Annotated in this window: 92 protein-coding genes, 1 tRNA gene and 2 pseudogenes (2 of these 95 running past the window's edge); 65 read left to right on the top strand and 30 right to left on the bottom strand. The window is 60.3% G+C overall.

The features are described from left to right. The 14 genes from V9L13_RS07280 to V9L13_RS07215 form a co-directional block, all read left to right on the top strand. A protein-coding gene (locus tag V9L13_RS07280) for an FAD-dependent oxidoreductase (protein ID WP_103483489.1) crosses the window boundary here: on the top strand, positions 1-475 show its 3' portion. Its footprint begins 932 nt before the window's first position; the window shows 475 of its 1407 coding nt (coding positions 933-1407); its start codon lies off the left edge, out of view; its stop codon occupies positions 473-475. A gap of 31 nt (positions 476-506) precedes the next feature. Continuing rightward, positions 507-851 carry a cupin domain-containing protein gene (locus V9L13_RS07275; RefSeq protein WP_201137623.1) on the top strand — a complete coding sequence of 115 codons (345 nt, stop codon included), beginning with the start codon at positions 507-509 and terminating at the stop codon, positions 849-851. Between the two features lie 55 nt (positions 852-906). Then, positions 907-1992: a polyamine ABC transporter substrate-binding protein gene (locus V9L13_RS07270; protein ID WP_338802029.1), complete on the top strand. Its 1086-nt coding sequence runs from the start codon at positions 907-909 to the stop codon at positions 1990-1992. Positions 1993-2452: 460 nt separating this feature from the next. Then, entirely contained in the window at positions 2453-3916 is a 1464-nt protein-coding gene (locus tag V9L13_RS07265) for a serralysin family metalloprotease (RefSeq protein ID WP_338802028.1), read from the top strand. 93 nt (positions 3917-4009) lie between these two features. Next, positions 4010-4432 (top strand): AprI/Inh family metalloprotease inhibitor, encoded by a 423-nt coding sequence (locus V9L13_RS07260; RefSeq protein WP_338802844.1) that lies wholly within the window; start codon positions 4010-4012, stop codon positions 4430-4432. 171 nt (positions 4433-4603) lie between these two features. Next, positions 4604-6379, top strand: a complete 1776-nt coding sequence (locus tag V9L13_RS07255) for a type I secretion system permease/ATPase (protein ID WP_003225008.1) — start codon at positions 4604-4606, stop codon at positions 6377-6379. After that, on the top strand, positions 6376-7581 hold the full coding sequence (locus V9L13_RS07250; protein ID WP_338802027.1) for an HlyD family type I secretion periplasmic adaptor subunit: 1206 nt from the start codon (positions 6376-6378) through the stop codon (positions 7579-7581). The genes V9L13_RS07255 and V9L13_RS07250 overlap by 4 nt, the downstream gene beginning before the upstream one ends. Continuing rightward, complete coding sequence (locus V9L13_RS07245) at positions 7547-7726, top strand: hypothetical protein (protein ID WP_338802026.1); 180 nt, start codon at positions 7547-7549, stop codon at positions 7724-7726. Before V9L13_RS07250 ends, V9L13_RS07245 begins: the two co-directional genes overlap by 35 nt. A 2-nt stretch (positions 7727-7728) precedes the next feature. Next, positions 7729-9099 carry a TolC family outer membrane protein gene (locus tag V9L13_RS07240; RefSeq protein WP_338802025.1) on the top strand — a complete coding sequence of 457 codons (1371 nt, stop codon included), beginning with the start codon at positions 7729-7731 and terminating at the stop codon, positions 9097-9099. A 190-nt stretch (positions 9100-9289) separates the two neighbouring features. Then, positions 9290-12241, top strand: a complete 2952-nt coding sequence (locus tag V9L13_RS07235; RefSeq protein WP_338802024.1) for an autotransporter domain-containing protein — start codon at positions 9290-9292, stop codon at positions 12239-12241. A gap of 224 nt (positions 12242-12465) precedes the next feature. Further along, a complete protein-coding gene (locus V9L13_RS07230; protein WP_103520616.1) occupies positions 12466-15552 on the top strand; it encodes an autotransporter serine protease in 3087 nt (1028 codons plus the stop codon). A 57-nt stretch (positions 15553-15609) separates the two neighbouring features. Next, positions 15610-17298, top strand: coding sequence for a hypothetical protein (locus V9L13_RS07225; RefSeq protein WP_003224997.1), 1689 nt, complete (start codon positions 15610-15612; stop codon positions 17296-17298). A 203-nt stretch (positions 17299-17501) separates the two neighbouring features. Beyond that, complete coding sequence (locus V9L13_RS07220; RefSeq protein ID WP_338802023.1) at positions 17502-19355, top strand: polyurethanase; 1854 nt, start codon at positions 17502-17504, stop codon at positions 19353-19355. Between the two features lie 238 nt (positions 19356-19593). Further along, positions 19594-19968, top strand: a complete 375-nt coding sequence (locus V9L13_RS07215) for a hypothetical protein (RefSeq protein WP_003224993.1) — start codon at positions 19594-19596, stop codon at positions 19966-19968. Between the two features lie 135 nt (positions 19969-20103). Here the strand turns inward: V9L13_RS07215 and V9L13_RS07210 are convergent, their stop codons facing one another. Next, positions 20104-20328, bottom strand: a complete 225-nt coding sequence (locus V9L13_RS07210) for a YgdI/YgdR family lipoprotein (protein ID WP_003224992.1) — start codon at positions 20326-20328, stop codon at positions 20104-20106. A 205-nt stretch (positions 20329-20533) separates the two neighbouring features. Between V9L13_RS07210 and V9L13_RS07205 the strand changes: the two genes are divergently transcribed. The 4 genes from V9L13_RS07205 to V9L13_RS07190 all read left to right on the top strand — a co-directional run bounded on the left by V9L13_RS07205 (position 20534) and on the right by V9L13_RS07190 (position 27065). Next, on the top strand, positions 20534-22186 hold the full coding sequence (locus V9L13_RS07205; protein WP_338802022.1) for a VRR-NUC domain-containing protein: 1653 nt from the start codon (positions 20534-20536) through the stop codon (positions 22184-22186). Continuing rightward, entirely contained in the window at positions 22183-24468 is a 2286-nt protein-coding gene (locus V9L13_RS07200; RefSeq protein WP_338802021.1) for an ATP-dependent DNA helicase, read from the top strand. Before V9L13_RS07205 ends, V9L13_RS07200 begins: the two co-directional genes overlap by 4 nt. Positions 24469-24539: 71 nt before the next feature. Continuing rightward, a complete protein-coding gene (locus V9L13_RS07195; RefSeq protein WP_338802020.1) occupies positions 24540-26462 on the top strand; it encodes a PAS domain S-box protein in 1923 nt (640 codons plus the stop codon). Positions 26463-26528: 66 nt separating this feature from the next. Further along, complete coding sequence (locus V9L13_RS07190) at positions 26529-27065, top strand: hypothetical protein (protein ID WP_003224989.1); 537 nt, start codon at positions 26529-26531, stop codon at positions 27063-27065. 54 nt (positions 27066-27119) lie between these two features. Here V9L13_RS07190 and V9L13_RS07185 read toward each other — a convergent pair whose 3' ends face one another. The 4 genes from V9L13_RS07185 to V9L13_RS07170 all read right to left on the bottom strand — a co-directional run bounded on the left by V9L13_RS07185 (position 27120) and on the right by V9L13_RS07170 (position 31180). Further along, a complete protein-coding gene (locus tag V9L13_RS07185; protein ID WP_003224988.1) occupies positions 27120-27416 on the bottom strand; it encodes a hypothetical protein in 297 nt (98 codons plus the stop codon). A 187-nt stretch (positions 27417-27603) separates the two neighbouring features. Next, positions 27604-28947, bottom strand: coding sequence for a cation:proton antiporter (locus tag V9L13_RS07180; RefSeq protein ID WP_103483475.1), 1344 nt, complete (start codon positions 28945-28947; stop codon positions 27604-27606). Positions 28948-28952: 5 nt separating this feature from the next. Then, complete coding sequence (locus tag V9L13_RS07175) at positions 28953-29810, bottom strand: glucose 1-dehydrogenase (RefSeq protein ID WP_338802019.1); 858 nt, start codon at positions 29808-29810, stop codon at positions 28953-28955. 215 nt (positions 29811-30025) lie between these two features. Next, a complete protein-coding gene (locus tag V9L13_RS07170; protein ID WP_338802018.1) occupies positions 30026-31180 on the bottom strand; it encodes a PatB family C-S lyase in 1155 nt (384 codons plus the stop codon). Positions 31181-31501: 321 nt separating this feature from the next. Here V9L13_RS07170 and fdnG point away from each other — a divergent pair, with 321 nt between their 5' ends. From fdnG to V9L13_RS07135, 7 genes are all read left to right on the top strand, one after another. Next, positions 31502-34567 carry a formate dehydrogenase-N subunit alpha gene (gene fdnG, locus V9L13_RS07165; RefSeq protein WP_338802017.1) on the top strand — a complete coding sequence of 1022 codons (3066 nt, stop codon included), beginning with the start codon at positions 31502-31504 and terminating at the stop codon, positions 34565-34567. Then, positions 34568-35503: a formate dehydrogenase subunit beta gene (fdxH, locus tag V9L13_RS07160; RefSeq protein ID WP_338802016.1), complete on the top strand. Its 936-nt coding sequence runs from the start codon at positions 34568-34570 to the stop codon at positions 35501-35503. Further along, positions 35500-36165, top strand: coding sequence for a formate dehydrogenase subunit gamma (locus V9L13_RS07155; protein WP_338802015.1), 666 nt, complete (start codon positions 35500-35502; stop codon positions 36163-36165). Before fdxH ends, V9L13_RS07155 begins: the two co-directional genes overlap by 4 nt. A 3-nt stretch (positions 36166-36168) precedes the next feature. Further along, positions 36169-37095 (top strand): formate dehydrogenase accessory protein FdhE, encoded by a 927-nt coding sequence (gene fdhE, locus V9L13_RS07150; RefSeq protein WP_338802014.1) that lies wholly within the window; start codon positions 36169-36171, stop codon positions 37093-37095. A 47-nt stretch (positions 37096-37142) separates the two neighbouring features. Further along, entirely contained in the window at positions 37143-38555 is a 1413-nt protein-coding gene (selA, locus tag V9L13_RS07145) for an L-seryl-tRNA(Sec) selenium transferase (RefSeq protein WP_338802013.1), read from the top strand. Continuing rightward, positions 38552-40468 carry a selenocysteine-specific translation elongation factor gene (gene selB / locus V9L13_RS07140; protein ID WP_338802843.1) on the top strand — a complete coding sequence of 639 codons (1917 nt, stop codon included), beginning with the start codon at positions 38552-38554 and terminating at the stop codon, positions 40466-40468. Before selA ends, selB begins: the two co-directional genes overlap by 4 nt. Positions 40469-40475: 7 nt before the next feature. After that, positions 40476-40571 (top strand) — tRNA-Sec (locus V9L13_RS07135). A gap of 54 nt (positions 40572-40625) precedes the next feature. Here V9L13_RS07135 and V9L13_RS07130 read toward each other — a convergent pair. The 5 genes from V9L13_RS07130 to V9L13_RS07110 all read right to left on the bottom strand — a co-directional run bounded on the left by V9L13_RS07130 (position 40626) and on the right by V9L13_RS07110 (position 44798). Beyond that, positions 40626-41147, bottom strand: a complete 522-nt coding sequence (locus V9L13_RS07130) for a hypothetical protein (RefSeq protein ID WP_103483467.1) — start codon at positions 41145-41147, stop codon at positions 40626-40628. Then, the gene (locus V9L13_RS07125; protein ID WP_338802012.1) at positions 41144-41665 is read right to left on the bottom strand and encodes a hypothetical protein; all 522 of its coding nucleotides are present in this window, start codon (positions 41663-41665) and stop codon (positions 41144-41146) included. Before V9L13_RS07125 ends, V9L13_RS07130 begins: the two co-directional genes overlap by 4 nt. After that, positions 41662-42321 carry a hypothetical protein gene (locus tag V9L13_RS07120; RefSeq protein ID WP_338802011.1) on the bottom strand — a complete coding sequence of 220 codons (660 nt, stop codon included), beginning with the start codon at positions 42319-42321 and terminating at the stop codon, positions 41662-41664. Before V9L13_RS07120 ends, V9L13_RS07125 begins: the two co-directional genes overlap by 4 nt. A gap of 278 nt (positions 42322-42599) precedes the next feature. Beyond that, positions 42600-42956 (bottom strand): DUF6124 family protein, encoded by a 357-nt coding sequence (locus V9L13_RS07115; protein ID WP_338802010.1) that lies wholly within the window; start codon positions 42954-42956, stop codon positions 42600-42602. Positions 42957-43415: 459 nt separating this feature from the next. Continuing rightward, on the bottom strand, positions 43416-44798 hold the full coding sequence (locus V9L13_RS07110) for an aspartate aminotransferase family protein (RefSeq protein WP_338802009.1): 1383 nt from the start codon (positions 44796-44798) through the stop codon (positions 43416-43418). Positions 44799-44956: 158 nt separating this feature from the next. On the opposite strand from V9L13_RS07110, the gene V9L13_RS07105 reads away from it, so the two are divergent. Both V9L13_RS07105 and V9L13_RS07100 read left to right on the top strand, forming a co-directional pair. Next, a complete protein-coding gene (locus V9L13_RS07105; RefSeq protein ID WP_045122457.1) occupies positions 44957-45562 on the top strand; it encodes a TetR/AcrR family transcriptional regulator in 606 nt (201 codons plus the stop codon). A gap of 178 nt (positions 45563-45740) precedes the next feature. Beyond that, positions 45741-45926 carry a YhfL family protein gene (locus V9L13_RS07100; protein ID WP_003224965.1) on the top strand — a complete coding sequence of 62 codons (186 nt, stop codon included), beginning with the start codon at positions 45741-45743 and terminating at the stop codon, positions 45924-45926. A 48-nt stretch (positions 45927-45974) separates the two neighbouring features. On the opposite strand, the gene V9L13_RS07095 is transcribed toward V9L13_RS07100, so the two are convergent. Next, entirely contained in the window at positions 45975-46571 is a 597-nt protein-coding gene (locus V9L13_RS07095) for a hypothetical protein (RefSeq protein WP_338802008.1), read from the bottom strand. A gap of 93 nt (positions 46572-46664) precedes the next feature. Between V9L13_RS07095 and V9L13_RS07090 the strand changes: the two genes are divergently transcribed. Beyond that, the gene (locus tag V9L13_RS07090; protein ID WP_338802007.1) at positions 46665-47294 is read left to right on the top strand and encodes an amino acid transporter; all 630 of its coding nucleotides are present in this window, start codon (positions 46665-46667) and stop codon (positions 47292-47294) included. Between the two features lie 104 nt (positions 47295-47398). Here V9L13_RS07090 and V9L13_RS07085 read toward each other — a convergent pair whose 3' ends face one another. Beyond that, positions 47399-48067 carry a DUF3313 domain-containing protein gene (locus V9L13_RS07085; protein WP_262141821.1) on the bottom strand — a complete coding sequence of 223 codons (669 nt, stop codon included), beginning with the start codon at positions 48065-48067 and terminating at the stop codon, positions 47399-47401. Continuing rightward, entirely contained in the window at positions 48064-48381 is a 318-nt protein-coding gene (locus V9L13_RS07080; RefSeq protein ID WP_338802006.1) for a hypothetical protein, read from the bottom strand. The genes V9L13_RS07085 and V9L13_RS07080 overlap by 4 nt, the downstream gene beginning before the upstream one ends. A 164-nt stretch (positions 48382-48545) precedes the next feature. Here V9L13_RS07080 and V9L13_RS07075 point away from each other — a divergent pair, with 164 nt between their 5' ends. The 3 genes from V9L13_RS07075 (at position 48546) to V9L13_RS07065 (ending at position 51828) form a co-directional block, all read left to right on the top strand. Beyond that, positions 48546-49256: a response regulator gene (locus V9L13_RS07075; protein WP_027614282.1), complete on the top strand. Its 711-nt coding sequence runs from the start codon at positions 48546-48548 to the stop codon at positions 49254-49256. Next, positions 49253-50581 carry an ATP-binding protein gene (locus tag V9L13_RS07070; protein ID WP_338802005.1) on the top strand — a complete coding sequence of 443 codons (1329 nt, stop codon included), beginning with the start codon at positions 49253-49255 and terminating at the stop codon, positions 50579-50581. The genes V9L13_RS07075 and V9L13_RS07070 overlap by 4 nt, the downstream gene beginning before the upstream one ends. A 62-nt stretch (positions 50582-50643) precedes the next feature. Next, positions 50644-51828 carry a DUF2252 family protein gene (locus tag V9L13_RS07065; RefSeq protein WP_338802004.1) on the top strand — a complete coding sequence of 395 codons (1185 nt, stop codon included), beginning with the start codon at positions 50644-50646 and terminating at the stop codon, positions 51826-51828. A gap of 6 nt (positions 51829-51834) precedes the next feature. On the opposite strand, the gene V9L13_RS07060 is transcribed toward V9L13_RS07065, so the two are convergent. Continuing rightward, on the bottom strand, positions 51835-52947 hold the full coding sequence (locus V9L13_RS07060) for a helix-turn-helix domain-containing protein (RefSeq protein WP_338802003.1): 1113 nt from the start codon (positions 52945-52947) through the stop codon (positions 51835-51837). A 32-nt stretch (positions 52948-52979) separates the two neighbouring features. Between V9L13_RS07060 and V9L13_RS07055 the strand changes: the two genes are divergently transcribed. From V9L13_RS07055 to V9L13_RS07045, 3 genes are all read left to right on the top strand, one after another. After that, positions 52980-53960 carry an ABC transporter substrate-binding protein gene (locus tag V9L13_RS07055; protein WP_338802002.1) on the top strand — a complete coding sequence of 327 codons (981 nt, stop codon included), beginning with the start codon at positions 52980-52982 and terminating at the stop codon, positions 53958-53960. A 72-nt stretch (positions 53961-54032) separates the two neighbouring features. Then, positions 54033-55151 (top strand): aryl-sulfate sulfotransferase, encoded by a 1119-nt coding sequence (locus V9L13_RS07050; RefSeq protein WP_338802001.1) that lies wholly within the window; start codon positions 54033-54035, stop codon positions 55149-55151. Between the two features lie 160 nt (positions 55152-55311). After that, the gene (locus tag V9L13_RS07045; protein ID WP_338802842.1) at positions 55312-57552 is read left to right on the top strand and encodes a TonB-dependent receptor; all 2241 of its coding nucleotides are present in this window, start codon (positions 55312-55314) and stop codon (positions 57550-57552) included. A gap of 26 nt (positions 57553-57578) precedes the next feature. Here V9L13_RS07045 and V9L13_RS07040 read toward each other — a convergent pair whose 3' ends face one another. Continuing rightward, positions 57579-58328, bottom strand: coding sequence for an SDR family oxidoreductase (locus tag V9L13_RS07040; protein WP_338802000.1), 750 nt, complete (start codon positions 58326-58328; stop codon positions 57579-57581). Between the two features lie 100 nt (positions 58329-58428). On the opposite strand from V9L13_RS07040, the gene V9L13_RS07035 reads away from it, so the two are divergent. After that, complete coding sequence (locus tag V9L13_RS07035) at positions 58429-58809, top strand: helix-turn-helix domain-containing protein (RefSeq protein WP_338801999.1); 381 nt, start codon at positions 58429-58431, stop codon at positions 58807-58809. A gap of 16 nt (positions 58810-58825) precedes the next feature. On the opposite strand, the gene V9L13_RS07030 is transcribed toward V9L13_RS07035, so the two are convergent. Further along, positions 58826-60175, bottom strand: a complete 1350-nt coding sequence (locus V9L13_RS07030; RefSeq protein ID WP_338801998.1) for a divalent metal cation transporter — start codon at positions 60173-60175, stop codon at positions 58826-58828. A gap of 318 nt (positions 60176-60493) precedes the next feature. On the opposite strand from V9L13_RS07030, the gene V9L13_RS07025 reads away from it, so the two are divergent. The 18 genes from V9L13_RS07025 (at position 60494) to V9L13_RS06940 (ending at position 85517) form a co-directional block, all read left to right on the top strand. Continuing rightward, on the top strand, positions 60494-61027 hold the full coding sequence (locus tag V9L13_RS07025; protein WP_103483453.1) for a fimbrial protein: 534 nt from the start codon (positions 60494-60496) through the stop codon (positions 61025-61027). A gap of 80 nt (positions 61028-61107) precedes the next feature. Beyond that, complete coding sequence (locus V9L13_RS07020; RefSeq protein ID WP_226499325.1) at positions 61108-63555, top strand: fimbria/pilus outer membrane usher protein; 2448 nt, start codon at positions 61108-61110, stop codon at positions 63553-63555. Between the two features lie 31 nt (positions 63556-63586). Further along, on the top strand, positions 63587-64324 hold the full coding sequence (locus tag V9L13_RS07015; RefSeq protein WP_103520413.1) for a molecular chaperone: 738 nt from the start codon (positions 63587-63589) through the stop codon (positions 64322-64324). Then, on the top strand, positions 64321-65358 hold the full coding sequence (locus V9L13_RS07010) for a fimbrial protein (RefSeq protein WP_338801997.1): 1038 nt from the start codon (positions 64321-64323) through the stop codon (positions 65356-65358). Before V9L13_RS07015 ends, V9L13_RS07010 begins: the two co-directional genes overlap by 4 nt. A 139-nt stretch (positions 65359-65497) precedes the next feature. Then, positions 65498-66703, top strand: coding sequence for an EAL domain-containing protein (locus V9L13_RS07005; RefSeq protein ID WP_338801996.1), 1206 nt, complete (start codon positions 65498-65500; stop codon positions 66701-66703). A 139-nt stretch (positions 66704-66842) separates the two neighbouring features. Continuing rightward, positions 66843-67469, top strand: a complete 627-nt coding sequence (locus tag V9L13_RS07000) for a response regulator transcription factor (protein ID WP_103483451.1) — start codon at positions 66843-66845, stop codon at positions 67467-67469. Then, on the top strand, positions 67470-71111 hold the full coding sequence (locus tag V9L13_RS06995) for a transporter substrate-binding domain-containing protein (RefSeq protein ID WP_338801995.1): 3642 nt from the start codon (positions 67470-67472) through the stop codon (positions 71109-71111). It abuts the gene before it with no gap. A 276-nt stretch (positions 71112-71387) separates the two neighbouring features. Further along, entirely contained in the window at positions 71388-71795 is a 408-nt protein-coding gene (locus V9L13_RS06990; RefSeq protein ID WP_103483449.1) for a DUF4398 domain-containing protein, read from the top strand. Between the two features lie 10 nt (positions 71796-71805). Next, complete coding sequence (locus tag V9L13_RS06985) at positions 71806-72579, top strand: OmpA family protein (RefSeq protein ID WP_103520685.1); 774 nt, start codon at positions 71806-71808, stop codon at positions 72577-72579. Between the two features lie 242 nt (positions 72580-72821). Next, positions 72822-73370, top strand: a complete 549-nt coding sequence (locus V9L13_RS06980; RefSeq protein ID WP_103483447.1) for a fimbrial protein — start codon at positions 72822-72824, stop codon at positions 73368-73370. Between the two features lie 87 nt (positions 73371-73457). Continuing rightward, entirely contained in the window at positions 73458-74198 is a 741-nt protein-coding gene (locus V9L13_RS06975; protein WP_103483446.1) for a molecular chaperone, read from the top strand. Positions 74199-74273: 75 nt separating this feature from the next. Beyond that, a complete protein-coding gene (locus V9L13_RS06970) occupies positions 74274-76790 on the top strand; it encodes a fimbria/pilus outer membrane usher protein (protein ID WP_338801993.1) in 2517 nt (838 codons plus the stop codon). Beyond that, positions 76787-77851: a fimbrial protein gene (locus tag V9L13_RS06965; protein ID WP_201137660.1), complete on the top strand. Its 1065-nt coding sequence runs from the start codon at positions 76787-76789 to the stop codon at positions 77849-77851. The genes V9L13_RS06970 and V9L13_RS06965 overlap by 4 nt, the downstream gene beginning before the upstream one ends. Positions 77852-77951: 100 nt before the next feature. Next, positions 77952-79241 carry an FAD-binding oxidoreductase gene (locus V9L13_RS06960; protein ID WP_338801992.1) on the top strand — a complete coding sequence of 430 codons (1290 nt, stop codon included), beginning with the start codon at positions 77952-77954 and terminating at the stop codon, positions 79239-79241. A gap of 25 nt (positions 79242-79266) precedes the next feature. Then, positions 79267-79824, top strand: a complete 558-nt coding sequence (locus V9L13_RS06955; protein ID WP_338801991.1) for a cupin domain-containing protein — start codon at positions 79267-79269, stop codon at positions 79822-79824. A gap of 21 nt (positions 79825-79845) precedes the next feature. Continuing rightward, the gene (locus tag V9L13_RS06950; protein WP_338801990.1) at positions 79846-81192 is read left to right on the top strand and encodes a glutamine synthetase family protein; all 1347 of its coding nucleotides are present in this window, start codon (positions 79846-79848) and stop codon (positions 81190-81192) included. Between the two features lie 675 nt (positions 81193-81867). Then, positions 81868-84681 carry a TrlF family AAA-like ATPase gene (locus tag V9L13_RS06945; RefSeq protein WP_338801989.1) on the top strand — a complete coding sequence of 938 codons (2814 nt, stop codon included), beginning with the start codon at positions 81868-81870 and terminating at the stop codon, positions 84679-84681. 299 nt (positions 84682-84980) lie between these two features. Next, complete coding sequence (locus V9L13_RS06940; protein ID WP_338801988.1) at positions 84981-85517, top strand: AAA family ATPase; 537 nt, start codon at positions 84981-84983, stop codon at positions 85515-85517. 376 nt (positions 85518-85893) lie between these two features. Here V9L13_RS06940 and V9L13_RS06935 read toward each other — a convergent pair whose 3' ends face one another. The 6 genes from V9L13_RS06935 to V9L13_RS06910 all read right to left on the bottom strand — a co-directional run bounded on the left by V9L13_RS06935 (position 85894) and on the right by V9L13_RS06910 (position 93537). Continuing rightward, the gene (locus V9L13_RS06935; protein ID WP_338802841.1) at positions 85894-87204 is read right to left on the bottom strand and encodes a glycosyltransferase family 39 protein; all 1311 of its coding nucleotides are present in this window, start codon (positions 87202-87204) and stop codon (positions 85894-85896) included. Positions 87205-87553: 349 nt separating this feature from the next. Next, a complete protein-coding gene (locus V9L13_RS06930) occupies positions 87554-90175 on the bottom strand; it encodes an EAL domain-containing protein (protein WP_338801987.1) in 2622 nt (873 codons plus the stop codon). A gap of 168 nt (positions 90176-90343) precedes the next feature. Continuing rightward, complete coding sequence (locus V9L13_RS06925; RefSeq protein ID WP_338801986.1) at positions 90344-91282, bottom strand: AraC family transcriptional regulator; 939 nt, start codon at positions 91280-91282, stop codon at positions 90344-90346. 24 nt (positions 91283-91306) lie between these two features. Next, positions 91307-92140, bottom strand: coding sequence for an oxidoreductase (locus V9L13_RS06920; RefSeq protein WP_338801985.1), 834 nt, complete (start codon positions 92138-92140; stop codon positions 91307-91309). 148 nt (positions 92141-92288) lie between these two features. Continuing rightward, positions 92289-93032 carry an anti-sigma factor gene (locus V9L13_RS06915; RefSeq protein ID WP_338801984.1) on the bottom strand — a complete coding sequence of 248 codons (744 nt, stop codon included), beginning with the start codon at positions 93030-93032 and terminating at the stop codon, positions 92289-92291. After that, on the bottom strand, positions 93025-93537 hold the full coding sequence (locus tag V9L13_RS06910) for a sigma-70 family RNA polymerase sigma factor (protein WP_338801983.1): 513 nt from the start codon (positions 93535-93537) through the stop codon (positions 93025-93027). Before V9L13_RS06910 ends, V9L13_RS06915 begins: the two co-directional genes overlap by 8 nt. A gap of 153 nt (positions 93538-93690) precedes the next feature. On the opposite strand from V9L13_RS06910, the gene V9L13_RS06905 reads away from it, so the two are divergent. The 8 genes from V9L13_RS06905 (at position 93691) to V9L13_RS06870 (ending at position 101121) form a co-directional block, all read left to right on the top strand. Next, on the top strand, positions 93691-94659 hold the full coding sequence (locus V9L13_RS06905; protein ID WP_338801982.1) for a metallophosphoesterase: 969 nt from the start codon (positions 93691-93693) through the stop codon (positions 94657-94659). Between the two features lie 14 nt (positions 94660-94673). Beyond that, on the top strand, positions 94674-94982 hold the full coding sequence (locus V9L13_RS06900) for a plastocyanin/azurin family copper-binding protein (protein WP_262141847.1): 309 nt from the start codon (positions 94674-94676) through the stop codon (positions 94980-94982). A 265-nt stretch (positions 94983-95247) separates the two neighbouring features. Next, positions 95248-95916, top strand: coding sequence for a GntR family transcriptional regulator (locus V9L13_RS06895; RefSeq protein ID WP_103483426.1), 669 nt, complete (start codon positions 95248-95250; stop codon positions 95914-95916). 79 nt (positions 95917-95995) lie between these two features. After that, positions 95996-96802 carry an ABC transporter substrate-binding protein gene (locus V9L13_RS06890; RefSeq protein WP_338801981.1) on the top strand — a complete coding sequence of 269 codons (807 nt, stop codon included), beginning with the start codon at positions 95996-95998 and terminating at the stop codon, positions 96800-96802. Positions 96803-96813: 11 nt separating this feature from the next. Then, entirely contained in the window at positions 96814-97590 is a 777-nt protein-coding gene (locus V9L13_RS06885) for an amino acid ABC transporter permease (protein ID WP_338801980.1), read from the top strand. A 2-nt stretch (positions 97591-97592) separates the two neighbouring features. After that, positions 97593-98372, top strand: a complete 780-nt coding sequence (locus V9L13_RS06880) for an amino acid ABC transporter ATP-binding protein (RefSeq protein ID WP_338801979.1) — start codon at positions 97593-97595, stop codon at positions 98370-98372. 21 nt (positions 98373-98393) lie between these two features. Continuing rightward, positions 98394-99485: a polyamine ABC transporter substrate-binding protein gene (locus tag V9L13_RS06875; protein ID WP_338801978.1), complete on the top strand. Its 1092-nt coding sequence runs from the start codon at positions 98394-98396 to the stop codon at positions 99483-99485. A 25-nt stretch (positions 99486-99510) separates the two neighbouring features. After that, complete coding sequence (locus V9L13_RS06870) at positions 99511-101121, top strand: gamma-glutamyltransferase family protein (RefSeq protein WP_338801977.1); 1611 nt, start codon at positions 99511-99513, stop codon at positions 101119-101121. Between the two features lie 85 nt (positions 101122-101206). Here V9L13_RS06870 and V9L13_RS06865 read toward each other — a convergent pair whose 3' ends face one another. Continuing rightward, the gene (locus V9L13_RS06865; protein WP_338801976.1) at positions 101207-104446 is read right to left on the bottom strand and encodes an AAA domain-containing protein; all 3240 of its coding nucleotides are present in this window, start codon (positions 104444-104446) and stop codon (positions 101207-101209) included. 215 nt (positions 104447-104661) lie between these two features. Between V9L13_RS06865 and V9L13_RS06860 the strand changes: the two genes are divergently transcribed. Beyond that, a complete protein-coding gene (locus V9L13_RS06860) occupies positions 104662-106521 on the top strand; it encodes an ABC transporter ATP-binding protein (protein ID WP_338801975.1) in 1860 nt (619 codons plus the stop codon). Between the two features lie 12 nt (positions 106522-106533). Here V9L13_RS06860 and V9L13_RS06855 read toward each other — a convergent pair. Beyond that, positions 106534-106773 (bottom strand): annotated as a pseudogene (locus V9L13_RS06855) (GABA permease); the annotation flags it as partial. Between V9L13_RS06855 and V9L13_RS06850 the strand changes: the two are divergent. Beyond that, a pseudogene (locus V9L13_RS06850) lies at positions 106756-107130 on the top strand (glutathione S-transferase N-terminal domain-containing protein); the annotation flags it as partial. The pseudogenes V9L13_RS06855 and V9L13_RS06850 overlap by 18 nt on opposite strands. Positions 107131-107381: 251 nt before the next feature. Continuing rightward, positions 107382-108053 carry a lipopolysaccharide kinase InaA family protein gene (locus tag V9L13_RS06845; protein ID WP_338801974.1) on the top strand — a complete coding sequence of 224 codons (672 nt, stop codon included), beginning with the start codon at positions 107382-107384 and terminating at the stop codon, positions 108051-108053. 85 nt (positions 108054-108138) lie between these two features. Here the strand turns inward: V9L13_RS06845 and V9L13_RS06840 are convergent, their stop codons facing one another. Further along, entirely contained in the window at positions 108139-108408 is a 270-nt protein-coding gene (locus V9L13_RS06840) for a hypothetical protein (protein WP_338801973.1), read from the bottom strand. 292 nt (positions 108409-108700) lie between these two features. On the opposite strand from V9L13_RS06840, the gene V9L13_RS06835 reads away from it, so the two are divergent. Beyond that, on the top strand, positions 108701-108943 hold the full coding sequence (locus tag V9L13_RS06835; RefSeq protein WP_338801972.1) for a hypothetical protein: 243 nt from the start codon (positions 108701-108703) through the stop codon (positions 108941-108943). 51 nt (positions 108944-108994) lie between these two features. Here the strand turns inward: V9L13_RS06835 and V9L13_RS06830 are convergent, their stop codons facing one another. The 5 genes from V9L13_RS06830 to V9L13_RS06810 form a co-directional block, all read right to left on the bottom strand. Next, positions 108995-109897: a bestrophin family ion channel gene (locus tag V9L13_RS06830; protein ID WP_338801971.1), complete on the bottom strand. Its 903-nt coding sequence runs from the start codon at positions 109895-109897 to the stop codon at positions 108995-108997. A 166-nt stretch (positions 109898-110063) separates the two neighbouring features. After that, complete coding sequence (locus V9L13_RS06825; protein WP_338801970.1) at positions 110064-111350, bottom strand: carbohydrate porin; 1287 nt, start codon at positions 111348-111350, stop codon at positions 110064-110066. A gap of 103 nt (positions 111351-111453) precedes the next feature. Further along, complete coding sequence (locus V9L13_RS06820; RefSeq protein ID WP_338801969.1) at positions 111454-113859, bottom strand: glucose/quinate/shikimate family membrane-bound PQQ-dependent dehydrogenase; 2406 nt, start codon at positions 113857-113859, stop codon at positions 111454-111456. 206 nt (positions 113860-114065) lie between these two features. Continuing rightward, positions 114066-114509: a TspO/MBR family protein gene (locus V9L13_RS06815; RefSeq protein WP_338802840.1), complete on the bottom strand. Its 444-nt coding sequence runs from the start codon at positions 114507-114509 to the stop codon at positions 114066-114068. Between the two features lie 59 nt (positions 114510-114568). Then, positions 114569-115343, bottom strand: partial view of an ATP-binding protein gene (locus tag V9L13_RS06810; protein WP_338801968.1) — the 3' portion only. The gene runs 1415 nt beyond the window's last position; the window shows 775 of its 2190 coding nt (coding positions 1416-2190); its start codon lies beyond the right edge, outside the window — the gene reads right to left on this strand; its stop codon occupies positions 114569-114571.

Genomic DNA, 115343 nt, shown 5'->3' with positions numbered 1-115343 from the left:
CAAGCTACGCCACAACTTCGATCTGACCCGTGATGAAGTAGAGCTGCGCCGCTATCTGTTCGGCGAACTGTTCCCGCAGCTGAAAAACGTACAGATCACCCACGCCTGGGGCGGCAACCTCGGCATGTCGCGGCATTTCAAGCCGCACATGCTCTGCGATCGCGCCAATGGCATCGCGCTGTCCGGCGGTTATGGCGGGGAGGGTGTCGGTGCCAGCAACCTCGGCGGCCGAACGTTGGCCGATCTGATTCTCGAGCGTGACACCGAACTGGTGCATCAGCCGTGGGTGCTGCCGGATGGCGGGATACATGCGCTGCGCGCCTGGGAACCGGAGCCGTGCCGCTGGCTTGGCTATAACGCGATCATCAAAAGTTTTGTCCACGAAGACCAGACCCTGGCCAACCCGGCCACTGCACCGTGGCGGCGCAAGCTTGCCAGCCAGGTCGCGGGCTTCATGGAAGGGTTCATGCACTAACCGCCGTTTTCTTCAAAAGACAGGTCCCCCCATGAGCATTACGCAGTTCAAGAACACCGCCACTCTGCAACTGGACGAGTCCAACCCGGTCGCCGTGCCCCTCGGCGAGCCGGTCGCCATTGCCTCGACCACCAGCGTCGAACGCGACGACGGCGTCGAAACCGGCGTCTGGGAATGCACCCCGGGGCGCTGGCGCCGGCAGATCACCGCGCAGGAATTCTGCCATTTCATTTCTGGCCGCTGCACGTTCACCCCGGACGACGGCGGCGCAACCCTGCACATACAAGGTGGCGACGCACTGATGTTGCCGGCCAACACGCTCGGCGTCTGGGATATCCAGGAGACCGTGCGCAAGACCTACGTGCTGATTTTCTGATTGTTTGATCCTTTGATTGCCTGCCAACAAAAATAGCCACTACAGGAATCACCTCATGATCCAGAAAACCCTCGCTCTGGCGCCGCTGCTGCTGGCCGCCTCCATCAGCCATGCCGCCGAAACGGTGAAAATTTACAACTGGTCGGACTACATCGCGCCGGACACCACGAAAAGCTTCCAGAAAGATACCGGCATCGGCGTCACCTATGACGTCTACGACAGCAACGAGACCCTCGACGGCAAGTTGATGACCGGCAAATCCGGTTATGACGTGGTGTTCCCGTCCAACCACTTCATGGCCCGGCAGATCCAGGGCGGGGCGCTGAAGAAGCTCGACAAGAGCCAGTTGCCGAACTGGAAGAACCTCAACCCGGTGTTGCTCAAGGCTTTGCAGGTCAACGATCCGAACAACGAGCACGGCTTTCCGTACCTGTGGGGCAGCACGGGTATCGGCTACAACATCGCCAAGGTCAAAGCGGTGCTTGGAGACAACGCTCCAGTGGACTCCTGGGACCTGATCTTCAAGCCCGAATACATGGAAAAACTGCAGAAGTGCGGTGTGGCGATCCTCGATAACGGCCCGGAACTGCTGCCGGCGGCGCTCAACTATCTGGGCTTGCCGCCCCACAGCAAGAACCCCGAGGACTACAAGAAAGCTGAAGCGCTGCTGATGAAAGTGCGGCCGTATGTCAGCTACTTCCATTCCTCGAAATACACCAGTGACCTGGCCAACGGTGACATCTGCGTGGCGGTCGGCTTCTCCGGCGACATCCTGCAAGCGGAAAACCGCGCCAAGGAAGCGAAGAACGGCATCGACATCGGTTACGCGATTCCCAAGGAAGGCGCGGCGATCTGGTTCGACATGGTGGCCATGCCGGCCGATGCGCCGGACGAGAAGGCCGGTTACGCGTTCATGAACTACCTGCTGCGACCGGACGTGATGGCCGGCATCAGCAATTACGTGCACTACGCCAACGGCAACGAGCAGGCTGACAGTCTGATCGACCCCGCTATCAAGAGCGACACCAAGGTCTATCCGAGCCCGGAGATGATGGGCAAGCTGTTCGCGCTGGAAGCGATGCCGCTGAACATCGACCGGATTCGTACGCGGGTGTGGAACAAGATTCGAACGGGTAGCTGATTCACTTCATTCCTGTGGGAGCGGGCTTGCTCGCGAATGCGTCCGTTCAGTCAGCAATTATGTTGATTGATAAGCCGCATTCGCGAGCAAGCCCGCTCCCACAATGTGTTTTCAGCGCAGCATTTTATTTGATATCAATACACTGGCATCGCACTAATAGAGTGCAGGAAAGTGAGACGCGTCTAACAAAAAACAACTTACCAATATTTAATATTTAAATAGAAAATCGTCAGACAATTGGGCGTGGTGATGCCCGGTAAAACAATCTTTCGACCCCGCAGGCTTTGTTTTCGGCAGTTTTACGCAACAGTTCAATTTGATCTCAAAAAAACGCTAGACGACAGATTTCAAATTGTGTCAGGTTTCTTACGCCTTCATTGGGCGAGTGATAGGACGATCTCGCCAGGGATTGTCGCTATCTGACAAAAACTGTTCCATTGCTAAACAAGGAAGTGTGTTTATGTCGAAAGTAAAAGCTAACGCTATTGATACCACCGCAGATACATTCGTACCTGTCGGCGCAGCGCAGTCTCTGGCTGCATCCAGCTCCGCCTGGAACCAGATCAATAGCTTCAGCCATCAGTACGATCGTGGCGGCAACCTCACGGTCAATGGCAAACCCTCCTTCTCGGTGGATCAAGCCGCTACTCAACTGTTGCGAGACGGTGCTTCCTGGCACGATCTCGACAACAGCGGCAAGATCGAACTGACTTACACCTTTCTGACCGCCAAAACCGCCAACTTCAGCGGCTTGGGCGTCACCGGTTTCAGTCAGTTCAGTGCCCTGCAAAAAGCTCAGGCCGTGCTCGCCATGCAATCCTGGGCTGACGTTGCCAATGTCACGTTTACCGAGGCTGCCAAAGGTGGCGACGGTCACATGACATTCGGTAACTACAGCGGTGGCCAGGAAGGTGCGGCGGCGTTTGCTTTCCTGCCAGGCACCGAGCCTGGTTATGACGGTCAATCCTGGTACCTGACCGGCAGTGGCTACGACGTCAACAAAACCCCGGGGGTGAACAATTACGGGCGTCAGACCCTGACGCACGAAATCGGTCACACATTGGGGCTGTCTCACCCTGGCGACTATAACGCCGGCGAAGGCAACCCGACCTACAAGGATGCTTCCTACGGTCAGGACACCCGCGGCTACAGCCTCATGAGCTACTGGAGCGAAAGCAACACCGCCCAGAACTTCAGCAAGGGCGGTGTGGAAGCCTATGCCTCCGGCCCGCTGATGGATGACATTGCGGCGATCCAGAAGCTGTACGGCGCCAATATGAGCACCCGTGCCGGTGACACCACCTACGGCTTCAACTCCAACGCCGGTCGTGATTTCCTCAGCGCCTCGTCGTCGAGCGACAAGCTGGTGTTCTCGGTGTGGGACGCGGGCGGCAAGGACACCTTCGACTTCTCGGGTTTCACCCAGAACCAGAAGATCAACCTCAATGAAGCCTCGTTCTCCGACGTTGGTGGCATGGTGGGTAACGTGTCCATCGCCAAGGGCGTGACCATCGAAAACGCCATCGGCGGTTCGGGCAACGACCTGCTGATCGGTAACAGTGCGTCCAACGAGCTGAAGGGTGGTGCCGGCAACGACATCATCTACGGCGCCGGTGGTGCGGACAAACTGTGGGGCGGCGCAGGTTCGGACACTTTCGTGTTCGCGGCCAGTTCCGATTCCAAGCCGGGTGCCATCGATCAGATCCTCGATTTCGTCAGCGGTCTGGACAAAATCGACCTGAGCGCTATCACCGGCGGTTCCGGCCTGCACTTCGTCAACAGCTTCACCGGTGCAGCCGGCGACGCGATCCTGACTTCGTCGGGCGGCAACAGCCTGTTGTCGGTGGACTTCTCCGGGCACGGCGTGGCGGACTTCCAAGTCAGCACCGTTGGCCAGGCAGCGACCAGCGACATCGTGGCGTGATGTGAAACGGGAAAGCGGCGCTCAATGCGCCGCTTTCTTTACTTGCATCGTCCTGGCCGCTGGGCAAGGCTACGTGCCGGAGCGAATATTCTCATGATCTATAAAGCTTTTACCTACAAGGCAATGGCGTGGCTTTCGGCGGCGTTCATCATGATTTCTGGAGAAACAACCATGGCAAGCAGCCTCAGACTCGAAGATCCATCGGTTTTTGCCGGGCAATGGCAGGCGACGTTGAGCGCCAACAATGATGCGCCCGAGGCGCAAAAGCTGCAGGACAAGCCTTCGAACACTTGTGCCCTCGAGTTGCAAGCCAATCAGACCGTTGGCAAGGGCGCTGAATGCCTGGGCGAATGGCTGGAGGATTCGCCCATCGGCTGGTTTCCGGAACCCGACGGAATTTCTGTGACCGGCAAGGAAGGTTCAAGAATCGTGTTTTTCAGCCGACAACGTGACGGGCTCTATTCCAGTACTTTGAAGTCGGGCCTGATTGTTACACTTCAACGCGCGGCGAAATAAACACTCAACTAAGCCAGATTGAATATAAGGCAGTGCTTTAACGTTATAAGTGATCGTGGCAGTTGTTGTTGAATTGTAAACGGGTACTTGCAAAACATCTTCGCAGGTAAGCGGAACATTAATTGAGCGCTCGCCGAAGTCTGGCGGGATCTATCATTTCAGGAAGAATCAATGAAGATGGCGAAGGCCCCAGCCACCGCTCCCTTATTCAAGGCTTTGGGTGACTATAAAGGCATTCTGATCAGCGTCGGGTGCTTTACTGCACTGATTAACGTGCTGATGCTGGTGCCCTCGATTTATATGCTGCAGGTCTACGACCGCGTACTGTCTTCGCAGAACGAAACCACCCTGGCGATGCTGTCCTTGATGGTCGTTGGATTCTTTGCGTTCATCGGCATGCTGGAGGTGGTGCGCAGCTTCATCGTGATCCGCATCGGCAGCCAACTGGAGCGCCGCTTCAACCTGCGGGTCTATCAGGCGGCGTTCGAGCGCAACCTGTTCAAGGGCGAGGGGAATGCCGGGCAATCTCTGGGCGACCTGACCCATATTCGCCAATTCGTCACCGGGCCGGCGCTGTTTGCGTTTTTCGACGCACCTTGGTTCCCGGTCTATCTGTTCGTCATCTACCTGTTCAACGTCTGGCTGGGCGTGCTCGCCACCGCTGGGGCGCTGCTGCTGATCGCGCTGGCGTGCCTCAACGAATACATGACCAAGAAGCCGCTGGGCGAAGCCGCCGGTTACTCGCAGAAGTCCAGCCAACTGGCGACCAGCCACCTGCATAACGCCGAAACCATTCAGGCCATGGGCATGCTTGGCGCGTTGCGCAAGCGCTGGTTTGGTGTGCATTCGCGCTTCCTTGGCCTGCAGAATCAGGCCAGCGACACTGGCGCGGTAATCAGCTCGATCAGTAAAACCCTGCGTCTGTGTCTGCAATCGCTGGTGCTCGGCCTGGGTGCGTTGCTGGTGATCAAGGGCGACATGACCGCCGGGATGATGATCGCCGGTTCGATCCTGATGGGCCGCGTGCTGAGCCCCATCGATCAGTTGATCGCCGTGTGGAAACAGTGGAGCGGGGCGAAGCTGGCCTATCGTCGTCTGGACTCATTGCTGCAGGCGTTTCCGCCGAGCGATGACGCCATGGCGTTGCCGGCGCCGAAAGGCCAGATTGCCTTTGAGCAAGTCAGTGCCGGCCCTCCGGGGCAGCGCGCGGCGACCCTGCAGATGGTCAACTTCAGCATCGGCGCGGGCGAAGTGCTGGGCGTGCTCGGCGCCTCTGGTTCCGGCAAGTCGACCCTGGCCCGGGTGCTGGTCGGCGTGTGGCCGACCCTTGGCGGGACTGTGCGCCTGGACGGTGCGGACATCCATCGCTGGAACCGCGATGAACTCGGTCCATACATCGGCTACCTGCCACAGGACATCGAACTGTTCAGCGGCAGCATCGCCGAAAACATTGCCCGTTTCAGCGAAGCCAACCCGGAAAAAGTCGTGGCCGCCGCGCAACAGGCCGGTGTCCACGAGATGATTCTGCGTATGCCCCAAGGCTACGACACGCAACTGGGCGAGGACGGCAGCGGCCTGTCCGGTGGTCAGAAGCAGCGCGTCGCTCTGGCTCGGGCCATGTATGGCGATCCGAGTCTGGTCGTGCTCGATGAGCCGAACTCCAACCTCGACACCGTTGGCGAAGCCGCGCTGGCCAGCGCCATCGCCCAGCTCAAGGCCAAGGGCACCACCGTGGTGCTGGTCACGCACCGCTCTTCGGTACTGGCCCAGGCCGACAAGTTGCTGGTGCTCAACGATGGTCGTTTGCAGGCGTTCGGCAACAGTCAGGATGTCCTCAAGGCGCTGTCCGGCGCCCAGGAACAACAACGGGAAAAATCTGCGCAGGCACCGGGCGGGCTCAGCATGAGCCGGCAGTACCAGCCCACGACAAGGAATTCGGGTGTATGAGCAGCGCCAGCATGAACACTGAAAACGAAGCCTCCATGGAACACGCGTACGTCACCGAGCGCCCGGAGCGCGATGCGAAATTCTTCGCGCGCATGGGCTGGATTCTGGCCATCGTCGGCGCCGGCAGCTTCTTCACCTGGGCCGCACTGGCGCCGCTGGACCAAGGCATTCCGGTGCAGGGCACCGTGGTGGTGTCGGGCAAGCGCAAGGCTGTGCAGTCGATGAGCAGCGGCGTGGTCAGCCGGATTCTGGTACGTGAAGGCGAAATCGTGAAGCAGGGGCAACCGTTGTTCCGCCTCGATCAGACCCAGGTCGCCGCCGACGTGCAGTCGCTGCAGGCGCAATACCGCATGGCGTGGGCCAGCCTCGCGCGCTGGCAGGCCGAACGCGACAACCTCAAAGAAATCACCTTTCCCGCCGAGCTGAGCAACGACCCGGACCCGCGTCTGGCACTGGTGCTGGAAGGCCAGCGTCAACTGTTCAGCAGCCGCCGCGAAGCGTTCTACCGCGAGCAGGCCGGCCTGCGCGCCAGCATCGAAGGCGCCACCGCGCAACTGGCGGGCATGCGACGCGCGCGCACCGACCTCAATGCCCAGGCCGATTCGCTGCAACAGCAACTGAGCAACCTGCAACCGCTGGCGGACAACGGCTACATCCCGCGCAACCGTTTGATGGAGTACCAGCGGCAGCTGTCGCAAGTGCAGCAGCAACTGGCGGAAAACACCGGTGAAAGCGGCCGGGTCGAGCAGGGCATTCTCGAGTCGCGCCTGAAGTTGCAACAGCATGGCGAGGAATACCAGAAGGAAGTGCGCACGCAACTGGCCGACGCGCAGCTGAAAAGCGTGACCCTGTCCGAGCAACTGACTTCTGCCGGTTTCGACCTGCAACACAGCGAGATCCTTGCCACCGCCGATGGTGTGGCGGTCAACCTCGGCGTGCACACCGAAGGCGCCGTGGTGCGTCAGGGCGAAACCCTGCTGGAGATCGTCCCGCAAGGCACCACCCTGGAAGTCGAAGGGCACTTGCCGATCAACCTGATCGACAAGGTCGGCACGCATCTGCCGGTCGATATCCTCTTCACCGCGTTCAACCAGAGCAAGACCCCGCGTGTGCCGGGTGAGGTCAGTTCTGATTTCCGCCGACCAGATGGTCGACGAGAAAACCGGCGTGCCGTACTACGTGTTGCGCAGCAGTGTCAGTGACCAGGCCATGGAGAAGCTTCACGGTCTGGTGATCAAGCCCGGTATGCCGGCGGAAATGTTCGTGCGCACTGGCGAACGCTCACTGCTCAACTACCTGTTCAAACCGCTGCTCGATCGGGCCGGCTCCGCGTTGACCGAAGAATAAGGATGTTCGGCTGTATGAATAAGCTTTCGATGTTGGGAGCAGCGTTCGCGCTGCTCGCAGGAAACAGCGCGCTGGCGGCCATGGGGCCATTCGAGATCTACGAGCAGGCATTGCGCAACGACCCGGTGTTCCTCGGCGCGATCAAGGAGCGCGACGCGGGCCTGGAAAACCGCATCATCGGCCGCGCCGGGCTATTGCCGAGACTGGGTTACAACTACAACCGTGGTCATAACACCTCCAAGGCCACGCAACTGACCAATCGCGGCAACCTCACCGAAGACCGCAACTACAACAGCTACGGCTCGACTCTGACCTTGCAGCAACCGTTGCTCGACTACGAAGCCTACGCGGCATATCGCAAAGGCGTGGCCCAGTCGCTGTTCGCCGACGAGGCGTTTCGCGGCAAGAGTCAGGAGCTGTTGGTGCGGGTGCTGGATAACTACACCAAAGCCTTGTTCGCCCAGGATCAGATCGACATCGCCCAGGCCAAGAAGAAAGCCTACGAGCAGCAGTTCCAGCAGAACGAACACATGTTCAAGCAGGGCGAGGGCACACGCACCGACATCCTTGAAGCCGAGTCGCGCTATGAGCTGGCGACCGCCGAGGAGATCGAAGCGCGCAACGAACAGGACGCGGCGCTGCGGGAGCTGGGGGCGCTGGTCGGTGTGCCGACGGTGGACATCAGCGAACTGGCGCCACTGGATCAGAACTTCCAGACCTTCGCGCTGATGCCCGCCAACTACGACACCTGGCACGAACTGGCGATCAGCAACAACCCGAACCTGGCGTCGCAGCGTCAGGCGGTTGAAGTGGCCAAGTACGAAGTGGAGCGCAACCGCGCCGGGCACATGCCGAAAGTCAGTGCCTATGCTTCGATCCGCCAGACTGAATCGGACAGCGGCAACACCTATAACCAGCGCTATGACACCAATACCATCGGTTTTGAAGTCAACGTGCCGCTGTATGCCGGTGGCGGGGTATCGGCTTCGACCCGTCAGGCCAGCCGCACCATGGAGCAGGCGGAATATGAACTCGACGGCAAGACTCGCGAAACCTTGATCGAATTGCGCCGCCAGTTCAGCGCCTGCCTGTCGGGTGTCAACAAGCTGCGCGCGTACCAGAAGGCCTTGGCCTCGGCTGAAGCGCTGGTGGTGTCGACCAAGCAAAGCATTCTTGGCGGTGAGCGGACCAACCTCGACGCACTGAACGCCGAACAACAACTATTTACCACCCGCCGCGATCTGGCTCAGGCACGCTACGACTACTTGATGGCCTGGACCAAGCTGCATTACTACGCGGGGACCTTGAACGAACAGGATCTGGCGCGGGTGGATGAGGCGTTCGGACAAGGCCCGAAAAGCAACTCGCGTTAATGCTTGGCACCGAACCTGTGGCGAGGGAGCTTGCTCCCGCTTGAGTGCGTAGCGCTCACAAGATTTTGGGCTGCTGCGCAGCCAGCGGGAGCAAGCTCCCTCGCCACAAATAGACTCGCTCGATATTTCAAGAAGTGCTCGCCCGGCGAAACGGGTCATAACAAAAACATAAGAAAAGTGAGTGGTGAACATGGACGTACGCATCAAGCCGGCAGCGGTCGGCACTCTGTTGCTCGCAGTTTCCATTGCGCAAGCCAACGCGCAGTACTTGGAAACCGGCAAGCCCGGCGATCCCGCCAGTTGGCGCAGCGCCGAATTCCAGCGCGACTGGGGCCTGGCGCGGATGCAGGCGGATCAGGCCTACGCCGCCGGCATCAGCGGTAAAGGCGTGAAGATCGGCGCTCTCGACTCCGGCTTCGATGCCGCCCATCCCGAGTTCGCCAGCGACCGCTATCACCCGGTGTTGGCCTCCGGCAGTTACGTCGATGGTTCGCTGTTCAGTGTCAACGGCACCCTCAACCCCAACAACGATTCCCACGGCACTCACGTGGTCGGCACCATGGGCGCGAGTCGTGATGGCACCGGCATGCACGGCGTGGCGTACAACGCGCAAATCTACGTCGGCAACACCAACAACAACGACAGCTTTCTGTTCGGCCCCAAACCCGATCCGCGCTATTTCAAAGCGGCCTACGACGCCCTGGCCGCTGCCGGCGTGCGCGCGATCAACAACAGTTGGGGCAGTCAGCCGCCGGATGTCAGCTATCGCACCCTGGCCGATCTGCATGCCGCTTATGCTCAACACTGGAATCAGGGCACCTGGCTCGATGCCGCGGCGGACGTCTCGCGCCGTGGCGTGATCAACGTGTTCAGCGCCGGCAACAGCGGCTATCCGAACGCCAGCGTGCGCTCGGCATTGCCGTACTTTCAGCCGGATCTCGAAGGCCACTGGCTGGCGGTCTCCGGGCTGGATCAGAGTAATCAGCAGAAGTACAACCAGTGCGGCATCGCCAAATACTGGTGCATCACCACACCGGGGGCGAAGATCGACAGCACCATTCCGGGTGGCGATTATGCGATCAAGTCCGGCACCTCGATGGCCGCGCCGCACGCCACCGGGGCACTGGCGCTGGTGATGGAACGCTATCCGTACATGAACAATCAGCAGGCGCTCGAAGTGCTGCTGACCACCGCCACGCAACTCGACGGCTCGGTCACCGATGCACCCACCGAGCGGGTCGGCTGGGGCGTGGCCAACCTGAATCGGGCGATGCGCGGGCCGGGGCAGTTGCTTGGCGCGTTCGATGCCAACCTGGCGGCCGGGCAAAGCGATGTCTGGAGCAATGACATCTCCGACAAGGCACTGATTCAGCGTCAGCGCGAAGACCTCGCAGAACACAGCGCCTGGCAGCAAACCCTGCAGGACAAGGGCTGGCAGAACGGCATTGCGGCCGGCGCCAGTCAGCAGGATCAGACCGACTACGCGGTCGGTATGGCGCGTGATGCCGCCGCGGCGACCCGGGTCTATCAGGGCAGTTTGATCAAGTCCGGAGCAGGGCGTTTGCTGTTGACCGGCGACAACACCTTCCGCGGCCCGACCACGGTCAATGGCGGCTTGCTCAGCGTCAACGGTTCGCTGGCGTCGGCGGTGACGGTCAACGACAGCGGCACCTTGGGCGGCTCCGGGCGCATCGGCGCGTTGCTCGCCAACAGCGGCGGCCGTGTGGCGCCGGGCAACTCCATCGGCACCTTGAACGTGGCCGGTGACGTGACCTTCGCCCCGGGCTCGACCTACGCGGTGGAGCTGTCACCGACCAGCAGCGACCGCATCGTCGCCGGCGGCGTCGCGAGCATCAGCGGCGCTACTGTCAGCCTGTCGCTGGAAAACAGCCCGACTCTGCTCAGCACCACTGAAGCGCGCAGCCTGCTCGGTCATTCGTACGACATTCTGCAAGCGGCCGGTGGTATTCAGGGCCGGTTCGGCGCGGTGCTGCCGGACTACCTGTTCATCGGTGGCAACCTCGACTACGCGGCCAACGCGATTCAGCTCGACATCCAGCGTAACGCTACCTCGTTCGCCAGCGTCGGACAAACCCCGAATCAGCGCGCCGTAGCGGCTGCCGTCGAAGGTTTGGGCGCTGGCAATTCGGTGTACGAAAGCCTGCTGCTCTCAGCGTCTGCCGCCTCGGCGCAGCAAGCTTTCCAGCAACTGAGTGGGGAGATCTACCCGGCAATCGGTTCGATGCTGATCAATGACAGCCGCCAGTTGCGCGACGCGGTGGGCGAACGTCTGCACGATGCCAGCGCCTCACAAAGCAATGGCTGGATCAAGGCCCTCGGTGCCTGGGGTTCAACCGACTCCGCTAACGACACGGCGCGCTACAGCACATCGATCGGTGGCTTGCTCGCGGGTGTTGACGGTGCGCTGGACGAGCAGACCCGCATCGGCTTGGTCACCGGTTACAGCGACAGCTCGCTGAACATGGGCTCGGACACGCACTCGTCGGCCAAGGTCGACAGCTATCACCTCGGCGCTTACGCCGGTCATGAAATCGGCGCCTGGCGCCTGAGCACCAGCGCGGCCTACAGCTGGCATCGCGCCGATGTGAAGCGCGATCTGCAATACGGCGACGTCAGCGCCAAACAGAAAGCCAAGGTCGATGCGACCACTGCTCAGGTCTTCGGTGAAGCGGCTTACCGGCTCAACCTGCAACCGCTGGCACTGGAGCCGTTCGCCAACCTCGCTTACGTGCATCTGGACACTGACGGCTTCACCGAAAAAGGTGACGCGGCGGCGCTGAAAAGCTCTGGCGACCAGCGTGATGCGGTGCTCGGTACGCTCGGTGTGCGCGCGGTCAAGCGCTTCAACCTGTCGAACCAGCAGGCGCTGGACCTGAGCGGGCATCTCGGCTGGCAGCACAGCCTCAGCGACATCGACTCTGAACAACATCTGCGTTTTGCCAGCGGCAGCACACCGTACTCGGTCGGGAGTTCGCCACTGGTGCGTGATGCGGCGCTGGTCGGTGTGCAAGCCAGCCTGGCCTTGAGCAAGGACGTGCGGGTCAACCTTGATTACAACGGGCAACTGGCCAATCGCGAGAAGAGCCATGGGGTTGGGTTGAGCCTGAATTGGCAGTTCTGACGGACGGTGTACGCGTCTCCCTGTAGGAGCACATACCTGTGGCGAGGGAGCTTGCTCCCGCTCGGCTGCGCAGCAGTCGCAAATTCGCCAGACCGGGTTCGACTGGAAACATGCAGGGGGCCGCTTCGCGCCCCAGCGGGAGCAAGCTCCCTCGCCACAAAAAGCAGCATTCATGAGATTGAAGTACACGGATTTTTCGCAACAACACTAAGGAAGGTCGCTGGATGAATAACAACAAAACCCCCGCGCAAACGGGCGGTCGCTTCGCCATGAAAACGCTCAATTGCGCCGTGATTTGTGCGCTGACCACTTGGGGCAGCGCACACGCGGCGCCTTATGTGGAAAGCGGCCGCACTGGCGATCCCGCCAGTTGGCGCAGTGCCGAATTCAAGGCTGACTGGGGCCTGGGCGCCATCGGCGCGGATTACGCCTACGCCGCCGGTTACACTGGTAAAGGCGTGAAACTGGGGATCTTTGACCAGCCGGTGTACGCCGCCCACCCGGAGTTTTCCGGCGCTAACAAAGTCATCACCCTGGTCACCAGCGGGATCCGCGAATACACCGACCCGTACATCCCGGTCAAAGCCGGGGACGCGTTCCGCTATGACGGTTCGCCCTCGGTCGGTTCCAACGGCAAGCTCGGCGCCCATGGCACCCACGTCGGCGGTATTGCCGCCGGCAGCCGTGACGGCGGGCCGATGCACGGGGTGGCGTTCGGTGCGCAGATCATCAGCGCCGACAACGGTGACCCGGGACCGGAAGACGGCATCGTCCGTGGCAACGACGGCGCGGTGTACAAGGCCGGTTGGGATGCGCTGATCGCCAGCGGCGCGCGGATCATCAACAACAGCTGGGGCATCGGCATCACCGACCGTTTCGACCTCGGCGGCCGTAACCCGGCGTATCCGCACTTCACCGTCAACGACGCGCAATTGCAGTTCAACGAAATCCGCACACTGCTCGGCACCAAGCCCGGCGGTGCCTACGACGGCGCCATCGCCGCCGCCCGCAGCGGTATCGTGACGATCTTCGCCGCCGGTAACGATTACAACCTGAACAACCCGGACGCCATCGCCGGCCTCGGTTACTTCGTGCCGGACATCGCGCCAAACTGGATCACCGTCGCTGCGTTGCAGAAGAACCCGGACCTGGCCAGCGCCAATCCGTACATCATGAGTACGTTCTCTTCGCGTTGCGGCTACACCGCGAGCTTCTGCGTCTCGGCGCCGGGCACGCAGATCTACAGCTCGATCATCAGCGGCACCAACGCTGACAATCTGACCACTGGCTACGCCAACTACAACGGCACCTCGATGGCCGCGCCACACGTGGCCGGCTCCATGGCGGTGCTGATGGAGCGCTTCCCGTACATGACTGGCGATCAGGTCGCCACGGTGTTGCGCACTACCGCCACCGACCTCGGCGCACCAGGCATCGACGCCTTGTACGGCTGGGGCATGATCAACCTGCGCAAGGGCATCGATGGTCCGGCGATGTTCGTCACCGAGAAAGACATCCCGGAAGAATTCCGCATCCAGGGTGCCTACGGTTCCGGGCAGTTCGTCGCGGACTTGCCGGGCATTGGCGCGATCATCGACAAGGGCAAACCGACCGAGCGCCTGTGCACCGACATCACCTGCGGCCTCGACACCTGGCGCAACGACATTTCCGGTCACGGCGGTCTGACCAAGCAAGGTATCGGCACCCTGGTGATGACCGGCAACAACACCTACAGCGGCCCGACCCTGGTCAATCAGGGGCGTCTGGCGATCAACGGCTCGCTGGCTTCGGCGGTCACGGTCAACGACAGCGGGATCCTCGGCGGTAACGGCCGCATCGGCGCACTGACCGCGAAAAGCGGCGGTACCGTCGCGCCGGGCAACTCGATCGGCACGCTGAACGTCGCCGGTGACGTGACCTTTGAACCGGGTTCGACCTACGCGGTAGAAGTATCGCCGACCAGCAGCGACAAGATCGTTGCCGGCGGCAAAGCGGTGATCGATGGCGCCACGGTCAGTCTGTCGCTGGAAAACAGCCCGACCTTGCTGACCACCACTGAAGTGCAGAGCCTGCTCGGCACGCAGTTCAACATCCTGCAAGCGGCCGGTGGCATTCAAGGGCAGTTCGGGCAAGTGCTGCCGAATTACGCGTTCCTCGGCGGCACCCTGGCGTACTCGGCGAGCGGCGTACAACTGGAAGTGGGGCGCAATGGCGCGTCGTTCGCCAGTGTCGGTCTGACGCCGAACCAGCGTGCGGTCGGCGCGGCTGCCGAGCGTCTGGGCGCGGGCAATGCGCTGTTCGAAACCCTGCTGTTGTCGCCGAACGCGGCGTCGGCGCAACAAGCGTTCCAGCAACTGTCCGGCGAGATCCATCCAGCCATCGGCACGCTGCTGATCAACGACAGCCGCTACCTGCGTGAAGCCGTGGGCGAGCGTTTGCGTGAGCGTGATCTGTTCAATGCCAACGCGCCGACCGACGATCGCAGCAACGCCTGGGTCAAGGTCCTGGGTTCGTGGGGCAAGAGCGATGGCGGGCATGAAAATGCCGACTCCAACAGCTCCATCAGCGGGCTGCTGGCTGGCGTCGACGGCTTGATTGCTGAAGATACGCGTCTGGGTTTCGTTACCGGTTATAGCGACAGCTCGTTGGGTATGGGCGGCGGCACGCATTCGTCGGCCTCGGTCGACAGCTACCACCTGGGTGCGTACCTGGGGCATCAGATCGATGCGCTGCGTCTGACCGCCGGTGCGGCCTACAGCTGGCATCGCGTGGATGTGAAGCGTGACCTGCAATTCGGTGACGTCAGCGGTAAGCAGAAAACCAAGCACGATGCGGCGACTACCCAAGTGTTCACCGAAGCGGCTTATGATCTGCGCCTGCAACCGATGAATCTGGAGCCGTTCGCCAATCTGTCGTACGTGCACTTGAACACCGACAGCTTCACCGAGAAGGGTGATGCGGCGGCGCTCAAGGGTAGTGAAGACAATCGCGATGTGGTGCTGTCGACCCTTGGCGTACGCGCCAAGCGCACCTTCGCGCTGTCGGACAAACATCAGCTGGAACTGGGCGCGACCCTGGGCTGGCAGCACAACCTGAGCAGTGTCGATGCTGACAGCCACCTGGCCTTCGCCAATGGCAACAGCGCGTTCACCGTGCAGAGTGTGTCGATGGATCGTGATGCTGCCGTGGTCGGTGTACGCGCCGGGCTGGCGCTCAATCGCGATGTCCGGGTTAACCTGGACTATAACGGACTGATCGGTAACAACGAGAAGGATCACGGTGTGGGTCTGACGCTCGACTGGCAGTTCTAAAGGCAATGCCGGCAGTTCCTTGGGGGCTGCCGGTTTTGAAGGAAGAGAGAGCACAACATGGGACTGTTCGATTACAAGAATGCCGATGGCAAAGCGTTGTACAGCGACGCTATCGCGCTGACGCTGTATGCCTACACCCCGACCGGGCAAGCATTGCCGGGCACGGCCTGGAAACCGCTCAGTGCGACAGCGCTGGGCTATCAGGGCAAGGTCGGGGCGCAGGGCACGTTCTTCGGCGAGAAGGACGGCTTCACCAGCGCCGAAGCCGAAGTGCTTGGCAAATACGACGCAACAGGCAAGCTGACCGGTATCGGTGTGGCCTTTCGTGGTACCGGCGGGCTTGGTTTCAGCGACACCTTCGGCGACTTGAAAAACAACCTGCTGGCCGCCATCGGGCCATCGGATTACGCGAGCAACTACGCGAAAAATGCCTTCGATAATCTGCTCAAGGCTGTCGCCGCGTTCGCGGTATCACACGGCATTGCCGCCAAAGATGTACTGATCAGCGGTCACAGCCTTGGCGGGCTCGGGGTCAACAGCGTGGCCGAGTTGAGCGCCAGCAACTGGGGCGGGTTCTTCAAGGACGCCAACTACATTGCGTTCGCTTCGCCGACCCAGAGCAGCACCGGCAACAACGTGCTGAACATCGGTTACGAAAACGATCCGGTGTTCCGTGTGCTCGATGGCACCACCTTCAGCAGCAGCTCAATGGGCAAGCACGACAAGCCGCATGAGTCGACCACCGACAACATCGTCAACTTCAATGACCATTACGCGTCCACCGCGCAGAACCTGGTGCCGTTCAGCATTGCCAATCCGCTGAGCTGGTCGGCCCATGGCTCGTTGGGCTATGCCGATGGCTTGAATCGGGTGATCGACTCGAAGTTCTACAACCTGACCCACAAGGACTCGACCATCATCGTCTCCAACCTAGAGGAAGCGTCCCGGGGCAAGACCTGGGTCGAGGATCTGGGGCGCAGCGGCGAGCCGCACACCGGCAGCACGTTCATCATTGGTACGCAGAGCAACGACTGGCTCAAGGGCGGGGCGGGTAACGACTTCCTCGAAGGCTTGGGCGGCGATGACCGGTTCCGCGATGACGGTGGTTTCAACATCCTGCTCGGCGGTCAGGGCCACAACACCTTCGAGCTGCAGAAACCGCTGCAGAACTTCAGCTTTGCCAACGACGGCGACGGCACGCTTTACGTGCGCGACGCCTACGGCGGTATCAGCATGACCCGCGACATCGGCGCGCTGGTGAGCAAGGAATCGGGTTCGTGGTGGGGCAGCAAGGAGATCACCTGGGGCGTCACGGCCAAGGGTTTGACCAATGGCAACGACCTGACCCAGTACACCCATTCGCTCAACGGCGATGCGTACGGTAATGCACTGCACGCCAGTGCCGAGGGGGACTGGCTGTTCGGCCTGGGCGGCGATGACAAGCTGATCAGCGACAAGGGCCACGTGACCTTCGTCGGCGGTGCCGGCAATGACGTGATGACGGCGGTGGGTGGCAACAACACCTTCCTGTTCAGCGGCGCGTTCGGATTCGATGCGATCAATGGCTACCAAGGCAGCGACAAACTGGTGTTCATGGGCGTCGAAGGCGCGGGGCAGGGCTACGACTACAAGCAGCATGCTGCACAGTCGGGGGCTGATACGGTGCTGAAGATTGGCGAATATGCCGTGACCCTGGTCGGGGTTGGGGTGGCTAACCTGTCGGACTCGTCTTTCGTGTTTGCCTAGCTCCAAAGTGGGAGCGGGCTTGCTCGCGAAGGGGCCGTGTCAGTCAACATTGCTGTAGCTGATACGCCGCTTTCGCGAGCAAGCCCGCTCCCACAAGGGAAGATCTGCAACAAGTAGTACTGAAATGCTCCGGGGCGTGCCCGCGAGGGGCGCCCTGGCTGTGAGCTATCTCTGACAATTCCAACAAAAGAGAGGCAATAGCAATGGGTGTGTATGACTACAAGAACTTCGGCACAGCCGATTCCAAGGCGCTGTTCAGCGATGCCATGGCGATCACGCTGTATTCCTATCACAACCTCGATAACGGCTTTGCCGCCGGTTATCAGCACAACGGCTTCGGCCTCGGCCTGCCCGCCACGTTGGTGACCGCGCTGCTCGGCGGCACCGATTCGCAAGGGGTGATCCCCGGTATTCCGTGGAACCCCGACTCGGAAAAACTCGCCCTCGACGCGGTGAAAAAAGCTGGCTGGACTCCGATCACCGCCTCGCAACTGGGCTACGACGGCAAGACCGACGCGCGCGGAACCTTCTTCGGCGAGAAGGCCGGTTACACCACCGCCCAAGTGGAAATCCTCGGCAAGTACGACGCCCAGGGCCATCTCACGGAAATCGGCATCGCCTTTCGCGGCACCAGCGGCCCACGGGAAAACCTGATCCTCGACTCCATCGGCGATGTGATCAACGATCTGCTGGCAGCCTTCGGTCCCAAGGACTACGCAAAGAATTACGTCGGCGAAGCGTTCGGCAATCTGCTCAATGACGTGGTGGCGTTCGCCAAGGCCAACGGCCTCAGTGGCAAGGACGTGCTGGTCAGCGGCCACAGCCTCGGCGGGCTGGCGGTCAACAGCATGGCCGACCTCAGCGGCGGCAAGTGGGGCGGGTTCTTCGCCGATTCCAACTATATTGCCTACGCCTCGCCGACCCAGAGCGGCACCGACAAGGTGCTCAACGTCGGTTACGAAAACGATCCGGTGTTCCGCGCCCTCGACGGCTCGACCTTCACCGGCGCCTCGGTCGGCGTGCACGACGCGCCCAAGGAATCGGCCACCGACAACATCGTCAGCTTCAACGATCACTACGCCTCGACCGCGTGGAATCTGCTGCCGTTCTCCATTCTCAACATCCCGACCTGGATCTCGCATCTGCCGACTGCTTACGGCGACGGCATGAACCGGATCATCGAGTCGAAGTTCTACGATCTGACCAGCAAGGACTCGACAATCATCGTCGCCAACCTGTCGGACCCGGCGCGGGCCAACACCTGGGTGCAGGACCTGAACCGCAACGCTGAAACCCACAAGGGCAGCACGTTCATCATCGGCAGCGACAGTAACGACCTGATCCAGGGCGGCAGCGGCAACGACTACCTCGAAGGTCGCGCCGGCAACGACACCTTCCGTGACAGTGGCGGCTACAACGTCATTCTCGGCGGCGCCGGCAACAACACCCTCGACTTGCAGCAGTCGGTGAGCAAATTCGACTTCGCCAACGACGGCGCCGGCAACCTGTACATCCGCGATGCCAAGGGCGGGATCAGTATCACCCGCGACATCGGCAGCATCGTCACCAAGGAGCCGGGCTTCCTCTGGGGCCTGTTCAAGGACGACGTGACCCACAGCGTGACGGCCAGCGGCCTGAAGGTCGGCAACAACGTCACGCAGTACGCGTCCAGCGTCAAAGGCACCAGCGGCGCCGATACGCTCAAGGCCCACGCCAGTGGTGACTGGTTGTTCGGTCTGGACGGCAACGACCACTTGATCGGCGGTGCCGGCAACGACGTGTTTGTCGGTGGCGCCGGCAATGACCTGATGGAGTCGGGCGGCGGAGCGGATACGTTCCTGTTCAACGGCGCGTTTGGTCAGGATCGGGTGGTGGGTTTTACGTCCAACGACAAACTGGTGTTCCTTGGCGTGCAGGGCGTGTTGCCTAACGACGACTTCCGCGCGCATGCCTCGATGGTGGGGCAGGACACGGTGCTGAAGTTTGGCGCTGACTCGGTGACGCTGGTTGGAGTGGCGCTGAATAGCCTCAGTGCCGATGGAATTGTGATCGCCTGATGCACCCGTAACCTGTGGCGAGGGAGCTTGCTCCCGCTGGGTCGCGAAGCGGCCCTGAAGACTTTGTGCGCGCTACGCGCTCAAGCGGGAGCAAGCTCCCTCGCCACAACCCAGTATCAAAAGTGACTCGATAGCCACACCCTGACTCAAAAGCTGTGCAAACAGCAAAAGCGGCCTAAAGCCAGCACGTGCCCACACGTTCTATAGCTAGCCGCCATCGAGTACAGGAGATTCACACGTGAGAAGGTTCAAGGGGTATGTCGGGATTGTCGGACTGGCGCTGTTATCGGCCAATGCCTGGGCCGATCTGCCGCCAACCTCGATTCTGAGCCGCTACGGGATCAGTACCGATCAACTGCCGAAACCGGAAAAGACCGAAGTGGTCGAGCCGGTGGAAGAGAAAAGCCTGTTTCAGATTCAGCCCGAACAGCCGTTCGTGACGTTCCGGCCGGGTGACGGCAAACAAGCGCAAGCCACTGGCAACCTGAGCATTGATCGCATGACCCAGCTGGATCTGGAACGCTGCCGGCGTCTGCAAGCAGAACTGGCGCGGCGCGGTGAGCAGCATTTCAGTTGCGATCACAGCATTGTGGGCCTGCCTGCTTTCGAATAACCCAGGGGATAACACTTCCCCTGTAGGAGCTGCCGCAGGCTCGGGCCGCGATCGGACGATCTTTTGATTTTGATCTTGAAAAACAAAGTCAAAAGATCGCAGCCTTCGGCAGCTCCTACACGTACAGCAGGGTGGTCAGTCTTCCTTGCGCACCGTCGCGACCTCGTCGCCGCGGACTCTCACCTTGGTCCCGGAAATATCCTCGAATTCATAGAAGCCATCCTTGTTCTTGGTTTTCGGCATGTCCTTGGTCAAATACTGGGTGCCGTTCTGCAAGGTGACCACCGTCGGCGTCGAGCAGCCGCCCAATGCCAGCAGGGCCGCTACCGCCAGGGGAATACCCAGAGTCTTGATCTTCATACCCACCTCAAATACCTCATTCCATATCAATTGACCGACTTCGGTCTCTAACGCGGTTGGTGCCATCCAGCCGGGAAAAGTTCGATGGCACCCTGAAAAAATCCCGATTGCCGCTGCCACTGATCTTTTTCCGTTTGCACGCGACGGGGCAGAGCTGGTATCTGTACGCATAACCAGTATTCGCTCGCCATGGCCCTGAATTCCCGTGACTGCCAACCCGCTCGACGATCCGTTCTATTACCTCAACAACTTCCGGCAAGTGCTTGATTGGCTTGAGCTGCGCTATGCCGATGTGATGAGCGAATCCGAGCACGGCTTTATCCGCGACTTCAAAGCTTTGCCACGCGCCTCACAGGGTCTGCTGGTGCGCATGGTAATGCGCAAGGGCGTGCATTTCCGCCTCGGCAAACTCAACTACCCGGAAATCGGGGACATCAGCGACGCCGCGCAGCCGTTGCTGGGTCACGGCTGGCTCGACGATCAGGCTCTGTTGAGCGTGGCCGAAGTGTTCGACGTGTTGCTCAAGGCCGAACTCCTGCAAGCGTTCGGTGTTTTTATCGAACAACCCAAGGGGCGCAAGGACGACTGGCTGCCAGCGCTCGCCGAGCAATTCAGCGAGTCGCGCAGCCTGTACGACTGGGCGCCGACGCTCGGCGAGCGCTTGCTCAGCCTGACCATCATGGACCTGTGCGACCGCCTGCGTCTGATGTTCTTCGGCAACCTGTACCAGGACTGGTCGGAATTCGTCCTCGCCGACCTCGGCATCTTTACCTACGAAAAAGTCGAGTTCTGCGCCGACTCCCGTGGCCTGCGCAGCCGTGAAGACGTTGACGCCTGCCTGTTCCTGCATCAGTGCCAGCAACGCTTCGAGGCCGGTGAACCGTTGGAAACCATTGTCGAGCAGGTCAGAGCATTGCAGTTCGCCAACCCGTGGCTGCAACGGCGACGCGGCAAGGTGCTGTTCCAGATCGGCCAGTATTGCGAGCGCATCACGGAGTTCGCCCTGGCGCTGAGCATTTACCGCGATTGCGCCTACCCCGGTGCCCGCCAGCGAATGATCCGGGTGCTGGAGCGCTGCGGCGAATACGCACTGGCGCTGGAGCTTGCCACTCTCGCCGAACAGGCGCCGGAAAGCGCCGCCGAACAGCAGAGCCTGCACCGGATGCTGCCCCGGCTGCGACGCAAACTCGGCGGGCCACCGCTCAAGCGCGCAACGCCGCGCCCGGTTGAACGCCTCGATCTGCAATTGCCGCGCACCGATCCGTCGCTGTCGGTGGAGTTTTATGTGCAGGCGCATCTGCACGAAGACAGCGGCCCGGTGCATTACGTCGAGAACAGCCTGATCAACTCGCTGTTCGGCCTGCTGTGCTGGCCGGCGATTTTTGCGCCGCTGCCGGGGGCGTTCTTCCATCCGTTTCAACGCGGGCCGGTGGATCTGCTCAACGAAGACTTCCAGCAACGCCGCGCCGAACTGTTCCAGGCCTGCCTCGACCAACTCGACGATGGCCGTTATGCGGCGACCATTCGTGAGCGCTTCGTCGCCAAATGGGGCGTGCAGTCGCCGTTCGTGTTCTGGGGCGCCTTGAATGAGCAACTGCTGGAGCAGGCGCTGGCGTGCTTGCCGGCCGAACATCTCAAGCACTGGTTCAATCGCCTGCTGCTCGACATCAAGGCCAATCGCGCCGGCATGCCCGATCTGATCCAGTTCTGGCCGCAGCACAAGACCTACCGGATGATCGAAGTCAAAGGCCCCGGTGACCGCCTGCAGGACAACCAACTGCGCTGGCTGGAGTTCTGCCACCAACATCAGATGCCGGTCGCCGTGTGCTACGTGCAATGGGCGGAGCAGAGCGCTTGAGCTATAGCATTGCCGTCCGTGCCCTATGCGAGTTCACCGCCAAGACCGGCGACCTCGACCTGCGTTTTACCCCTTCGCCGACTGCGCTCGAAGGCATGCTCGGGCACCGCACCGTGGCCTCGCGGCGCAGCGACAAGTACCAGAGCGAAGTGGCGCTGGAGGGCGAGTTTCTGCAATTGAGAGTCAGGGGCAGGGCGGACGGCTACGATCCAGCGCAGAACTGTCTGGAAGAAGTCAAAACCTATCGCGGTGACCTGAGCAAGCAGCCGGCCAACCATCGCCAGCTGCATTGGGCGCAGGCGAAAGTCTACGGCTGGCTGATGTGCCGCAAGCTCGAGCTTGAGCAGATCAATCTGGCGCTGGTGTATTTCGACATCGTCAGCGAGAAGGAAACCTGTGTGGTCGAGGCCTTCACTGCGCCAGTCTTGCAAGACTTTTTCGAACAACAATGCCGGTTGTTCCTGAACTGGGCCGAGCAGGAAATGGCCCATCGCGAGGCGCGCAATCGTGCCGCGCAGCAATTGAGCTTTCCCCACGCTGACTTTCGCCCTGGCCAGCGGCATCTGGCCGAGTCGGTGTTCAAAGCCGTCAGCACCGGCCGTTGCCTGATGGCGCAGGCGCCCACCGGGATCGGCAAGACCCTCGGCACACTGTTCCCGATGCTCAAGGCGCTGGCGCCGCAGCAACTGGACAAGGTGTTGTTCCTGACCGCCAAGACCCCGGGGCGCAAACTGGCGCTGGACGCCAGTCAGGTGTTGTTCGATCAGTCTGAACGCTTGCCGTTGCGGGTGCTGGAGATGGTCGCCCGCGACAAGGCTTGCGAACACCCGGACAAAGCCTGTCACGGCGAGTCCTGCCCGTTGGCCCAAGGCTTCTATGATCGCCTGCCCGCCGCCCGTGAAGCGGCCAGCCGGATCAATCTGCTCGATCAAGCGGCGATGCGCGCAGTAGCTCGCCAGCACACGGTTTGCCCGTACTACCTGAGCCAGGAAATGGCCCGTTGGGCCGACGTGGTGGTGGCGGACTACAACTATTACTTCGATTTCAGTGCGTTGCTGTTCGGTCTGGCCCAGCTCAATCAATGGAAAGTCGCGGTGCTGGTGGATGAAGCGCACAACCTGGTCGAGCGCGGACGTTCGATGTACAGCGCCAGTCTCGATCAGGCCGCGCTGGCCAGTGTGCGCAAGACGGCCCCCGAGGTGCTGAAAAAATCCCTGCAACGGGTCAACCGCGAATGGAACGCGCTGCATCAGCCGCAACTGGCGCCGTATCAGGCCTACGACAAGGCTCCGGAGAAACTGCTGCAAGCGGTGTCCCTGTGCAGCGCGGCCATTGGCGATTACCTCAATGATCATCCGCAGGGACTCGACAGCGCGCTGCAAACCTTCTACTTCGACATACTGCAGTTTGGCCGGGTGGCGGAGCTGTTCGACGAGCATTACCTGTTCGATATCAGCAAGCGTGACCTCGAGCGCAAACGGCCGCTGTCGCAGCTGTGCCTGCGCAATGTGGTGCCGGCAGCGTTCATCGGCCCGCGCCTGAAAGCGGCGCGCAGCAGCGTGCTGTTTTCCGCAACGCTGAGCCCGCGGCGCTATTACGCCGATCTGCTCGGTACACCCGCCGAAACGGTATGCATCGACGTCGAATCGCCGTTCAGCGCCGATCAACTGCAGGTGCAGATCGTCAGCCGCATTTCCACACGCTTCAATCATCGGCAGGCGTCGCTGGAACCGATCGTCGAGCTGATCGCCCGCCAGTTCAGCGAGCGTCCGGGCAATTACCTGGCGTTCTTCAGCAGCTTCGATTACCTGCAACAGGTGCTGACCCTGCTCGCCGAACGCCATCCGCAGATCAATCTGTGGCAGCAGTCCCGGGGTATGGCCGAAGGGCAGCGTCAGGCCTTTCTTGATCAGTTCACCGCCGACAGTCAGGGCATCGGCTTCGCCGTGTTGGGCGGTGCGTTCGGCGAGGGCATCGACCTGCCCGGCGCACGGCTGATCGGCGCGTTCATTGCGACCCTGGGACTGGCCCAGCTCAACCCGGTCAACGAGCAGTTGAAACGGCGCATGGCAGCGATTTTCGGTGCCGGTTACGACTACACCTATCTGTATCCGGGTGTGCAGAAAGTGGTGCAGGCCGCCGGGCGAGTAATCCGCACGCGGCAGGATCGCGGCGTGGTGATGCTGATCGATGACCGCTTCGCCGAACCGCGCATTCAGCAACTGTTGCCGCGCTGGTGGGCGCTCGGTACAGACCCGGCCTCAGATCAAAGCGTGAATTGAAGCGCGTTTGCACCTTCCCATGGCGCTGGATTGCCGCATACTTGCGCTAATGAAAACCAGCGGTGAACCTGATGAGTGACAACCCGAGCAAAACTGCCGCGATCGAGGAGATGCGTTTCCGTCTGCTGATCGATGCGGTGGTCGATTATGCGATTTACATGATCGACCCGGACGGCATCATCACCAGCTGGAACTCCGGCGCGAAACGCTTCAAGGGCTACGAAGAGGCGGAAATTCTCGGCGAGCATTTCTCGCGCTTCTATACCGCCGTTGATCGTGCGGCGGGCCTGCCGCAACGCGCGCTCGACACCGCGCTGCACGAAGGACGATTCGAAGGCGAGGGCTGGCGGGTGCGCAAGGATGGCACCAACTTCTGGTGTCACGTGGTCATCGATCCGATCATCGATCCCAACGGCAAACTGCTCGGCTACGCCAAGATCACCCGCGACCTGACTGATCGCAAGATGGCCGAGGAAACCCTCAGGCAAAGCGAGCAGCAGTTCCGCCTGTTGGTGCAGGGTGTCACCGATTATGCGATCTACATGCTCAGCCCCGAAGGTCGCGTGAGCAACTGGAATCAGGGCGCCCAGCGGATCAAGGGGTACAAGCCGGAAGAAATCATCGGCCAGCATTTTTCGATTTTCTACACCCCTGAAGACCGCATCGCCGGCGAACCGCAACGAGCGCTGGAGATTGCCACCCGCGAGGGTCGTTTCGAAAACAAGAGCTGGCGCATGCGCAAGGATGGCACGCGGTTTCTGGCGCACGTGGTGGTCGATGCCATTCGCGGCGAAACCGGCACGCTGCTCGGGTTTGCCAAGATCACCCGCGATGTCACCGAAGCCCATGAGTCGCACCTGGCTCTGGAGAAAACCCGTGAAGCGCTGTTCCAGGCGCAGAAGATGCAGGCCATCGGTCAGCTCAGCGGCGGCATCGCCCATGACTTCAACAATCTGCTGACGGTGATTCTGGGGAATCTGGAGATTCTGCAAAAGCGCATCGGTGACGATCCGAAAAACAGTCGGCTGCTGGAAAACGCCACGCAGGGTGCACTGCGTGGCGTATCGCTGACCCAGCGCATGCTGGCCTTTGCCCGACGGCAGGAACTCAAGACCGAACCGGTCGATATTCCGAAATTGGTGCAAGGCATCACCGGGCTGCTGCGCAGTTCGATTGGACCGGGGATTCGTATCGAAACGCGGTTTCCCGAGGATCTGCAACCGGTGCTGGCGGACAGCAACCAACTGGAACTGGCGTTGCTCAATCTGGCAACCAACGCCCGCGACGCCATGGTCGACGGTGGCAGCCTGACCATTACCGCGCAGCCGGAAGTGGTGCTTGAGCAAAGCCTTTCGTCAATGGCGGCGGGGCGCTATGTGTGCCTGAGCGTGATCGACACGGGTGAGGGCATGGACGAAGCCACGCTGGGTTCGGCCAGAGATCCGTTTTTCACCACCAAGGGCGTGGGCAAGGGCACTGGGCTGGGCTTGTCGATGGTGCATGGCTTTATCGAGCAACTGGGTGGCCGTTTCATTCTCAAGAGCGAAAAAGGCCATGGCACCCGCGCAGAAATGTGGATACCGGTGGCGCTGGCAGGGGAGAAGACAAAAAACCTTTACCCGGCGGTCAAACCGGTGTTGGTGCCACGCCTCAGCGTGCTGGTGGTCGACGACGACTCGCTGGTGATGACCAGCACCACGCTGCTGCTCGAAGATCTTGGCCATCGTGTGATCAGCGCGACATCCGGTGCCAAGGCGCTGACGCTGTTCGAGCAAGGTGAAGTCATCGACCTGATGATCACCGACATGGCCATGCCGCAGATGAGCGGCGCGCAACTGGCGCATGCAGTGCGTCTGCTCAAGCCGGATCTGCCGATCATTCTGGCCACCGGCTACGCCGAACGTCTTGAAGGCTTCGCCGCGCAACTGCCACGTCTGCCCAAGCCTTTTACTCAGTTGAACCTGGTGGAAATCATCGCGCAGTCGATGAAGTGAATCCGCCTGAACTTGTCCGTGGCGAGGGCCTTCTAAAAGGTTTCCCCGCCATGGAGTGCGCGTCCCTTGCCTCGCATACTGACCCAGCCCACCGCAGAAGAGCACCTGACCGAACACGACGCCAAGATGTTCGGCTCACCCAAGGAACGGCTGGATTTCTATCGCAAGGAAATCCAGTACGAAACCAGCATCCTCGCCAACCGCACTGACGCCTATCTGGCGGCGCAGTCGTTTCTGGTGATTGCCTTTGCCTCGTGCATGGCCAACCTCAACCCTGAGTGGGGCAAGCTGTTTACGCTGGTGGTGCCGCCGTTCCTCGCACTGCTCGGGCTGCTCAGTTCGCTCAATGCCTGGCCGGGGATTCGTGCGGCGTACGACATCATCGATCACTGGCACTACAAGCAGAGCGAGTTGTTGCGCAGCGAGCCGATCATGGGCATGGCGTACGACGAGTCGCCGCTGTTCAGTGAAATGGAATCCAGCCATAAGGGCTATCGCAAGTCGCTATTGTTTTCGGTGCGCACGCCGTGGATCTTCGCCACGTTCTGGATCCTGCTCGGGGCTTACGCGGTGTTCATTCAGGTAACCAACCCAGGGGGCTGAACGCCGCCCAAAGAAAAAGCCCGGACTTCGCAGCCGGGCTTTTTCTTGTGCGCTTTATTCGACGGTTTCAAGCTGCCGGCGCAACTCCTGCGAGTGATGCGGCGACATCGGAATCGGCGGGAAGTCCTCGTTGAGGACGCACAAATGGTCGATGGCTTCGGCGAACTTCGCATCGGCTTTGCGGCGCATGGCTCGATAGTGCTCAAACTGTTCGAGATCCAGATTGTCCGCCTCCAGCAACTCGTAAGCGGCGCGGTTGAGGGCGTGGGCGTCTTCGAACAGTTGACGATTGCGTTCCAGGGCCAAAGCCCTGCAAGCCTTGATTTGTGCCGGAGTCGAGCATTCTTTCATGACCGTGACCTTGTTATCCAAAGATTCCTATTCATGGGCTGCAAGCCGCAGGGGAACCGAACCTGCCGGACCCCGCCGAGTGCTTACAGCGAGGGGTTATGGTTGTGACTGCCGGAATCTGCAGAGGGATCCATTTATTTTCAGAAAAAACTTCGATGGATTGCCCAAGATATTGCCGCCTGAAAAATCAGTTTTTTCGTTTTTGCCGTTGTTCGTAGCGCGCCAGCAGTGGCTGGGTGCTGATGCCATGCAGCAAAATGCTCAGTGCCACCACGGACAGGGTGATGTTGGTACACAGCGTCGCGACTGAAGGACTCAGGCCGTGGTTCAAGGCATAAAACAGATAGAACAGGCTGCCGATCCCGCGGATGCCGAACCAGCCGATCAACAGGCGCTGACCACCGTCGAGCAAGGTGCCCCATGGCATCAACGCCACGCAGGCCGGACGCACCACGCAGAACAGCACCGCGCCAATGATCAACGCCCGCCAGTCCCAATGCGGCACCAGCACCACGCCGAGCAGGGTCACCAGAAACACTTCCATGGCCCGTTCCACCAGGCTGCCGAACGAGAGCATGTCGCCCATCATGATCCCGGCGGCGACCTGACTGCTTTCCAGGCGTTCGGTATCACCGTGTACCGCGTGCTGCGGTTCGATGTTCTGATGGCCCACCACCGGTTGCACCAGATGTTCGGCGGGCGGTTGGCTGGCGCCGGTGGATTTGACTTCTTCCTGACGCAAGCCAAGGCCGGCAGCGAACACCGACAGAAAGCCGTAACCGCCGATGGCATCTGCGCCGACGTAGGCCAGGGCAATCAGCGACAGCGCCAGATAATCATTCGGGCTCAGGGTGCTGTCGTCGTTGCGGATTCGCAACGACAGCGTCAACCGACCGATGCCGCGGCCCATCCAGTAACCGGTGAGCAAGCCGACCGGCACCGCCCAGAGCAAACCGTGCAGCACCCAATCGGTCAGCGCGCCGGGATGAGCATCGGCCTGCACCAGCAGCAGGCCGAGAATCACGAACGGGAACGCGATGCCGTCGTTCAGTCCGGCTTCACCGGAAAGACCAAAGCGCACGCTGTCGACATCCCGTGCGTCGTTGACCTGCACCAGCGCGGCCAGCACCGGGTCGGTCGGTGCGAGAATCGCGCCGATCAGCAGTGACGGCCCCCAAGGCAGTTGCAGGCCCCAATGCAGCAATACGCTGACCCCGGCGATGGTCAACACCATCACCGGGCCGGCCAGCCCGAAAGCAATCCGCCAGCGCTTGTCGCGCAATGGCAAACGCAGCTTGAGCCCGCAGACAAACAGCGAAAACAGCACCGCCACTTCCGTGAGGTGTTCCATCCATACGGACGCGTTTTCCAGTGACAGTTTCAGCAGATCCAGCCCGCTCGGGCCGATGCCAATCCCCAGCAACAGGCACACGGCCGAGGTGGTGACCGGCATCCAGCGCAGGTAGGACGAGGTCAGCGCAAGGGTCAGCAAGACGGCGCCCAGCACCGCGACCCAAATGACAAAGCTCATGAGGCTTACAACATCGGCTTGCCGCCGGTGACGCCGTAGCGCTGACCGGTGATGTAACTGGCTTCATCAGAGGCCAGCAGCACATAGATTGGCGCCACTTCCACCGGTTGTCCGGGGCGACCGAGCGGGGTTTCGCTGCCGAAATTCTGCACTTCTTCATCGGGCATGGTCGAGACGATCAGCGGCGTCCAGATCGGTCCGGGGGCCACGCAGTTCACGCGGATTTCTTTCGGCCCGAGTATCTGCGCCAGCCCGCCGGTGAAGTTGGCAATCGCGCCTTTGGTGGTGGCATAGGCGAGCAGGGTCGGTTTGGGCATGTCCGAGTTGACCGAACTGGTGTTGATGATCGAGGCACCGGGGCGCATGTGTTTGATCGCCGCTTGGCACAGGCGGAAAATCGCGGTGATGTTGACGTCGAAAGTCATCACCCATTCGTCATCGGGGATTTCTTCGAAGCTTTCGTGGGTCATCTGGAACGCAGCGTTGTTGACCAGAATGTCGATGCGCCCGAAGCGTTCGACGGTCTTGTCGACCAGTTCCTGGCAATGGGCTTTGTGCGCGAGGTCGCCGGACAGCAGCAGGCACTGACGGCCCGCCTGTTCGACCCAGCGTGCGGTCTCTTTGGCGTCTTCATGTTCATTCAGATAAGCCACGACCACATCGGCGCCTTCACGGGCGAAGGCAATCGCCACCGCGCGACCGATGCCGCTGTCGGCACCGGTGATCAGCGCGATCTTGCCGGACAGGCGCCCGGAACCGACGTAGCTTTGTTCGCCACAATCGGGGTAGGGCTGCATTTTGCTTTGCGCACCGGGGACAGCTTGGGCTTGTGCGGGGAAGGGCGGTTTTGGGTAGTCGGTCATCACAAATCTCCGAGGTCTCAGGGCAGGTATGGGCGGTTGACCCGGACGGTTTGCCGTGAGTTCGATCGGATTTGCGCTGCATTTTTTGCGATGGCAATGCAAAACCCTGTGGGAGCGGGCTTGCTCGCGAATACGGTGTTTCAGCCGACATCAAGGTTGACTGAACCAACGCTTTCGCGAGCAAGCTCGCTCCCACAGGGGGCTCTACTGTGGATTCAGGTATTGCGGTTGTTCAGGGCGCGCCCCATGCGAGCGATGCCTTCTTCAAGCAACGACCGTGGGCAGCCGAAGTTCAGGCGCACGAACTGTTGGTGTTGATCACCGAAATCCACCCCGGCGCTCAGACCGACCTTGGCCTGTTCGAGGAAGAACTGCTGCGGATTGCCCAGCTCCAGCGCCGAGCAATCGAGCCACGCCAGATACGTCCCTTGCGGCACATTGATCGTCACGCCCGGCAAGCGGCTGCGCACCGCGTCCACCAGCCAGTCGCGGTTGGCCTGCAGATAGGTTTTCAGTTCGGCCAGCCACGGCGCGCCTTCGCTGTAGGCGACGCGGGTGGCTTCCATGCCCAACGGATTGACGCTATCGACCATGCCACAACGTGCATGGTTGACGCGCTCGCGCAGGGCGGCGTCCTGGATGATCATGAACGAGGTTTTGAGGCCGGCGATGTTGTAAGCCTTGCTCGCCGACATCAGGGTGATGGTGCGCTTGGCGATTTCCGAGCTGAGGGAGGCGGTCGGAACATGTACGCGGCCGTCGAAGCACAGCTCGGCGTGGATCTCGTCGGAGATGATCCAGGCGTCCTGCGCGGCGCAGATATCGGCTACGGCTTGCAGCTCTTCACGAGTAAACACTTTGCCGATCGGATTGTGCGGGTTGCTCAGGAGCAGGGCACCGCCACCGTTCAGCGATTCGCGCAGGGTCTCCAGCGGCGTGGCGTAAGTGCCATCGGCCTGGGCGACAAATTCCAGCTCAACCTTGTTCAGCCCCCAATGCCCCGGCGCATGCCGCAGCGGCGGGTAGTTCGGCACTTGCACCACGACGTTCTGCTGCGGCTGCACCAAGGCTTTCAAAGCCATGTTGAAACCGGATTCAACGCCGGGCAGGAAAATCAGTTCCTGTGGTTTGACCTTCCAGGCGAACTTGTTCCACAGGTCGGCGACGATGGCTTCACGCAGATTGTCCTGCGCCACGCTATAGCCCACCAGCGGGTGCAGCAGGCGCTGCTGCAACGCCTCGATGATCACCGGAGGCGCGGCGAAATCCATATCAGCGACCCACATCGGCAACACATCGGTCGGGTAGCGGCTCCACTTGGTGCTGCCGGTGTTGTGGCGGTCGAATACCTGATCAAAATCGAAAGTCATGCGCGGTCTCGTGAAGGCGGGATGGGTCCTGCCGGGCATTCTAAGCCCTACGCGATCCTTGTGGGAGCTGGCTTGCCAGCGATGGCGTCGTCACTGTCGCTATTAGTGTTGACTGATCCACCGCTTTCGCTGGCAAGCCAGCTCCCACAGGGTTTTTGCGTTTGTTGGCGGATGTACCGACAAACGGCCGACGGTCGGTTTTCACACAGAACGTGTGGTCATTGTCTACAGTGAAAAAACCGGCAGGCATTCTGCCGTAACCGTGTTTGTCCAGAAAAAGCCCGGCTCAAGTACCGGGTTCCACCTGATCAGGAGTGCACGATGGATCTCAGCCGTCGTCAATTCTTCAAGGTCGCCGGTATCGGCCTTGCAGGCTCTAGCCTGGGCGCGTTGGGCATGGCCCCGACGCTGGCCTTCGCCGAGCAGGTGCGTCACTTCAAGCTTGCCCACACCCATGAAACCCGCAACACCTGCCCGTATTGCTCGGTCGGTTGCGGGTTGATCATGTACAGCCAGGGCGATGCCGCGAAGAACGTCGCGCAAAACATCATCCACATCGAGGGCGACGCCGACCACCCGGTCAACCGCGGCACCCTGTGTCCAAAAGGCGCGGGGCTGCTGGACTTCATTCACAGCCCGGGCCGCCTGCAATATCCGCAGGTGCGCAAACCCGGCAGCAGCGAGTGGACCCGGATCAGCTGGGATGAAGCGCTGGATCGCATCGCCGACCTGATGAAGGCCGACCGCGACGCCAACTTCATCGAGAAGAACGCCACCGGGCAAACGGTGAATCGCTGGCTGACCACCGGATTCCTCGCCGCGTCGGCTGCGTCCAACGAAGCAGGCTACATCACCCAGAAGGTGATTCGCAGTCTCGGCATGCTGGGGTTCGATAACCAGGCGCGTGTCTGACACGGCCCGACGGTGGCAAGTCTTGCCCCGACGTACGGCCGTGGAGCCATGACCAACACCTGGACCGATATCGCCAACGCGAATCTGATCCTGGTGATGGGCGGCAACGCAGCAGAAGCGCATCCGTGCGGCTTCAAATGGGTGACCGAGGCCAAGGCGCATAACGCTGCCCGGCTGATCGTGGTCGACCCGCGTTTTACCCGGACCGCTTCGGTGGCCGACTATTACGCGCCGATCCGCACCGGTACCGACATCGCCTTCATGGGCGGGTTGATCAATTACCTGCTGACCCAGGACAAGATCCAGCACGAATACGTGCGCAATTACACCGACGTGTCGTTCATCGTCAAAGCCGGCTATGGCTTTGAAGACGGCATCTTCAGCGGCTACGACGCAGCCAAGCGCAGCTACACCGACAAATCCGGCTGGGGTTACGAGCTGGGTGAAGACGGCTTCGTCAAGGTCGACCCGACCCTGCAGGATCCGCAGTGCGTCTATCAATTGATGAAGCAGCATTACAGCCGCTACAACATTGATCTGGCGAGCCAGATCTGCGGGATGCCGGTCGATGCCATGCAGAAAATCTGGGATGAGATTGCCACGTGCTCAACGCCCGGCAAGACCATGACCATTCTCTATGCGCTCGGCTGGACGCAGCATTCGATCGGCGCACAGATCATCCGCAGCGCGGCGATGGTGCAACTGCTGCTGGGCAACGTCGGCATGCCGGGCGGCGGCGTCAATGCCTTGCGCGGACACTCGAACATTCAGGGCCTGACCGACCTCGGGTTGCTGTCCAACTCGTTGCCGGGTTATCTGACCCTGGGCAGCGATGGCGAGCAGGACTACAACGCCTTTATCAAAAAACGTACGCAAATGCCGTTGCGTCCGGGGCAACTGTCCTATTGGCAGAACTACAGCAAATTCCACGTCAGCCTGATGAAGTCGTGGTACGGCGCCAACGCCACGCTGGAGAACAACTGGAATTACGACTATCTGCCGAAACTCGACATCCCCAACTACGACGTCCTGAAGATGTTCGACCTGATGAGCCAGGGCAAGGTCAACGGCTACATGTGCCAGGGCTTCAATCCGATTGCCGCGTTGCCCGACAAGAACCGGGTGATGGGCGCACTGGCCAAGCTCAAGTGGCTGGTGGTGATGGATCCGCTGGCCACCGAGACCTCGGAGTTCTGGCACAACGTCGGGCCGTACAACGACGTGAAAAGCGCCGAGATCCAGACCGAAGTGATTCGCCTGCCGACCACCTGCTTTGCCGAGGAGGACGGTTCGCTGGTCAACAGCAGCCGCTGGCTGCAATGGCACTGGAAGGGCGCCGATGGCCCCGGCGAAGCGCAGACCGACATCCGCATCATGAGCGAATTGTTCCTGCGCCTGCGCAAGCGTTATCAGGCCGAGGGTGGCAAGTTCGCCGATCCGCTGCTGAAACTGTCGTGGCCATACAAGATCCCGGACGAGCCTTCGCCGGAGGAACTGGCCAAGGAGATCAACGGCAGCGCCATGGCCGACTTCACCGATGCCAGCGGTGCGACGGTCAAGGCCGGCTCGCAACTGGCCGCGTTCGCTCAGCTCAAGGATGACGGCAGCACCGCCTCCGGCTGCTGGATCTTCGCCGGCAGTTGGACCGAAGCCGGTAACCAGATGGCCCGGCGCGACAATGCCGACCCGTATGGCATGCACCAGCATCTGGGCTGGGCCTGGGCGTGGCCGGCCAACCGGAGGATTCTCTATAACCGCGCTTCGGCGGATGTCTCGGGCAAACCGTGGGATCCGAAAAAGCGCCTGGTATGGTGGAGCGGCAAGGCCTGGGGCGGAACCGATGTGCCGGACTACAAGGCCGATGTGCCGCCGGAAGCCGGGATGAACCCGTTCATCATGAACCCCGAGGGCGTGGCGCGGTTTTTCGCCGTTGACAAGATGAACGAGGGGCCATTTCCCGAGCACTACGAGCCGTTCGAAACGCCGATCGGCATCAACCCGCTGCACCCGCAAAACAAGAAAGCCACCAGCAACCCGGCGGCGCGGATCTTCGATTCGGTCTGGGAAAGCCTCGGCGAAGCCAAGGACTTCCCGTACGCCGGCACCAGTTACCGGCTGACCGAGCACTTCCACTTCTGGAGCAAGCATTGCAAGTTGAATGCGATTGCCCAGCCCGAGCAGTTCGTCGAAATCGGCGAAGTGCTGGCGAAGGAGAAGGGCATCGCTGCCGGAGATCGGGTGCGGGTCAGCTGCAAGCGCGGGTTCATCGAGGCGGTGGCGGTGGTGACCAAACGCATCCGGCCGCTGCAGGTCAACGGCCAGGTGGTGCATCAGATCGGCATCCCGCTGCACTGGGGATTCACCGGCCAGACGCGCCACGGTTACCTGACCAACACCCTGGTGCCGTTCCTCGGCGATGGCAACACACAGACCCCGGAATCCAAGTCATTCCTGGTCAACGTGGAGAAACTGTAAATGGCCAGCCAAGACATCATTGCCCGCTCGGCCACCACCACGGTGCCGCCCTCGGTGAGGAATCAGCAGGAAGTCGCCAAGCTGATCGACACCACCAAATGCATCGGCTGCAAGGCCTGCCAGGTCGCCTGCTCGGAATGGAACGAGCTGCGCGACGAAGTCGGCCACAACCACGGCACCTACGACAACCCGCAGGACCTGAGCGCAGAAACCTGGACCTTGATGCGCTTCACCGAACACGAAACCGACGCCGGCAACCTCGAGTGGCTGATCCGCAAGGACGGCTGCATGCACTGCGCCGAGCCGGGGTGCCTCGCGGCATGCCCAAGTCCCGGGGCGATCATCAAACACGCCAACGGCATCGTCGATTTCGATCAGGATCACTGCATCGGTTGCGGCTACTGCATCACCGGTTGCCCGTTCAACATTCCGCGGATCTCGCAGAAGGATCACAAGGCCTACAAATGCACCTTGTGTTCCGACCGCGTCGCGGTAGGGCTGGAACCGGCGTGCGTGAAAACCTGTCCGACCGGGGCCATCGTCTTCGGCAGCAAGGAAGACATGAAGGAACACGCCGCCGAACGCATCGTCGACCTGAAAAGCCGTGGCTTCGACAACGCCGGTCTGTACGACCCGGAAGGCGTCGGCGGCACTCATGTGATGTACGTGTTGCACCACGCCGACACACCGAAGATCTACGCCGGGTTGCCGGAGGCGCCGGCCATCAGTCCGCTGCTGGGCTTGTGGAAAGGCATCAGCAAACCGCTGGGCCTGCTGGCGATGGGCGCGGCGGTACTGGCCGGGTTCTTTCACTATGTGCGCATCGGGCCGAACCGCACCGAGGAGGATGATCATCCGGCGCCACCGGATACTTCGGTGCATGTCGTCGATCCGGCGGTGCACACCTTCGATCCACGCGGGGAGGACCGGCCATGAGCAACAAGACGATCCTGCGCTACACCGCCAACCAGCGCACCAATCACTGGCTGGTGGCGATTCTGTTCTTCATGGCCGGACTGTCCGGGCTGGCGTTGTTTCATCCGTCGATGTTCTGGCTGACCAACCTGTTCGGCGGCGGGCCGTGGACGCGGATTCTGCACCCGTTCATGGGCGTGCTGATGTTCGTGTTGTTCCTCGGCCTGGTGTTCCGCTTCTGGCGCGCGAATTTCTTCATCGACAACGACTGGAAGTGGATGCGCCGCATCGATCGGGTGCTGGTCAACGACGAAGAAAGCGTACCGCCGGTGGGCAAGTACAACGCCGGGCAGAAGATGCTGTTCTGGACTTTACTGCTGTGCATGCTTGGCTTGCTGTTCACTGGACTTGTGATCTGGCGTGCGTATTTCAGCGCGTACTTCGGCATCACCGTGATCCGCTGGGCCATGCTCCTGCATGCGCTGGCCGGGTTTGTACTGATCCTCAGCATCATCATTCACATCTACGCCGGCCTGTGGATCAAGGGTTCAGTGGACGCGATGCTGCATGGTTGGGTCAGCCGCGCCTGGGCGAGGAAACACCACGAACTCTGGTATCGCGACATCACCCGCGATGAACGCAATCCGGACGTGCCGGAGCGACCGATCACCAAAAAGGGCTGAACTTTGGCAACCATTCTTGAACCCGGGGAAATCGAGGCGGCGGCCAGTTCGCCGCCGTTTCTGTACCTGCCACCGCACAACCTGTTTACTTTGCGCGCCCAGCGGCTGGAGCAATTGGCCGAAGGGCATCCGCTGGCCGATTATCTGCAGCTGATTGCCGGATTGTGCCGGGCTCAGCAGCAGGTGATGGACGAGCCGCCCTTGACGGTGCCAATCGACGTGCAACGCCTTGAAGTCTGTCAGCGCCACGGCTTGCCGCCATTTGCCGCCGATACGCTGGTGCGCGAGGACGGCTGGCAGGCGTATCTGGATGCTTTGCTGCAACGCTATGTGCCATCGGAACAGCCGGCGGTGCTCGACGCGTTGGCCACGCTGCGGGAGGCCAGTGCCGGCCAGTTGCGTGCGTGGGCGGTGGCGCTGGTCAGCGGCCAGTATTCAATGGTGCCGGCGGCGCTGGTGCCGTTTCTCGGCGCCGGCCTGCAAGCGGCGTGGAGCCACTGGCTGCTCAGCGCAGCGAACTTGCAACTGAAACCCGGCGACAGCCTCAGCCAGTGCCCGGGCTGCGGTTCGCCGGCGATGGCCGGGGTGATCCGCCATCGCGGCAAACACAACGGTCTGCGCTATCTGGTGTGTTCGCTGTGCGCCTGCGAATGGCACGTGGTGCGGGTCAAGTGCGTGTATTGCGAGTCGAGCAAAGGCCTCGATTACCTGAGCCTGGAGGACGATCGCCACGCCTCCAATCAGGCGCCGATTCGCGCGGAGGTCTGCCCCAGCTGCAACAGCTACCTGAAACTGGTCTATCTGGAGAACGATGCCGAAGGCGAAGCGTTGTCGGCGGATCTCGGCAGCCTGCTGCTCGACATGCGTCTGGCGCAGGACGGTTATCAGCGTCTGGCACCGAATCTGATGCTGGCACCGGGAGACGAATGACCAGAGCGTCTACACTCGCCGGAGAGTCTTGTTTTCGGGAGTGGCTGATGTCTTCGAGTGTTGCCCTGCGGTTGCCGTCCATTGATGGTTTGTTGCGTCACCCGGCCTGTCTGCCGCTGGCCGAGCGTTATGGCCGTGAGGCGTTGCTGAGCGGCTTGCGGCAGTTGCTTGATGAGCTGCGGCTCAGCGTGTTGCAAGGTCAACTGTCTGCCATTGAAATCAGCCCCGAAGTGCTCGCCGGCCGCGTCGGCGAGCGCCTGACCCAGCAACAGCGCAGCAACGTGCGCCGGGTGTTCAACCTGACCGGTACGGTGCTGCACACCAACCTCGGCCGCGCCTTGCTGCCCGAAGAGGCCATCGAAGCGGTGCAGATGGCCGCACGTTACCCGCTCAATCTGGAATTCGATCTGGCCAGCGGCAAGCGCGGTGATCGCGATGATCTGATCGAAGGCCTGATCCGCGAACTGACCGGCGCCGAAGCCGTCACCGTGGTCAACAACAATGCCGCAGCAGTGCTGCTGACCCTCAACAGCCTCGGCGCACGCAAGGAAGGCATCATTTCCCGTGGCGAGCTGATCGAGATCGGCGGCGCGTTCCGCATTCCCGACATCATGGCCCGCGCCGGCGTGCGCCTGCATGAAGTCGGCACCACCAACCGCACCCACGCCCGCGACTACGAAGCAGCGATCAGCCCGCGCAGCGGCTTGATCATGCGCGTGCATGCGAGCAACTACAGCATCGAAGGCTTTACCGCCCGGGTGCCCACCGCCGAACTGGCCGAGCTGGCGCATCGGCACGGCTTGCCGCTGCTGGAGGATCTGGGTAGCGGCAGTCTGCTGGACTTGACCCGTTGGGGCCTGCCAGCGGAACCGACGGTACGGCAAGCGCTGCTTGATGGCGCGGACATCGTCACCTTCAGCGGCGATAAATTGCTCGGCGGGCCGCAGGCCGGGTTGATAGTCGGGCGCAGAGACTTGATCGCGAAGATCAAGAAGAACCCGCTGAAGCGCGCCTTGCGGGTCGACAAGTTGACCCTGGCGGCGCTGGAAGCGGTGCTCGGCCTGTATCGCGATCCCGATCGCCTCGCCGAACGTCTGCCGAGTTTACGGCTGTTGACTCGCCCGCAAGCTGAGATCTTCGCCCAGGCTTCCCGCCTGCAACCGGCGATGGCTGAAGTCTTGGGCGAACCCTGGCAGGTCAGCGCCGTGCAGGCGTTGGGCATGATCGGCAGCGGCAGCCAACCGGTGGCGCGTCTGCCGAGTGCAGCGCTTTGCCTGCGCCCGCAGGTATCGAAACGCTTGCGCGGGCGTTTTCTGCTGAACCTGGAAGCTGCGTTGCGTGGTTTGCCGATTCCGGTGCTGGGTCGAATTGACGACGATGCGCTGTGGCTCGATCTACGGCAACTCGACGACGAACCGGCGTGGCTGGCGCAGTTGCCGCAGTTGCAGGTCGAGTCGTGATCGTCGGCACCGCCGGGCACATCGACCACGGCAAAACCTCGTTGCTGCAAGCCCTGACCGGACAAACCGGCGACCGCCGGCCGCAGGAGCGCGAACGCGGAATGACCATCGACCTCGGCTATCTCTATGCGGAGCTGGAACCCGGTGCCGGACTGACGGGGTTCATCGATGTACCGGGCCATGAGAAATTCACTCACAACATGCTCGCCGGGGCGCAGGGCATCGATCTGGTGTTGCTGGTGGTGGCGGCGGACGACGGGGTGATGCCGCAGACCCGCGAGCATCTGGCGATTGTCCAGTTGCTGGGCATTCCCCGGGCGCTGGTGGCGATTACCAAATGCGATCGGGTCGAGACGGGCAGGGTGAAGCAGGTTCAGCGGCAGATTCTCGATCTGCTCGAAACCGGGCCGTTTACCGACGCGCCGATACTGGCGGTGTCGAGCGTGACCGGGCAGGGCGTCGATGAGCTGCGCCAGACCTTGCTGCAGACCCAGGGTGATGTGCATCAGCGCAGCCGCGAAGGTGGTTTTCGCCTGGCCATCGATCGCGCCTTCAGCGTGGCGGGCGCTGGGATTGTGGTGACTGGCACGGCGTTGTCGGGGACGGTTTCCGTCGGGGACAAACTGACCCTCGGGCCATCCGGTAAAGCGCTGCGAGTGCGTGGCTTGCATGCGCAAAACACAGTCGCTGAACAGGCCTTCGCCGGGCAACGAGTGGCAGTGAATATCAGCGGTGAGCGACTGACATTGGAACAGATCCATCGCGGCCAATGGCTTTTGGCGGACTGGCTGTACGCACCGACGCAACGCGTGGACATCGAATTTCAACTGTTGCCCGGCGAGCGTACCTTCGAACATTTCCACCCGGTCCACGTGCATCTCGGCACCCAGGACGTCATCGCCCGCGTCGCGTTGCTCGAAGGCACGCGCCTGCTACCTGGCGAGCGCATGTTCGCGCAGCTGCTGATCAACACTCCGGTGCACGCGGTGAAGGGTGATCGCGTGATCCTGCGCGACCAGAGCGCGCAACGCACCCTCGGCGGAGGTCAGGTACTCGACCCGTTCGCCCCGGCCCGCCAGCGCCGCAGCCCAGAACGGTTGGCGCAACTGCAAGCCCTGGCCCGCAGCGACACGCTTGAGCAGGCGCTGCCGGTGTTGCTCAACCACAGTACTGGCGGCCTCGATCCGCAACGGCTGGAGCGTCAGTTCAATCGCCCGCGTGAGGGCTGGTCGCTACCGGCCAACGTGCGCCTGATCGACACCCGCCAAGGCCCGGTGCTGTTCAATTTGCAGCGCTGGGGACAACTGAAGTTCACGGTGCTGGAGCAACTGGCGAAGTTTCATGAGCTGGAGCCCGACCAGATGGGCCCAGACCGCGACCGTTTGCGGCGCTTCAGTGGTCTGGCGCTGGAGCGTTCGACTTTTGTCAGCCTGCTGGAAGAACTGCGTGCTGCCGGGTCGATCAACGCCAGCGGGCCGTGGCTGCATCTGCCCGATCATCAGGTGCGGTTGAATGCTGAAGACGAGACCCTGTGGCAACAGATGCAACCGCTGTTCGAACAGGCCGGTTTCGATCCGCCGTGGGTGCGCGACGTTGCCAAAGCGCTCGGTACGGAAGATGCCGTGGTGCGTCTGCTGCTGCGCAAACTGGCGCGGTTGGGGTTGATGCATCAGGTGGTGCGCGACCTGTTTCTGTCTGACGGGCAACGGCAGCGCATGGCCGACATTCTGTTGCAACTGGAGCAGGAAAATCCGTCGATCCAGGTGACAACGTTCCGTGATGCGCTAGGCTTGGGACGCAAACGCTGTATTCAGTACCTGGAATACTTCGACCGCCTCGGCCTGACCCGGCGCATCGGCGAATCTCGCGTGATCCGCCACGACAACGCGCTGGCCAGTGCCGACGCACCCTGAGTTCAAAGGAAGGCAATCGCGCCCGGTGGCGCGGCCGGGCTTCAAACCCGGTTGGGGACGGCATCCGTTCCCGGGCAGGTTCGACTCCGGCTGCCTTCCGCCAATTATTCTCGTGCTCGCCGCAGTAATGCTCGCTGTGGCGGCGCAAAGCCAACGGTCAAGGCTGATAGGGAATCAGCTTGTCCTTCTCCAACTCTTCCAGAAACTGATCCAGCATCTGCTGCTTGTTCTTGTTGTCCGGGATCGGCACGTACCAAGCCAACACGCTCCAGCCTTCGCGGGAATAGTTATAGGTCTTGAGCAGTTTTCCGTCCTTGAAGACCGAGCCGCGCAAGTTGTTCTGGTAGTGATAAGGCACAGGGAGGGTGAACAGGGTCAGGACATTGAACATGGCCAGATAATGGGTTTCGCCCGACCACGGCTGGGTAATCAGCAGGCTGTAGCCGTTGCGGGTGTAACCGCCGTCGAGCATGGAAAACGCACCGGAGTTTTTCAGTGCAGAAATGGTTTCGCCCTGGCGATATTCTTCGTGCCGGGTATTGGCCTGACCCAGGCTCAACGTCACCGGCACATAGGCTTGCGTGGCGTGATAATCGAGGGGCGGCAGGGTGTTGGCGCAACCGCCGAGTGCCATTAGCGCACTGAGCAGGGCACCGGTCTTGATCCAGGGCAGCTTCATTGGGCACTCCCAACGACAGGGATCAACCGGTCATGTTGAACGTCCTGGGCGAAGGCCCGGGCAATACGGCTGAGGTTCTGTACTTCCAACTCGCCACCCTGATCGAGCAACCAGGTGTATTTCCGGGTGTTATTGCGATAGGTGTACTGCTTGAGGCGCTTGTCGCCTTGATACACCGAGAACTCGGCCTGCGTGTCGTATTCCTTCGAAAGCGGCAGCATGAACAATGTGGCACAACTCAACAACACCACCGGGAACGGCGGGAACTCGCGTTGCATGTTCAATTTGACTTGGACGTTGTACGCATCGTTTTGGCCGGACCCAGTTTCGACGTTACGAAATACGCCAGTTTCGCGCAGATGATTGCGCAACGACGAAGACTGAAGAGGGTCGTCGATCATGACGTGGATCGGTGCCAGATAATCCTGTCCGTCGGCCAGTGTGCGCTCTGGCAAGGTGTTGGTGGCGGTACAACCGGCCAGCAGAGCGACGGTGGCAAGCGTGGTGACTTTTTTCATGGTTTGATGTCCGCGGCAACACCCGGCGGGGTATCGGCAAAAATATAGGGTTCGGCGCTTTTCAGATCGAGCTTCAGTGATTGCAGAGGTGGTAGTCCGGGAACCTGGCGCTGGGCGATCACGGCGTCGCGGGCGCGCTGATCGCGCCAGAGGAAGGTGCAGCCGATGCCGTTGGGGCAGAGCGAGCGATATTCACCCATGTAATAGGCTTTTCCGGCTTCAAGACGCAGCGGGAGGTTGAATTTCTCGCGCGCTTCCATCGAACTGTAAACGGTGCCAAGCCCCGGCGTGTATCGCGCAGAGAAGAACTGGAAATCGTAGAACTCGTAGTCGCCCGGTTTCAAAGCAAGGACGAAGACACTCGCGGCACCGCTGCCGTCCTGAATATCCTGCGGCGTTGAATAGGCACCGGCCATTTTCCAGATACCGGCAGCGCCGTACTGGGAACCACGTTTGCGAATAAACAGGCGTTGGTTATCCGCCGGAGACAGTTTGAGCGAGCGCGGCCCGATGGACCCGATCAAATAAGCCACAGGCTCGTTGGCCTTGGCCTGCAATGGTTCGCTGACCCACGACGCGCTTTGGGTGATACAACCACTGAGCAGCGAGGCCAGCAGGCCGGCGGCCACTATTTTGAAGACATGAAACATGAACATCCCTGAATCTGCGTGATTGATGACGTTCAGTTGCGAAGGCCAATCAAAGCCTTCCTGGCCAAACGTTTTTGCGGGGCGCGCAGACTAAGTGATGTAGTGGCATTTGGCTAGCCAATAACGCAGGTCGGCTTGCGTCCGCCAATGATGCAATGTTCAAAATGTCACTCAATCCACTAGTTGGAGCGAGCCTGCTGGCGATGGCCGGTGGATCATTAACCTCAAAGTCGGCTGATCGGCCGCCATCGCGAGCAGGCTCACTCCTACAGGGGATCGGGTTTTCAGGCGGGCGGGTAGAGGTTGTCGAGGGCGCGGTTGACGGTCAGTTCGCCGAGCATCACGACTTGCTGAATGCCCAGCAGGGTGTTGCGGTAGGGGGCATCCAGCAAACCGGCGAAATCACTGAGCATGACGCTGGCCGAGGCCAGCGATTCACTGGCGTGTACCAGCAGGGTTTCGTTGTCGGCGGCGGGATTGACGTGGAACAGGTTGCTGGATTGGCGGGTGATGTCTGGTGTGGGCGGTTTGAGGTAATGGTCGAGGGCGCGGTCGGCGGCTTCGTGGAGTTTTTTCGAGTCGAGGGATTCGTACGGCGAGATCGGGTCTGACATCGGCGGGTTGGGCGTTACCTTGAACATGGTGAAGCTCCTATTAGCAATGGAGCCGCCATAACCCGTCGCTAAACAGGTAAGGGTGGCGGCTGTACGCGGGTTAGCGAACCGGAAATAGGCACCCGGTAGACCCGGAGGTCTCCCGCATACAGCCACCATAGCGAAATCACAGACACGGAATCTGTAATGAAGCTTGAAATGCTGAGTGCGCCTATTTGAACCCGAGTCGCTAAACCCGATCGCTGAATGAGTCAGCGACCCGGAAACGATAGAGACCCGCTCCAAAGCGCACAAGCCGGCGGATTCTGGCGTAGCCGTAGGCAACGACGCAAGGATGTGTAGGCTGCGAGAGTGTCTGCAAGTGTTGCTTAAACAAGGCTGTTTAGCGCAGCACAAATCCCTTGTGGGAGCGGCGGTGCGACGACTCCCACAATGGGCAATGGGCAATGGGCAATGGGCAATGGGCAATGGGCAATGGGTTTCGGGTTACAACACGCCATACTCGCGCGCTGTGCGATCCACCGCGATGCGCGTCTTGTCGACCAGTTCATCCAGCTCCGCCCGCGTGGCGATCAGCGCCGGGGCCATGATCATCCGGCCCAGCGTCGAGCGAATGATCAAGCCTTCCTCAAAACCAATGGTGCGGCAGCGCCAGGCGATGTCGTTCTCGTTGGCAAAGCGCTTGCGGGTGGCTTTGTCTTCGGCGAACTGCAATGCCGCCACCAGCCCGACACCCTGAACCTCACCCACCAGCGGATGGTTGCCGAACACCTCACGCAGGCAGTTCTGCAGGTACGGGCCGGTGTCGTTTTTCACCTGAGTGACCACGCCTTCATCGCGCAAGGCCTTGAGGTTGGCGATGGCCACCGCAGCCGCCACCGGGTGTCCGGAGTAGGTCAGGCCGTGGGCGAACACGCCGCCTTTTTCCACCAGCGCCTCGGCCATGCGCCGCGACAGAATCAGCCCACCCATAGGGATGTAGCCGGAAGTCAGGCCTTTGGCGATGGACAGGGTGTCCGGTTCAAAACCGAAGGCCTGATGCGCAAACCATTCGCCGGTGCGGCCGAAACCGCCGATAACTTCGTCGGCGCACAGCAGCACGTCGTACTTACGGCAGATGCGCTGAATTTCCGGCCAATAGGTGGCGGGCGGAATAATCATGCCGCCAGCGCCCTGGAACGGTTCGGCAACAAACGCAGCGACTTTGTCGGCGCCCAGTTCGAGGATCTTGTCTTCCAGTTGCCGCGCCGCTTGCAGGCCGAACTCCTCCGGACTGAGGTTGCCTTCGTGGGCGAACCAGTACGGTTCGTCGATGTGCGCGACGTCGGGGATGGTGCCGCCCATCTCGTGCATGAATTTCATGCCGCCCAGCGCCGTCGCGGCGAGGGTCGAGCCGTGGTAGCCGTTCCAGCGGCCGATCATGATTTTCTTCTCGGGCTGGCCCATCACCTGCCAGAACCTGCGCACGGTGCGGATCAGCACTTCGTTGGCTTCGGAACCGGAGTTGGTATAGATCGCGTGGCTGTAGTGCTTGGGCAACAGGCTGAACAGCAGCTCGGAGAGCTCGATCACCTGCGGGTGAGTGGTGTGGAAGAACATGTTGTAGTAGGGCAGTTGTTGCAGCTGCGCGGTGGCAGCGGCGGCCAGATCCTTGCGCCCGTAACCGAGGTTGGTGCACCACAGGCCGGACATGCCGTCCAGATAACGATTGCCGTCGTTGTCCCACAGCGCCAGGCGATCACCGCTGACCATCACCCGCGGGCCTTCCTCGTTGAGGGCCTTCTGGTCGACGAACGCGTGAATGTGGTGGGCGGCGTCAGCGGCCTGGTAATCGCGGGTGCTGCGGGTCGGATCGAATTCGGCGGACATGGCGGTTCTCCAGAGAAACGGGGCAAGTGGGTGCGCGTTCATTCCTGCGGTGCACGGCCAATATTTGTCACTAAAAAAATTTTTGTAAAGAAAATATTTGTCGGTGAAAAAAGAAATCCGTAGGCTGACGCCCATCAGCAACACAGGACACCAGCACCATGAGCGGGCTCAGAGAACGGCAAAAGGAACAGCGCAGGGAAGTCATCGCGCAGGCAGCGCTGGAGCTGTTCATCAGCAACGGCTTCGGCGCCACCACGCTGGAGCAGATCGCCAATCAGGCCGGGGTTTCCGCGCCGACGGTGGTCAACTATTTCGGCGGCAAACAGGAGATTTTGCTGGCGTTGCTCAAGCAACCGGACGAGCAGGCGATGCGCGATGCTAGGGCCAATCTGGATGACGACAGCGATCCACTGGAGGCGTTGTGCGAGTTCGAAGGGCTGATGACCCGTTACCAGTTGCAGGCCATGCCGGCATCACTCTGGCGGGAACTGGCACCGTTTCTGTTTTCCGGCGAACTGGCGCAGGCCCTGGAGCCGTGGAATGCGGCGGTTATCGAGGAAACCAAGGCATTGCTGGTGCACTTCCAGACCCTCGGCAAAGTGCGCGAGTCGGTCGATATCGACGTGGCGGCAACGCTGTTCAATCAGTACGCGAACCTGGCGTTCATCCGTCTGGCCACCGAGCCTGAGCCGGATCGGGCTGCACACGCCGAACACATGCGCGGTGTTCTGAGCCTGCTGTGTCACGGCATGCTCGCGCATTGAATGCATCTTGGGAAAAGGCCTACAGACGCTAATCCCGCGCGCCCCTCAACATTCCTCTGCTGCAACTCACCTGGCCAGACCGGGTGGGGCAGCAGTGACTCCCATTTGCAGCTTGCAGATGGGCGTCAGTAATTGAGCCGCCATGAAGGCGGCGCATCGACAATTATAGGAATCCAGTATGAAAAGCATTTTCAAGGCAACGATCGCCATCACTGTTGTCACCGGCGTCGCACTGCTGTCGGGCTGCACCGGCCAGGTCTACAACCAACCGAAGAATTGCACCTACGATTACCTGTTCCACCCTTCGGTTTCGGTCTCGAAAATCATTGGTGGCTGCGGTCCGGTAGACAAGCTGCCGCAATAAGCGCAGCGGTCTGACCTGAACCCTCCGTTACGCAATGGGCGGAGGGTTCTACGAGCCTTTCGGCAACCACGGTTGCATCTGTTGCAGCAACCCACGTCCGCCACGACGCAGTCCGGCCGCGAGGGTCAGCCACGACAGTTCGGTCATGATCACCTCAGAGGCGTGCAGCAAGCGCACTTCGCCCGCCGAGCCACCGGCCGTTCCGCCATCCGGCATGTACACCGTCATCCAGTCGCCGACGCTCTCCACCACCAGACACAGGCGCCAGCCTTGTTCTTCGGCAATCATGCCGACCTTCGCACCGTCGGGAGTCTCCATCCCCGCAAACCGCGCAGTGGTGTCCTTGATCAACTGGTAGCCGGGCAGGTTGCTCAACACCTTGTCGCCGGTGGCTTCAATCGCTCGTGCCGCCGTCGAAGTCCGGGCCAGCAGCCCGGCGAGAAAACACAGCACAATCAAGCCGAATAACGTAGCCAGCGTGATCAGGGTCACGCCGGCAATGTCGTGCCCGGCAAACATCGGCAGCAGTTTTTCCACGGGACCACGCAACAGGTGAATGGCTTTTTCCAGCAGGACGAAAATCAGCACCAGGGGCAGAATGAACAGCAACCCGCCAATCACGGTGGTTTTGATGAACTTGAACATGGCAGCTCCTTGCTGAATTTCTTCAGTCACAGAAACCAAGGCTAGCTGATTAAAATGCCGAGGCCGACTGGTGGCGAACAAGGAGCAGGGCGCATGAGCGTACCGGATCAACAAGCATGGCAGCCGTGGACGCCCGAGCAATTGGCGCAACGCCTGAAACACGTCTCGCGCCCGTGGTGCGTGGTGGGCGGATGGGCGCTGGATTTATGGCTGGGCCGGTCAACCCGTGCGCACAGCGATCTGGAGTTCACCCTCCTGCGGGACGACTTTCAGCGCTTCCGGCAAGCGCTGGCCGAGCTGGACTTCTATACCGTCCGGGACGGTGAACTGGCGTTTTTACCAGTGGGGCAGACGCCAGGCGCGGAGATTTTTCAGGTGTGGGGATATGATGCCGTTGCCCATGTCTGGCGAGTAGATCTGATGCTTGAATCTGGCACGACCGATACGTGGGTCTATAAAAGAGATCCGTCGATTGTCTATCCACGCGCGGCGATGGTGGCACTGAGTGATACGGGGACTCCCTATCTCAGGCCTGCGGCGATTCTGCTGTTCAAGGCCAAATACACGCGTCCCAAGGATCAAACCGATTTCAGTCAGGCATTGCCGAATTTATCTCGCGAAGACCGGAAATGGCTGGTGCAACATTTGGCTCGGTTGCATCCCGAGCATGAGTGGATTCAACGATTGCAAACGACTGAAAAATACTCCCGACCCAACGAATGAACTGTGGCGAGGGAGCTTGCTCCCGCTGGGGCGCGAAGCGGCCCCGCTGTTGAGGAGGACTGCTGTGCAGTCCAGCGGGAGCAAGCTCCCTCGCCACAAAATGTCTAGCGGCGGATCGCCAGGTATGCCTGGCCCAGGTCGCCGGCCCAACCATCGAGAACAGCCTTGACGTCATCGGCAGTCAGCACCTGCTTGTCGTTTTCCAGTGGCATTCCGGTGCCTTTGCCCACGACTTCGGCGACCACTTCGCCGGTCGAGCCGTCTTCGAAGGAGACTTCGGTGGTGATTTCGCTGTCCTGATCGCGAATGCCGGTGGCGGTGCTCACACCCGCAGCGACCAGCGTCACCGGTAGCCATTCATAAAAGCGCAGGCCCTGGGTGCTGGCGGCCACCCGGGTGATCGCCGGTCTGACGGTCAGCGTATTCGGGCCTGGCCTGGATACCAGTTGTGCCACCTTGCCCAGTTCGAGCCGCAGGGCCGCGTCGTAGTAATCGGTCACACCGGAAAGCGTGCTGAGCGGAATCCGTTGAGTCGGCTCGGTCTTGGGGTAAATCTGGCTGGGCGCCAGGTACACCTGAGTGTAACGCCCCCGGGCCAATGCCGGGCTGACCCAGCTCAGAACAGGCTGCCCTGAAGGCGACTGGCGTTCGCTCAGCACGCTGTAGTCACGCAGAAAACCGCGAGGCTTCTCGGGTTCGACCTTTTTATTGCTGCAGGCCGACATGCTCAAGGACGCGGTGCAGAGCAAGGTCATCAGGCAATGACTTCTCATCGGGCCAAACCTTGCCCGGCCGACGGGGTATTGTCCGAGCATTCGATGTGCAGCCGGCCGTGGCTCATGATCCATTGGATGAGGTCGGCGGTCGGAATCGAATGCACGTACTCCACCCATTGCGAATCAGCCGGACCGTACTGCTCGAAATAGCGGCGCAGGACGATACGGCTTTGATCATCTGACAGGCCCAGGCAAAACTCCTGGAACAACAGCGGCGTATCGTGTTCAGGCGCGGTGGTGCGCTGGCTGAGAATCAACGGATAGCGGGCGTCGTGGCCCTCGGCGGTATAACGGTTGTGCAATGCGCTCATTGAATGCCCCCGGTTGTCGATGGCGTGCAGGGTGCCAAAGGGGTTTTGCCGCAGAATGTCCGCTTGATGTCCGGGGAGAAGGAATGTTGCTCGATTGAAATATATGACCCGCCCGCCAGAATAGTTTTAGATGCGTTCTTTTTTGGCCTGAGGATCCTGTGCCCGTGAGCAGACTGCTGATCGTCGACGATGACGTGGAAATTCTCGCCCTGCTGAAGAAGTTCTTCGTCCAGCACGCCTACGAGGTCGATGTCGCCGCTGACGGCGCAGCGATGTGGGCGGCGATTGCGCAGCAGCGCCCGGACACGATCATTCTCGACCTGATGCTGCCCGGCGAAGGTGGCCTGAGCCTGTGCCAGAAAGTGCGGGCGCAGATGGGCATTCCGATCATCATGCTGACCGCCATGGGCGAATTGAGCGACCGGATTGTCGGCCTCGAACTGGGCGCCGATGACTACGTCACCAAACCGTTCGCCCCGCGTGAATTGCTGGCTCGCCTGCGCGCCGTGCAGCGTCGCGCCGGTGAGCAGGTCAGCCCCGCGAGCGAGCCGTCACGGCCGGTGATCGCCTTCGCCGGTTGGCATCTGGACATCACCTGTCGCGAGCTGCGCTCCCCGGAAAACGTGATGATTCCGCTGTCCGGTGGCGAGTTCGATCTGCTGGTGGTGTTTCTCGAACACCCGCAGCGCATCCTCACCCGCGAGCAACTGATCGACTTGTCTCGCGGTCAGGGCCACGACGCCTTTGATCGCAGCATCGACGTGCAGGTCAGCCGCCTGCGCCGCAAGATCGAACCGGACAGCAAGCGCCCGGATCTGATTCGCACGGTGCGCAACGGCGGTTACATGTTCACCGCAAAGGTCACTCGTTCATGATCCGTCGATTCCTGCGCCGTGATCCGTTGAGTCGGCGGATTGCCCTGACCATCGTCGCGGCCATGCTCGCTTCGCTGGCACTCAATTTTCTGTTCGTGGAGGTTGCCGGGACCTGGGCGCGACCACCGATTGAACGCACCGGGTTGCTGGAGCAGATTGCCGCAACCGTCAAGGTGATTGAGGCAGCCCCGGCGCCTTTGCGCGCGCAACTGGCGCAAGCGGCCAGCGGCCCGACGCAGGGTGTGCGGTGGAGTGCGCAACGCGCCGACCTCGGATTGCCCACAGGTGGTACGCCGCTCATCGCCGACAAGACGTCCGGGTTGCATCAGTTGTTGGGCGATGAGCGAGACATTCGGGTGTTCAATCCCGCTGACTGGCCGAGCGGCAGTCCGCTGGCCCGTTACGCGGCGCTGATTCAACTGCCGGATGCCAGCTGGTTGCTGTTCTCTTCGCCCGAGCGCTCCTGGGGCCTGGACATCGGCACGCGCATCGCAATCATCATCGCTCTGGGCCTGATTGCCACCGTGCTGGTGGCCTGGCTTGCCACGCAGCAACTGGCCAAGCCGCTGCAGCGTTTCGCCAGCGCCGCCCGCCGCTTTGGCGGTGATCTGCGCGCGCCGCCGATCAACGTCGAAGGCCCGGACGAGATCCGCCAGGCAATCATCGCGTTCAATACCATGCAGGCGCAGATTCAGCACTACATCAGCGAGCGCACGCACATGCTGGCGTCGATTTCCCACGATTTGCGCGCACCGTTGACCCGCATGCGCCTGCGCAGCGAGTTCATGGAGGATCTTGATCACCAGAGCAAACTGATCCGCGACATCGAAGAAATGCAGTCGATGATCAACGCGGCACTGGCGTTCTTTCGTGAAGACACCCAGCCGGAGCAAAGCACCGCGTTCGACCTGTCGGAGTTGCTGCAGACCATCATCGACGACTACCGCGACCAGAACATCGCGATCGATTTCAACGGCCCGGCGCATCTGGTCTATGAGGGCCGGCCGCTGGGGATCAAGCGGGTGATCGTCAACCTGCTGGAAAACGCCGAGAAGTATGCGCAGCAGCCCGCCATAGCCCTGAGCAGCGACGGCTACAGCGTCTGCATCGACGTCAGCGACGATGGGCCGGGGATCCCCGAAGCGTTGTTGCAGCGGGTGTTCGATCCGTTTTTCCGCCTGGAAACTTCGCGCAACCGTGAAACCGGTGGTGTCGGGCTCGGGTTGTCGGCGGCGCGGGCAATCGTGCGGGAGCAGGGCGGCGAATTGACATTGAGCAATCGCAGTAGCGGTGGCTTGCTGGCCCGGGTGGAATTGCCGCTGTAATACTTTGAAACATTTGCGAGCGGCCGGCGGTCAACAGGACACATTCTCTGCAAGAAGCGTCCATGAAAACCCCACGGCCCTCCGAACGTCTCGAACCACTGTCACAACTGCGCAATCTGAAAATGGCCCGTTCCGCGCATGCCTATGTGCGCGGCAGTACGGTGCAGTTTTATGAGTGGCTGCACAGCCAGCCGGGCCGCAACCTGCCTAAGGGGCCGGCGGTATGGATCTGCGGCGATTGTCACGCCGGCAATCTTGGGCCGACGGGCGATCTCAAGGGGCGGATCGACATCCACATTCGCGATCTCGACCAAACGGTTATCGGCAATCCTGCGCACGATCTGGTCCGTCTGGCGCTGTCACTGGCCACGGCCGCCCGTGGCTCGGATCTGCCCGGCGTGGCCACCGCGCGCATGCTGGAAGAGATGATGCGCGGCTATGAGCAGGCGTTTGAAGACGATGTCGACAAAGAGCCGCCAAGACCCGCGCAAGTGAAGGCCGGCATGCGCAGCGCCGTGCAGCGCACGTGGAAGCATCTGGCGCAGGAACGCATCGAGAACACCAAACCGACCATTCCGCTGGGCAAGCATTTCTGGTCGCTGTCACGTGAAGAACGCAGCGCGCTGAAGTCGCTTTGCGCAACGCCTGACGTCCATACGCTGGTGACGTCATTGAAAGGCCGCTCGAAGGATGATCGGGTGAAGATGCTCGATTCAGCCTATTGGGTCAAAGGCTGCAGCTCGCTGGGGCTCAAGCGTTATGCGGTGTTGCTGGGCGTGGGCGAGGGCGACGATCAGGAATTTTGCCTGCTGGATATCAAGGAGGCAGTTGCCGCCGCCGCCCCCCGGGTGGCCCGTGCGGCGATGCCGCGCGACAACGGCAAACGTGTGGTCGAAGGTGCGCGGTTTCTCTCGCCGGGCCTGGGCAACCGGATGATCGCCACCCGCGTGCTCGATCACGGCTTCTTCATCCGCGAACTGCTGCCTCAGGACATGAAACTGGAACTCGACCAGTTGAGCCAGACCGACGCGATGCTCGCCGCCGGTTATCTGGCCCGCGTCGTGGGGCTGGCCCATGCCCGGCAGATGGACATGAGCACCCGTGCCTCATGGATGCGTGAACTACAAGCGTGTCGCTCGAAGACACTCGATGCGCCGTCGTGGTTGTGGACCAGTGTCGTGCAGTTGGTGGGCAAACATGAGAAAGGTTATCTGGAACATTGCCGGCGTTATGCGCTGGAGCATTGATCGAGCTTAGCGGGCCAGTCCCTCAAGGGCGATGGTCACGGTGCTTGTCTGGCGAGGCCCGGCCAGCGGGGCATTGGTCTGACTGCGATAAGCGTTCGGGCTGCAGCCCAAATGCTTCTGAAAGGCTCGGCGCATGCGTTCTTCCCGACCAAAGCCAACGGTTTCGGCGATTCGCTTGATCGGCTCGCGGGTGGTCTTGAGCAACCAGGTCGCCGCCTCCAGGCGCAGGTTCTCCACGGCTTGCGCCGGAGTCTCACCGGTCGCGGCGACATAGGCGCGAGCAAAGTGCCGCGGGCTCATGCCGAACTGTTCGGCCAGCCGCTCCACGCGCAAATCGCCGTTCAGATTTGCCGCAATCCACCCATGCAAACGTGCCAGACGTACATCCGGATCGGTGCGCAGCGCCTTGGACTGGGCGTTGAGTGGAGCACTGAGTTGCGGTTGCTCGGCGCTGCGCCACAAAAACACCGTGAAGTAGCGAGCCAGCGCCAACGCCGCGTGGGCGCCCAGATCCTGTTCGACCAGGCCGAGCGCCAGGTCGATACCGGCCGTGGCACCACCGCAGGTCCAGAGGTTGCCGTCATGCAGGTAAAGCGCATCGGTCTGGCATTGCACTGACGGATAACGCGCCTGCAACTCGTCAGCGAACTTCCAGTGGGTCACGACCTTGCGGCCATCCAGCAGTCCCGCGGCGGCAAGGGCAAAGCTGCCGGTACCGATCGAGCAGAGCCGGCGGATGTCTGGTGCGCGACGACGCAACCAGTCGCAGGCTTGCTGGTCGGCTTCCAGCGCGGCCATGCCCGGGCCGCCCGCGACGATCAACGTGTCGATCAACGCAGCCATCTGGTCGATCTGCCCAAGTGAACAGGTCGTCACGGTAATGCCCGAGATCGACATGACCTGGCCACCCTGCGGTGAAGCGACCAGCAACCGATAGGGCGGATTTGCCGTGAAGTCTCCGGCCAGCACTCGCGGTATCGCGGCAAACACCTCAAGCGGCCCCGCCGCATTGAGCAACAGCAGATCATCGAACGCCAATACCACGACGGTGCGCGGGATGTCCGACATGGCAGCAAAGGAGGGGTGTTTGGCATGGAGCGGCACGGCGGGCCTCGACATACTGAAATCAATGCACAAGTGAGAGCGCGACAATGCCGATAAAAACTGCTGCTGCCAAGCATCCGCTAACCGCGCGCCTGAAAGCGCTGCTGTGCTGCGCCGCGTTGTTGCTGACCCCGGCAGTTTCTGCCATCGCCGGGCCGTTGAAGATGGGTGATCAGAGCGGTTTGATTCAGGCATTGCTGCACGCGGCGGGCGAGGATCAGGATCTGGCCTACGGGTTGTCGTGGCATCCGTTTCTCGCCGGGACCACGCTGCTCGAAGCGCTGAGCGCCGGGGCGATCGACGTCGGTGTGGTGGGCAACGCGCCGCCAGTGTTTGCCCAGGCCGGCGGCTACGCGGTGCGGATCATCGGCGTGGCCAGCGGTGCGCAAAACAACAATGCGCTGTTGGTGCCCGAAGGCTCCGAGGTGCGCAGTGTGGCTGACCTCAGAGGCAAGCGAATCGCAGTCGCCAAAGGCACCAGCGGTCATTATCTGTTGTTGGCCGCGCTGCATCAGGCCGGCCTCACACCGCGTGAGGTGAGCATTGCCTATGTCAGCCCGGTGGACGCGCAGAACGCTTTTGCCGGCGGCAAACTCGATGCCTGGTCGGTGTGGTATCCCTTCGTCGGTCAGGCGACTTCGCGGGGAGCGCGAATTCTGCTTGATGGCAGCGCCTGGCCGGAAACCGGTCTGAACTTCACCGTTGCCAGCCAGCCTGCACTGGATGATCCCGAGCGCGCAGGGCAGGTGAGTGATCTGCTGGCCAGGCTGGCCCGTGCTCAGAACTGGGCCACGGCCCATCCTGAAGACTGGGCCCGGGTGTTCGCGCAAACCACGCGGCTTCCCGTCGAGCTGGTGCGTGAAATGCTCGCTCATCAGAACCTGCGGTACGTGCGAATTGAGCCTTCAGTCATTGCCTCGCAGCAGCGTCTGGCGGACATGTTTGCCACCGAACGCCTGATCCCCCATCCGCTGCAGGTTGAGCAAATGTTCGACGACCGCTTCAACCCCGTGCTGCCCACGCCCTGAATCCCTTTTTTCATGCCCCGTTCACCGTGCTGCTGCGCTGGCGGCCGGGGCTTACACGTCTGGAGAAAAGCTATGCCTGCTGTGCAAACCACCACGCTCAAACGCCAGAAGACCGGCCTGATCGCTGTCGATCATGCCCGCAGTGCCGGCGGCTATACCTTGTTCGCCCCGCAAACGGCGGACGGCCAAGTGTTTTTGATCGACCTTGACGGCGAGATCGTCCATCGCTGGAAACTGCCTCAGCGCCCGGGCCGCGACGCAGTGATCCTGCGCAACGGCAACCTTGGCTACAACGGCAACCATACCGATTCGCCTGACCTGTTTCCGGGCTGGTCGGTGTGGCACGGCGGTGCGTTCAGCGAAGTCACCCCCGAAGGCGAGGTGGTCTGGGAGCACACCGATCTGCTGCATCACCACGACGCGCAATGGCTGGATAACGGCCACCTGCTGTACACCACCGCCGAGCCCTTGAGTGCGGATCTGGCCCGGCGTGTGCTCGGTGGTATTCCCGGCAGCGAGGCGCCGGGCGGGGTGATCTATGCCGACGTGGTCAAGGAGGTCGACCGTCAGGGCAACGTGGTCTGGGAGTGGCGCAGTTGGGAGCACCTGCGTCCCGAGGATTACCCGTTGCACGAATGCTTCGAGCGTCATCACTGGCCGATGACCAACGCCGTGACGCCGGGGCGCGACGGCAAGGTGATTCTCAGCCTGCGCAGCGTTTCCTCAGTGATTGCCGTGCAACGTGGCAGCGGTGAAGTGCTGTGGCGTCTGGGGCACGATCTGGTCGCGCAACAGCATTGCCCGAGCGAACTGGAAAACGGCAATGTTCTGGTGTTCGACAACGGCATCTTCCGCCCCCACATCAGCATGCCGCACTCGCGCATTGTTGAAATCAACCCGGCCACCCAATGCATCGAATGGCAATACGCCGACACGCCGGGCTACGCGTTCTTCACGCCGTTCATGGGCGGCGCGCAACGTCTGCACAACGGCAACACGCTGGTGACCGAGGCTAACTTCGGTCGGTTGTTCGAGGTCACCCAGGCCGGCGAAGTGGTGTGGGAATACGTCAATCCGCACTTCGCCAGCTATCCCGATGCGCCATCGCGACGCTACTTGCCGGGCGAGAACAACGCGATATTCCGTGCGCACCGTTATCAGCGTCAGGACCTTCCATGGCTGCGTGACTGAACACCCACTCAACCCACCGCAACGATCACGCTCACGCAAGCCACGCGCAGCGAAGTATCGACTCCTCTCGAAGAGCGGCTTGAGGCCGCTCCAGGAACCACCGATGAATCTTCTTTATTCGCGCACCTTTAATGCTGGCGCACTGAGCTTGTTCTCGCTGATGCCGTTTTTGCCGGCAACGGCCAATGACCTGCCGGCCAATTCCGATGTGCTGCAGACGGTCACGGTTGAGGCCCGACGCCGCAGCGAAGATGCCCAGCAAGTGCCCACGGCGATGAGCGTGCTCGGCGCACAAACCCTTGAGGAACAGCGCCTGTATCGCTTGCAGGATTTGCAGCAGGCGATGCCCAGCGTCAACGTCGCGTTCATGCACGCGCGGCAATCGAGCCTGTCGATTCGCGGCTTGGGCAACAACCCGGCCAGCGACGGCCTGGAGGGCAGCGCCGGCATCTACCTGGACAACGTCTATCTCGGCCGTCCCGGCATGGCAGTGTTCGATTTGCTGGATGTCGAGCAGATCGAATTGCTGCGCGGCCCGCAAGGCACCTTGTTCGGCAAGAACACCACGGCCGGGGTGCTGAACATCACCACGCGCCGCCCATCGTTTACGCCGCAAGGCAGCCTCTCCACCTCGGTGGGCGAGGATGGCTACACGCAAAATCAGGCGAGTTTTTCCGGACCGCTCAATGACACGTTGGCGGGGCGCCTTGCGGTTTATCGCACTCATGAAAACGGCTACGTGAACAACGAGTACGACGGGCACACGCTGGGCGGCGGCGTTCGTCAGGGCGCGCGCGGGCAGTTGCTGTTCCAACCCAACGAGGACTTCAATCTGCGCTGGCTGGCTGATTATCACGAAGAGGATTCCAGCGCCGGCACACGTTCGTTGTTCAGCACCGGGCCGACCATCAGTGGCGTCAACCGCTACGAACAGCGTGCAGCGGCGGTCGGGGCAACGCTGGTCAGCGGTCGCCGGGTCAATCTGGACGCCGATCAGAGCGTCAAGGTGTTTCAGGGCGGTACTTCGCTGGAGGCGAACTGGAATCTGCCTGATGGCTACACGCTGACGTCGATCAGCGCTTATCGGTGGTGGGATTTCACCCCGCGCAATGATGACGAACTCAACGTTGATGTGATGCACAACGTCGGGCAGTCCGCTCGCGATAAACAGTACTCGCAGGAGCTGCGACTGGCCTCCCCGGTGGGGGAACATTTCGACTATGTGCTCGGTGCTTACTACTTCCGTCAGGAAATGAACAACAGCGTTTTCACCGACTACGGCCCTCTGGCAGATACCTGGAACGGCACCCCGCAAGGTGCATTGAACAACGTCACCAGCGTAGGGCATGGCAATGTCGATACCGACAGCTTCGCCACATTTGCTCAGGGCACCTGGCATTTGACCCCTCGCCTGGATTTCACTTTGGGCCTGCGCGGCACGTATGAGCGCAAGCTGGCAGAGGTCACCCGCAACGCGCCTTTGGGCGGCAGTCCGGTCAGCGGCGCCGCAGCGGGTGCCCGGGCCGGAAGGGTCGGCGCTTACGATTCCGGTGACTTGAGCCTGTACAGTTTCAGCCCATCGGCACTGGCAAGCCTTGCCTGGCATGTGAACGATCAGGTGCTGGGCTATGCGTCGCTGTCCCACGGCGAAAAGTCGGGTGGTGTGAACCTCAGCGTCGCCAGTGCCCCGGTCGCCGGTGCCGACTCATTGTTGATCGGCAGCGAAAGGGCCAACGACGCCGAGCTGGGCATCAAAACCACGTTGCTCGATCAACGCCTGTTGCTCAACGCCAACCTGTTCTGGACGGTGGTGCATGGCTATCAGACCAATGCCTACGACGACGTCAATCTCACCAGCTATCTGACCAATGCCGGCTCGGTACGCAGTCGCGGGCTGGAACTCGACAGCAGTTGGCGCCCGCTGCGGGGCCTGACGATCAACCTCAATGGATCATGGAACGATGTGCGTTATCTGTCTTACGAGGATGCCCCATGCCCGGCCGAGATCGCCTTGCGTCCGGGGGCGCCGGCGGCCTGCGATCTGAGCGGGCATGCCGTGGTGGGCGCGTCGAAATGGATCCTCAACAGCAACGCCGCCTACCAATGGAATCTGGAAGACGGCTTGCAGCCCTACGTCAGCGGTAGCTACGCGTGGCGTTCCCATGCAGTCGGTACGGTGGATGACTCTGCGCAAGGTCAGTTGCCGGGATACGGCCTGGTGAACGTCGCCACCGGTGTGCGCGGCGACTGGGGCAGGGGGCAGTGGGACGTTTCGCTGTGGCTGAAAAACGCCTTCGACAAGACGTACTACACGACGCTGTGGAACTCACCCAACGGTGCGTATACCGGCGTGCTGGGTACGCCGCGAACCCTGGGAATGACCGCGCGTTATGATTTCTGAATGACGTCTGCGGGCGCTGGTTTCAATCACAAATTGCCGACGCCGCCGTCCACCAGCAATTCGGTCCCGACCACGTAAGCCGATTCATCAGAGGCCAGGTAAACGGCGGCTTTGGCCAGTTCCCACGGGGTTCCCATACGGCCGATCGGCACCAGTTGACGAATCCGCTCGCGCAACGCCTGCTGCTCGGCGGCAGGCAAGCCGAGTTTGTCCAGCGCCGCCGTTTCAGTAGGGCCGGGGCTGAGGCCATTGACGCGAATGCCTCGCTGGATCAGTTCGCCGGAAAGCGTGCGCGCCAGCGACAGCAGCCCGGCCTTGCTGGCGGCATACGCACTGCTTTGCGCGAGACCAATCCTGGCACTGACGGAACCGCAGAGGATCACCGACGACGGATTGGCCAGCAGCGGCATCAGCGCCTGGATCAGGAAGAACGGGCCCTTGAGGTTGATCTGCATGAGCTGATCCCATGCCGCTTCGTCCCAATCTTCGATAGAGCGGTGAGTGACGTCACCGGCGTTGACGAACAGCACGTCCAGCCGCGGCCAGACCCCGGCGAGTTTGCGCGCCAGCGTCTGTTGGCCAACGCTGTCACCCGCATCGCTCTGGATCGCGAGAACGGCATCGCCCAGTTCGTGCCTTACAGCCTGCAAGGCACTTGCGCTGCGTCCAGTGACTGCGACTGTCGCGCCTTCCAGCACAAACTGGCGTGCGGTTTCCAGGCCGATGCCGGAGGTCCCGCCAGTGATCAACGCGAATTTGTTTTTCAGCCTCGACATGTCTTGCGCCTCTGCAACGGGTTGGATAGCTATTCTCAGAGCATTAGTATCCTTTGACCAGTAGGCACCTTTTGCATACCAAGGGACGGACTTGATCCTCATGAACACTCAACAACCGCTGCCAGACACCACGGATTTGCCGCTGAAACCGCCCGCGGGTTGCCCGATGGTCGATTTCGTCAATCTGATTTCCGGCAAGTGGGCCATTCCGATCCTGTACCGGCTGATCGTGCTGGACTGCCCTGTGCGCTTCAGTGATCTGCAGCGTGCGGTGGCGCCCATCACCCAGAAGGAACTGACGCGCCAGTTGCGCCTGTTTGAACAACGCGGGCTGGTGACGCGCACGGTTTTCGCGCAGGTACCGCCCCGGGTGGAATACCGGATCACGGCTCTGGGGAGCACTCTGCAAGGGACGCTGGACTCGCTGGCTGAATGGATGCGCATCAATGCCAATCAGCTTCGCCATCCCCAGTGCGAATAACGCGGATATCCAGGCGCTACGCTGCAAACAGGCCCCAGAACATGCCGATGACCACGACCGCCATCGCCGCGGTGCAACTCCAGCCCAGAACTTTAAGCCCGGGCGCAATGACAAAGGAGCCCATGATCTTCGGGTGCGATGCCATCAACATCATGATGAACATGATCGGCACTGCAATCACACCATTGACGACAGCGCTCCACAGCAACGCCTTGATCGGGTCAATCGGTGCAAAGCAGATCAACACACCCAATAAGGTCGACGCCGCGATGATGCTGTAAAACGCTTTGTTGGCCAGGGGTTTGGCCGACAGGCTGTTGCGCCAGTGAAATGTTCCGGCAACGGCGTACGCCGCAGAACCTGCGAGGACGGGAACCGCCAGTAGTCCTGTGCCAATGATGCCGGCGCTGAACAACCAGAAGGCGAACTCGCCGGCAATCGGTCGCAAGGCACTCGCGGCCTGCTCGGACGTCTGGATGTCCGTGAGGCCATGCAGGTTCAGGGTGACAGCGGTGGTCAGCATGATGAAAAACGCGACGATATTCGAGATCCCCATGCCGATCAGGGTGTCGGTATTGATGCGGGTGAAGTTGGCTTTTGCCTGGTTTGGCGCATCGATCAGTGACTGCGCCTGCGGATCGGCCTCCAGTTCTTCGACTTCCTGGGATGCCTGCCAGAAAAACAGATAAGGGCTGATGGTCGTGCCAAAAATGGCCACCACGATGGTGATGTACGCCGGTTTCCACGACAGCTGAGGCCAGACAGTGTGCTCAACGACCTGGCCCCAGGGAATGTGCACGGCAAACACGATCCCCACATAGGCCAGCAGCACCAGGGTCAGCCACTTGAGTACGCGCACGTAACGCTTATAGGGAATGAACACCTGCAGCAGCAGGGACACGATGCCGAAGCCAACGGCATAGAAGTGCGGCGATCCGCCGATCAACAGCTTCAGTGCCGCCCCCATGGCGGCGATGTCCGCTGCAATATTGATGGTATTGGCAAACATCAACAGCGTGACGATCCCGAACAACAACGGGCGAGGGTAATGCCTTCGAATATTGGTCGCCAGCCCATGCCCGCTGACGCGACCGATCCTGGCACTGATGATCTGAATGCCGACCATCAACGGAAACGTCAAAAACAGGGTCCAGAGGGTATTCAAGCCGAATTGTGCGCCGGCTTGCGAGTAGGTGGCGATCCCGCTGGGATCATCATCCGCCGCACCCGTGATAAGCCCGGGCCCGAGTTTTTTTACCCATGAACCGTGGCTGACAACCGCAGGCTTCTCGATGGGCGTTTTATTGTTCATTTTTTTCTCAGGGAGAAGGACTGCCACACCTGTTTTGAATGATGTTTTTTTCAACAGGATTCAGAAACGCCTGAAGAGGCGTTGCCACGGGTTTGACTATAGACGCATACCCGGACGTGCACCGGCCCGGGCAGGTTAAGCGGGAAATTTCCTACAGTTTGCAGTGACGAATCCTACATGTTCGCCAGTGGCCGTCAGCGATGATTTTCAGCGGAACAAAGTGCTCGTCATTTTCTACGCCCTGAAAGATCCGCTGTCAGCATCGACCGTTACAAGTCAAACAATCGACGGTGTGTTTTCAATGTATTTCAGGTGCGAACTCAGAAGGGCGAGTAGTTGTTTCAAAAATAACTATCCCATCGAGATTCAGTCATGAAAAAGATTGTCGTTGTTACTGCCGCTACCGTTGTAATGGGTCTGGCTTCCCTGGCGAACGCCGCCACTCCGCCTACTGGCAACCCGGGCACTATTCGCTTCACCGGTGAGATCGTTTCCGGCGCGTGCGGTATCGATGCCAACTCCCTGGACCAGACCGTTCCATTGGGTCAGGTACCTGCCAACACCTTCAAGGCAATCGGCGATCGTTCGAGCCCTGAGAAGTTCGACATCGTCCTCACCGAGTGCGACACCTCGACCCAGAAAAACGCCCGTTTCACCTTCACCGGTGTGCAGGATCCAACCGTTCCAGAGCTGTTCGCTACTACCGGTCTGGCGCAGAACGTCGGGATCCGCCTGCAGGCCAGTGCTGGCGAAATGCTCGACAACGGTAAAGAACAAGTGGCTCCGGTAGTTCTGCAGAACGGCAACAACACCGTTTCGTTTGCTGCCATGTACGAAGCGACGGCGGCCACCGTCACTACCGGTGAAGCTGACAGCGTTGCCAACTTCACAGTGGCTTACAACTGATAAGCCTTTATCAGTTGTAAGAGAAAGGGGTGCAAACCCCTTTTTTTATTGCGTTTGAATCATTCGATAGGGTTTCTCCCTTGTATCGTCGCACTTTCATTCTGTCCTCTCTTTGGTTGGCAATCAGCCAGGCACAGGCTGTCGAGTTCAATTCGGACTTTCTGAATATTGATAACGACAAGAATGTCAGCCTCGGGCAATTTGTGCATGCCGACTACACCGTGCCCGGCACTTACTTGCTCGACATTGCTGTCAACCAACGGTACTTCGGCACGCGCTCGATTGAATTCAAACCCGGCGCTGACCCACAGCAGAGTTATGCCTGTCTGACGCTGGATCTGGTGCAAACCTTCGGCCTCAAGCCGCCACTGCTGGAAAGCCTGCCGCGTACGGCGAACGGGCAGTGCGTGGATCTGGCCAGCGTGCCCGGCGTGAGCATCAAATACCTGAAGAACCTGGCACGCCTGGCAATCAGTATTCCCCAGGCGTCGTTCGAGTACGACGATCCCAACTACATTCCGCCGGCAGCCTGGAGCAATGGCTTGAATGGCGCGCTGCTCGATTACCGGGTGATCGCCAACTCGCGTCAGTCATCGGCGTCTGGCAATTCCACTCGTTCGAATTCGGTGCAGAGCTACGGCACGGCCGGTCTGAACTTCGATACCTGGCGCGTGCGTGCGGACTATCAGGCTCAAGTACGCAACGACAGCCAGGGTGATGACATCGGCGACAAGCCGTTTCAGCTGAACCGCTTGTACGCCTATCGCGCGCTGCCCTCGATCCGCTCGAAACTGTCGGTGGGCGAGGATTACCTGAACTCGGACGTGTTCGATACCTTCGCCCTGCGTGGCGCTACCCTGAGCAGTGACGACCGTATGTTGCCGCCCAATCTGCGCGGCTATGCGCCGTTGATCAGTGGTCTGGCACGCACCAATGCCACCGTCACGGTTTCCCAGCAGGGGCGCGTGCTGTATTCCACCACCGTGACTCCGGGCGCGTTCAGCATTCAGGACTTGAACAGCAGCGCCCAGGGCACGCTGGACGTCACTGTGCGCGAAGAGGACGGTACCGAGCAGAAATTTACCGTATCCACCGCAGCGGTGCCGTTCCTCGCCCGTGAAGGCGAGTTGCGCTACAAGCTGTCCGGCGGCCAGCCACGGCTGGACGGCGCGCGCGGGATCGAACCGGGTTTTGTCGCCTCGGAACTGGCGTACGGCTTGCCCCATGACTGGACCGCGTATGGCGGCGTCCTCGCTTCCTCGGGTTATCTGGCTCATGCCGTCGGGCTGGGCAAGGATCTGGGCGCGTTCGGCGCCTTGTCGGCCGACGTCACCACCTCCCGCGCCAAGTTGCGCTGGAACGGTGAACAAGTCACCGGTAACTCGTACCGCATCAACTATTCCAAGCACTTCGATGGCATTGGCACCGATCTGCGCTTCCTCGGTTATCGCTTTTCCGACAAGACCTTCACCAACTTTTCGCAGTTTATCGGTGACCCCGACTCCTACTCGATGAACGCCGGCAAGCAGCGCTATTCGGTGATCCTCGCCAAGAGTTTCCCGTGGCTGTCCACCAGCCTGTCCTTCGACCATTCCACCTATTGGGATGCGCCGGATGCCGATCGGGTCGGCGTGTCGCTGGCGCGCAGTTTTTCCCTGGGCAACGTCAAGAACATCAACGTCAACCTGTCGGCGTACCAGACGCGCAATGCCTTGCAGAACGACTCGCAGATCTACCTCGGAGTGACCATCCCGCTGGGCGGCAATTCGACGATGTCGAGCAACATCCAGCACAGCGGTTCCGGCGGCTATGCCGGCAATGTCGGTTACAGCCACGACACTGGCGAGGGCGTGAATTATCAGGTTTACGGCGGCGTCGGCGACAACCGCTACGTCAATGCCTACGTCGGCAAACGCACCTCGACGTATCGCGCCAATGCCTCGGTCACCACCGATGGCAGTACCTACAGCTCGGCCACCGGTGAAATTGATAGCTCGCTGGTGGTGACCCGCTATGGCGTGGCGGCCCACGGCAACGGCTCGAACGGCGATACCCGATTGCTGGTGTCCACCGACGGCGTGCCGGACGTGGCGTTTGCCGGTCGTGCCCGAACCAACCAGGACGGTTACGCCGTCATGGATGGCCTGCCGTCGTTTCAGGCCTACGAGGCCCGGGTCAACATGGAAAAGCTGCCGCTCAACACTGAAGTCAGCAACCCGATTCAACGGCTGGCGCTGACCGAAGGCGCGATCGGCTACGTGAATTTCCCCGCGGGGCAGGGGCACAACGCGTTCGTCACGCTGCTGTTGGCAGATGGCAGTGCAGTGCCGTTCGGGGCCTCGATTCAGGACAGCAATACCAACAAGGAAGTGGGCATCGTCGGCGAGGACGGAGTGACGTACCTCTTGGGCGTGAAAACCGACGCTCGCCTTGTGGCGCGTTGGGACGACAGCAAAAGCTGCGCCCTGGCCGAACTGCCCGTCGAAGACATCGTGACCAATGTCTCGCATCCCTTGCGCTGCCTGTAGGGCGGCGCCCTGACTTTTCTGGAGATTTCCTATGAATTGCAAACCCAACTTGCAGCGCTGCAAATCGCTGCTCCTGACGCTGTCCATGAGTCTGCCGCTACTGGCCAACGCCGCGGTGGTGCCGGATCGGACCCGGGTGATTTTCGAAGAAGGCGCGCCGTCGGTGAGTGTCACCGTCGGCAATCGCAGCCCGGAACTGCCCTTCGTCATTCAGTCATGGATCGAGGATGAAAGCGGCAAGAAAATCAGCTCGCCATTCATGGTGCTGCCGCCGCTGCAACGGATCGAGGCCAAGGAAAGCACGATTCTGCGCATCGTCAAACTGCCCGATACCGTGTTGCCCACGGATCGCGAATCGGTGTTCTACCTGAACATCCGCGAGATTCCGCCCAAGACTCAGGCGGTCAACGCGATGCAGATTGCGCTGCAATCGAAAATCAAACTGTTCTACCGTCCCAGCGGGGTGAAGAGAGAGCGGGGCGCCGATCTGGCGTTGGGGCTGAACATCAGGATCGACCCGGCTGCCAAGGCGTTGCTGGTGGATAATCCGACGCCGTTTCACATCACCATCGTCGGATTGCAGGCAGGCCCCGAGAAGACCGCGATGCCGATCGACACGGTGATGCTCAAACCGATGAGCAATACCCGTTTTGCGTTGAGCCAAACCGGGTTCAACACCTTGCGGGTGCTGAACATGAACGACTTCGGTGGTCAGACTGATTCGCTGTTCCAGTGCGCCGCCAACGTGTGCAAGGGCGTGCAGAAATGACGGGCTGGTTGCGCCGGCATCGACGCAAGGCGCTGCAAGTGTGCGTCGCGTCGTTGCTGTTGGGGTTTTCCCAGGCGTCGATGGCGCTGTTCTGCAAGTCGATGACCAATGGCGACTATCTGAGCGAATACATCGGCCCAGTATCGGTGCCGGACAGTGTGCCCGACGGTACGATCATCTGGCGTTCAAGAACCCAGGTGGTGCCGGCCCAGTGCTGGAAGCCGTACGATATACACTTTGCCGAAAATGATCCGATCTATTTCTACGGCAACCCGGCACGCCTGGACGCCACGCCATGGGGCATCGAGTTCGGTCTGGTGTACCGAGGCGTCACGGCGTGGGATGGCGACTGGAGTTCCAACCCGGCGATGGGCGTCAACACCGGGTTCGTTTCTCCGGGATGTCCGACGGCGGGCACCGCCGATGAGGTTAAAGCCTGTTCGATGGTCTACCCCAACATTGCGTTTCAGGTGGTGATCCGCAAACGCGGACTGCTACCGTTGCAGCGTCCGACGCAGGATACCTACGACGTGTTCCAGTTCGACGGTCTATACGGTCTGAACGGCGGGCCGTCCAACCCGTTCGGCAACTTCCGTTATCAGCTCAGCGGTTTGCAGAACATCGTCGGCACTGCCTGCACGGTTGATGTCACAGTGACGCCGGAGCCGGGCATCGTCGACTTCGGCGTGGTGCAGAAAACCAGCACCGGTTTCTCGCCGCCCAACCCGACCAAGCCGTTCAGCCTGGCGCTGGACAAGCATTGCAGCACGCCGGTCAATATCGGTGCGACGTTCGTGACGGCCAACCAGCAGGGCGAATACAACATTCTGCCGGCGGCGGACAGCCAGTTCGCGATCCAGATCCGCGATGCGAAAAACAACTTGCTGCCGATCAACGAACCGTTCGACCTGGCCAGTTTTGCCGCGGACGTGAGCCATATCGACGTGCCATTGAGCGCGTCCATGGTGTCGCTGGGTGACCCGCAGGTCGGGCCGTTCAATGCCATCGTGGTGGTGCAGGTCGTGTATCACTGATCGCGACGGCTTGGGCACAGAGGACGCCGGAACAAGTCTTGGGAAATTTCCTACATGACGCAGGGATAAATCCTTCCTCGAAAGGCCCGCCTAACCGCCATCATTGTGCCTTCAGGTTTGCAAAATAATGGAGGTGACGATGACCACCCCACGTGTTCTGGTGATGGAAAAACATGGGTTCGAGCGCAATATTCTGGGCAGGATGTTGCGCCAACTCGGCATACATGACGTGCTGCAAGCCGAAGATGCCGAGCAGGCGATGATCGCCATGCAACGCAGCGGCGGCGTCGATATCGTTCTGTGTGACCTCGGGGGCAAGGGGCTCGACTGCCTGGAGCTGTTGCGTTATGCCAGTCCGATCGGACTGGTCAAAGCCGTGGCCCTGTTCAGCGAACACCAGCCGGAATTGCGTCGTGCGGTGGGGCAGATGGCGAGTCTGTCGGGCCTGCAATTGCTCGGTGTTCTCGATGTGCCGTTGCAATTGGGTGCGCTGAGCCGGCTGCTCAAGCGTTACCGTTGTCCGCCGCCACCTCTATTGCAGGCGTTGGCCGTCACCGAGTTGCCCAGCGAGGAAGAGGTGCGCCGGGGCCTGGCCATGGGCGAGTTCCGTGGCTGGTTCCAGCCCAAGCGTGTGATGAGGGACGGCCGGCTGGCCGGTGCCGAGGCATTGGTGCGCTGGGAACATCCTGAAAAAGGACTGTTGTTACCCAAGGACTTTCTCGCTGCGGTGCTCGCCTACGACTTGATTGACGAGATGTTCAAGCAGTTGTTCGAGCAGGGGCTGAACATTCTCGGTATTTTGCGCCGACAGGGAATTGCCCTGGAACTGGCGTTCAACCTGCACGCTTCGCAATTGTCCAGCCCGAGTCTGATCGAGCACATTCAGCGCACCTTGCAGCGTCATGGCATTTGCGGGTCGGCCCTGATGTTCGAGCTGGCGGAGAACGGTCTGCTGGATCTGCATGCCCAGGTTCAGGAAAACCTGCTGCACATGCGCATGCTGGGGTGTGGTCTGTCGATCGATGATTTCGGCTCGGGTTTCTCGTCACTGAAGCTGTTGTGCCAACTGCCATTCAACCAGATCAAGCTCGATGGCCAGTTCGTGCATAACTTGAGTGAACCGCGAAATCGCGCCATGGTGGCCAGCACACTGGCACTGGCCCGGTCGCTGGACATGACCCTGGTGATCGAAGGTGTCAGCAGCCGGCAAATTCGTGATGCACTGGTCGCCATGGGCTGCCAGATTGGCCAGGGTTTTTACCTGGCCAGGCCGATGTCCGGGCACGACCTGCTGCAATGGTTGCACCAGGCAGCATTCGAGGCGCAGAACGTGCCCTCAGATTAGGCGGACGCTTTCCAGAAATTTCCTACAATTCAGTCGGGTTCGTGTACTTTTGTTGAGCTATCGACTGGCCGACGGGTTCATCGTTGCACCATGGACGTCTTGTCACCGGAGTCATCCGGCGTGTCTTACAGGGGTTTACATGTATAAAGCTTTGATTGTGGATGACCATCCGTTCATTCGCTCTTCGGTCAAGATGCTGTTGCAGCACGAGCAGTTCGAAGTGGTCGCCGAGGCTGACAACGGTGCCGACGCCGTGCAACTGGCCCGCGAACACTTGCCGGATCTGATCATTCTCGACATCGCCATCCCAAGGCTCGATGGGCTTGAAGTGCTCAGCCGTATCGCCGCATTGCGCCTGCCCAGCAAGATTCTGGTGCTGACCTCGCAGTCAGCGCTGTTCTATTCGATGCGCTGCATGAAGGCCGGCGCCGCCGGTTTCATTTCCAAGACCAATGAGCTGGATGAGTTGGTCAAGGCGATCAAGACTGTGATGGACGGTTACACCTTCTTCCCCAATCTGGCCAACAGCTCGGTGCGCCGCAGCGATGTCGAAGCGACCGATCTGGAGTTGATCCAAAGTCTGTCGGACCGCGAGCTGGTGATTCTGCAGCAACTCTCCATGGGGCTGACCAACAAGGAAATCGGTGACGCGATGCTGATCAGCAACAAGACCGTGAGCACTTACAAAACCCGCCTGATCGAAAAGCTCAACGTCAAGTCGGTGGTGTACCTGGCTGACTTCGCCAAGCGTAACAACCTCATCTGAATGAACAGACTTCTTCAACGATGCCTGGCAGGCGCAGTCTTGCTCTGCTCACTGGCCAGCGGCTTGGCGTGGGCGGCTCCGCCACAGAGCCTGCACCTGCTCGGGCGCTCCAGCGTGGGCGATTACAGCGTCGGCCTGGATGAGGCCGACTGGAGCTGGCTGCGCAGCAAAGGCACGTTGGTGCTCGGGTCTGCGGCACCGGATTACTTGCCGTTCAGTATCACCACCAATGGTCGGGATTATGAAGGCGTAACGGCCGACTACGCCCATTTGCTCGGCGAGCTGTTGCACGTCAAAGTCAGAGTGCAGCGCTATTCATCGCGGGCCGAGGTGTTGTCGGCGCTCAAGGCCGGTGACATCGACCTGCTGGGCAATGCCAACGAGTTTGAAGCCGCCGACCCCGAACTGGTGCTGTCCGAGGCCTACGCCGAAGATCAGCCGACGCTGGTCAGCCGGGTGGGCGACAGCCAGAACCTTGATCCGGAGCTGGCCGACAAGCGTGTCGCCATGCTCTATCACTACTTGCCGCCAGAGACCGTCGAAGCCTTTTATCCAAAAGCGAAGCTGCAGCTGTATCCGTCAACGCTCAGTGCTCTTGGTGCGGTGGCATTCGGGCAGGCTGATGTGTACCTCGGCGATGCGATCAGTGCCAATTACCTGATCAACAAGAACTACCTGAACAACGTGCAACTGGCCGACTTTTCGCGGATGGAAGTGAGCAACTTCTCGTTCGCCCTGAGCCGCAACAATCCGCGTCTGCTGCGCATCATCAACGCCGCGCTGCTGGAGATTCCGGTCACCGAACGCATGACCATCCTGCGCCGCTGGAGCGCCGGCGGCGCAAGCATGCCGGGCCAGCATCAGTTGCATTTCAGCGTCAGCGAACAGCGCTGGCTGGACAAGCATCCACGGCTGCGCGTGGTCGTCGACGACAGTTTTCTGCCGTTGTCCTTTTATACCGAGGAAGGCGAGTTTCGCGGGATCAGCGCCGACGTGCTGTCCAAGGTTTCGCTGCGCACCGGGTTGAAGTTCGATGTGCAGCGGGTGAACTCGGTTGGCGAAATGATCGAATCGATCGTCAGCAACAAGGCTGACCTGCTGATCACTCTGACGCCCAGCGCCGAGCGCGAAAATGTCCTGCGCTTCACCCGGCCTTACCTCGCCACGCCCTTTGTCCTGGTCAGCCGCACAACCGCCGGCAGCCCGAGCACGCTGGACGACATGGCCGGCAAACGCCTGGCGGTGATCACCGGCAATGCCACGCGCGACATGCTCACCGAGCAATACCCGAACATCCACCTGGTCGACGCCGATAACGCTCAGGACGCCATGGCCATGGTGGTCAACGGCGAGGCCGACGCGGCCGTCAATTCGCTGATTACCGCGCGTTACATGATTTCCCGTCAGTACCGTGATCGCCTGCGCATTACCAGCACCGTGGGGGTGATGAATGCCCGGATCGCATTTGCCACCGCCCGTGGCTCGCTGGAGCTGTATTCGATTCTGGACAAGGCTTTGCTGAGTATCGCCCCGGAAGAAATGGACGAATTGACCAACCGCTGGCGCAGTGAAGTGGTGGTGGGCGACAGCTATTGGCTGCGTAATCGCACGGCGATCATTCAGGGCTTTGTCGCGGCTGCCGCATTGTTGTTGATTGCGCTGGGCTGGATCGCCTACCTGCGGATGCTGATGCGCAAGCGCAAGCAGGCCGAGCAGGCGTTGAACGATCAGGTCGAGTTCATGCGGGTACTGATCGACGGCACGCCGCATCCGATTTATGTGCGCGATCGTGACGGGCGCTTGTTGATCTGCAACACCGGTTATCTGCAGGTGTTCGGTGTCGAGCGCGAGCAGGTGATCGGCAAGACGGTACTTGAAGGCGTGCTGGGCAATCCGGATGAAGCGGCGACCTATCACCGCGATTACCAGCAGGTCATGCAGGATGGCTTGCCACAGATCCAGGATCGCAGCCTGAGCGTGGTCGACGGTCGGGTGCTGACCATTTACCACTGGATGCTGCCGTATCGCAGCAGCAATGGCGACGTCAGCGGGATGATTGCCGGCTGGATCGACGTCAGCGAGCGCCAGCGTTTGCTTGCCGAGTTGCGCGAAGCCAAGGAGGGGGCCGATGACGCCAACCGCGCCAAGACTACGTTCCTCGCGACCATGAGCCATGAAATCCGTACACCAATGAATGCGGTGATCGGCATGCTGGAACTGGCGCTGAAAAAAGCCGATCAAGGGGTGATGGATCGCTTTGCCATCGAAGTCGCCTCCGGCGCGGCCCGCGGCTTGCTCGATTTGATCGGCGATATCCTCGACATTGCCCGCATCGAATCCGGGCGCCTGTCGCTGGCGCCGGAGCGCGCCAACTTGCGCGAGTTGCTCGAATCGGTGGTGCGCATTTTCGAAGGGCTGGCGCGGCAGAAGCATCTGCAACTGCAACTGGACCTGGATGCGCGGGCCAATCGTGATGTGCTGGTCGATCCCTTGCGCTTCAAGCAGATCATTTCCAACCTGTTGAGCAACGCCATCAAGTTCACCGCCGAAGGGCAGGTGCGCCTGAGCGTGCGGGTCGAGCCTCAAGCCGATGATCAGCACCTGAGTGTGGTCATCCGGGTCGAAGATACCGGGCACGGGATCAGTGAAGAGGATCAGAAACGCCTGTTCAGTCCGTTCACCCAGGCCGCCAACCACAACCAGTCCGCACGCAGCGGTTCCGGCCTGGGGCTGATGATCAGCCGCACGCTGTGCGAAATGATGGGCGGCCAGTTGACCCTGACCAGTGTGTTGCACAAGGGCACGCAGATCGAAGTCACGCTGGATCTGACCACCCTCGAACCGCTGGCGGAACTGCCGCCGGCAGAAACCGAAAACCGTGGATCCGGGCAAAGCCTGAATATTCTGGTGATCGACGATTACCCGGCCAACCGGCTGTTGCTGTCACAGCAATTGAGTTATCTGGGGCATCGGGTGGTTGACGCCGAAGACGGTGCTCACGGTCTTCGGGCGTGGCGCAACGGCAACTTCGATGTGGTCATCACCGACTGCAACATGCCGATCATGAATGGCTACGACCTGGCCCGGGCCATCCGTGACGATGAAGCCGCGCGAGGGTTAAAGCCAAAATTGATTCTCGGTTTCACGGCTAATGCACAGCCGGAGGAAAAGGATCGCTGCCGCGAGGCGGGGATGGATGATTGCCTGTTCAAACCCATCAGCCTGAAGAACCTCACTGCGCGGCTGAGCCAGGTGATGGGCGCCGAAACAACAGTCGAGGTCGGTGCCGAGCCGATGCCCGAATCCACCGAGGTGATGGATCTTGCCAGCCTGGAGCAACTGACCCGTGGCGACGTGGCGTCGATCAAGAGTCTGTTGGGCGACCTGGCCAGCAGCAACAGCGAAGACATGGCGCGACTGATGCAGTTGTTCAGCAAACATGATTTGCCGGGGCTGGCCGACCTGGCCCATCGGGTCAAGGGCGGGGCACGCATCATCAAGGCCAACGCGCTGATCCACAGTTGCGAGGCGCTGGAAACGGCCTGCAACGGCGCGGACTCCGTGCAGGTGACCGAGGCCGTGGATGCCTTGCATCAACACATGGATCGCCTGGCCGAGCACCTCGAAGACTATCTCGCCTGATCCTAACGCCAAGGGCGGCGGGCCATTGCCTGTCTCCCACGCTCTGTACTCCCCAGCACTTTCCCCCCAAAACACCGGCCTTATGCCTGAGGCCGGTTTGGGGCTGTCCTGCGCGCAAATGTTTTGTTTTTCAAACCGTTGCTTGGGAAACGTCCTACAGAGCGGCTTGCAGCCTTCGGATAGTTTGTCGGCACTGACTGTGCACAGGCAGTTCCACAAGCATCAATCCGCGGGGGGAGGTTGCCCCGGGATTACTTTTTCAGGCTGGAGCAGTAGATGACGAATACACAACGGGTAGGTACGTGGGCAGCGTTGCTGGCACTGGTCGCTGCGCTGAGTGCCTGCGCCAGCGCGCCGGCACCGGACGACCAGATTGTCCTGGCGAAAAACGCTGTCAATCGTGCCGTTTCGGCAGACGCCACGCAGTACGCGCCGCTGCAAATGAAAGCCGCTCAGGACAAGCTGTTCCTGATGGAACGGGCCATGGGCGAACGTAACTTCGTACAGGCGCGGACTCTGGCCGAACAGATTGAGGTCGACGCTAACCTGGCTGAACGCCAGGCGCGTGCGGTGAAGTGGCAGCAACAATTGCAGCAGTCCCGCGCCGGCATCCAGGTGCTCAAACAGGAAATGCTGCAGGCCCCGGATACGGGTTTCACCCCATCGGCCAATGCCGGCGAATAAGGAAAAAAACATGCGACATTCAGTACGTATTCCTGCCGTTTCGCTTTTCGCAGTCTTGATGGCCGGTTGCGCCGCACCACCGCTCAACAGTCATCTGCAACAGGCGCACGCGCAGTTCAGCGCGCTCCAAGCGAAGCCGCAATCGAACACGTTGGCCGCACTGGAAACCAAAGACGCGTTCATCGCCCTGAACAAGGCGGACGCCGCGTCGAACAACGATCGTCGTGATCCGGCCATTGATCAGTTGGCGTATCTGGCCAGTCAGAAAATCGAGTTGGCCGAGCAGACCATCCTCGGTCGCGAAGCCGAAGCGAGCCTGAAGAACATCGCCGCCGAGCGCACTCAGGTGCAGCTGGACGTGCGCACCCAGCAACTCAAGGCGTTGCAGGCGCTGAAGGCGAAGCCCACCGAACGTGGCCAGGTCATCACTTTCGGCGATGTGCTGTTCGATACCGGCAAGGCTGATCTGAAGTACGGCAGCCAGCGCAACTTCCAGCAGTTGGCGGATTTTCTCGCGGCCAACCCGGAGCGCAAGGTGCGCGTCGAAGGCTTCACTGACACCGTCGGCAGCGATGAGCTGAACCTGCGTCTGTCCGAGCGCCGTGCTGCCTCGGTGGCTTCGGCCTTGGCGCAATTGGGCGTCGACAGCCACCGCATCATCACCGCCGGCTACGGCAAGCAGTATCCGATTGCCGATAACAGCAGCAGCCATGGCCGCCAGTTGAACCGTCGGGTTGAAGTGATCGTGTCGAATAGCGCCGCAGTGGTCGGCACTCGCAATTAAGGCTGGATTCAGCCGCTGAAACGCCCGCTTTCCGCCTGTCGGTCAGCGGGTTTTTTGTGCGTGAAGCCAGCGCTCACGCAAGGAAATTTCCTACAACGCGACGGGCGTGTTCCTACAGGGTTTGTCCTGTCGCATCTCGATAATGGACCTCGTTGAAAGGCGAACCGCAACCCGGTGAGCCATTCACCAGTGGATGAAGCCCGAGCGGGTTTCCCAAGCCTCCTCATTATCTGGATAACGTTATGAACAAGTTTGCGCTCAAAAGTCTGGTTGCTGCTGTCGTTCTCGCTGCGGGTTCTCAAGCTGCCATGGCGGCTGACGGCGAAATCAATTTCGTCGGCACCGTGACCGACAACACCTGCCCGGTGGTCGTGACTGACCTCAACGGCTCGGCCGGTGCCGGCGATGTTGGCCTGGGCAATGTACCGAAAACCGCACTGGCCAATGTCGGCGACGTCGCTGGCGGCGGTGCCTTCACCCTGACCATTGACACCAACGCCCCAGGCTGCAGCGTCACCGGTAAAAGCGCCACGGTGAAGTTCCTGTCCCTGAGCGGCAACGCCGGTTCCAGCGGTCAGTGGATCGGCATCACCCCGGACGCCGGCGCCGCGACCAATGTCGCCGTACAGATCAAGGACGCCACTGGCAAAGACGTGCAGTTGGGCCTTGAGTCGGCTCCGTACCTGGACCTGACCCAGCCGCTGCGTTTCACCGCCAACTACATCGCCACCGGTGCTGCGACTTCCGGTCCGGCCAACGCCAAAGCGGCGTTCACCGTCGACTACGAGTAAGCCCTGTTGATGCGCCGCTGCTGTCCTGGATGGCAGCGGCCATCCCCTCGCTCGTGCCAGTGGCCGGGCGGCCAGAGGATGATCGAAATGAAAAAACTGACTTCCCCCTTCAAAACCGCATCGGCCATCGCGCTGCTGCTGGGCAGCACATTGCTGAGCAGCGTCAGTCAGGCCGGTGTGATGCTCGGCGGCACGCGGATCGTGTTCGACGGCAGCAAGCGTGATGCGTCCATCACTGTCAGCAACACCACCTCGCAACCGTACATGGTGCAGACCTGGGTCAACACCGAGGCGGATGACATGACCACGGCGACGCCGTTTGTCTCGACGCCACCGTTGTTTCGCCTTGATCCGCGCAAAGAACAGATGGTGCGGATCCAGAAAGTCGCGGGCAATCTGCCGACGGATCGCGAATCGGTCTTTTACTTCAACGCCCAGGAAATTCCGGTGGCCAGTGAGGGCAATGCCAACACGTTGAAGATCGCCATGCGCACCCGGGTCAAGCTGTTCTATCGCCCGACGGGCCTCAAGGGCACCGCGCTGGATGCCGCGTCGCAGTTGCAATGGAGCCTGACGCAGGAGCAGGGCCAGGCCGTACTGGTGGTCAACAACCCTTCGCCGTACCACGTGTCGTTCATTGGTGTGACAGCCAAGTCGGGTGCACAGAGCGTTGAAGTCGCCGAACCGAAAATGGTCGCACCGATGAGCAGCCAGCGTTATCCGCTGCCGGGCTTCAAGGGCACCAGCGGCGAAGTGGTGTACTCCGCGATCAACGACTACGGCGGCTACACCGATCCCAAAAGCGTTGCGCTGAGCGGCGCCCGCTGACGCTTCATCCCTTTTCCCTGCGATTGAATCGGCGTGCCACACCTGTGGCGCGGCGGCAGAGTAGTGAGTATTGCCATGCGAATCGAAGCCTCATCCAGCTCCCGTTTTTCCGTGCCGTTTGCGCCGCTGCCGTTGTGGGTGGCCGTCGTGGCCGCGTGCCTGAGCAACGTCGCCCACGCCGGTGAACCGGCGAAGTTCGATGCAGGTTTCATGCAGTCGTTTGGCGGTGCCAGTGCCGGTCCGAACCTGGACCTGGACGCCATCGGCAACAGCGGCAGCATCGGCCCGGGCACCTACCCGGTGGTGATTCGCCTGAACCAGAGCTTCTTTGATCGTCGCGACATGACGTTTGCCAAAAACGAGGCCAGCGGCGAAGTGCGCGCGTGCCTGTCGCCTGCATTTCTGCAGGAGCTGGGGGTGAAGATCGAAGCCTTCCAGGTGCCCGGCGAAATCCTCCCCGATTGCATGGATCTGGCGGCGTTGATCGACGGTGCGTCGGTGAGCTTCGATGCCGGTCACCTCGCGCTGGACATCAGCGTGCCGCAGATCGCCTTGCGCCGCGATGCGGCCGGCTATGTCGCACCTTCGGAGTGGGATCGCGGGATCAATGCAGCGATGCTCAATTACCAGTTTTCGGCAGCGCAGACCCACAGCGATGCGCGCGGTAGCGGCAACCAGTACAACCTCTATGCCAACGGTGGCTTCAACCTCGGCGACTGGCGCTTTCGCTCCAGCTCTTCGTTCCGTCAGGACAAGGAGGGTGGCAGTGACTGGCAGCGCAGCAACACCTATGCGCAGCGCGATATCACCTCGCTCAAGGGCACCTTGACCCTCGGCGAAAGTTTTACCCCGGGCGATGTGTTCGACAGCGTGCCGTTTCGTGGCGTGCAACTGGCCTCGGACATGGGCATGTTGCCGGACTCGATGCAGGGCTATGCGCCGATCATTCGCGGCATTGCCGAAACCCAGGCCAAGGTCGAAGTGCGCCAGAATGGCTACTCGCTCTACACCACCTACGTGGCGCCGGGTGCCTTCGAGATCGACGACCTCAACGCCGCCTCGGGCAGCGGTGATCTGGAAGTGATCATCACCGAAGCCGACGGCCGCGAGCGGCGCTTTACCCAGCCGTACGCGACGCTGGCCAACATGTTGCGCGAGAAAACCTGGCGCTACAGCGTCACGGCCGGTGAGTACAGCGCGGCCAACGGCGGCGAGCGCCCGATGTTCGGCCAGGCCACCGCCGCTTACGGCTTGCCGTTCGACCTGACGTTGTACGGTGGACTGCTGGGTGCCGACTTTTATCGCGCCGGCACCGTCGGTGTCGGCAAGAGCCTGGGCAACCTCGGTGCGGTATCGGTGGACGTGACCCAGGCGCAGACCGATGTGCCGACGTCGGTCTCGGCCAAGGGTGAAAGCAAGAAAGGCCAAAGCGTCGGCTTGCGCTATGGCAAAGCGTTCGAGACCGGCACGTCGGTGCGTTTCGCCGGTTATCGCTACTCCACCGAAGGCTATCGGGATTTCGCCGAGGCCGTGGATTTGCAGCAACCCAACGAATACAGCCAGTTCTCCAAACGCAGCAAGGTCGAGGCCAGCATCAACCAGGCGCTGGACAATTACGGCTCGTTCTACCTGAACATGAGCAAACAGAACTACTGGGGCACCTCGCGCGAAGACAAGCAGATGCAACTGGGCTTCAACACCCAGTACAAGGGCGTGACCTATGGCGTTTATGCCAGCAAGACCCTGACCGACTCGTTCGGTGACAACAACCAGTTGGTGTTCACCGTCTCGATGCCGCTGGGTCAGTCGCGCAACACCGGTACGTTCAGCGTGACCCGCAATAACGATGGCAGCCTCGATCAGCGTGCCGGTCTGAGCGGACGCGACGGCAACCTCAACTACAGCGTCAACGCCAACCGCGTGGAGAACACCGGCAACAACGGCTCGGCGATGGTCGGCTATCGCGCACCGTTTGCCCAGTTGGGCGCGGGGGTCAGCGTCGGTCAGGGTTACAAGCAGACGTCGGTCAGCGCCGCCGGTTCGGTGCTGGCGCACAGCGATGGCCTGGAGTTTGGCCAGACCCTCGGTGAAACCGTGGCGCTGGTCGAGGTCAAGGACACGCCGAAGGTCGGCGTGCTCAATGCGCCGGGCACCCTGACCAACGACAAGGGCTACGCGCTGGTGCCGTACGTCACGCCGTACCGCAAAAACCGCGTGGCAGTCGACACCAGCGAGTTGGATACCAGCGTCGACATCGCCGAAGGCGTGACCAACGTGGTGCCGCGTCGCGGCGCGGTGGTCAAGGCGACGTTCGCTGCGAGCCGTTCGGAAAAAATCCTGCTCAACGTGCGTTTGCAGGACGGCAAGTTGCTGCCGTTCGGCACCACGGTGCATGACGAGCAGGGCGCCAGCGTCGGTGTGGTAGGGCAGGCCGGTCAGGTGCTGCTGTCCGCCGGCAGCGGCAAGACCTACACCATGAAGTGGGGCGAGAAAGCCGCACAAACCTGTGAAATTCAACTGGATATCGGCAACACCCCGGCCACCGATGGTTACCGGGTGATGGATGCCGTGTGTCGAGGAGTTCGTCCATGAAACACATGAAAACGTGGAAAAAGCGCCTGCTGCTGAGCGCGTTGGCGGCGGTACCGTTTGTGCTGTCAGAGATGGCGTTGGCCGACTGTAGGTCAACCAGCGCGACCCAGAGCGTGCACCCCATCGGGGATGTGTACATTCCCCAGGATGCGCGTGTGGGATCGACCATCGGTCTGGTCAAGTACACCCGGTTCCCGATCATCAACTGCACGACAACCGTGCCGTTTTCGATCCAGGCCAACATGTTGGGTGCGAAGTTGCCCACGGTCACCGCAGCCATCGGGGCTGTACAAGGTAGCCAGCTCTACGCCACGAACATTCCCGGCGTCGGGGTAGGGATGGTCAACGAGAGTCGCCCCAGCTACCTCTGTCTGACCTCCGGCAGTTGGTACTTTCCGTTGACGTTTGTCGGCTGCAATAGCGGTGGTTTTGCCTCCAATACCAACAACAGTCTGATCCTGATCAAGACAGGGCCCATTCCAGCGGGCAACCACGATTTCGGCAACTTACAGGTGTATACCGTCACGATCGACAACAATGGCACGCCGTTCGACTGGATCGACGGCCGCCTGACCGGCAGTGTGACCGTGGCCGGGTGCAGCATGCCCGAAGGCGTGGGCAGCATCATCGACGTGCCGATGAAAAACTGGGAGCGCCGCGTATTCAACGGGCCCGGCAGTGTGACCGAGACTCAGGGCTTCAACATCACCCTGGAAAGCTGCATTGCCGGAACCTACACCGGTAACCCGACCTGGAACTATTTCAGCGGCAACACCGCCAACATCCGCCTCGACGGCGCCAAAGGTTCGATGATCGTCGATGGCACCCAAGGCGTACTCGGGCTCAACTCCGAAGCCACCGCCAGCGGCGTTGCCGTGCAGGTGTTGAAGAAGGACGGCACGCCGATGCCGCTGGGCGTCGAAGTGCCGGTGATGCCGGTGCAGGATGGCAACACCGTGCTGGAATTTGGCGCACGCTACATCCAGACCGCCGGCAATTCCACAGGCCCACAGCCGGGCAGTGCGACGGCCACGGCAAACTTCACCATTACCTACAAATGAAGGCTCAGAACCTGCGCAGATTCATGTCAGGGTTGTTGGCGTGAAATTATTCGTATAGATTTTCATGGAATTATAAAAACATAATTTCATGAGGCGCCGAATGTTTCAGCAGTCCCAGCAGCATGTCGCCAGCTATTACGCCCACAGTTGCGCCGATATCCTCAGCACACGGCCCGCTCTGGAAGGTGAGCACGACACCGAGGTGGTGATCATCGGCGCCGGTTTCAGTGGGCTGCACACCGCGTTGCGTCTGGCCTTGGCCGGCAAGCGTGTCACCGTGCTGGAGGCCAGTCGTGTGGCGTGGGCTGCGTCGGGGCGTAATGGCGGGCAGGCGATTCTGGGCTGGTCGTGCGACATGCCGCCGCTGGAAGCCGCGCTCGGTCATGAGCGCGCCCGGCGTCTGTGGGACGGCATGCGTTGGGCCGCGCAGGAATTGCGCGAACTGCCCGGGCGGCATGGCTTCGATTGCGACTATCGCCCGGGCCATTTGTGGACTTCGGTGATGCCGCGTCGGGTCAGCCTGCTGACTGAATGGCAACACGAGGCCAGTCACAAATGGGGCCACGACGGCCTGCAGTTCATTCCCCGCGAAGACCTGCCGCAATGGGTCGCCAGTGAACGCTATCAGGCCGGCCTCTACGACGCCGAAGGCGCGCACCTCAATCCGCTGAAACTCGCCCTTGGGCTGGCTGCCGCCATCGAGCGTGCCGGCGGGCGTATTCATGAGCAAAGCAAAGCGTTGAGTTATCAGCAGGAGGGCAACGGTTTCCGGGTCAATACCGAGCGCGGTTCGGTGAAGGCCGACGTGCTGGTGCTGGCCTGCAACGCCTATCTCGATCAACTCGACCCGCAACTCTCCAGCTGCATCCTGCCGGTCGGCACCTATCAAGTCGCCACCGCACCGCTGACGCCGGAGCAAGCCACTGCGCTGCTGCCGAGCAACGTCTGCGTGACTGACAACCAGTTCGTCCTCGACTACTTCCGGCGCACGCCCGACAACCGCCTGCTGTTTGGTGGTGGCTGCACCTATCTGGGCGGTATGCCCAAGGACATTGCCGCGGCAACAAGACCATTTCTCGAACGGGTGTTTCCGCAGCTAAAAGGCGTCGAACTGCCATTCGCCTGGGGCGGGCACATCGACCTGACGATCAAACGCACGCCTGACGTTGGCCGCGACGGCGATCGCTATTGGCTGCAGGGTTACTCGGGCCACGGCGTGCTGCCGACACTGGCCGCCGCCCGTGCGGTGTCCGAGGCGATTCTCGGCAAGGAAGATGAATTGGCGTTGTACCAGGGCCTGAGCAATGGCCGTTTCCCCGGCGGCAAATACCTCGCCGCACCGCTGGAAGCCGTCGGCAAAGCCTGGTATCGACTGCGCGACAGTATCTGATGAAGCTTTTCCCAGAAGATCAGCCATGAACAAACAAGAAGAAATCGCCGCGCTGGCGATCCTGATCCACGACCTGCGCAAGCACAAGAAATACACCCTCAAAGAGCTGGCCGACAAAATCGGCCGTTCGGTGGGGTTTCTCTCGCAAGTCGAACGCGGCCTGTCGCGCCCGACCGTGGCCGACCTCACCGCCATCAGCGAAACCCTCGGCGTGCCGACCACCTATTTCTACAGCCTGCCCAAGCCCAAGGAGTTGCCGTGGGTAACCCGCCCGGACGAGCGCCGCACGCTGTATTACGCCAACGGCATCACAGACATTCTGGTGTCGCCGCAGATGCGTGCCTCGTTCTCCATGCTCGAAAGTCATCTGGAACCGGGCGCGAGCAGTGGCGACCGGTACATGAGCGACAGCTCGGAGCAGGGCGGCTATGTGCTCGAAGGCGAATTGACGTTGTGGCTGGGCAATGACGGCGAGCCGGTGACGTTAAGAGCCGGCGACAGTTTTCAATTCGACAGTCACACCCATTGTCGCTACGGCAACCTCACCGGGCAGCTCACTCGTGTGCTCTGGGTCTACACCTGATAACAACAAAGGATGAACACGATGGACGCTGTCTGCTCTGACCTGCTCGCCGAAGTGCGCGCGTTTCGCCAACGCTACCCCGAGGTGCGTTATGTCGACCTGATTTCCCTGGACATTCCGGGGCATTTTTACGGTAAGCGCTATCCGGTGGACATGCTCGAAAAAGTTGCGGCGGGCAGCGCGCTTAAGCTGCCGCAGAACTGCGTGCTGCTCGGCGTGCAGGGCGGTCTGTTCAAGATCGGTGATTACTGCTTCAACGACGGCGACCCGGACGCCGTGCGCCGTTTGGTGCCCGGCACACTCAAGCCCGTGACTTGGGAAGCGCAGCCGCTGGGGCAGATGCTGATTACCTCCGACGGCACCGCCAAACCCATCGAGTTCGAACCCCGCGAAGTGCTGGCGAAAGTGCTGGATCGACTGGCGTCCAAGGGCATTCACCCGGTGGTGGCCTTCGAACTGGAGTTCTATCTGTTCGACAAAAAACTGCGCGACGGCCTGCCGCAATTCCCTCGCGATGAGCTGACCGACGACGCCGATGATCAGCCGAACATGCACATCGAGCGCCTGTCACGCTTTGCCCCGGTGCTCGACGAAATGGTTGAGGCCACAAGGGCTCAAGGCATCGACGCCACGGTGATTACCGCCGAGCTGGGGCCGGGGCAGTTCGAGATCAATTTCGGCCATCTGGACGACGGTTTGCGCGCAGCCGACTGGGCGGCGCTGTTCTGTCGCAGTACCCGTGGGGTTGCGCTCAAACACGGCTATCGCGCCAGTTTCATGGCCAAGCCCTACGTGCAACATCCGGGCAGCGGCATGCACGTGCATGTCAGCCTGTATGACGCGGCCGGCAACAACCTGCTGGCCGCTAATCACCAGCAAGCGCTGCGTCACGCGGTGGCTGGGTGTCTGGACTTACTGCCGCACAGCATGCCGATCTTCGCCCCGAACCAGAACGCCATGCGCCGCTTGAGCGGCACGGTGAACACCGCGACCAAGGCGAGCTGGGGTTACGAAGACCGCGATGCGTGCCTGCGCATCCCCGAGTCGGACACGAAAAACCTGCGCATCGAATACCGACTGGCCGGTGCCGACGCCAATCCGTATCTGGTGCTGGCGGCGATTCTGGTGGGCCTGGAACATGGTCTGGAATCAGGCAAGGAACCGATCCCCCCACTCAACGACGACCGCAACAGCGGCATCGATTTTCCGACGGAAATCCTCGATGCCGTGCGCGCGTTGCAGCATCAGCCGCAACTGCGGGCGGGACTGGGCGCCGAGTTTGTCGACGTGTATTGCGAGAACAAGCGTCAGGATCACCTGGCATTCATGCAGGAGATCAGTGCGCGGGAGTATCGCTGGTATTTGTGATTGCTGTTTCAACACACCACTCGAATCGGGTGCAGGGGCCCGCGATGACCGGATGGAATTTAGCACCGGTGAATTCCATCGTTCATCAAAATTGATGAGCGAGCAACAAGGTATTCTGAACATCGGGCGTGAAGATGGCGAAAGAACGGCTTCGAATGACGTCTGGAGATAACCAACGCCATCCCGTGCAATGTCTGCGCTGAGTTGGAAATAGTTGATTTTGGCTGGCAGCTATCGGCCAAAAGCAGACTGTCAGTTACCTCTAAAAAGGGGAGGCTTGGTAAAGTTACTCACCAGAGCAGCGTTTCCCAAGGGCAAGCTCCAACAGAGGATGCACGAGAGTCATGAATAGGCGATTTTTCACGGTGAGTACACATCGCTGGCATGCTGCGTGCCTATGCATCATCTGCAATTCAATATCCTTTGTGAATGAGGCTTCGATATGGAAACAGGCCTTAAATCGATAATCACATCGCAACTCTCTCGAATGGCGCAATCATCGCCATGACTGTAGCTATTAATCTGACCGGTGCTGTAAGAAACGAAGGTTTGTCTCAAGCAACCTGTCTATTCCATCCTCGCCTCTCGTTTCAGTCGCACTCGCAGAAATTGAATGATGCCAATAGGCTGCCATACTGAGTTGTCCAACAACAAGGTAATGGTCTTGGGGCGACGATGGGCGACTATAAGGGCATGCGTTGGTTCAAAACGGACTTTCAGGTTCAAACCCCGGAAGATAATCGCCATTGGGTTGACGACGATATGCGTCTGCATGATCGACGCCCATTAGTTGAAGGAAAGGCCTGTGAACTAGGCATCCAGGAAAAAGCCAAGCGCTTTCTGCAACGCTGCCATGAGCTTGAACTTCAGATGGTCGGCATCACTGACCATAATTTTTCAGAGCGATCAGAGCCGCGGGACTGGTTTCTCACCCACCTCGTGGAACAAAACAGATCGGTGGCTAAGGACCTGGAACGCGAACCTCTCGCAATTTTTCCAGGTTTTGAAGTCGACATCGGCTATCACGTTCTTTGCCTGTTCCAGCCGGCAAAAAAACAGCGGGATATTCAACGCCTCAACATGATCCTCAGCAAGCTGGGGCTGGCAGAGCATGAGCGCTTCCGGGCTGGGGCTCCTATGCAGCTGCGCCGTGATGGGCGGACACTCAGCCTGAAAGAACTGATCGACGTTGTTCAACATCATGATGGAATTGTGATTGCCGCCCATGCAGATCAGGCTGATGGCATTTTGTCCTCCCCTAACAATATCGCGGACTACCAGATACCCCAACTGCTTGCGGTTGAGGTCACCACCTACCCAATGCCGCCAAAGATTCGGTCGATTTTGGATGGAAGTAATCGGGAATGGTCCAGACGCGGACGCCAGCCGGCCTACGTCCAATCCTCGGACGCCAAATCGTTGAAGTTGGGCGAAGACGGACTACCACTGCCTAATTCACTGGGTTACCGATCGACCTGGGTGAAAGCCTCAAAACCCTCTATCGCGGCGCTTCGTCAAGCCTTTCTAGATGGCGCCTCTCGGCTCCGAATTCAGGACACCCGTCCTTCGGATGAACAGACGCATCCACGCATCGTTTTTTTGAAGTGCTACGGACTAACGTTCCTCGCTGACCAAGACGTGTATTTCTCGCCCAATCTGAATACGATCATTGGTGGCCGCGGTACAGGAAAATCGACGTTGATGGAATTACTTCGCTTCGCGTTTGCAAGGGATAGCGGCGACCATTTCTCTGCGTCTATTAAGGCGAAGTTTGATCGCCTCCGTCAGACCTTTACCGGTTATGCCGAAATTCAGATCGGTTGGGAAGCGGTTCCAGGTCAAGTGGATGTCATTTCGTTACGGCCTGATGGCCCTCATCAAGTCTTGCAAGGCGAAGTTCTGGACGTCGCAGCGTATCTCAAGCAGATACCCATCCAGTTCTATAGCCAACAACAACTGAGCGATCTCACCAGTGTTGGTGGAGAAAACAGCTTACTGAGTATGCTCGATGAAGCCTGCAGTGCGGAGCTGCAAGCACTCAAAGCCCGCGAAAATACTCTACGAGCTGAAATCGTGCAGGTCTTTGCCGCTTCCGACCAATTAGCCGAGTTGCAAAATGCTGAGAAAGACGTAGCGCAACAGCTGAGCGAGCTCAATCGTCAGTGGCAAGCGCGTAAAGAGATCCAGGCAGAAGCGCTGCAGTTCCAGCGGGCCGAGGCCGGGCGTCAGTACTTTGAAAAGGCGAAGGCTCAATCTGTAAACGATGCTGAAGCAATTAGTGCGCTTGCCGAAACGCTTGCACAGCCCGGGGTATTAAACGATGGCAAGATCGAAATTTGGCCGGAGGCGGTTTGGTTCAATGCCTATACCGAGGGTGCATCATCGTTACGTCTGAGATACTCAGAACAACTGGCCGCGCTTGCGGATTCCATGCGACGGGAAGCCTCTGAACTAGAACCGCAAATGCAGGGCTGGGAGGCGGTATCCGCTGAGCTGACGGCTATTAAAGACGGCTTCATGCGGGCCTGCCAAGATAGGGGATTGCAGCCTCAGGATGTCGCGCGGCTTCAGGAAATTGACAAGACGCGGCAGATCAAGCAGGGGAATTTGGAGCAGTTGCGCATACAGATCCAGGCCCTAGAGCCTGTAGTGGAAAAGCTCTCCGCTTTAGTAGATGAGCTGCACGTATTGTGGGCAACGCAATTGTCAGTTCGCAGTCAAACCGCTTTGGAGATCTCCGAGAAAGCCAACCATTCGATCAACATCCTCGTGCAGGCCATGGGTGATAAAGCTCACTTTCACCGTGTTTGGGAAGGACTCGCTCCGGACGGACGCGCCCGCATCGGTAGGGCATGGACACAGATTGGCGAGGTGCTGTTTGAAGATTTTCATAGCTACATGGCCGCTAATCGGCCGCCCGCTTACTCGCCTTGGCTGCATATCAAAACTGTCTTGATGGAACAAATTCCTGTGCCACAGCAGTTGGAGGGCCTCACCGGCGATGTTCGTAAGCATCTAGTCGACCATAAGGATAAATGGCGCGCTGCACGGTTAGTTCGCATTGAAGATCAAATTGATCTTGAGCTGTACCGCGCCGATGGCAGTCTTGTCGGAAGCATTCAAAGCCAGGCGCTGTCAGAGGGGCAACGAAATACCGCGGTACTGAAGCTGCTACTGGCGCAAGGTGATGGCCCTATCGTCATCGACCAACCAGAAGACGAGCTTGACTCCAATTTTATCTACCATGAACTAGTGCCTTTGCTACGTAAGATCAAGAATCGTCGGCAACTGATTTTGGCTACTCATAACGCCAACCTGCCTGTCAACGCCGACACCGACTTGGTGTTTGCATTGGATGTTAAAAAGGGCCGCGGAGAGCGACTAGCCGTAGGTGGGCTTGACCAATCAGATACAGCAAATGCGGTACTGAATATCATGGAAGGCTCAGCGGAGGCATTCAAACGGCGGTTCGACAAATACCATTTTTAGATTGAAATCTATTACACATGGACGTGGAATATAAATCTATATAGGAGCGAGACGCGTATCGCCTAGACTAGCAACAATGATTGAGATCGCCCATTAGGTCTCTTCAGCCCAATTCAGGACGCGGTTTAGTTGTGAGAAGGAAGTGTAAAAAAACAATCCAGATGCTGTGTCTGCGTGCTCTCTGCGGTTGACTGTTAGCTCCTGCAAAACCTTACGTCGATGGCGCGGTTGTCCATCAGTCTTTAACTGACCCTGCAAAAACCGCACAATTGCCGGCTTTTTCTCGACAGGGAGTTCCCATGCAACGGATTGTAATTCTTGGCAATGCCGGTAGCGGCAAATCTACCCTTGCCCGCGCCTTGGGCAAGCGTCTCGGTCTGCCCGTGGTGCATCTGGACACCCTGTTTTGGGAACCCGGCTGGATCGAGCCAGACGCCGAGCAGTTTCGCGCACGCGTCAGAGAAGCGATATCAGCGGATGCCTGGATCTGTGAAGGCAACTATGCCCGTCGCACATTCGACCTGCGCCTGCCTCGTGCCGATCTGATCATTTGGCTCGATACGCCGCGGCTCACCTGCTTCACTCGGGTGATCCTGCGCAGCGTATTGAATCGACCTCGTGCAGACCTTGCTGCAGGTTGTACAGAGAAGCTTGATCGGGCGTACCTGACATTCCTGAACTTCGTATGGAATTTCGATCGTGGCTATCGCCCTGGTATCGAGGCGGTGCGTCAGGCCATTGGCCCGCAGATCCCGACGGTGCACTTGCGATGCAAGCGCCAGATTGGCGCTTTTCTGGATAGCTTGCCCGCATCACCTGAAGTCTGCCTGATGTGACAGCGGTTGCACCGCCAGGTGTGGTGTTTCGCCGAAGAACTCGATCAGCAGTTCCAGTGAGCACACGAATCGGCCTTTCTGGGCGTATTCGAGAACTTCGACGGGTTCAACGCTGAAAAAGCGCTGGAAGAGGCGAGGAAGAAGGCCTGATTAGCGGGCAGTGGATGAAGGTGCCGCTCGCGAAAGCGGGCGCCACCTTTATTTTTTTACTGCTGCAAACGACTGCTTTTGTGCCGGCCCTGCTGCGGCAATGGCGTGCCCTGAACCGACGAACATTTCCGACGATTCCGTAGCCAGATTGCGTCATGACCCTGTCAGATACCAACATATGGATACTGGACAGTCGTGTCGCTGACTCATGAATCAGGAAGAGGCTTCACCAAAACCAATACGGCAGAAACTTCGGCGTGGGTTCGATCATGAGTTCCAAGTGGTAGGTGATTGGGTTGAAGAAAAACATATCCAGTATCAGAAATGCCGCTACCCCAAACGAAAGCGTCAAGAACTCGCGATGGGGATGTTCGACGAAGTACTCCTGTTTAACGTGATAGAAGCTCAACAACGCGGACAGCCCCAGGCCTGCGCCGAGGTAGTTGGGCTGTAACGGGACATTGGCGAAGTTGTTGTAAACCAGCACCGCCACCAGCATCCCCAACCCCAGCATGGGCAACTTCAGGCAGAAGTTCAGCAGGCCGTTTCTGGCGCGTACGAAGACGGCTTCCTTGCTGACGAAGAGGTAGGCGGCCAGCAGCGAAATGGCCGGGGTGATTGCCAGGATGTAGCGCGCTTTCTTGGAACTGGGAACAGTGAACAGCACCAGCAGCACCAACAGCCATCCGCTCAGATAGAGCAGCAGGTCGATGTCTTTATCGCGGGTTGGGCGAAAGAACAGTTTGTACTTCCTGAGAATCACGTTGATGGCGTAAAACACCGTGATGCCGTAGGTCAGCAGGCCTGCGGAGAAGTAGAAGTAATAGCGTGGCGCGTGGTCGGAACCGAAGCGTCCGATGCCTTGCATGTTCAGCACTTCCTCGAGGAACGCTTGCCCCCCTTGCAAGTAGGCCGCCCATCCCAGCAACACAACCCCCACCGCCAGAATCACGCCCGAGAGCAATGAAAACAGCAGCAACAGGCGCCACTGCCGGCTCAGCAAGTAATAAGCGCCAATGACACTCGCAGGTCCGATCAAGCCAATAGGCCCGCGAAACGCGAATCCCAGCGCCAGGCCGAGGTACAGAAACACCAGGCGCCGCGGGTCCTTTTTCATTTCCGCCGAATAGGCAAAATAGAAGCACATCACCGTTAACAACGCCGGATAGATATCCAGTGCCAGCGAGTTGACGCCGTCAAGAAAGGCCCAGGTCAGCAGGCTGAAAAGAACGCCGTACGCACCCCATTTTTTGCTGTGCAGCGCCCCCAGCCGATAAATGAATACCAGCATCAGCGACGCGGCCACGCAGGACGGAAAACCCATGGAAAGAACGGACACCCGGCCGAACGGCAAGGAAACCAGATAGACCAACAACGTATTGAGGACCGTGTAGTCGGGATAAGGCTTGAGGTCGTCGGCAATCGGGAACAGCGTGACACCGTGCTGCAACATGTACTCGGCAAAGTCGACAAAGCGTGTTGTGTAGTTGAGGACAGCGGGTTTGTACTGCAATGCCATGAACACGGCCAGTGTCATGAAAAAAATGCTCAGGCAGGGATTTTTCGTAATCAGTCCCGTCAACATTCCAGCCCGCGAAGTGCGCTCTACAACCAGCGGGGCATCATATCGATCCATCGTTAACCCTTTAGTGAAGTTGTTCTTTTGACCGCCATCCTGACAGTCCGGTGACGCCTGCATTGAACTTGTGTGTGGCGCGAGATTAACTTCGAGCCTAGCCCGCAACCAGGACTATTCAAGCATGACGGCCCTAAACACACCCTGAACAGAACCGATTAAAGTCAACAGCAAAGCCGCATTAACGAAGCGTGTCGAAACGGGCTTTGTGCATTTCAATGATTGAATATTCACAGTGATGTAAGGCCGGCTAAATGACGCGTCCTTTCTTGGGTGACGGATGATCGGCCGGCTCGGTCCTGACGCTTTTCAACAACTGTGCAAACGCGGTCTTGTCGATCGGCCGACTCATGAAGTAGCCCTGCACCTCGTTGCATTGATCCTTGCCGAGAATCTCCAGTTGTTCCTCAGTCTCGACACCTTCGGCGGTCACGGTCAGGCCCATGGCTTTGCCCAGACCAATGATCGCCTGAACCACGGCGCGATCGTTGGCGCCGTTGCTGATCGAGGCGATGAAGCGCTTGTCGATCTTGATCCCGTCGAACGGGTAGGCGCGCAGGTAACCGAGGGACGAGTAGCCGGTACCGAAGTCATCCATGTTCAGGCGCACGCCGAGTTGCTTGAGCGCATTCATCGTCGCCAGCGCGCCGTCGGTGTCGACCAGCATGACGTTTTCGGTGATTTCCAATTCCAGGCGACTGGCCGGGAAACGCGTCTGCACCAGCACTTCGCGCACGTCTTCGACGACATCGCTGAGGGCGAACTGCGCCGGCGACAGATTGACTGACAACAGGATGTCCGCCGGCCAGGTGAGGGCGGTTTCACAGGCTTCGCGCAGTACCCAGCGCCCCAACGGCACGATCAGGTCGGTCTGCTCCGCAAGGCTGATGAACAGGTCCGGCCCGAGCAGGCCCTTGGTCGGATGCTGCCAGCGCACCAGGGCTTCGACCGAGACGATGTGCTTGCCGTCGACCGTATAGCGTGGCTGGTAATGCAGGACGAATTCGTCGTTCTTCAACGCACCGCGCAAATCACTTTCCATCTGCCGGCGTGTCTGGATCTGGTCGCTCATGTGTGCTTCGAAATAGCACCAGGTGTTTTTGCCCTCGGACTTGGCCTGATACAGCGCGATGTCCGCGCAGCGAATCAGCTCGCTGGGCACGAAGCCCTGACGCCGGCTCAGGGCAATGCCGATGCTTGCACCCACGTGCAGCGGATGATGTTCGAAGATCAGCGGCTGGTGCAGGCTGTCGAGCAGCCGCGTGCAAAACCGCTCGACTTCCTGACGGCTGTCCATGCCATTGAGCACCACGACGAATTCGTCGCCGCCCAGGCGCGCGACGATGTCGTGCTCGCGGGTGCACTCGCGCAGGCAGCTGGCGACTTCCTGCAATACGGCATCGCCGGCCGGATGCCCGAGTGAGTCGTTGATCGGCTTGAAGTTGTCCAGATCGATCACCAGCAGCGACAGCGCTGGCGCGTGCTCCTTGAGTTGCAGTGCATCATCCAGATAACGCGCCAACTGGTTGCGATTGGGCAGGCCGGTGAGGGCGTCGTGCATCGACAGGTGCTGGATCTGCGCATGGGCGGCAACTTCGTCAGTGATGTCGCTGGCCGTGCCGCGATAGCCGCTCACAGTGTGCTTGTCGAGGATCGGGCGTGCCGACAACCGGCAGTGGCGTTGCTGCCCGGCATGATCACGGTAGGTGCAACGCAGGTCGCTGGCATTGCTGTTTTCGCTAAGTTTCTTCAGCCACAGCTCCAGCGGCGTGGTATCGCATGACACCAATTGCCCGATGCTCTGGCCGATCCACTGGGTTTGCGGGTAACCCGTCACTTCGCTGAAGCGCGCCGAGAGATAGGTCAGACGCAGCTGGTTGTCGACTTCCCAGATCCAGTCCGACGCCGCTTCGGCGACCGCGCGAAACCGCTCTTCACTGGCTTCTAGCGCATGGTTGGCCGCTTCCAGCGCCTGATTCGAGGCCTGCAGCGTGCTGAAGCTATGGTCGACGTAGGTCGAAGAGCGCAAGGCGTGACGCAAGAAATACGCGGTCAACAGCATCAGCACCGCCAGCACCGCGCCGAGCGTTGGCAGCAGCGACCACAGCAGTTGCCGGCCCGGGCGTTCAAGGTCCGCGCTGAGGTTGTAACCGGTGCTGTCCAGCGGCACCCGAGGCTGCTCCTCGGCGAGTGTGTCATTCGGTGCAAGTTTCAGGTTTTGCAGGCCGTAGGCAGTACCGATCGCCTGCAGTTTGGTCGGCGTCAGCTTGTCGACAAATACCAGCACCGAGGTCTGTTTCGGATCGCCCAACGGCCGCTCGTCGTTGGGCAGGATCGCCGCGGCCGTGACCAGTGCCGGCGAGCCGTCGAACAGCGAGTAGGTACTGATCGGCACCGTCAGATCGGTCTGGTTTTGCACTTGATCGATCAGTGACGCGGCAGGGACCTTGAGCAGGGCGCTGATGTCCACGTCGTCGAGTTGTCCCTGCACGACGGCGTACTTCGTGCGGCCCCGATCCAGCACAAACACACCGTCATAGCCGTCGCTGGTGAACAGGGTCTTGCCGATGTTCTGCTGGGTGTAGGCCCAGTCGGTATCGACGTCGGTGTGCAAGTGCTCGTAAGCCGTGGTCCAGTCGGCGTAGCTGGTGATGTAGCTTTTGGAGGCGGCGATGCGATTTTCCAGCGCACGGGCCGTATAGAACCGGGTTTGCTCGACATCCTCGCGATCCAGGCGAGCGGCAATGCCGAGCAAGGTGCCAATGGCGGCAATCACCCCAACGATAAACAGCGCACCGACCGCAAACGCCAGCCGCCGGGTGATTGTGCTTTGCTGAGGCGGAACAGGCGCAGCGGGAGCGAAGACATCCATATGCTCGTCCTTGACTCTCTGTCTGAATCATCTGGAACAGCGGCCTGCGTGCAATGTTCAATGTGTTTGCCGGGCTTGCACCGAGGCGGATTTCTCAAGCGTAGTGAATGCGCGGGGATTTTGCCTTGAGACTGCGGCGGGCGTGCGATGGCCGTCAGCGATGGGTGCTCAGTGCGAAGACACATACAGGGAGGGCGTGGTGGACTGGGGCAGGGCATACGTGGCTTTCATCCACGCGATCTCGGCCAGCGGTGTGCGTCCGAAGAATCGCTTGAACTCGCGGCTGAACTGCGAGGCGCTTTCATAACCGACGTTGAACGCGGCGGTCGCGGCGGGCATGGCGCCACGCAGCATCAGCAAGCGCGCCTGATGCAGACGCGTGGCCTTGAGGTATTGCATCGGCGATGAGTCGGTGACATTGCGAAAATGCACATGAAAGCTCGGTACGCTCATCCCCGCTTCCTCGGCGAGGGACTCGACATCCAGACGTTGCTCATAGCTGCTGTGAATCCGCCGGATCGCCCGGCTGACCTTGCCGAAATGCCCTTGCTGCTGGAGTGCCGCACGCATCGAACCGCCTTGGGCACCGGTCAGGATCCGGTAGTAGATCTCCCGAACCAGCGCCGGCCCGAGGATCTGCGCGTCGCCCGGATCGCTCATCGCTTCGAGAAAACGCAGGGTCGAGGCGCGCAATGGATCATCCATCGGCGAGGCGTACATGCCCTTGGGCGCAGCGTCGCTCGGCCCGAACACCTCGTCGACCTGCAGCATCAACTCGCTGGCCAATTGCAGGTCGAGGCGCATATACACCGCCAGCATCGGTTCAGCCGCACTGGCCTCGGTTTCCATGGTGAACGGCACCGGCACCGACACCACCAGATAATGCTGGGCGTCATAGACGTAGACGTCATCGCCCAGATAGCCGCGCTTGCGCCCCTGACAGAGAATCACGATGCCCGGGTCATACAGCACCGGAGTGTTGCTCAGCGGCCGATTCGAGCGCAGAAAACGCACGTCCTCCCGCGCACTGAGGTTGTAGCCCTCCAGCGGCGCGAGCTGTTCGAGCAACTGCACCATGCGCGCGGTGTACGGATCGGATGGACTCATGGGCATTGATCTCTGTGCCGGGACTCAGCCATCGGTCGAGCGGGTCAGGGTTTCCCATTGCTCGATTTCGCTGAGGCTGCGTTGCAGTTTGTCGCGCACCAGATTCAGCGCATCGCTGCCCAATAGCAAGTGCGCGGGCGGCGCGGCGCTGGCGATCAGTTGCAGCATGGCCTGCGCAGCCTTGCGCGGATCGCCCAACTGCTTGCCGCTTTTCTCTTCGCGGGCCTTGCGCACCGGGTCGAAACTGGCGTCGTAGTCGGCAATGCTACGCGCCGTGCGCTGCATCGAACGACCGGCCCAATCGGTGCGAAACGAACCGGGGGCTACCGCCGTGACAAAGATGTTGAACGGTTGCAATTCCTTGCTCAGCGTATCGGAGAGCCCTTCGAGGGCAAACTTGCTCGAACAGTAATAGGCAATGCCGGGCATGGTGATGGTGCCACCCATCGAGGTGATATTCAGAATGTGCCCGGCTCGCCGCTGCCGAAAATACGGCACGAACGCCTTGATCATCGCCGCCGCTCCGAACACGTTGACGTCGAACTGACGCCGCATCTCCGCCAGCGGTGACTCCTCGAAAATGCCCTCATGTCCGTAACCGGCGTTGTTCACCAGTACATCGACCGGACCCAGTGTGGCTTCGACGTCGGCGATCACCCCGTCGATGCGTTCGAAATCGGTGACGTCGAGCAACACCCCGTGTGCCCGATCCGCGGACAGGGCCTCGAACGACTTCAGATCGGCGTCATTGCGCACGGTACCGATCACTCGGTGACCGGCGCTGAGCGCTTCTTGCGCGAGGGCGCTGCCGAAGCCGCTGCTGACACCGGTGATAAACAGGGTTTTGCTGCTGTGCATGGCAATCTCCGACGGATAAGTGGAGAGGCCATGTTAGGCAGCCTGGGGCGAGAGGGGTATGCCGGTTTGTCTGGGAGGATTGCCTGTTCCTATTGGCAGACCTGTGAAGCGCTCTGAAACGTGGTGTTGATTCAGCACGCCGCCCGGATCAGGAGCCATTCCTGAGCAACTGTCCCAGTGCCTCCAGCTCAGCTTTCTCTACATCGGAAACCAAGACGAAGCGCATGTGACCGGCCTGCCATGACACCACATTAAAGCCGCGAACCGTCCGGCTCTGCGTTGCCGTGTCAGCCTCAGTCGTGGGCAGGATGAACACGTTGATGATGTGCTTGGCATGCCCGTAGCTCAGGGCGGCGGTGGTCTGGTGTTGCAGGTAATCCAGACGCCCGCCGAGCAGAGGAAAGCCTTGCGCCGTGTAGTCGAACACCGGAGGCGAGAAGTCGAGTTTGCCGGTGAACCAGGGCTTGACGGTGTGGCGATCGGACGACACCACATCGTTCAGATGCTCGCCCATCAACGAACGAACGTGACTGGAAACGGCCTCGTCGATCAGTGGTTGCTCGCTGCCCGGAGTGGCGATATACAGCACCATCGCCAGGGCCAGCGCTGCGGCGGAAAAGGCCGGGGCCAGCCATTTTTGCCAGCGCTGGATGAATCCCGGCGCAGGTTTGTCTGCGGCGAACACGCTGGCCGCCAATGAGGCGGGGGCGGGGTAGTAGGGCGCATGGCGCTTCACGCCGAGCTTGAGCAACTTCGCTTGATCATGCAGCCGCGCGCATTCGGCGCAGGCGCTCAAGTGCGCTGCCACCTGCGCAGCTGTCGCCGGATCAAGCTCCTGATCCAGATAGCCGTGCAGCTGTGTCTGGCAAACCGTGCAGTCGAGTTCATTCATGGTCGTGCAACTTCAGTAATTCGAGCTTGAGCATGGCCCGCGCCCGGGCCAGCCTGGACATGACGGTACCGATGGGAATATCGACCACCAGGGCGATGTCCTTGTAGGGCAGGTCTTCGAGTTCCTTGAGCACAATCACCTCGCGAAACACCGGCGGCAGGGCGCATAGCGCTCGTTGCAACAGCGCGGCGTTTTCAGTGTGAATCGCCAGCAGCTCCGGGGTCTGACTGTGGCTCAACGCGCAGTCGCCAGCCGCGCTTTCGTCATCGAGGGCAACCCAATGGCGCCCGGCCGACGCCTTGAGCCAGGTGTAGCTTTCGTTGCGCACAATGGTCAGAAACCACGCCTTGGCGTTGCCATCGGCGAAACGCTGCAAAAACCGGAAAGCGCGCAGGGCGCTTTCCTGCACGACGTCGCGCGCGGCGCTGTCGTTGCCGGTCAGCCAGCGCGCAAGGTTGTAGGCCGCGTCCAGATGCGGCGCAATCAGTTCCTCAAATCGCTTCATGGTGGGTTCCGCACTGTCACACCCCTATAACCGTGCTGCGCCGGGTTTTATTCCCGAAAAACAATTTGTTTTGCGACGTGGAATAAACCCTCGCGTCGCAAGGTTTACCTCGTGTCAGCTACCTCACTGTAGTCCGCCCGCGAGGACATACCGATGGACATTCAAGCAAAACACCCATTGCGCACCGACGGCTTGCTCAACCCGGACCGGCGCACCCTGCTCAAATGCTCGGCGTGGGCCGGGGCCGGGGTCATTTGGGCCTTGAGCGGCGGGGTTCCCAAAGCCTTCGCGCTGGACGAGGCGGGCAACGTCAGCGAGCCCAAGGCCCTGGCCAGCACCTTTCACTTCGTGCAGATCAGCGACTCGCACATCGGCTTCAATAAGGAAGCCAATCCGGAACCGGTGAAGACCTTGCAAGTGGCGATCGACAAGGTCATCGCGCTCCCCAAACGTCCCGCACTGATTCTGCACACCGGCGACATCACGCACCTGTCCAAGCCTGAGGAATTCGACACCGCCGCGCAGTTGCTCAAGGGCCTGCCATCCACCGTGCATTACGTGCCCGGTGAGCACGACACCCTCGACGAGGGCGGCGGCAAGCTTTACCTGGAGCGCTACGGCAAAGGCACCAAAGGCAACGGCTGGTACAGCTTCGATGATCACGGCGTGCACTTCATCGGGCTGATCAACGTCTTCAACTTCCAGGCCGGTCACGAAGCCACCCTCGGCGCCGATCAACTGGCCTGGCTGGCGGATGATTTGCGCGCTGTCAGCAGCAGCACCCCCATCGTCGTGTTCACCCACATCCCGCTGTGGACCATTTATCAGCCGTGGGGCTGGGGCACCGAGGACGGCGATCAGGCGATTGCGATGCTGCGCAAGTACGGTTCGGTGACGGTGTTGAACGGGCACATCCATCAGGTGATCCAGAAAGTCGAAGGCAATATCACCTTCCACACCGCCCGTGGCACTGCCTATCCACAGCCGGCTCCGGGTGCCGCACCGTCGCCGGGGCCGATGACGGTAGCGGCCGATCAACTGCGCAATTACCTGGGGATCACCGACGTGCGTGCGACCCAGGGCGATCACCCGCTGGCACTGATTGACTCAACACTGGTTTAACCGAGGACACGCAAATGAAAAGGCAACTGTTGGCGCTGATGGGCCTGCTGCTGGCGATGCCGGTGTGGGCGACGGAAGTGAAGATCGACATCAAGGAATTCATGTTCGGCCCCAAGGACCTGACCGTGGCCGTCGGTACCAAGGTGACGTGGGTCAATGACGATCAGATTCCGCATACGGTGGCGGAAACCCACAAGGTGTTTCGCTCAGGGGCGCTGGATACCAATGACAGCTTTTCCTGGGTGTTCAATACACCGGGGGAGTTTGAGTATTTTTGCGTGTTGCATCCGCAGATGATCGGCAAGGTGGTGGTGACGCAGTGAATGCGATCGCTGAAAAACTTGCTGAAAAACGTACCGGAAGGGTGCTGCTGACCTGAGTGTTACTCAGCTACCAATCTGCACCTTTCCGGGGCTCGCAATGAGCTATTGGGTAGCACGTCCCAAGTTCGGCGCAGCAGGAGCTGATCGCTGTTTTCCGCTTAAATCATTCAAATCAAGCGCTTGGCACGGTGCGGAGAAATCTGGCATGCATCGTGCTTTTTTGTATCCGTGGATAATTGGATACAAAAAGACAAAAGGTGCTGCCATGCAATTCGCTCCCGCCTATGACCAGCGTCAACCGATGACCGCCGAGGAGGAGGCCTACAACTTTCTGTTGGAAGGCATCTGCGGCGGTCGTTATCGCAAGGGTGACCGGTTGATCGCCGAGGACATCGCCAGTGAAATCGGCATGAGCCGTATGCCGGTGCGCGAAGCCTTTCGCCGCCTCGATGCGCAGGGCCTGGTGACACTGCGGCCCAACCGCGGCGCGGTGGTCAGCGGTCTGGATGTCGAGCAAATGCATGAAGTCTTTGAGATGCGCAGCGCCTTGGAAGGACTGGCGATTCGCATCGCCGTACCAAAGATCAGCGAGCGTCAGTTGACGGCGCTGGAGCGGCTTCTCGATGAAATGGATGACTACCGCGAGGAGAGTGCGGCGTGGGTCAGTCGCCATCGCAAGTTCCATGAGTACCTGTGCAGCCTCAGCGATCGCCCACGGCTGCTGAAGCAGATCAGCGCCCTCTACGCGCTGATCGAAGCGCCCATGCGCCTGTGGTTACAGCACATCGAAAAGCCCCTGAGTGCGCGCCAGGAACATCAGATGATCCTTGATGCGATTCGCGCCGGCGACGCCCACAAGGCCGAGGCCGTGGTGCGTGAACACATCGAAGGCACGGTGCCCGAGCTGATCAAGTTTCTGCAATCGGAAAAATAACCACAGAGCGGAACCCGAATCCGCCGATGTTTTGACTTTGAGTACTGCCCCGTTACTAACCGAACTGGAGTGTCTGGTCATGCATACGTCTCGCCTGTTACTGGCTGCAATTTCCCTCGGGCTCTGTTCGCAGTGGGCGCTTGCCGCACCGACGGTGCCGGAGCGTCTGGTCAAGGTCGACAAACTCACCTATTGCTCGGGCATGGATTCGCCGCCACTGGTGTCCTTCGATGAAGCGCAAAAGCCCAAAGGCCTGACCGTCGACCTGGGACTGGAAATCGCCAAGCGTCTGGGCGACAAGAAAGTTGATTGGCGGGTGATTCCGTTTTCCGGATTGCTCCCGGCGTTGCTCGCCAAACAGTGCGACATGATCGTCGATCAGTTGTTCGACAAGCCCGAGCGCCGTGAGGTGATCGACATCGTCAACTACATGTATTCCAGTCAGGCGGTGGTGGTGCCCAAGGGCAATCCGAAGGCGCTGAAAACCCTCGCGGATCTGAGCGGGCACAAGATCGCGGTGCTCAACGGCTCGACCATCAAGACCTTGCTCGACACCGAAAATGAAAGCCTGACCAAGGCCGGCAAGCCGCCGATGAAACTGGTGGTCTACAACACCGACACCGATGCCTTTCAGGCGCTGCGCATCAGTCAGGTCGACGCTTACGGCACCACGGTGGAAACCGCCGGCTATTACGCTGCGATGGCTCCGGACCTGTTCGAGGAAGGCGTACCGGCCTTCAGCCGGATCCTCACCGGTCTGGGCATTCGCAAGGACGATCCGCAACTGAGCGCTGCGGTGCAGCAAATCATCAGCGACATGCGCGGCGATGGCAGCTACAACCAGCTTCTGAACAAGTGGCACGTCTCCAGCGACACACTCGATTGAGGTAAGCGTTGATGAACTTCAATTGGGATGTGTTCTGGCAGTACCTGTTGCAGCCCAGCGGCGTGTACCTCACCGGGCTCTGGCTGACCTGCCTGATCAGTGTGTTGGCGATGTTGCTCGGCTGTGTGTTGGGGCTGGCCGCCGCATTGTTGCGCTTGTCGAAGAACCCTCTGCTGCATCTGCCGGTGCGCTTTTATGTGTGGCTGATGCGCGGCACGCCGTTGCTGGTGCAAATCGTCTTTCTCTACACGGCGCTGGCGGCGGGCGGGATTTTTCGCTTCGAAGACATTGAGCTGTTCGGGCTGGTGATCCCCGGCAACATTCAGGCGGCGATCATTGCTCTGGGCCTCAACGAAGGCGCATACATGGCCGAGATCATCCGCGCCGGCATCGGCGCCGTGGACAAGGGCCAATACGAGGCCGGGCGCTCGCTGGGCATGACCTTCGCCAAATTGATGCGCCGTATCGTCCTGCCGCAGGCGTTCCGGGTGATCGTGCCGCCGCTGGGCAATGAATTCAACGTGATGCTGAAAAACACCACGCTGGTCAGCGTGATCGGCGTGCAGGAGCTGTTGCTCAGCACGCAGATGGTCACCTCGGCGACTTTTCGGGTGTTCGAGTTGTACCTGGTGGTGGCGATTTATTTCCTGTTGCTCACCACGCTGTGGGGCTTCTTTCAGCGCTGGCTGGAGAGCCGTTTCGGCCAGTCCGACAGACCATCTTCGCCGCCGCCGGCCTCCAGCCGGATGTTCGGGCGCAACACGCTGAAACTGCTGAGGGGACGCTAATCATGGCGCATCAAAGTGACGAGCTGATCATCGAGGCGCTGAACATTCACAAGTCCTTCGGCGATCTGCAGATTCTCAAGGGCATCTCGCTGCAAGTGCGCCGTGGCGAAGTGGTGGTGCTGATTGGCGCCTCAGGTTCGGGCAAGACCACGTTTATCCGCTGCATCAACCTGCTCGAAGACATTCAGTCCGGGGAGATTCGGGTCAGCGGCCGGCCCATGGGCTATCGCACGCGGGCTGACGGCAGTCTGGTGCGCGACTCGGAACGCAACATCGCTCGCCAGCGCCGGGACATCGGCATGGTGTTCCAGCGCTTCAACCTGTTCCCGCACATGACCGCCTTGGAAAACATTATCGAAGCACCGATTCAGGTGTTGGGTGTGCCGCGCCAGGCTGCGCTGGAGCAGGCGCAGGCACTGCTCAAACGGGTCGGTCTGGCGGACAAGGCCAGTCATTACCCGTCGATGCTTTCCGGCGGTCAGCAGCAACGCGTCGCCATTGCCCGAGCGCTGGCGATGAAGCCACAGGCGATGCTGTTCGACGAGCCCACCAGCGCCCTCGACCCGGAAACTGTCGGCGAGGTTCTGCAAGTGATGAAGGAGTTGGCCGAAGAGGGCATGACCATGGTCGTGGTCACCCATGAAATGGGTTTTGCCCGCGAGGTGGCCGACCGGGTGGTGGTGCTCGATCAGGGTGAACTGATCGAACAAGGCCCGCCGGAACAGATTTTCAGTCGTCCCACCCATCCCCGTACCCAAGCCTTTCTCAGCCGCGTGCTGTGAAACTTCACAAGGATTTTGACGATGCGTTTATCGAGCTTGTTCGCGGCGCTGTGCTGCGCCGCCGTGGTGCCCATGCTTCAGGCTGCCGATTCGGTGGTGAAGGTTTACAACTGGTCCGATTACATCGGCCCCGACACGCTGAAGAATTTCGAAAAAGACAGCACGATCAAGGTTCAGTACGACATCTTCGACACCAATGAAATGCTCGAGGCCAAGTTGCTCTCCGGGCATTCGGGCTACGACGTGGTGGTGCCGTCCAGCCAGTTTCTTTCGAAACAGATTCGCGCCGGCGCCTACCAGCCGCTGCAACGCGGATTGCTGGATAACTGGAAGCACCTCGATCCACGTCTGATGCAGCGTCTGCAGGCTGCCGACCGCGGCAACCAATACGCCGTGCCGTACATGTGGGGCACGGTGGGCATCGGCTACAACGAGGAGAAGGTGCGCGCCGTGCTCGGCAAGGATGTGCCGCTCGATTCGTGGTCGATGGTGTTCGATCCGCAGAACCTCGCCAAACTGAAAAACTGCGGCGTGGCCTTCCTCGATGCCCCTGTGAAGATCATCCCCCAGGCCCTGCTTTATCTCGGGCTGGACCCCAACAGCGTCAAGCCCGACGACTACAAACAGGCTTCTAAACTGTTGATGACTCTGCGTCCCTCTGTGACCTACTTCAACTCATCGAAGTACACCGCCGACCTGGCCAATGGCGATATCTGCGTGGCGATCGGCTATTCCGGTGACGTGATGCAGGCCCAAACCCGGGCACGCGAGGCCGGAAAAAATATCGATATCCGCTACCTGATTCCCAAGGAAGGCGTGAACCTCTGGTTCGACATGCTGGCGATTCCCAAGGATGCCGGCAATATCGCCAACGCCCATGCGTTCATCAACTACTTGCTGCGCCCTGAGGTGATTGCGCCGGTCAGTGATTACGTCGGCTACGCCAATCCAAACAAGGACGCCACGGCGTTGATGGACCCGAAGGTCAGCGGCAACCCGGGGATCTACCCGTCTGACGAAGTGATCAACCATGCCTTCGTCTCCGCCGATCTGCCGGAAAACATCCAGCGCCTGATCACCCGCGAATGGAACCGGATCAAGTCCGGCCAATGAATTGCTGATTTGAAGAGCCTCTGCCATGTTGAAATTTTCTGCTCACGAATATCCCTATCCGTCGCAACGCCAAAGCGTGTTTGCCCGTCGTGGCATGGTCGCGGCGTCCCAACCTTTGGCCGCACAGGCCGGCATCGAAATGCTGCAAAAGGGCGGCAATGCGATCGACGCCGCCATCGCCACGGCGGCGGCCCTGACCGTGGTCGAGCCTACGGGCTGTGGCCTGGGCGGTGATGCGTTTGCGCTGGTCTGGTTCAAGGATCAGTTGCATGGCCTCAATGCCAACGGCCATGCCCCGGCGTCGTTAAGTATCGAAGCGGTAACAGCAGCAGGCCATGAGCAAATGCCGCTCTATGGCTGGACGCCGGTGACGGTTCCCGGTTGCCCATCGGCCTGGGCCGAGCTGTCGCAACGCTTTGGCTTATTACCGTTCGCCGATCTGCTGCAACCGGCGATCAATCTGGCCAGAGACGGTTTTCCGCTGTCGCCGGTAGTTGCCCATCAGTGGCAGATCGCGCTGGATGAGTTCACTCCCCATCGCGATCAAGTGCTACAGGCCTGGTTCGATACGTTCCTGATTGACGGTCGCGCGCCCAAGGCCGGGGAGCTATTCCGTAACCCGGCTCAGGCGCGAACCCTTGAAGAATTGGCGGCTACCCGTTGCGAGAGTTTGTATCGCGGCGCGTTGGCGCAACGCCTGGATGCGCATTCACGGGCAACGGGTGGCTATCTTCGCGCTACGGATCTGGAGCATTACCGCGCGCAATGGGTGGAGCCGATTCACGTCAATTACCGTGGCGTGGATGTCTGGGAAATCCCGCCGAGCGGGCAGGGTCTGGTCGCCTTGATGGCGCTGAAGATTCTCGAGGGTTTCGACTTCGATCACCGTGACAGCCAGCAGACCTGGCACCGGCAACTGGAGGCAATGAAACTGGCCTACAGCGATGGTCTGCACTACATCACGGATCCGCTGCACATGCGCGTGGCCGTCGCCGATCTGTTGAGCGACGAGTACAGCGCCCGCCGCCGCGCTCAGATCGGCGAACAGGCGCAGCCGCCGAAGCCGGGCGATCCCCACGCCAGCGGCACGGTGTACCTGGCCACGGCGGACGGGCAGGGCAATATGGTGTCGTTCATCCAGAGCAATTATCACGGCTTCGGCTCAGGCGTAGTGCTGCCGGATAGCGGCATCGCCCTGCAGAACCGTGGGCAGGAATTCAGCCTGGATCCCGAGCATGCCAACGCGTTGGCGCCGGGCAAAAAGACCTTTCATACGATTATTCCTGGTTTCCTCACCAAGGACGGTCAAGCGTTGGGCCCGTTCGGTGTGATGGGCGGCTACATGCAGCCGCAGGGCCATGTGCAGATGGTCATGAACCTGGTGGATTTCGGCCTGAACCCGCAATCGGCACTGGACGCGCCGCGCTGGCAGTGGCTTGGCGGGATGAAGGTCGGCATCGAACAGGGCGCTTCAAGGGATCTGGCCAATGCGTTGGCGCGTCGCGGGCATGAGGTGCAGATCGCCAGTGATCTGACGGATTACGGACGAGGGCAGATCATTCTGCGTGATCCGGTGACGGGTGTGTTGTGTGGGGGGACTGAGCCGAGGGCGGATTCGCATATCGCGGTTTGGTAAAGCAGGTTGGTGGCCGGGTATTGACGAGCATTGCCCCTCTGACCGCTAGTGCGAAGAAAGGTCAAAGGGGCAAAAACGTTTTTCGTCAAACCGTGCTGCAGGTGGTCATCTCGCAATGGTTGGGTAAAAACTCCATGACATCACAAAAGAGTTTGCGTTGCCTCCAGTCATTGCGATCACCGATCACATACAGCCGGCGTTTGGCCCGAGTGGCGGCGACATTGAGCAGATTGGGTTTAGAGACTGCCCATTCACGAGCCCCATCGTTTTCACTGCTTCCGCCCAGTACAAGAATGATCACCGCCGCCTCTTTGCCCTGCATCGTGTGAATCGTGCCGCGAACCATCTTGGCGTGCAGGCGATCCTTGAGATGGTTGCGCACGTCCTGAAACGGCGTAATGACGGCGATGCTGTCCAGCGGTACGCCATCCGCCTTGAGCTGCGCCAGCAAACGGTCCAGTGCCTGACCTTCACTATCGACCCAGTTGCCAGAGGACCTTCCACTGGCATGCACCCATCCAGTGAGTAGAGAGGCTGGCGTTTCCTTGGCGGGTGAGGGCGCAATCGTTCCGTAGACCATCGCGCCGTCGTAGGCGATGCGGTTGGCCAGGTCGAACATCGGTCTATCGCAGCGACGATGAACTACCAAAGGCAGGCCGACCCAGCATTTTTTTCCCCTCGGCCCGGCCATGCGCCCCCAGGGAGTGGCCTCATCGGCGAGTGTCTGAGCGGACTGGCGGTTCGGCAGCCAGTGAGCGTCAACCTGATAACGGGTGCGCATGTGTTCAAGCACCGCATCGGAAACCGTGACGATCGGTTCCAGTTGCAGTGGGTCACCAACCAATACCGCTCGGCGCGAGCGCCATAGTGCTCCCACAGCTGCCTGTGGTGTAGCCTGACCCGCTTCATCCACCAACAACCACCCGATCTCGCTACACCCAAGGCTGCCGAAGGAACGGGCAAATGAGGCGAAAGTACTGCTGAGCACCGGTACGACCATGAACAGCGAAGCCCATGCAGAGCGCACCGCGGATTGGGAAACTCCGAAATAACGACTACCGGTCAGCATGCTGGTGACGAACGTCAGGTTGTAGCCCATGCGCGAGGCTTCAATCTGAAAGAACGTGCGATGCAATTTGAGTGCTTCGATGAACACCTTCGCCCGGGCCTGACGCCAACCTTCGACGATCCACGGCTCGGCCAATTCGATTTCGCTGCCTCTGCCGATTTGACCCTGTTCCAGCCAGAGCAACAGATGTTCTGCCTGCCCGGCCTGAGCAACGCTGCGTGCGTTGTCGAGCTGTACACCGGCATGTCGCACAGCTTCGTGGATCTCCAGTTCATCAGCGGCCAGTTGTCGATCCAACTCGTTGAGTCGGCCAATGATGCGTTGCAACTGGCGTTGCACACTGTCGAACGCGTCCTTGGCCAAGGCGTGTGTACCTTCAAGCAAACGCTGGCGGGCAGCCCAAATACGATAAGCCCCCCACAGGCTGAAGAGGTTGGCGAGAAAACCAGGTTTTTTTATCAGGTTCGATTCAAGCGCCCGGAGTTCGCCCTGCAGTTGCTCGCGCGCGGGTGCGAGCTGCAGGGTTTCCAGCGTCGTTTGTTCCTTGTCGAGATCGCTGCGCTGGGTGCGACGGATCTGAAAATGCTCCTGCATCTGCTTGAGCCGGGCCTTGGCGCTGATCACGGCCTGAACCCGTTCCAGAATATCTTCTACCTGACCACGCAAAGCCTGTTCTGCATCTTTGGCGTCCAGATAGTGTTTGACTGCCTCGCGCCAGAGACCGGCTTTTTCACTGGACGTAAGCGCCTTCATCAACGCTGCTTGTTCGGACAGCCATTCGCGCATGCCTTTGGGGGGCGTTTTGGCTTCAGTGTCATCCGCTTCGGGGCTATCAGCCGGGGGCTCGTTATCGTAAATGTCTTCATCCAGGCCCCAGATATCGACTGTTTCGGGGTCAGGCGTTTCGGCTTCGTCTTTGGCCTTGTCCGCTTCAGGCGGAAGTTTGCCGTAGAAAAAACGGTCGACGAATTGCGTGCGTTTGGCTTTGCTACCCAATGCCGCAGAAATCATTGCCCATGCGGGCTTGCCACTGGTCAACTTGCCCAGGTCGCTGAAGTACTCTGCGTCGGGCAACCACGACGGGTCGACCTTGTCTTGCTGAGGTAGCTCAAGCGTGACGTTCTCGACGGCGCCATTGTTGGAGGATGCGACGACCATCTCGAAACCGAACAGGCGCGGGTCGAGTTGATAGGCGTAGCGATCGCGCCCGCCGTCGTTGGCGGTTTCACGACCGTCCTTGATAAACGCCTCTGAGGCTCTGCCCAGTGAGGCCAGCACGTCGGCCCGTTGTGTCACTACTGCAGCGATAAGGTCGCGTAGCAGGGTGGTCTTGCCGGTTCCAGGTGGTCCGTTGACCCCCATGATGCCGGGGGTATTGCCGAGGTTATGCAGCAGGCTGTTGACTGCCAGTTGCTGCGAGTGCACCAAGCCCAGATGTTTTTCGGCGGGCCAGCAACCGGCGGCGTAGCGCGAAGGCGCAAGACGATCGATCAGCGCCAGATCGGCACCGGGCTTGTCCAGATGCAGGCGCTGAGTCGAGTCATGATGGCTCAGATAGCGGGCCAATGGCGCGCTCGTTTCACCACGGGAAAGGGCTTCAGCCATGTCGGCCAGATCGCTGAGCAGGAAGCTGTTGAGTGGGTCGTCTTCCTGTTCTGACTTGTTCGGGTTGATGGGCGCCGAGCGAAAGCGATGCCCGCGCGGCACGTCGCCGAAAAACTCTTCGAGTCCCAGGGTTTTGCGGATGGAGTCAGTCAGCCAAGCCAGATCGGCAGCCTGAACCACACCCCCTAGCAGGCTTCTGGACTGTTCACGAAGGGAATCCTGGGTTTCCTCGAAGCCGCGTGTCCAGTCCCTGTTATTGATCGCGCAACCGAGGAACCATGCCTCGCTGGACAATACCAGGCTGTCGACCAGCATCATGCCTTGATCGTTGAACTTCAGCGCGTACAGGGCGGAAACACGTTTTTGTGGTTCTTTGTAACCTTGGTCTGCCCCGTACAACTCTGCTAATCGGTGAGCGACCGTCAGGTTGTCGTAGAGGTGTGCGTAGAGCGTGTGGCTCCATACGCGTTTGCTCGGCAGGCGCTGCCGGCTCAGTGGGTTGGCCGGCATCCACGGCAGGATTTGCGCCGAGGTGGGAATGTCCTGATAAAAGGGCTGGTAGTCGCCATCACGCTTTTTCAGCTTGGGGACCGCCTGGGGTTGCAACAGTTCGACGGCGTGCCAATAGCGCACGATATTTTGCGAGTTCATTTAAAGCGTCCTTGAAAGCGCTGGGCCTGAATTCCTTTGAGCCAAGGATATCAGGCATCACCCTTCGCGGGATCATCGGTCGATGGCAGTGGACGCATCGTCATCAACCCGGCACGTCTTTGTCCAGTCGCGATGAACACACACTTTTTCACAAAGACCTCCCAGCCCCCATTCGATGGCAGAATCTCCCTGACTTGACTGTTTTGGAGAACACCATGCTTCGTGTGTTTGAACGAAGACTCGACCCTTTCCCGCCTGACGAGGTGCCACCTCCGCCCAACGGCCTGGCTAAATTCCTGTGGGCCTGCACCCGGGGCGCACGCGGCTACATCCTGGCGCTGGCGCTGCTCAGCGCCGCCGTGTCGGTCTATGAAGCGTGGCTGTTTTCCTTCCTCGGTCAGGTCGTCGACCTGCTCTCGACCTGGCAAGCCGGTGGCGAAGCGGCTGTGCAAGAAAGCCGCGTGCTGTGGGGCATGGGCATCGTCATGGTGCTCAGTGTCGGGCTGGTGGCGTTGCGCACCATGGTCCAGCACCAAATATTGGCAATTAACTTGCCGCTGCGCCTGCGCTGGGATTTCCACCGGCTGATGCTGCGGCAAAGCCTCTCGTTTTTCTCCGATGAGTTTTCCGGTCGGGTCACGACCAAGGTGATGCAGACGGCGCTCGCCGTACGCGACGTGCTGTTCACCATGATCGAGATCTTGCCCGGGATCGGTGTGTACTTCATCGCGATCATCGCCCTGGCCGGCGGCTTTGCGCTGAAACTGATGCTGCCGTTTCTCGCTTGGGTCGTGCTGTTTGGCCTGGCCATGTGGTACTTCGTGCCGCGTCTGGGCAAGGTCGGACAGGAGCAGGCCAATGCGCGGTCGATGATGACCGGGCGTATCGCCGACGCGTACACCAACATCACCACGGTCAAGCTGTTCTCTCATTCCAATCGCGAAGCGCACTTCGCGCGGGCGGCGATGGAGGATTTCAAGCAGACCGGTTTTCGCCAGATGCGTCTGGTCAGCCTGTTCGAAATCGTCAACCAGGCCCTGGTGGTGGGGTTGATCATGTCCGCCGGTGGTTACGCCCTGTGGCTGTGGCATCAGGGCGATGTCGGCGCCGGTGCGGTGGCGGCGATCACCGCCATGGCGTTGCGGATCAATGGCATGTCGAACTGGATCATGTGGCAAATGACTTCGCTGTTCGAAAGCATCGGCACCGTTCAGGACGGCATGGCGACGCTGACTCAAGGCACCAAGGTGCAGGATGCGCCAGATGCCGGCGTGTTGGTCACTTCTGGCGGCGCGGTGACCTTCGACAAGGTCAAGTTCAACTACGGTGGCGAACGTCAGGTGCTTGACGGCCTGAGTCTGAGCATCCGCCCCGGTGAAAAAATCGGTCTGGTGGGCCGCTCCGGTGCCGGCAAATCCACCCTGATCAACCTGCTGCTGCGCTTCTATGACGTCGACAGCGGCGAGATTCGTATCGACGGCCAGAACATTGCGCACGTGACTCAGGACAGCCTGCGCAGCGCGATTGGCATGGTCACCCAGGACACTTCGCTGCTGCACCGCTCGATTCGCGACAACATCGCCTACGGCCGCCCCGATGCCACCGACGCACAGATCCGCCGCGCCGCTGCCAACGCTCAAGCTGATGAGTTCATCAGCCAGTTGAGTGATCGGCAAGGACACACCGGCTACGACACCTTGGTGGGTGAACGCGGGATCAAGCTGTCCGGCGGCCAGCGCCAACGGGTGGCGATTGCCCGAGTGATGCTGAAGAACGCGCCGATCCTGCTGCTCGACGAAGCCACCAGTGCACTGGACTCGGAAGTCGAAGTGGCGATTCAGGAAAGCCTCGATGAAATGATGCAGGGCAAAACCGTGATTGCGATTGCTCATCGACTGTCGACGATTGCGGCGATGGATCGGCTGATTGTGATGGATGACGGGCGCATCATCGAGCAGGGCACCCATTCCGAATTGCTGGAGAAGAACGGTGTGTATGCGCGGCTGTGGGCGCATCAGAGCGGCGGCTTCCTGGGTGAGGACAAAGGCGTGGTCGAGGCGATGGATCAGGCCTGACCCACCGACCTTGCGCTGTTGCAATATCCGCCGCATGCGCAGCTGCGACACCGCAATCGCCATGTACACCAGCAAGCCAATCGCCCCGGAACTGGCCAGCAGGAACTCGAACAGCCCGGCGGGCATGAAGTAGCTCCACACGGTGATCGACGCGCCGAGCACGGTGCTGGCGATGACGGCGGCGCGTGGCACACCGGCCGCGGAAGTCGCCTTCAGCGCTTTCGGCGCATCGCCGCGACGACCCAGCGAGTACCTACTCTTGTGCACGGCGACTTCGCCTTGTCTGAATCGTCGGCGATCACTGAGTACCTGGAAGACGTTTTCCCTCAGTCGCCGGTGTACCCACAAGACCTTTGGCTGCGTGTAAAGGCACGACAAGTCCAGGCATGGGTGCGCAGTGATCTGTTGCCCATTCGCCAGGAGCGATCCACATTGGTTGTGTTTTATGGACTCAAATCAAAGCCCTTGTCGTCGTTCGCCGAGTCGGCAGCGCGCAAGCTGTTCGGTGCCGCACAAACGCTACTTGCCGACAGTCCCGAATACCTGTTCGGCCAATGGCAACGACCAACCGTCCAGGAGTGGGTCAAATTGCAACGGCCTAGGATGTAGCGGCCCGCCAACCTGACGATTGCCGCGTAGCGAATCTCGCCGGCCTGCATTTTACGGTTGATGTCTCAGGCTGGTCTCCCGGCAACGTATCTAGCCAATTTCCTTCACGTAGTTGCGTAAAAGCCCAAAACTGACCCTAAAATCCTCGAACAACGAGGGAACTATTAACGTCCACCGACAGACTGATCTGCTGTTGCGACCCTCATGCAAATGTCGCACGAACAAAATTTCTACAATAAATGGAGCGGACAATGGGCAGGGCACGCGATGAGTTTGATTTCTGGTGGGATACGTACGGATCGTGGGTGGAACCTCCGAATGTGCGCCGCAGCGGCACCAGCGGTGTCCAGTTGGTTGTTCAGGGTGACAAGGCGTTTTTCGTAAAGCGTCAGACCGGCCATTTGTTCCGCAGTCTCCGTTACCCCACTGGCCGACCCACCGCATTGCGTGAAGGCGTTGCCCTTTCAAGACTCGAACAACTGGGCGTGAATGCGCCAAGACCGGTATTTTATGGCGCGAGAAAAGTCGATGGCGTATGGCAGGGGGTCTTGGTTACCAAAGATCTGGGCGGCTTCACCGATCTGGATACCTGGTATAGCCAGGGCACTGCAAGCCTGTTGACCACAGAGCAACATCTGCGAGTTCTTGAACGTTTGGCGCAAATGCTGGCGCGGATGCACTCGGGCAAATGGCAGCACGGTTGCATGCGTTCCAAACACATCTTTATCAAGGCGTCGATTACCGACGCAGACTTCGATTTCGAACTGGCGCTGCTTGACTTGGAGAAATCTCGCGGTCGTGCTACGGCAATGGGCGCGGCGCGTCACGACATTCCACAACTCAGACGGCATTCTTTCTGGGATGAATCGCAGTGGCGGCATTTTCTTTCGAGTTATGAGCAAGCCATTGGTAGAACCCTGTAAGCAGGTGTGCAAATTCACGAGTTGGCTATAACAGTCGCTGGTGCGTGCTCAGCACATAAGCCACGCACCAGACTCGTCTGAATAATTACCACTGACCGCTTCCGAGACAGGCGATTATTTCCCAGCCACTGAATTCCCACCAGGAATAACGCTCATCAGAGCAACTTCTGGCCAGGCTGGCCGTCTGGATTTCTCCAGCTTTCTGTTGTGTTGAGAAAGGCGTGTCAATCGAGGCGGTCGCCTGCTTGACCGTCTGTGGAGCAGTGATGGTCGTAGGATGCACGGCAGCGTTTGTGACCGTTGCGGCGAGAGCGAGTGTCGCGGCGATGGCCAGAGTAGTCATGGACTTTTTCATGTTCGAATCCTTTCAGTTAGCTGACAGCGGGCTTAAACATTGGCCCCGACCTGCCTTCTGAACAGATCGGGCATTCGCGTATGTCACGCCAGAAAAGCCTATCACTGCGCTATCTGCGGAACAGTCGCACAACTGTGCTATTGACAACTTGTTGAGCGGCCGGTCTTCGTCAAGGGCGCTGGATCGAGTCAAATAATCTGAACCCCGCCCAAACGCCCGCGCCTAACGATCAGCTTGTGTTCATTCGCACAGGCCCGGTGCCAATACCGGCACATTTCGAGAGGTGGTCAACGTGGCTAAAGACGAGAAGAAAAGCAAAAAAGACGATGCTTCGAAAGCCAGCAAGGACTTGAAAGACAAAAAGTCTGCGCCGGAAAAGAAATCAGCGGCAGCCTCGGCACTTTCCAAGTCCTCCGACAAGAAAGACAAGAAGAAAGACGCCGAACCGAAGAAGTCTGCAAAAAAAGCCGATAGCAAGCCGGAAAAGGCCAAGGATTCCAAAAAGGCTGACAAGCCGGCGAAAAAGAAAAAGTAACACTTGCGACTCGCCAGGGCTTCACGCCCTGGCGTCCCTCAGATCACGTCTTCAAGCCGGTTCTTCAACCCTGTGCACATCCCCCAACGAATCACGCTGCATTGACTGCAGGTTTTTCTCGATGGTTTCGCACAGGGCTTCCATCTGGATCTGGTGCTCGCTATGGCGAAACGGGCTTTGCAGGTCGGTGCCGATGCGTTCGATGGCCAGCAACATGAAGCCCACCACCGTCGAGGCGAGCGGGGTGAACCAGCCCAGCGATTCCACCAGCCCCACTGGCACAATCAGGCAGAACAGCGAAATAAACAGGCGTGGAAAATACACGTAAGGGTAGGGCAGCGGGGTATTGGCGATCCGCTCCATCCCGCCCTGGCTGTTGGATAGATCGACCATCGTCGATTCCAACCGTGCCAGCCGAATGCTGTCGAGGCGCCCGGCCTTGTATTCCCGGGCCAGTAACGCCGCGGAACCGGTGAGGATGTCGTTGGCAAAGTTGTTGGTGGTGCCGCTGCGGGCGAACTCATCTGCCGGGATGAACGCGCGGACTTCTTCCGGGCAAGGCTGGCCTTGCAGATGCGCGGCGAGGCAATTTACATACGCCACATGGCGGCGCAACAGCGTCGCCTTCAGCGGATTCACTTCGCTATCGGAGTCATCCAGCAGCGTCAGCACCTGCCGGGCGAAGCTGCGCGAGCTGTTGATCATCATGCCCCACAGGGTTCGCGCTTCCCACCAACGGTTATAGGCGCTGCTGTTGCGAAAACTGATCAGCACCACCAGCGCTGAACCGAGCAATGTCAGCGGCATCAGCGGCAGGTTGATCTTGGCGTTGAGGAACAACATGAAGTCGACGGTGACGGCGATGTCCCAGAGCAACAGCCAGAACAGCGACCAGCCCACGTAGCCCATGGTCTTGATGATCAGACGGTATTTTTTGACGATGGCAGCTTTCAAACGGGAACCTCGTGGCGAGCGGTAAGCGTGAACGCCCTAGCTCGGACGCTGGTTCGGGGGTAAAGGTTCGGTGTCGACCGAGCATCTTGGTTACGACAATTTGCAGGCCATAAAAAACCCGGCAATCACGCCGGGCTTTTTATGGCCTGAAGTTTCGTCAGAAAGCTCAGAGTGAAGCTTTAACCTGCAAGCCAAACACCAACGCATTGTCGATGTCCTGCCCGGAAAACGCCCCCGGTTCGATGATGTATTGCATGTTCGGGCGCAGCGTCAGCCACGGCGTGGCCTGATAGCCGTAGCCGAGTTCGATCAACTGTTCGCCACTGTCCAGGTTCGGAAACTGCGTGCCGTTGGCCATGGCGGCATCCTGTTGCACGTCGCGGCTGCGCGGATTAGGCACCGCGCGGCCGTAGCCAAGAGCAACGGTGTCACGCGGTCGACCTTCGAACGGTTTGTACAACACCAGACCAGTGCCGTACCACTTGCTGAATGGCGAAGCCGCTTCGCTGGCCGCCGAGTATTGGCCGAAGGCATGCAGGCTGCGGCCCTCGGACGATTGCGAACTCCAAACGGCCTGATCGATCAGCAGGTAATGCCCGCCACGGCCGGACACTTCTTTGTCGCTGCCGATGCGTTTCACGTCGGAGCTGTCGTAGTAGTAACCAACCTTGTATTCACCGGGCAATTCACCCGCGTGCTTGTACACCAACTCGATCGGCACCACGGTGCCGGTGGTGTGTTTTGGGCCCAGATGCCAGGCGCGGCTGGAGTTGCCGTTGCTCTCGGGATCGACATTGAACGCCGCCACGCGCAACTGCCACGAGGACGACAAGTCGTATTTCACCCGCACACCCAAGTGCGCGTTGGGGTAGTTGGTCCAGCCACTGCCGCCGGACATGTTCAGCGGATGGCCGCAGAAACCGGCGTTCATGAAGTTGCACAGAATGCCGCTGTCGAGGCCGCCGAGGTCGTTGCCCATGGCCATGTAACCCAGTTTCACGTTGAGCGCCGGGGTGAACAGGCTGCGCTCGTAACTGAGTTCGGTCAGGCGGGTGTAGAGGCCGCCGTAGTTTTCCTGGATCGGCAGACGGTTGCCGACGAGGTCTTCCGAGGCGCTGTTGCCGCGGCGGTCGTTGATGGTCAGTTGGACCTTGCCGGCGTTCTCAACGCCATACAACTTGCTCAGGTCGAACTGCGCGCCGAGCTTGATGTTCTGCGAGTAACGGCCGGAGCGGTGCAAGCCGCCATCGGCGTTGTAAGCCATTTCCCCGGTGTAATCGCCGGTGAATTTGATCCCGTCTTCGTCCATCTGATGCCGCAGACCGCCCCAATCGCCGGTCAGGGTGTTGCGGGTCAACAGGTTCGAATCGGTATCGGCGAAGGCGGGCAGGGTGGTGCAGGTCAGGCCCAACAGCACGCCGTTGACCCAGCCGTTGCGAGTAAAACCAAACATGGAGATCTTCCTGCTCAAATCTGTAGCGATATCGGAAAGCGGCGCGGCACCCTCAGGTGCCGCGCGCAAAGAAAGCGCCCGTGTTCAGCACGGGCGCTGCGGCTTACGGCAAGGCGTAGGCCATCACGTAGTCGCCGCGATCGGTCGACTGACGTGCACCACCGGCGGTGATGACGATGTACTGCTTGCCGGTCTTCGGCGAAACGTAGGTCATCGGGCCGCCCTGACTGCCGACCGGCAGACGCGCTTTCCAGATTTCTTCGCCATTGGCGCTGTTGAGGGCGCGCAGGTAGAAGTCCTGGGTGCCGGCGATAAAGATCAGGCCACCTTGGGTCGACAGGGTGCCGCCGAGGGTCGGCAGACCGATCTTGATCGGCAGGTGCATGCGGATACCCAGGGGACCGGTGTCTTCAACGGTGCCGACCGGAACCTGCCAGGCGATTTTCTGGGTCTTCATGTCAATGGCGGTCAGGGTGCCGAACGGCGGTGCCTGGCAAGGAATGCCGGCCACCGACAGGAAGCGGTTTTTGTTCACCGCGTAAGGCGTGCCTTTGAGCGGTACCGCGCCCATACCGGTGTTCAACGCTTCGCCACCGGACGAGGCCTGCGCCTTGTTCTGCGACGGGATCATCTGAATCCACAGACCCAGGCGCATGTCGTTGACGAAGATGAAACCGTGCACCGGGTCAGTGGAGATGCTGCCCCAGTTCATGCCACCCAGCGAACCCGGGAAGCTCAGCGATTTATCGGTACCCGGCGCGGTGTACAGGCCGTCATAACGCATCGATTTGAAATCGATCCGGCACAGCAACTGGTCGTACGGGGTGGCGCCCCACATGTCCGACTCAGTCAGATGCTGGGCACCGATCTGTGGCATGCCCACCGATTTCGGCTGGGTTGGCGAGTACGGTTCGTTCGGGATGTTCGCGGCTTTGACCGGGACTTCTTTAACCTCGGTCAACGGTTTACCGGTGGCACGATCGAGCACGTAGATCTGTCCGGCCTTGGTGCCGATGACCAGCGCCGGAACGGTTTTGCCGTCCTTGGTGAAGTCGATCAGGCTCGGCTGCATCGGCAGGTCGAAGTCCCAGAGATCGTTGTGCACGGTCTGGAACACCCAGCGTTCATCACCGGTGGTGGCGTCCAGCGCGAGGATCGAGGCGCCGTAGGTGTGATCGAGTTTGCTGCGCTCGACACCATAGATGTCGGTGGACGAGCTGCCCATCGGCAGGAACACGGTGTTGGTCGCCGGATCGTAGGACATCGGCGCCCAGCTGTTCGGCGTGCTGCGCACATAGGTGCTGCCTTCGGCCGGGGCCTTTTTATCCTGCGGGTTGCCCGGGTCGAAGGCCCAGCGCATGGCACCAGTGATCACGTCAAAACCACGGATCACGCCGCCCGGCATGTCGGTCTGTACGTTGTCGGCGACACGACCGCCGACCACCACAGTGGTGCCGGCCATCAACGGCGCGGAGGAGAGCTGGTAGTAGCTGTCCGGCACGTCGCCGAGACCGGCCTTCAGATCAACCTGGCCGTTGTTGCCGAAACCCTGGCAGAACTCGCCAGTGTCGGCATCGACCGCGATCAGGCGGGCATCGATGGTGTTAGTCAGCAGACGGCGCTGGCAATTGGCAGCCGGCGCAGGCTTGGCTTCGATGATGCTCGAATTGCTTGGCTGAGCGATGCTCTTGGTCGCATCGAAATAGGCCATGCCACGGCAACGCTGCCAGACTTTGGATTTGGCGTTGATCGCGTTCTTCCACAGCTCTTTGCCAGTGTCGGCATCCAGCGCGATCAGGTTGTTGTGCGGGGTGCAGATGAACACCTTGTTGCCGATCTGCAACGGGGTTAGCTGGTCTTCGGCACCGTTGCCATCGCTCTCGGCGACGTCACCGGTGTGGTAGGTCCACGCCACTTTCAGCTTGTCGACGTTGTTGCGGTTGATCTGGTCCAGCGCAGCAAAGCGGCTGCCGCCTTCGGTATTGCCGTAGTGCGCCCAGTCTTTTTGCGCCTTGTCTGGCTCAACCGGGGTCAGGCCCGGGCCAGTGCCGGTGGCAGCGACGGTCGGGTGCGCAACGAACATGTTGCCGGCAGCCACCGCCAGTCCCACGGCCAGGACAGCGGCAACGCCGTAAGCGCCACGACCCGGAACACCACCGTTGGCACGCTTGAGCAGCGGATAGACCAGCGTCACCGCCAGACCCACGGTGCTGAACATGAACAGACGCGAGAACACCGGCCAGAACACCAGCCCGGCATCGCTCACCGCCCAGATCGCTGTCCCCACCAGAAATGCCGCAAACAGCCAGGCGCCCGCAGTCTTGAAGCGAGCGATCAGCAGACCGGAAACGGCCATCACCAGACCACCCACGAGGAAGTACCACGACCCTCCCAGGCTGACCAGCTTCACTCCGCCAGCCGCAAGTGCCAGGCCGAGCAGGGCGATGATCACCCCCAGCCCGACCAGAATGAATTTTGATATGCCCGAGAGGCGTTGACTCTGCTTCACGTTGAATGTCCCGTTGAAATGAGGCGTGCATTATATAGATAGGTAACTACCTAGTTAAATCACTAATTCAGTAATGAACTGTTGTTCATTGCGAAATCCCCGTCCTGAGCGGGGACCTGCGCTTTCAAGGGCCTGGAAAGATATTTTGAATGCCTGCAAATAAGCCTTTTTGTCAGAAAAAATGGGAGTTATGACAGCTGTCGCCATCAGCCGCGGTTATTGCGCAGAATAGAGAAATTCAACGCCGCCGCCACACACAGCCAGGCCAGATACGGAAACATGATCAACCCGGTGATCAAATCCAGGCGCAACGCCAAGAACACCATCGCCGCGACCACCAGCCACAGCACCAGCAGAATCACCATGGCAGCTGCCACCTGATGTGCGCCGAAGAACACCGGCGTCCACAACGTGTTCAAGGCAATCTGCGCTGCCCACAGCGCCAGGACCGTCTGACTGCCAGGAATCAGGCTCAAGCGATAGCCGGCCCAGGCCAGCAATAGATAGATTATTGTCCAGGCCACCGGAAACGCCCAATTGGGCGGGGTGAATCCGGGTTTATTGAGCCCTTCGTACCATTGACCGGGTTTGAAAATCACCCCGGTAGTTGCTGCAGCGCCGCACGCGATCAGAAAAATCAGAAAAGTCACCATTTATCACTCCTTGGCCGCAGCCACTCTGTCTGGGGTTATAGCGTCGCAACGGTCGCTCATTCGGATTTCATCGCCATCAGGTCACTGACCCGCGCCACCAGCGTGTCGACGGCAAACGGCTTGGTCAGCACCTGCATGTCCGGGCCCAATTGACCGGCGCCAATCACCGCGTTTTCTGCGTACCCGGTAATGAACAGGGTCTTAAGGTTCTGGCGGATTTCCCGGCCGGCGTCGGCCAGTTGCCGACCGTTCATGCCACCCGGTAAGCCGACGTCGGTAATCAGCAAGTCGATGTGAATGTCCGAGCGCAACATCTTCAGCCCAACCACACTGTCAGCGGCCTCTATCAAGGTGTAGCCGAGATCGCCGAGTACGTCAGTCAACAGCGCACGCACCGTAGGCTCGTCGTCCACAACCAGAATCGTCTCGCCTGCCTTGGGCAAAGCGGCCGGCGCATTGTCCTTGTGATCCTGATTCGCCACGGGCTCGCCATGGTAACGAGGCAGGTAAATGCACATCTCGGTGCCATGGCCGACCTGCGAATGCACGCGCACCTGGCCACCGGACTGCTTGGCGAAACCGTAAATCATCGACAGCCCCAGCCCCGTGCCCTGGCCCAGCGGTTTGGTGGTGAAGAACGGATCGAAGGCCTTGGCGATGACATCCGCGGTCATGCCGGTGCCGGTATCGGTCACGCACAGACACAGGTATTCGCCCTCGGGCATGTCCAGGGTGCGCGCCGTCTCGCAGTCCAGCGTGCGGTTGGCTGTTTCGATGGTAATGCGCCCGCCGTCCGGCATCGCGTCGCGCGCGTTGATGCACAGGTTGAGC

The sequence above is a fragment of the Pseudomonas sp. RSB 5.4 genome (genome assembly GCF_037126175.1).
Classification (GTDB): Bacteria; Pseudomonadota; Gammaproteobacteria; order Pseudomonadales; family Pseudomonadaceae; genus Aquipseudomonas; species Aquipseudomonas fluorescens_H.
The sequence above is the reverse complement of the archived record's forward strand: the minus strand, read 5'-3'. Positions and strand labels throughout refer to the sequence as shown.

Bases quoted from the DNA above. Each gene is read 5' to 3' on its own strand.
- V9L13_RS07275 (WP_201137623.1), top strand. From the start codon at position 507: ATGAGCATTACGCAGTTCAAGAACACCGCCACTCTGCAACTGGACGAG.
- V9L13_RS07270 (WP_338802029.1), top strand. From the start codon at position 907: ATGATCCAGAAAACCCTCGCTCTGGCGCCGCTGCTGCTGGCCGCCTCC.
- V9L13_RS07265 (WP_338802028.1), top strand. From the start codon at position 2,453: ATGTCGAAAGTAAAAGCTAACGCTATTGATACCACCGCAGATACATTC.
- V9L13_RS07260 (WP_338802844.1), top strand. From the start codon at position 4,010: ATGATCTATAAAGCTTTTACCTACAAGGCAATGGCGTGGCTTTCGGCG.
- V9L13_RS07255 (WP_003225008.1), top strand. From the start codon at position 4,604: ATGAAGATGGCGAAGGCCCCAGCCACCGCTCCCTTATTCAAGGCTTTG.
- V9L13_RS07250 (WP_338802027.1), top strand. From the start codon at position 6,376: ATGAGCAGCGCCAGCATGAACACTGAAAACGAAGCCTCCATGGAACAC.
- V9L13_RS07240 (WP_338802025.1), top strand. From the start codon at position 7,729: ATGTTCGGCTGTATGAATAAGCTTTCGATGTTGGGAGCAGCGTTCGCG.
- V9L13_RS07235 (WP_338802024.1), top strand. From the start codon at position 9,290: ATGGACGTACGCATCAAGCCGGCAGCGGTCGGCACTCTGTTGCTCGCA.
- V9L13_RS07230 (WP_103520616.1), top strand. From the start codon at position 12,466: ATGAATAACAACAAAACCCCCGCGCAAACGGGCGGTCGCTTCGCCATG.
- V9L13_RS07225 (WP_003224997.1), top strand. From the start codon at position 15,610: ATGGGACTGTTCGATTACAAGAATGCCGATGGCAAAGCGTTGTACAGC.
- V9L13_RS07220 (WP_338802023.1), top strand. From the start codon at position 17,502: ATGGGTGTGTATGACTACAAGAACTTCGGCACAGCCGATTCCAAGGCG.
- V9L13_RS07210 (WP_003224992.1), bottom strand. From the start codon at position 20,328: ATGAAGATCAAGACTCTGGGTATTCCCCTGGCGGTAGCGGCCCTGCTG.
- V9L13_RS07195 (WP_338802020.1), top strand. From the start codon at position 24,540: ATGAGTGACAACCCGAGCAAAACTGCCGCGATCGAGGAGATGCGTTTC.
- V9L13_RS07185 (WP_003224988.1), bottom strand. From the start codon at position 27,416: ATGAAAGAATGCTCGACTCCGGCACAAATCAAGGCTTGCAGGGCTTTG.
- V9L13_RS07180 (WP_103483475.1), bottom strand. From the start codon at position 28,947: ATGAGCTTTGTCATTTGGGTCGCGGTGCTGGGCGCCGTCTTGCTGACC.
- V9L13_RS07175 (WP_338802019.1), bottom strand. From the start codon at position 29,810: ATGACCGACTACCCAAAACCGCCCTTCCCCGCACAAGCCCAAGCTGTC.
- V9L13_RS07170 (WP_338802018.1), bottom strand. From the start codon at position 31,180: ATGACTTTCGATTTTGATCAGGTATTCGACCGCCACAACACCGGCAGC.
- fdxH (WP_338802016.1), top strand. From the start codon at position 34,568: ATGGCCAGCCAAGACATCATTGCCCGCTCGGCCACCACCACGGTGCCG.
- V9L13_RS07155 (WP_338802015.1), top strand. From the start codon at position 35,500: ATGAGCAACAAGACGATCCTGCGCTACACCGCCAACCAGCGCACCAAT.
- selA (WP_338802013.1), top strand. From the start codon at position 37,143: ATGTCTTCGAGTGTTGCCCTGCGGTTGCCGTCCATTGATGGTTTGTTG.
- V9L13_RS07130 (WP_103483467.1), bottom strand. From the start codon at position 41,147: ATGAAGCTGCCCTGGATCAAGACCGGTGCCCTGCTCAGTGCGCTAATG.
- V9L13_RS07125 (WP_338802012.1), bottom strand. From the start codon at position 41,665: ATGAAAAAAGTCACCACGCTTGCCACCGTCGCTCTGCTGGCCGGTTGT.
- V9L13_RS07120 (WP_338802011.1), bottom strand. From the start codon at position 42,321: ATGTTCATGTTTCATGTCTTCAAAATAGTGGCCGCCGGCCTGCTGGCC.
- V9L13_RS07115 (WP_338802010.1), bottom strand. From the start codon at position 42,956: ATGTTCAAGGTAACGCCCAACCCGCCGATGTCAGACCCGATCTCGCCG.
- V9L13_RS07110 (WP_338802009.1), bottom strand. From the start codon at position 44,798: ATGTCCGCCGAATTCGATCCGACCCGCAGCACCCGCGATTACCAGGCC.
- V9L13_RS07105 (WP_045122457.1), top strand. From the start codon at position 44,957: ATGAGCGGGCTCAGAGAACGGCAAAAGGAACAGCGCAGGGAAGTCATC.
- V9L13_RS07100 (WP_003224965.1), top strand. From the start codon at position 45,741: ATGAAAAGCATTTTCAAGGCAACGATCGCCATCACTGTTGTCACCGGC.
- V9L13_RS07095 (WP_338802008.1), bottom strand. From the start codon at position 46,571: ATGTTCAAGTTCATCAAAACCACCGTGATTGGCGGGTTGCTGTTCATT.
- V9L13_RS07090 (WP_338802007.1), top strand. From the start codon at position 46,665: ATGAGCGTACCGGATCAACAAGCATGGCAGCCGTGGACGCCCGAGCAA.
- V9L13_RS07085 (WP_262141821.1), bottom strand. From the start codon at position 48,067: ATGAGAAGTCATTGCCTGATGACCTTGCTCTGCACCGCGTCCTTGAGC.
- V9L13_RS07080 (WP_338802006.1), bottom strand. From the start codon at position 48,381: ATGAGCGCATTGCACAACCGTTATACCGCCGAGGGCCACGACGCCCGC.
- V9L13_RS07070 (WP_338802005.1), top strand. From the start codon at position 49,253: ATGATCCGTCGATTCCTGCGCCGTGATCCGTTGAGTCGGCGGATTGCC.
- V9L13_RS07065 (WP_338802004.1), top strand. From the start codon at position 50,644: ATGAAAACCCCACGGCCCTCCGAACGTCTCGAACCACTGTCACAACTG.
- V9L13_RS07060 (WP_338802003.1), bottom strand. From the start codon at position 52,947: ATGTCGAGGCCCGCCGTGCCGCTCCATGCCAAACACCCCTCCTTTGCT.
- V9L13_RS07055 (WP_338802002.1), top strand. From the start codon at position 52,980: ATGCCGATAAAAACTGCTGCTGCCAAGCATCCGCTAACCGCGCGCCTG.
- V9L13_RS07050 (WP_338802001.1), top strand. From the start codon at position 54,033: ATGCCTGCTGTGCAAACCACCACGCTCAAACGCCAGAAGACCGGCCTG.
- V9L13_RS07045 (WP_338802842.1), top strand. From the start codon at position 55,312: ATGCCGTTTTTGCCGGCAACGGCCAATGACCTGCCGGCCAATTCCGAT.
- V9L13_RS07040 (WP_338802000.1), bottom strand. From the start codon at position 58,328: ATGTCGAGGCTGAAAAACAAATTCGCGTTGATCACTGGCGGGACCTCC.
- V9L13_RS07035 (WP_338801999.1), top strand. From the start codon at position 58,429: ATGAACACTCAACAACCGCTGCCAGACACCACGGATTTGCCGCTGAAA.
- V9L13_RS07025 (WP_103483453.1), top strand. From the start codon at position 60,494: ATGAAAAAGATTGTCGTTGTTACTGCCGCTACCGTTGTAATGGGTCTG.
- V9L13_RS07015 (WP_103520413.1), top strand. From the start codon at position 63,587: ATGAATTGCAAACCCAACTTGCAGCGCTGCAAATCGCTGCTCCTGACG.
- V9L13_RS07010 (WP_338801997.1), top strand. From the start codon at position 64,321: ATGACGGGCTGGTTGCGCCGGCATCGACGCAAGGCGCTGCAAGTGTGC.
- V9L13_RS07005 (WP_338801996.1), top strand. From the start codon at position 65,498: ATGACCACCCCACGTGTTCTGGTGATGGAAAAACATGGGTTCGAGCGC.
- V9L13_RS07000 (WP_103483451.1), top strand. From the start codon at position 66,843: ATGTATAAAGCTTTGATTGTGGATGACCATCCGTTCATTCGCTCTTCG.
- V9L13_RS06995 (WP_338801995.1), top strand. From the start codon at position 67,470: ATGAACAGACTTCTTCAACGATGCCTGGCAGGCGCAGTCTTGCTCTGC.
- V9L13_RS06990 (WP_103483449.1), top strand. From the start codon at position 71,388: ATGACGAATACACAACGGGTAGGTACGTGGGCAGCGTTGCTGGCACTG.
- V9L13_RS06985 (WP_103520685.1), top strand. From the start codon at position 71,806: ATGCGACATTCAGTACGTATTCCTGCCGTTTCGCTTTTCGCAGTCTTG.
- V9L13_RS06980 (WP_103483447.1), top strand. From the start codon at position 72,822: ATGAACAAGTTTGCGCTCAAAAGTCTGGTTGCTGCTGTCGTTCTCGCT.
- V9L13_RS06975 (WP_103483446.1), top strand. From the start codon at position 73,458: ATGAAAAAACTGACTTCCCCCTTCAAAACCGCATCGGCCATCGCGCTG.
- V9L13_RS06970 (WP_338801993.1), top strand. From the start codon at position 74,274: ATGCGAATCGAAGCCTCATCCAGCTCCCGTTTTTCCGTGCCGTTTGCG.
- V9L13_RS06965 (WP_201137660.1), top strand. From the start codon at position 76,787: ATGAAACACATGAAAACGTGGAAAAAGCGCCTGCTGCTGAGCGCGTTG.
- V9L13_RS06960 (WP_338801992.1), top strand. From the start codon at position 77,952: ATGTTTCAGCAGTCCCAGCAGCATGTCGCCAGCTATTACGCCCACAGT.
- V9L13_RS06955 (WP_338801991.1), top strand. From the start codon at position 79,267: ATGAACAAACAAGAAGAAATCGCCGCGCTGGCGATCCTGATCCACGAC.
- V9L13_RS06950 (WP_338801990.1), top strand. From the start codon at position 79,846: ATGGACGCTGTCTGCTCTGACCTGCTCGCCGAAGTGCGCGCGTTTCGC.
- V9L13_RS06945 (WP_338801989.1), top strand. From the start codon at position 81,868: ATGGGCGACTATAAGGGCATGCGTTGGTTCAAAACGGACTTTCAGGTT.
- V9L13_RS06940 (WP_338801988.1), top strand. From the start codon at position 84,981: ATGCAACGGATTGTAATTCTTGGCAATGCCGGTAGCGGCAAATCTACC.
- V9L13_RS06935 (WP_338802841.1), bottom strand. From the start codon at position 87,204: ATGACACTGGCCGTGTTCATGGCATTGCAGTACAAACCCGCTGTCCTC.
- V9L13_RS06930 (WP_338801987.1), bottom strand. From the start codon at position 90,175: ATGGATGTCTTCGCTCCCGCTGCGCCTGTTCCGCCTCAGCAAAGCACA.
- V9L13_RS06925 (WP_338801986.1), bottom strand. From the start codon at position 91,282: ATGAGTCCATCCGATCCGTACACCGCGCGCATGGTGCAGTTGCTCGAA.
- V9L13_RS06920 (WP_338801985.1), bottom strand. From the start codon at position 92,140: ATGCACAGCAGCAAAACCCTGTTTATCACCGGTGTCAGCAGCGGCTTC.
- V9L13_RS06915 (WP_338801984.1), bottom strand. From the start codon at position 93,032: ATGAATGAACTCGACTGCACGGTTTGCCAGACACAGCTGCACGGCTAT.
- V9L13_RS06910 (WP_338801983.1), bottom strand. From the start codon at position 93,537: ATGAAGCGATTTGAGGAACTGATTGCGCCGCATCTGGACGCGGCCTAC.
- V9L13_RS06905 (WP_338801982.1), top strand. From the start codon at position 93,691: ATGGACATTCAAGCAAAACACCCATTGCGCACCGACGGCTTGCTCAAC.
- V9L13_RS06900 (WP_262141847.1), top strand. From the start codon at position 94,674: ATGAAAAGGCAACTGTTGGCGCTGATGGGCCTGCTGCTGGCGATGCCG.
- V9L13_RS06895 (WP_103483426.1), top strand. From the start codon at position 95,248: ATGCAATTCGCTCCCGCCTATGACCAGCGTCAACCGATGACCGCCGAG.
- V9L13_RS06890 (WP_338801981.1), top strand. From the start codon at position 95,996: ATGCATACGTCTCGCCTGTTACTGGCTGCAATTTCCCTCGGGCTCTGT.
- V9L13_RS06885 (WP_338801980.1), top strand. From the start codon at position 96,814: ATGAACTTCAATTGGGATGTGTTCTGGCAGTACCTGTTGCAGCCCAGC.
- V9L13_RS06880 (WP_338801979.1), top strand. From the start codon at position 97,593: ATGGCGCATCAAAGTGACGAGCTGATCATCGAGGCGCTGAACATTCAC.
- V9L13_RS06875 (WP_338801978.1), top strand. From the start codon at position 98,394: ATGCGTTTATCGAGCTTGTTCGCGGCGCTGTGCTGCGCCGCCGTGGTG.
- V9L13_RS06870 (WP_338801977.1), top strand. From the start codon at position 99,511: ATGTTGAAATTTTCTGCTCACGAATATCCCTATCCGTCGCAACGCCAA.
- V9L13_RS06865 (WP_338801976.1), bottom strand. From the start codon at position 104,446: ATGAACTCGCAAAATATCGTGCGCTATTGGCACGCCGTCGAACTGTTG.
- V9L13_RS06860 (WP_338801975.1), top strand. From the start codon at position 104,662: ATGCTTCGTGTGTTTGAACGAAGACTCGACCCTTTCCCGCCTGACGAG.
- V9L13_RS06845 (WP_338801974.1), top strand. From the start codon at position 107,382: ATGGGCAGGGCACGCGATGAGTTTGATTTCTGGTGGGATACGTACGGA.
- V9L13_RS06840 (WP_338801973.1), bottom strand. From the start codon at position 108,408: ATGAAAAAGTCCATGACTACTCTGGCCATCGCCGCGACACTCGCTCTC.
- V9L13_RS06825 (WP_338801970.1), bottom strand. From the start codon at position 111,350: ATGTTTGGTTTTACTCGCAACGGCTGGGTCAACGGCGTGCTGTTGGGC.